Source organism: Rhodopseudomonas sp. BR0G17 (assembly GCF_010907025.1).
In the GTDB taxonomy this organism is placed as follows: Bacteria; Pseudomonadota; Alphaproteobacteria; order Rhizobiales; family Xanthobacteraceae; genus Rhodopseudomonas; species Rhodopseudomonas palustris_H.
On the sequence record NZ_QUML01000003.1, the window covers coordinates 112,073 to 222,664 of the forward strand.

Here is a 110,592-nt window from a genome sequence, read left to right on the forward strand (position 1 = left end):
AGCACAGCAGGGGGCCATCCATGATCTCTACCCATTCGATCTCGCCGCGCGTCGTTCGTCGTCATGGTCTTGTTCTGGCCGCCAGCTTTGGTCTGTCACTGATTGCAGGTTCAGCGCTGGCCTACACCGCCGAGCAGCAGCAGGCGTGTACGGGCGACGCGATGCGGTTGTGCGGTGCGTTTGTCCCCGACGTCGACCGGATCACCGTCTGCATGGTGCAGAACAAAGCGCAGCTCACACCCGCCTGCCGCGCACACTTCGGGCCGACGCCGGTGGCGATGCAGACAAACGAGGCCGTGCGCCGCAAACCAACCAGCCTCAAGCCCCTCAAGCCCCGCAAACCTCACAAGCGCGAGCGGCAGTAACTGACAAAGCCTCCGCGGTTCCGGGATCTGCGCGACAGCTTGCCGCGTTGGTGCCGAAATCGACGCGCATATCTCGCGCCTGAGGAGAGCTTTGTGACAGAGATCGATCACCGCGCCGAACTCGACCGCCATCTGCAGTGGTTCGAGTCCAAGCTACCACCCCGGCCGGCGCATTTCGTCGGCTGGCTGCGGCGGCCGTCATCAAAGTACGTCCGGCTGCCCCTCGGCGTCGCCCTGGTTGGCGGCGGCATGCTGAGCTTTCTGCCAGTCCTGGGACTATGGATGCTGCCGCTCGGCATGGTGCTGATCGCCCAGGACGTGCCGGCGCTGGAGAAGCCGACCGCACGGACGCTGAACTGGATCGAGCGCAAATGGCTGGAGCGGCAACGCGGCCGCGGTGCGGATACTAAGCCGTTCGATGCTGATCAGCAGTCGGCGGGCTCTGATACATCCGCCAAGACCGCGGCCTGATCAGCAGCGTTGTCATCAAGCCGCTATTCAAAAACCGTCTTCGGGACTCAATGAGAGCCTGTGCGCTGCGTCAATCCCGGAACTGGTGTGACTCAAAAACCAGCCGATCGCTACAATCTGGCGAGGCGATGATCACTGCCTGCAATTTTATCTTTCACGAATCAACGAGCTGATTCACTTTGCCGCCAAGGTCAATCGGGAGGCCAGGGTATGAACGTCATCGTTTTTGCTTCGCGTAAAGGCGGCTCGGGAAAAAGTACCCTGGCTGCTCACTTGGCTGCACAGGTCCATAAAGCCTCGCGTCCGTGTCTGCTGATCGATGCCGATCCGCAGGGCTCGCTGACGCTGTGGCACAAACTTCGCGGTACCAACGAGCCGCCGCTGCGGACCGCAACGCGGTCGATCACCGACATCGTGGCCGCCGCTAAGCGCGATGGCATCGAATGGATCTTCGTTGATACGCCGCCGAACCTGTCTGCGGTGGTCGACGATGCGATCCGCAACGCCACGATGGTGATCATTCCGGCGCGGCCCGGCGTGTTCGACGTCAACGCTGTGCAGGATACGATCCAGACCTGCCGCTCGCACCGCAAGCCCTACGCGGTGGTGCTCAACGGCGCCCCGGCGCTGCGTGACGAGGTCGAAAGCCGGATCGTCACCATCGCGCGCGATGCGCTGGCCAAGTTCAAGGCTCCGGTCTGGGGCGGGCAGATCACCAATCGTGCCGATCTTCTGATGGCGCTCGGTGAAGGCCAGGGCGCCCGGGAATACGCCGCCGAAGGCCGCGCGGCTTACGAGATCAACCGGCTATGGGCGGCGATCGAACGCTCGGTGAAGGCGATCCGCGGGGCCGGAAATTCCGGCATGCACAAGCAAGCGGCCTGATCGCAAACCAACACGACTGCAGCGCGCGGCCACCCGCGCGTTTTTTCATGAGTTGTTGCGACCGATCGCCGCGTGCGCGCGGACAGATGATTGCGCAGAAAAAAACCGGGCCCACGAAGAGCCCGGTCTAAGGTCTTTGGCCTGTTAGGCCGACACAATCACCTTCCAAGAGGGATAGCTGAGCCGCCGCGCCACTGGAGGAGGGGGACTTGATGCAGCGCGACCCCTCAACGTGAGAACGATTTGATCCGCGATCCGGCGGCCCGGCAAGCGGGCCCCCCGCATGTCAGACATGCGGAGCCCCGGGAGCGACAAATCAGCCCGGCCAGCGTTGCGCCTTGTTGACCACGAAGTCGCGGAACACCTGCACCCGCGCCACGGTCTTCAATTCTTCCGGATAGACGAAGTACGTGTCGAGCTGGATTGAATCTTCCTCGCCGAACAACTGCACCAGACGGTTGGTGTCCTCGATCAGATAATCCGGCAGCGCGGCGATCCCGAGACCTTGCTGGCAGGCGCGCACCAGGCCGAGGATGTTGTTGACCTTGAAGTAGGGCTCGCGCGGACCCATGCCGTTGCGCCCGGCTTCGATCAGCCAGCTGCGGTTTTGCAGATGCGGCGGCACCTGGCTGTCGCTCAGCATGATCAGCCGGTGATTGTCGAGATCCTCCAGCGTCCGCGGCGTGCCGAAGTTCTTGATGTATTCCGGCGAGCAATAGGCGTGGAAGCCGATCGAGAACAGCTTGCGCTGGATCAGGTCGGGTTGGGTCGGCTTGCGGGTGCGGATCGCGACGTCGGCCTCGCGCATCGACAGGTCGAGCTCTTCGTCGGTGACGATCAGCGAGATCCGGATTTCGGGGTACAGCGCGGTGAATTCGCCGAGCCGTGGCACCAGCCAGTGAATGCCGAGCCCCGGCGTCGTCGTGACCTTGAGGTCGCCGCTCGGCCGCTCGCGGCTGTCGGTGAGCTTGGCGCGGGCCGCCTGCAGCTGCATGAACACGTCATGCGCGGTGCGGAACAGCAGATCGCCCTGCTCGGTGAGGATCAGGCCGCGGGCGTGGCGGTGAAACAGCGACACCGAGAGCTCCTGCTCCAGTGCGCTGACCTGCCGCGACACCGCCGACTGCGACAGCCCGAGCTGCTCGCCGGCATGGGTGAAACTCCCCGCTTCGGCAGCGGCGTGAAAGACCTTCAGCTTATCCCAGTCCATATCGGTGAACCCGTCGCGGTGTCGCGCCATCCAGAGAGTTATTCGGCCGCTTGGCGGTCGCCGGCGCGCAGCGCCAGGAAGCGTTCGGCTTCGAGAGCCGCCATGCAGCCCATTCCGGCTGCGGTGACGGCTTGGCGGTAGGTCTCGTCGGCGACGTCGCCGGCGGCGAACACGCCAGGTACCGAGGTTGCGGTCGAATTCGCCGCGACCTCGACATAACCGGACGGTTTGAGCTTGATCTGGTCTTTGAACAGCTCCGTCGCCGGCGCATGCCCGATCGCGATGAACACGCCGTCGGCCTTGACCTCGCTGATCGTGCCGCTCTTGACGTTCTTCAGGCGCACGTGGGTGACCTTGGTCGGGTTCTCGGCGCCGCAGATCTCGTCGACCGCGACGTCCCAGATCACCTTGATCTTCGGATGCTTGAACAGCCGGTCCTGCAGGATGCGTTCGGCCCGGAAGTGGTCGCGCCGGTGCACGATGGTGACGCTGGCGGCGAAGTTGGTCAGGAACAGCGCTTCCTCGACCGCGGTGTTGCCGCCGCCAATCACCACGACATCCTTGCCGCGATAGAAGAAGCCGTCGCAGGTCGCGCAGGCCGAGACGCCGAAGCCCTTGTAGGTCTGTTCGGACGGAATACCGAGCCAGCGCGCCTGAGCGCCGGTGGCGAGGATCAGCGTGTCGGCCAGATAGACGTCGCCGCTGTCGCAGGTCAGCCGGAACGGCCGCTGGCTGAGGTCGAGATCGACCACAAGGTCGGTCTTGATCCGGGTGCCGACATGCAGCGCCTGTTTCTCCATCTGCTCCATCAGCCACGGGCCTTGGATCACATCGGCGAAGCCGGGGTAGTTCTCGACGTCGGTGGTGATGGTGAGCTGACCGCCGGGCTGCATGCCCTGGATCAGGATCGGCTCCAGCATCGCGCGAGAGGCGTAAATCGCGGCGGTATAACCGGCGGGCCCGGATCCGATGATCACGACCTTGGCTTGAACCGGACTCGGCATGAATCAGTCCCCGAAACTGAGGGCGGCGCGACGCAGGGAAAGGCCTGGCTGGGGCATCGCCAATGGGCGGAAGATCAGACAGAAGTCTATGTTATTTGGCGAGCTATGCAAGATTTGCAATACCTCCGTGCAGGATTTCCCACCAAGAATAGAAAACGAGCTGTGAGCATCGCGAAATAAAATTACCCAAATTTCGCGGGGTGCGCTAAGAGAGGCTGTTTCTAAGCCGAATCCGCCTTGCGGGAATAGCACCAGCGTGACCAAGAGCCTCGACCAGATCGACCTCAAGATCCTGCAGGAAATTCAGGACGACGGCCGAATCACCAATGTCGAACTGGCCAAACGGGTCGGGATTTCGCCGCCGCCGTGTCTGCGGCGGGTGCGGACGCTGGAGGAAGAGGGCTACATCCTCGGCTATCGCGGGCTGCTCGATCCGGCGCATCTCGGTTTCGACGTCACGGTGTTCGCCTCGGTGCATTTGTCGAGCCAGGCCGAGGCCGACCTGCGCGGGTTTGAGGAGTTCGTCCGCAACGAGCCGCTGGTACGCGAGTGCTGGATGCTGTCGGGCGAAGTCGACTTCATCCTGAAATGCGTCGCGCCCGACATGGCGACGTTCCAGAATTTTGTCGCCCATCTCACCGCCGCCCCGCACGTCCGCAACGTCCGCACCTCGCTAGTGCTGCGCAATTCGAAATACGCCGCCGCGGTGCCGCTGGAGCTGAAGGCGGCGACGACCTGAAGCCGCCGCCGCGATCGTTTTAGCGCTGCTGTAGTGTCAGCGATCGCGCCGCAGGATGCGGTCGAGGCTGATCGGTCCACCGCCCGTCGTCACCAAGTACAAGCACGTGAAGCACATCGCGATCGCCAGGCTGCCGCCGTTCAGGAGCGGCAGCCAGACCGGGGTTGCGCCCTTGAAGACGTGGCCGAGGAAATACGCGAACGCCATCTCTCCCGACAGGATGAAGGCGACCGGACGGGTGAACAGGCCGAGCATCAGCAGCGCGCCGAGGATCAGCTCCAGGCTGCCCGCCGCGCCATACAGCGAGAACAGCTCGACCTTGGCGAACATCGGCACAGCGGGGAATTTGAACAGCTTGGCCACGCCGTATTGAAACAGCAGCAAACCGGTGATGAAGCGGAGCAGGCTCAGGGCAAACGGCTGCCAGCGCGCGAACGACTGATTCATGGACGATCCTGATTCTCGAGGTGGGGCAGTCGCGGCCGACCAAGAATGCCGCCGACCGTACGGAACCTTGCCGCAACGCCATGGCACCAGCGACTGAATTCACCGTGAGCCGCTGGAGGTCGGGCAACAAAAAAGCCGCGGCGAAGCGCGGCTTTTTCGTTTCGTTGGCGGTGTGTGCTGGTCAGCGCCACTCGACCTTGGCGATCTCGTAAGCCTTGGCGCCGCCGGGGGCGACGACTTCGACCGAGGAGCCCGCTTTCTTGCCGATCAGCGCCCGCGCCAGCGGCGAGGTGATCGAGATCTTGCCCTTCTTGGCGTCGGCTTCGGCCTCACCAACGATCTGCCACACCGCCTTCTTCTCGGTGTCCTCGTCGATCAGGGTGACGGTGGCGCCGAACTTGACGGTGTCGCCCGACAGCTTGCTGACGTCGATGATGTCCGCGCGCGCCAGCTTGTCCTCGAGTTCGTTGATCCGGCCCTCGTTATGGGACTGCTCTTCCTTGGCCGCGTGATATTCGGCGTTTTCCGAGAGGTCGCCATGGGAGCGCGCTTCGGCGATATGCTCGATGATGCGCGGACGGTCCACCGACTGGCGATGCTTCAACTCGTCCGAAAGTGCGGCGTACCCGCTCGCAGTCATCGGTATCTTTTCGACCATCGTCTCTTCATCCTTCAAGAATACGTTGCGGATCGCCGAACCCTGCTCGCCCGCAACGTCGTCGGGTGTTTACGGCGGCGCCGCGCCTGTGCGGCGTCCGAAGTCGGTTCAAAACGGCACCAGAGCTGTCCGGCAAACGCCGGAGAGAACAATTCCAATGCGGGCGGGTTCCCCGGCCTGACGGCCTGTCAGTCGATAGCCGGCCGCTCGGGCCGGGCGACGATCAGCTTTCGGAAAAGTAGCTCTGCAGGGTCCGGACCTCAAGGTCCCCATCCAAATAGGCCCGGATGCCCTTTGCGGCAGCCACCGCGCCCGAAAGAGTGGTGTAATAGGGAACTTTATGCAAGAGGGCAGCGCGCCGCAGCGACCGGCTGTCGGCCAGCGCCTGCGGCCCCTCGGTAGTGTTGAACACCAGTTGCACTTCGCCGTTCATGATGGCGTCGACGATGTGCGGACGGCCTTCCAGCACCTTGTTGATCTTCTCCGCCGGCACACCGTGGTCCGCCAGATAGCGCTGGGTCCCGGAGGTGGCGATCACCCTGAAGCCGACTGAGTGCAGCAGCTTCACGGCGTCGAGGATCCGCGCCTTGTCGCTTTCGCGGACCGACACGAACACGGTGCCCTTGCGCGGCACGCGGGTGCCCCCGCCGAGCTGGCTCTTGGCGAAGGCAACCTCGAACGAGCGGTCGAGGCCCATCACTTCGCCGGTCGAGCGCATCTCCGGGCCGAGCACGGTGTCGACACCCGGGAAGCGCGCGAACGGGAACACCGATTCCTTGACGCCGACATGTTCAAGCGTGCGCTTCTTCAGGCCGAGGTCGGCGATCTTCTCGCCGGCCATGATTCGCGCCGCGAGCTTGGCGACCGGCATGCCGATCACCTTGGCGACGAACGGCACGGTACGGGACGCGCGCGGATTGACCTCCAGCACGTAGATCTCGCCGTCCTTGATGGCGTACTGCACGTTCATCAGGCCGACGACGTCGAGGCCGAGCGCCAGCTCACGGGTCTGGCGTTCCAGCTCGGCTATGGTTTCGGCGCTGAGCGAGTGCGGCGGCAGCGAGCAGGCGGAGTCGCCGGAGTGAATGCCGGCCTCTTCGATGTGCTCCATGATGCCGACGATAAAAGTGTCCTTGCCGTCTGACAGGCAGTCCACGTCGACTTCCGTTGCGTCCGACAGATAGCGGTCGAACAGCAGCGGGTTGGTACCGAGCACGGTGTTGATCTGCCCGGTCTTGTCGTTCGGATAGCGTGCCTTGACGTAGCCCGGCACCAGCTCGGGCAGGGTGCCGAGCAGGTAATCGCTGAGCTGATTGTCCTCGCGGATGATCTGCATGGCGCGGCCGCCGAGCACGTAAGACGGACGCACCACCAGCGGCAGGCCGAGTTCGGCCGCGACCAGGCGGGCCTGCTCGACCGAGTAGGCGATGCCGTTCTTCGGCTGCTTCAGCCGCAGCTTGTCGAGGATGCGTTTGAAGCGATCGCGGTCTTCGGCGAGGTCGATCGCGTCCGGCGAGGTGCCGAGGATCGGCACGTCGGCCGCTTCAAGGGCGCGCGCCAGCTTCAGCGGCGTCTGGCCGCCGAACTGTACGATCACGCCGCGCAGCGTGCCGTTGGAGCGCTCGGTGTCGATGATCTCGAGCACGTCTTCGGCCGTCAGCGGCTCGAAATACAGCCGGTCCGCGGTGTCATAGTCGGTCGACACCGTTTCTGGGTTGCAGTTGACCATGATCGATTCGTAGCCGGCGTCGTGCAGCGCGAAGCAGGCATGGCAGCAGCAGTAGTCGAACTCGATGCCCTGGCCGATCCGGTTCGGACCGCCGCCGAGGATGATCACCTTCTGCTTGTCCGACGGCCGGCTTTCGTCCGACGCGGGGCCGGCGAACGGCGCCTCGTAGGTCGAATACATGTAGGCGGTCGGCGAGGCGAACTCCGCCGCGCAGGTGTCGATCCGCTTGAACACCGGGCGGACGCCGAGCGCACGGCGCTTGGCCTTGACCTCGGCCTCGGTAGTGTTGGCGAGCACGGCGAGGCGGGCGTCGGAGAAGCCCATCGCCTTCAGGGTGCGCATGCCGAACGCATGATCCGGCAGGCCCGCGTCGCGAACCCGAGCTTCCATGTCGACGATGCCGCGGAGCTGCGCCAGGAACCACGGATCGATCTTGCAGGAGTTGAAGATCTCTTCGTCCGACCAGCCGAGGCGCATCGCCTGCGCGACCTGCAGCAGCCGGCTCGGCGTCGGGGTGCCGAGCGCCGCGCGAATCGCATTCTTGTCGTCGCCGCGGCCGAGACCTTCGATCTCGATCTCGTCGAGACCGGTGAGGCCGCTCTCAAGGCCGCGGAGTGCCTTCTGCAGGCTTTCCTGGAAGGTGCGGCCGATCGCCATCACCTCGCCGACCGATTTCATCGCGGTGGTCAGGTTGGCGGAGGCGCCGGGGAATTTCTCGAAGGCGAACCGCGGAATCTTGGTGACGACATAGTCGATCGTCGGCTCGAACGACGCCGGCGTTGCACCGCCGGTGATGTCGTTGGCGATTTCATCGAGCGAATAGCCGACCGCCAGCTTGGCGGCGACCTTGGCGATCGGGAAACCGGTGGCTTTCGACGCCAGAGCCGACGAACGCGACACCCGCGGGTTCATTTCGATCACGACCAGCCGGCCGTCATCCGGGTTGACCGCGAACTGCACGTTGGAGCCGCCGGTTTCGACGCCGATCTCGCGCAGCACCGCCAGCGAGGCGTCGCGCATGATCTGGTATTCTTTGTCGGTCAGCGTCAGCGCCGGCGCGACGGTGATCGAATCGCCGGTATGCACGCCCATCGGATCGAGATTCTCGATCGAGCAGACGATGATGCAGTTGTCGTGCTTATCGCGCACGACCTCCATCTCGTATTCCTTCCAGCCGAGGATCGATTCTTCGATCAGCACCTCGTTGGTCGGGGAGGCGTCGATGCCGCGTTCGACGATCTCGATGAACTCGGCCTTGGTGTAGGCGATACCGCCGCCGGTGCCGCCCATCGTGAACGACGGCCGGATCAGCGCCGGGAAGCCGATCTCGTCGAGCGCGCGCAGCGCGTCGGGCAGGCTCTTCACCTGGCGCGAGTTCGGGGTTTCGAGCCCGATCTTGGTCATCGCCTCGCGGAACCGCTCGCGGTCCTCCGCCTTGTCGATCGCGTCGGCAGTGGCGCCGATCATCTCGACGTCGAACTTTTCCAGCGTCCCGAGCTTGCGCAACGACAGCGCGCAGTTCAGCGCGGTCTGGCCGCCCATCGTCGGCAGCAGCGCGAAGCCGCCGGGGATGACGTAGCGCTCCTTCTCGATGATCTTGGCGACGATCTCAGGGGTGATCGGCTCGATATAGGTCGCGTCCGCCAGCTCCGGATCGGTCATGATCGTCGCCGGATTGGAGTTGACCAGGACGACCCGGTAGCCCTCCTGCTTCAGCGCCTTGACCGCCTGCGTGCCGGAATAGTCGAATTCGCAGGCCTGGCCGATCACGATGGGACCGGCCCCGATGATGAGGATGGTGGAGATGTCGGTTCGTTTGGGCATCAAATCTCGCTGACGCGGGCGGAAATCGCGGGCACAAAAAAAGGGCGCGCAGCCGCGCGTCCCTCAGGTCTTCAAGCGCCGGGCCGTCCCAGGCGCGCGGGAGGTGTCTTAGACCAGTTTCCCGGGCGGCGAAAGGCCTTCGAGTCGCCCGTCAACCGGCAATTTCGGCAAGATCTGGAGGCCCAGCCTGGACTTGAACCAGGAAAAAGAGCGTTGCACCGCCCCCGCGTTAATCTTCCGCCACCGGGCCGAGCGCATCTTGGCACTTCACGAAGGGGTGATCCAGCCCGGAGCGCGGCTATCCTTAATGCAATGCGGCCTTTGGGCTTTGGTCATTTAGGATTGGGGTCGGGCAGAGCGGCGTCGGCAGGTTGCTGGCGGCCGGCGCGGTGCAAAAGTACCGAACTGTCTCGGGCTCGCGGCGTTGCGGCCTCCCTTCCGGTGTGGGCTGGCAGTCACGAACTCGTGTCTGCGCCTGCGTAACAGCCCGGCGCGAGCCCCGTATCTTGAGCTCAACAGCCAGGCCGACGGCCTTGGCCTCAACCTCGCGAGGACAGCTCATGCGCGCTTTATTTGGTCGTCTTGCTCTCTGCGCCGCCGCTGTGGGGGCGCTGGCGTGGTCCGCTCTCGGACCGTCTCGGGCGGCTGAGGAGCCAGTGGTGATTCCGCCGCCGCAGCTCGATGCCAAAGAGGCCGGCGGGATTCAGGCGGCCGTATTCGCCGGCGGCTGCTTCTGGGGCGTGCAGGGCGTGTTCCAGCACACGGCGGGCGTGATCAATGCGCTGTCGGGCTATGCCGGCGGCAGCAAGGCGAGCGCGAGCTATCCGCTGGTCTCGACCGGCACGACGGGTCATGCGGAGGCGGTCGAGGTCAAATACGATCCGAAGCGGATCTCCTACGGCAAACTACTCCAGATCTACTTCTCGGTTGCGCACGATCCGACGCAGCTTGATCGCCAGGGTCCCGACACCGGGCCGCAATATCGCTCGGCGATCTTCACCACCAGCGACGAGCAGAAGCGGATTGCCGACGCTTATATCGCACAGCTCGACGCCGCCAAAGTGTATGGCGCGCCGATCGTCACCAAGGTTGGACCGCTGAAGGGCTTTTATGCTGCGGAAGCCTACCACCAGGACTACCTGACGCTGCATCCCAGCCAGCCCTATATTGCGTACAACGACCTGCCGAAGATCGAGGCCCTGAAGAAGCTGTTTCCGACGGAGTATCTCGACAAGCCGACGCTGGTGAGCAGCGTCAAGGCCACCAACTGACGGCGGGGTTCGACGGTTCAGGAGGAACGATGTCCGACACCAAGACCACCACGACCGGCAAGGTTCAGAAAAGCGAAGCCGAATGGCGCAAGGAGCTGACGCCGATGCAGTACGCCGTGCTGCGCGAGAAGGCGACCGAGCGGCCATACACCGGCGAATACGAATACGAGACGCGGCCCGGCACCTATGTGTGCGCCGGCTGCGGTCAGACGTTGTTCGAGTCCGATACCAAATTCGATTCCGGCTGCGGCTGGCCGAGCTTCACTGCGCCGGCGGCGACGGGTGCGATCGACGAGGAGCGCGACGTCAGTCACGGCATGATCCGAACCGAGGTGCTGTGCTCACGCTGCAGCGGCCATCTCGGCCACGTGTTTCCCGACGGCCCGGGGCCGACCGGGCTGCGTTACTGCATCAATTCGGCGGCGCTGAAGCTCCAGCCGAAATAGCGGGTCGCAAATGGGCACGATCATCAGCGAGGCGGGCGTCCTTGGCGCCCGCTTCTTGTTTGTGCAATTCACAAAAGCGAAACGAATTCATTCAGATAGCGCAATCGTGGCGACCTTGAGTCGCAAATCCGCGCATCGTGCCTATATGAAGTAGGTCGGAATTGAAGCCGCCGGTGCCGATCAAGATCGCTTCCGTGTGGCCATCACCCTATTCAGGAGGCCACTTCCACCATGGCGTTCAGCTACGATACCGCCGCCGAACTGTTTCCCGCAGCGATCCGCAAGAAACGCCGGACCGGCGTCGCCTATCGCCGCTTCAGCAGGGCGGCCGAAGCGGTGCGCTACGCGATTGAGGAGTTGCCGGCAGATTGCCTGAACGGCGCCTATCTGCAGGTCGACGAAGCCCGCTTCGACCACAAGGGCATCCGCACGCTTTACGAGAGCGACGAATATCCGCTGCAGCGCCGGGCGTCGTGATCGAAACGCCTCCGCGCCAGCACGGGGTCTGCTTTAAAACGCCCTGAAGCTCTGAATGTCGCAGCGATCGACGATCGCGGCAAACCGATAGGTCTCGAGCTTCCCGCTCTTGTAGAACAGCGCATAGGTCTGCCGCGTTTGATCCGGTGCCTTGCTGCGCAGGCAGACAATCCACGGCGCGACGGTGACCGGATCGGCCTCGATCGGACCGGCGATCTCCCAAGGCTGCGGCAGCTTGGCTTCATCGCCGACCTTCTTCAGATCAACCGCCATCACCGCCGCCTTCGGCGCCTTGTCGCCGCCATCCGGCAGCGCATCGAGAATCGACGAGCAGCCGGCGAGGGCGAAGCAGGCCGTCAGCCCGACTGCCATCCACACAATGTTGCCGAAACGTCGAATAGGCTGGTCTCCGTCCGCTCGGTCCCGTGTCACTTCCAAGCGGCACGGGCGGCAATGATCGCCCCCATCTAGTCGATCTCGGTCGACAAATCAAAACGGGTGCCCGCGACCAGGGTTTGAGCGTCGCAGTCTCAGATCGTCTGGCTATACGCGCCCACCTCGGGATGCTGGCGCAGCACGGCGTTCACGGCCTCGAACATGTCGTGCATCCGCTGCTCCGACACCGGGCTTTCAACCACCACCACGAGCTCGGGCTTGTTCGACGAGGCGCGGACCAGGCCCCAGCTGCCGTCTTCGCAAGTCACGCGGACGCCGTTGACGGTGACGAGATCACGGATCGGCTGGCCGGCGACCTTGTCGCCGTTCTTCTGCGCTTTTTCGAAGTGCTTCACGACCTCGTCGATCACGCGATACTTCACCTCGTCGGCACAATGCGGTGACCTCGTCGGCGAGGACCAGGTCTTCGGCAGCGCGTCTTTCAGCTGCGACATCGACTTGTCCGGCGCGTCGAGCGATCTCGCAGATTGCGATCGCCGACACCAGACCAGCGTGATCGCCACGCCCGAGCGAGGCATTGAAAAGAAACGGCCGGATTTTGTGATGCCGGTGATCTCGGATTCGTGGGCGTACGTCTTCGGTGGGAGAAACGGGATACGAATTAGGAACATTCAGGCTACTCAGGCGGAAGCTTCAGTCGAAACCGATGGGCAGGTAGTCGGCGCTGACTTGCTCAGTCAGGACATCCGAAGCCGTGATAGCTCAAGCGATGGTCGGCCGTTTCGACGGGGTGGTAAACATTGAGCGGTCATCGGCGTCCGGCTCGAGTGCAGGCCGAGTATCGATCGGCTCGCCGCGGGTGTCTTGGCGGAGGCACGCGCCGCAGAAGTCCGGCCATCGCGTGCAGGAATTTGGACACGATCCGGCTGCCCATGCAGATTGGAGGCAACGTCTTGGATGTCGGCGCCGTCCTTTTCGGCGATGTTCGATATTTCATTGATGAAAGTGATCTTGGTCGCCAGGGAGGCGTTGGCGGCGTATTTGATCAGCTCGGCGGTGCGGCGCGCGGTGTACATCAGCGGGCCCTGGTTCAGCGCAGCCGGCGGTAGATCTCGCCCAGGCGAGGCGACCCGACATCGGCCGTCGGGTTGGTTTCGCGGTTCTGTCGCTTGACCTCGTCGGTGCGTAAACCTTGTCCGCTTGTCCCGGCTTGCTTGCGATTTCGAGAGTTCGGTCGTATGGCTTCGACTGCTTGGATGGCGAATTGATTTTTTCCAGGAGCGCCGGGATACTCGGTGCCACCCTGACGGTGGATCGGAACTTCGGGCATGGACGGTTCTGACGCCTCGACCCAGCGAATCCTCGACGTGATGTCGGTCGCTCGGATCTCGCGACCGCGTCACGTTGGACGGTTGCGCCGCGCGGTTGCGCAAGTTGCGTGGCTACCGTCGCTCGCCGCCGACTTCCTCGAGAAGCTCGGTCTCGCGCTGCAGAAGGTAGCTAACACGCTACGGTTCGAGAAGTTCTGGGCCGAGAAGGTCGCCGCCGACGACCGCGTGACCATTGTTCCGACCTTCAATAAGACCGTCGGCAAGAAGCCGATCTGGAACGCGGCGCTTAACTGGATCACCGCGAACAGCTCAGGCGGGACGATCCTCGAATTCGGCACTAACAATGGCGGCTCGCTGAAGTACTTCGTCGACCATCTGCCGCGCAGCTACCATCTGGTTGGGTTTGACTGCTTCGAGGGCCTGCCCGAGGCGTGGGACGGGCTGCCGGCCGGATCAATCAAGGGCTTTGGTGCGCCGGGCGAACTCTGGGCCGACGATCCGCAGGCGCGCGCCAAGGTGATCGCGGACGCGGCTGCCGGCATCAGATTTCCTGCGCCGCCGCAGCCGAATGTCAGCATCCAGTCGGGATTGTTCGCCGAAACGCTGACGCGCTATCTCAGCGGAGGCTGGCCACACAACGTGCGGATGATCCATTTCGACGCCGACCTCTACATTTCGACGAGGCCGGTGCTCGACACGCTGTGCGGGCTACTGAAGCACCGCTACCTGATCTTGTTCGACGAGTTCTACTCGGTGAACCACGAATTCAAGGCATGGAACGAGTTTCTGGGGCTGTACAAACTGACCGACTGGCGCGTCGTCGCGAGCAGCGAGGATGGCTCGCAGGTGCTTATCGAGGTCAACACCCGCGCGCCGCTCGACGTTCCGTCCGCTGCTACTTAGCGTATCGCGGCGGCCACCAGCCGCGGCTGACTACATCTTGTGATATTCGCGATACCACTGCGCGAAGCGCGCGATGCCGTCCTCGATGGTTGTCGCGGGCCGGAATCCGATGTCGTTCGTCAGCTCGGTGACGTCGGCGTACGTTGCCGGTACGTCGCCCGGCTGCATCGGTAGCATTTCCTTGGTGGCAGGCCCGAATTCCTTCTCCAGGAGTGCGATGACGTGGAGCAGTTCTTCGGGATTGTTGTTGCCGATATTGTAGACCTTCCACGGCGCGGCGCTGCTCGAGGGATCGGGATCGTCGCCCGACCAGTTCGGGTTGCCCTGCGCCGGCTTGCCAGTGAGGCGGACGATCGCCTCGCTGACGTCGCTGACATAGGTGAAGTCGCGGCGCATGGCGCCGTGGTTGAACACCTTGATCGGACGCTTGGCGACGATCGCGTCAGCGAACAGGAACATCGCCATGTCGGGCCGGCCCCAGGGACCGTACACGGTGAAAAACCGCAGCCCGGTCGTCGGCAGCCGGTAGAGATGGCTGTAGGTGTGCGCCATCAGCTCGTTGGCCTTCTTGGTCGCGGCATACAGGCTGATCGGATGATCGACGTTGTGCTGCACCGAGAACGGCAGTGTGGTGTTGGCGCCGTATACCGAGGACGACGATGCGTAGATCAGGTGCCGGCAGCCATTGTGACGGCAGCCTTCAAGAATATTGACGAAGCCGACGAGGTTCGAGTCCGCATAGGCATGTGGATTCTGGATCGAGTAGCGGACGCCAGCCTGCGCGGCAAGATGGACCACCACCGGAAACCGCTTTTGCGCGAATAGCGCCGCGATGCGGTCACGGTCGGCGAGGTCGATCTTCTCGAACGAGAATCCGGGATAGCGGCGGAGAATTTCCAGCCGCGCTTCCTTCAGCCTCGGGTCGTAGTAATCGTTGACGATGTCGAGGCCGACCACGCTGCGGCCGGCGTCGAGCAGTTGACGCGCGACGTGAAATCCGATGAAGCCGGCGGCCCCGGTGACCAACACCACATCGTCCTGCATGTTCCTGTCCCTCAGTGCGGGGCGATCACAACCGCCACAAATCGATGCCGTCCGGCTTGCCGGTGCGATCCAGCACGGCCTTGACGTCGAGCACCTGACCGCGGCCGCCGCGCAGCAGCCGGCGGACCAGCGACCAGCCGTCCGCCAGGAAGCTCTCGTGCGACACCGCGAGCACCACCGCGTCGGCCGGCCGCAGTGCGTCGAGCTCCGTCAGCGCGATGCCGTGCTCGTGCAGGCTGTCGTCGTGGTCGGCCCACGGATCGCTGACCTGGACCTCGATTCCGAACGACTCGAGCTCGCGGACGATATCGACGACCTTGGAGTTGCGGGTGTCGGGAACGTTTTCCTTGAAGGTCAGGCCGAGCACGGTGACGACGCCGTTGTGCACCTTGTTGCGCAGCAGCCCGCGGATGCACTCGCGCGCGATCGTCGCGCCCATGCCGTCGTTGATGCGGCGGCCGGCGAGGATCACTTCGGGATGATAGCCGGCCTTGCCGGCGCGGAACGTCAAGTAGTAGGGATCAACGCCGATGCAGTGGCCGCCGACCAGCCCGGGATGGAACGGCAGGAAGTTCCATTTGGTCCGCGCGGCGGCGAGCACGTCGCCGGTGTCGATATCGAGCGCCTGGAAAATCAGCGACAGTTCGTTCATGAACGCGATGTTGATGTCGCGCTGGGTGTTCTCGATCACCTTGGCTGCCTCGGCGACCTTGATAGACGGCGCGCGATGGATGCCAGCTGTCACCACCGACCCGTACACCTCGGCAACGATGTCGAGGCTGTCCGCGTCCTGCGCCGACACCACCTTGGTGATGGTCTCGAAACGATGCGCCTTGTCGCCGGGATTGATCCGTTCCGGCGAGTAGCCGAGCTTGAAGTCGCGCCCGGCCGTTAACCCGGAGACCCTCTCCAGCACCGGGCTGCATTCCTCCTCGGTGACGCCGGGGTAAACTGTCGACTCGTACACCACGATGTCGCTGGGCTTCAGCACCCGACCGACGGTTTCGGACGCGGCCAGCACCGCGCCGAGATCTGGCGCGTTGGCGTCCGTGATCGGGGTCGGTACGGTGATGATGTAGAAGTCGCTGCGGGCCAGATCGGCGGCATCGTCGGTGAAGGTCAGCGATGACTGGCGGAGCTCGTCGGGCTGCACCTCGTTGGTGCGGTCGTGGCCGGCCTTGAGCTCGGCGACGCGGCTCTTGTTGATGTCGAAGCCGACCACGCCGGGCCAGCGCCTCGCGAAAGCTATGGCGACCGGTAGGCCGACATAGCCGAGGCCAACGACTGCAATGTGTCTCATCTTCCCGATACCTGCCCCGCGCGCCGGATCACGGACGTTTAGCCGCAATCGCGCGAGGGCCGCAATAGCAGGCGATTGCTATTGTCCTGACGGGTCGGAAAGGTTATCAGGGCGCTCCGATCGAGGCAGCGCCGGTGTTGGCGGACCGTTCCGCTGCGCACCCGCCGCGGCGCCGGATTCGGCGGGCCGTTGTCACCGACCGTTGGATTGCGCATGACCAAGCGAGCCCTGATCTTCGGCATCTCGGGCCAGGACGGCGCGCTGCTCGCGAGGCAATTGGTTGATCGTGGCTACGACGTGCACGGTACCTCGCGCGACAAGGAGGTATCGGCGTTCGGCAATCTGGTCGCGGTCGGCGTGCACGATCGGGTCAAGCTGTACTCCGCGAGCCTCACCGACTTCCGCAGCATCTTCCAGGTGATATCGGATTCGATGCCGGACGAGATTTACAATCTCGCCGGGCAGTCGTCGGTCGGGCTGTCGTTCGGCCAGCCGGTCGGGACACTCGATTCGACCATCTTCGGCCCGCTCAACATCCTCGAGACGATGCGGCTGTTGAAGTTGAAGACCCGGCTATACAACGCCTGTTCGAGCGAGTGCTTCGGCAACACCGAGGGCGCGGCGGCCGAGACCACGCCGTTCAATCCGCGCAGCCCCTATGGGGTCGGTAAGGCCGCGGCGTTCTGGACTGTGGCGAACTATCGTGAGGCCTACGGCCTGTTCGCCTGCTCGGGCATTCTGTTCAACCACGATTCCGAGCTGCGACCGCGCCGGTTCGTCACCCGCAAGATCGTCACCGGCGCGGCCGACATCGCCGAGAAGAAGGCCGACAGCGTCCAACTCGGCAATTTGAAGATCGCGCGCGATTTCGGCTGGGCGAGCGAGCACGTCGACGCGATGACACGTATGTTGGCGGCGCCGTCGCCGGACGACTACGTGATCGCGACCGGCGAGACCAACACGCTCGAGAGCTTCGTCGAACAGGCGTTCGCTTACTTCGGGCTTGACTGGCGGCGCCATGTCGAGATCAGCGAGGATCTGCTGCGGCCGACCGACATCATGCACAGCGCCGGCGATCCCGGGAAAGCCAGGCGGGTGCTCGGCTGGCAGGCCGAGATCCGGATGAAGGGTGTTGTGCAGCGGCTGGCGGAAAGCGAACTGCGCGAGCGCCACGCGATGCGGTCGCAGTAGCGTGGCTGCGCTAAGTCTCCGGGCTGCGGTCGAGATACCACCGCGCGGTCCTTGCGAGCTGATCGTCGACGGAATGCGGCGGTGTCCAGCCGAGCACGCGGCGCGCTTTGCCGATGTCGACCTGGAGCGAACTGCATAGCCGCTGCGCCGCGGCGGACTGGCCGAGTACGGTCGCGGCTGCGGTCAGCAGCGCGGCCGGCGCCGGCAGCAGCCGCGCGCGGGTGCCCAGCGCCGCAGCAAGCCGACGCAGCAAATCCGGGGTCGACAGATCGTCGCCGTCGCTCGCGAAGAAGGTTTCGCCGGCGGCCGCTGGGTGATCGAGGCAGACTGCGATCAGGTCGACCAGATTGTCGGCACCGACCAGGCTGCGCCGGTTGTCGATCGAAGCCAGAGGCAGCGGCACGCCGCGCTGCAGCCAGCGCATCATCGCCAGGAAGTTGGCGCGGACGCCGGGGCCGTACACCAGCGGCGGCCGCAGAATCGCGACCTCAATGCCGCCGGCCTGCGCCAGACTGCGCAATCCGGCTTCGGCTTCGGACTTCGATACGCCGTAGGGATCCTGCGGCGCCGGCGGATCGTCCTCGGTCAGCGGCCGTCCGCGTGGCGTTGCTTCGCCGCAGGCCTTGACCGAGCTGAGAAACACGAAGCGGCGGACGCCGACTTCGGCGGCCTGCCGCGCCAGCGCCAGTGTGCCGTCTACATTGGCGCGGCGATACTCGGCGAGCGGGTCGCCGCTGTCGTCGCTCATCACATGCACGCGAGCCGCGAGGTGGACGACGGCGTCGCATCCCGTCAACGCCGGCCGCCAGTCGAAGCCCGGCTCCAGGCTGCCGCGCACGACGTCGATCCCGGCCGTGATGCCGGCCGTGTTGTGATGCAACGCAACGCGCAGGTCGCGCCGGTCGTCGCTCAGCCGGCGCAGCAAGTGGCGCCCGACGAAGCCTGATGCGCCGACCACGAGCGTCGTCATCGGCTCACTGTCTCCGCATAGGTCGCCAGGGTCTGTGCGAGAATGCGTTCCTGGGCGAACTCCGCTTCGACCCGCGCGCGACCGCGTTGTCCCATCGCGGCGCGCCGCGCCGGGTCGGCGAGCAAGCCGCCGAGCGCGGCGGCGAGACCCGCGATGTCGCCAGGTCGCACAAGTAGTCCGTTGTCGCCATCGGCGACGATCTCGCGGCAGCCGGCGACGTCGTAAGCGACGATGGCGCAGCCGGCGGCCGCCGCTTCGATCAGGATCTTCGGAATGCCCTCGCCATAGGTGGTTGGCAGGCAGATGATCGCGCTGCGCGCGAGAATGTCCGGCATGTCGTCGCGATGGCCCCACCAGGCGACGACACCGTTGCGGTCGTAGGCTTGCAGCTCGGCCTCGGGGATGGCGTGCGGATTGCCGATGTCGGGCGATCCGAGCAGCACGAAGCGCGCCTTTGCGCCGCCGTCGCGGCGTAGCTGCGTTGCCGCCGCGACGAAATCGGCGATGCCCTTGTCGCGGATCATCCGCGACGCCAGCACCACCAGCGGCGGCGCTTCCTCCCGATGCTGCGCCGGATAAAGCGACGGATCGACGCCGGAGCCCTTGATCAGCCGTAGCTGCGCCGGCGCGACGCCGATCGCGTCGGTCATCACCCGGGCGTCGTCGGAGTTCTGCACGATCGTCAGCGTCCGCGACCGGTTCAGCGCCAGCGCCAGCAGTTGCCGGATCGCCGGGCGCAGCACGCGCGCCGTGGCGCTCTGCGACGAAAAGACGAACCCGAGCCCGGCGAGATTGTTGACGATGCTCCGAACGCCGGCGATCCGCGCGGCGATCGAGCCGTACAACACGGGCTTCATCGCGATGTGATGGACGATGTCGGGACGATGGGCACGGTAGACGCCGACCAGCTCGGTGATCGCGCTCAGTTCGCTGAACGGATTGCGGCCGGTTCGGCGCATCTTCGTCAGGTCGATCACCGCGAAGCCTTCACGCCGGATGGCGTCCGCCTTGTCGGCGAGCCGCGTCGCCACCAGCACTTCGTAGCCGGCGTCGCGCGCTGCACGCGCCAACGGCAGCCGGTGCGAGACGAAGTACCAGTCCTCGGTGACGACGAACATCAGCCGTGGCCGGCCCGCCGGCGTCTTCAGCATCGCCCTACACCGGACGCATCACGACGCGGATTTCGCACACCATGAAATCCTCGTCGGCGAAAGCTGCGAATTGCGGCGCCATCCGATCCCGCGGCAGCGGCAGCGAGGGCCAGCGCTGCTGGTCGATCACTTCGACCGAAAAGCCGGCGGTTTGCATCAAGCCGATCATCTCGCGCGGGCGAATCCGGTTGGTGTAGAATCCGCTGTCGCGGAACTTAGGCTTCTCCCAGATGTCGTCGGCAAAGCGCAGATTGTTCAGGCCGCCGCCGAGGTGATCGCGGAAGTCGATGCTGTGCACGCCGATGGCGTCGGGCTTCATCACCCGCCGCAGTTCGCGCATCAGCAGCGGAAAGTCGGCGCGGTAGATGTGTTCGAGCACTACCTGCGACCACGCAAAATCGATCGAGGCGTCGGGGATCTCGGCCATCGAGCGGGTGCCGTCGGTCAGGTACTCCACTTCGGCCTGCGCCATTGCCTGAGCCAGCGTGTCGCCGATGATGCCGGGCAGCGGCTTGCCGCGGGCGGTCAGCAGCTCGATCAGTTCACGGCAGCCGTCGATGCCGGTCTCGGCGAATGGGCCGGCATCGACCAGCCACGCCTTGCCGGCGCCGAACGCTCGCGCGACGAAGCCCGACAGCACCGAGTCGCCGGGGCCGAGTTCGAGCGAGTGAAAGCCGGCCGGCATAGTGGCGCGGGCGGTCGCGTCGGCGAAGTGGCTCTCGAATGCCGAGACCGCGCGTTCCGGCACCATCATCTCGCCATGACGGAAGATGCCGAGCTTCTTCCAGAAGCCGTAGGGCACCGGAAGGCGGGCGAGGCCGAGCTTGGCGCCCATCTTCAGCCACCAAGGTAGCTGCGACATCACACCCATTGCCGCGCCCTCTGGAGCCAGGAATCGAACATCAACACCGTCCAGAGTTGTCCGCCGCGATCGATCCGGCCGCCGAGGTGTTCGCGCCAGGTGGTGTCAATCGCGGCGCGGTCGAACAGGTCGTGCACGGGATGATCGCTGTGCGCCAGGTAGTTCGACGCCCAGCTTTTCAGCGGCCCGCGCAGCCAGCTATCGACCGGAATGCCGAAGCCCATCTTCGGCCGCTCGAACAGTTGCCGAGGAACATAGCGTTCGAGTAGGCGCTTGAGAACATACTTGCCGGAGCCGTCGCGGAACTTCATCGACAGCGGAATCTCCCAGGCGAACTCGACCAGCCGGTGATCGAGCAGCGGCACCCGTGCCTCGAGGCCGACCCGCATCGTCGCGCGGTCGACCTTGGTGAGAATGTCGTCGACCAGATAGGTGCTGGTGTCCCACGCCATCTGCTGCGCGGCCGAGGGAATCCCATCGACCTCGACTGGCGGCGGCAGCAGCAGCGCTTCGGCGACGCCGCCCGCGCCCGATGCGAGCACGGCCTCGGGATGTGGCCATTGCGAGATCAGCCGACTCTGCAGATCGTACAGCGTTGGCGCCGCCAGCACCGAGGCGATCTTCTGCATCTTCTGGCCGGGCAGCGCCGGGCGCAGTCGCCGCGGCAACGCCGGTCCGAACAGCCGGAATGCGGAATCCCAGGTGGCCGGCGAGGCGGCGTTGATCCCGGCCGCCGCCAGGCTGCGCAGCGGGCGCGGAATCCGGTTCAGCTTGTCCCAGTAGTTGGAGACGAAAGTGTAGCGGTTGTAGCCGCCGAACAATTCGTCGCCGCCGTCGCCCGACAGGCTGACGGTGACGCGCTGCCTCGCCAGCTTCGCCACCAGATAGGTCGGGATCTGCGATATGTCGGCGAATGGCTCGTCGTAGATGTCGGGCAGCGACGGGATTACCGCCAGCGCATCCTGTTCGGAGACGTACAGCTCGGTGTGGTCCGTCTTCAGGTGTGAAGCGACGTCGGCGGCGTGTTTCGCCTCGTTGTAGGCGGGATCGTCGAAGCCGATCGAGAACGTCTTCACCGGCTGGCTGCTGCCGGCCTGCATCAAGGCGGTGACGGTGCTGGAATCGATGCCGCCTGACAGGAACGCGCCGAGCGGAACGTCGGAGATCATGTGCTGCGACACGATCTCGCGCAGCCGTGCGTCGAGTTCGTCGAGCACCGCAGTCTCGTCTTGGCGCTGCCGAGCGAAGCCGCGGGCGACGGTTTCGCCGACGGACCAATAAGGTCTCGGTCCGGCCGTCTGGCCGTCGTGGAAGGTCAGCACCGTCGCCGGCGGTAGCTTGTGCACGCCTTCGAAGATGCTCAGCGGGGAGGGGACGTAGCCGAGCCGCAGGAATTCGGACAGGCCGCGCAGCGAAATCTCCGGCAGGCTGCCGCGCCACGCCACGATGGGGCGCAGCTCCGAGGCAAACGCCAGCGCGCCGTCCTTGACCGTGTAGTACAGCGGCTTGATGCCAATGCGGTCGCGGGCGAGCGACAGCGTCCGCTCCTGCTTGTCCCACAGCGCCAGTGCGAACATCCCGGCAAGCCGCGACAGCGTCTTCTCGAGCCCCCAATGCTGACAGCCGGCGACGATCACCTCGGTGTCGGAGTGACCGGCGAAACGATAGCCGAGCCCGGCCAGCTCATCGCGCAGTGACAGGTAGTTGTAGACTTCGCCGTTGTAGGACAGCACGAAGCGGCCTGAGGCCGACTCCATTGGCTGCGCTCCGAACGACGACAGGTCGATGATCGACAGTCGGCGATGGCCGAGGCCGACCGCGCCGTCATCGGCGATCCATAGCCCCTCGCCGTCGGGGCCGCGATGCGCCAGCGCGTCGGTCATCCGTTTCAGCACGGTGCGATCGACCGGCGCGTGCCGCGCCGCGGTGGCTCCGGCGATCCCGCACATCAGGCACCCCCGTCGGGACGGCGCGGCGTCACGCTGTGCAGGATCGGCGAGAACTGCGCGGCGATCGACGCCCAGCTCAGCACGTCGGCTGCGTGCTGCCGCGCGCCTTCGCCGCAGCGGCGGCGCAGCGCGTCGTCGTCGACCAGTCGGGTCACTGCCGCGGCGATCGCCTCTGGTGTCGCGGCGTCGGCGACGATGCCGGTCCGTTCGTGCAGCACCTGCTCGGCGAGGCCGCCGACCGGAGTCACAACGGCAGGGATTCCCGCCGCGCCCGAGGTGACCAGCACGCCCGACTGGCTGGCGCCGCGATACGGCGCGACGACGATGTCGATGTCGCGGAACACGGCGCCGACTTCCTCTTCGGGAATCCAGCGGATGTCGAGATCGACATCGGCGAGGCCGGCGAGCTGGGCCTGATAGGGCCCGATGTCGCCGGGGCCGGCGATCCGCAGTGCGACGTTCTTGCCGGCCTGCTTCAGCATCCGATAGGCGTCGAGCAGTAGGTCGAGCCCCTTGTAGGGCATCAACCGGCCGAAGAATAAAAGCTGTAGCGGACGGTTCGCGGCCGCGGCCGGCTCAGAGGCTGCACTGTCCGCATAGGGAAACACCCCGAGCGGAATGACCCAGACACGGTCGGACGGAAAGTGGTTGACCTCGGTGACGAGCTTCCGGGTGTGCTCGGTCAGCGCGACAATGCCGTCGCTTTCCGCGATCTCGCGGTCGAGCATCCGTTTGCGGATCGGCACGTCGTCGCCGGAGTGCGGCAGCGCGTCGTGCAGGACGAATACGAACGCGACATCACGCGGCCTGCGCCACAGCACCGGCACGTCCCACAGATGGCTCATGGTGCAGACGACGGCGGAAATTCCCTGCTCGCGGACGTAACGCCAGAATCGGCTGCGCACCAGCGGCAGCCGCAGCAGCGCCGTCACGGCAGAGGGAATGTCGGTGTAGGTGTCGATATGAAAGCCGGGCAGACCGAGGCCGTCGAGCTCCTGGAATATGTCGCCCTGCCGCGACAGCGATAAATGCAGCTCCAGGTTCGGATCGTGACGCAGCTCCTTGACCAACTCGTAGGTGTAGCGCACGCCGCCGCCGCGCCGGCCCCAGTGCCAGATCAGCACCTTGCGGCGGCCGGCCGCCTGGCTAGAAACAGCCGCTGTCGGCGCCGTCGCTGCCGTCACGTTTTGGTCCCGCAAGACAAGCTGCGGATGCGCAAAGGCGCCATCAGCGATTTGATGCGGCGCGTCCCCGATAGGTTGAGGACGCCGACCAACGCCGGCTTCGATGTCAGTCTGGAACGGATCAGCTCGACGATGTTTAACAGACGGCGGTCGCAGGTGCGCCACAGATCGTCGGCAGAATTAGTCAACGCGTAGTGCTTCGTATAGTTGCCGTGAAGCGGAATCACATTCGGCGCCCTGCGAAGGCGCGATTGGAAAAATTTCGTTGGAGTGGTCAGGGCTACCGCCTCGGGGGAATGCATTTGAAATCCATCTTCCCGGAGGCAAGAATGGGCGCATCTCCTCAGCGCTGACCCTCTTGCCCCCGTCAGTTCGGCAAACCTATACGGCCAATCCCTCACGCTAACAAGCTGCCGTGAAATCGGCAATCGACGGTCGCTCGCTGCGGCGCTCAGGCCGGATGGAACCGGCGTTAGAGCTTGGGTGTCACTGCCCGGCAATCGAACATCGCGGTCGTGCCGAACAGCTTGCCATTTCCGAAGAGATAATCGATCGCAACGATCTCGAAGCCGGCGAGTCCGAGGAAGTAACGCACCAAGTGATGGTTAGGAATGAAGATGTGCTGATCGTGGAGCGGGTGGTTGTCGTTCCAGTTCGGGCCGAAAAAACCACTGAACCTGCCACCCAATGCGTAGCCGACGATGCTGCGCCAGTTGTGGACGTTGGGGAAGGTGAGGATCAGCCGGCCGCCCGGCTTGGTGAGTCGCCGCAGTTGGGTCAGGAATTCAAACGGATTGACGAGGTGCTCGAGCACTTCGGTGGCCGTCATAATGTCGAAGGTCGCGCCGTCGAGCTGATCGGCCCAGCCAGGGCGGCTCAGATCGACCTTCTCGACCTTGGGAATGCTCGGCGGCACGTTGACCTGCCAGCCGACCCCGGTGAGGTTGGTGTAGCCGAGTTCGGCGAGCCTGCCGAGCAGTTCACCTTCGCCGCAGCCGATGTCGGCGATCGCCACGCCGCTATCCTTGGCGATTTCCAGGATCCGGCCGCTGACACCGGCGCGGATGGCGAGGCTGTTGGGATCGTTCATGCGGATCGTATCTTCCACCAGATCCGGCGAAATGCCGTGATCAACGCGACCGCCGGTGTTGGCATGCCGTGCTTGTGCAGCACCCGACCGAATTCGCGCATGCTGAGATCGAGATTGGTAGCTGAGATGCCGGATTGCCGCATCACCGTCATTTCCACCGGAATGTGGTTGGCCGGGTAGTTTTCCACCAGCCGCAGGATCATGTCATGGTCGGCGGCGACGCGAAAGCTGGTGTCGTATTCGCCGAGCGCCCGATACTGCCGCGCCGACACGATCAGCGACGGATGCGGCAGATAGGCCGAGACGTACAGCGGCCATTTCCGGAACGGATAGCGCTGCGTTACCTGGCTGCCGTCGTCGTGGGCGCGGATCAGATCTCCGTAATTCACCGCATCCTCGACCAGGCTCGGCATGACACGGCTGAGGACGTCGTCGGACGCGTAGTAATCGTCGGAGTTGAGGATATGGATCCAGCGCCCCCGCGACCGGCGAATTCCCTTGTTCATCGCGTCGTAGATGCCGGCATCGCGCTCCGACACCCACTTCACCGTCTCGCCTGCCGCCCTGAGGATGTCGAGTGTGCCGTCGGTGGAGCCGCCGTCGACGACCACATGCTCGAAATCGCGCCAGCTCTGGTTGCGCACGCTACGCAACGTGTCATCCAGAGTGGCCGCGCTGTTGTAAGTGACGGTTACAATCGAGAGAGTCGGCGGACGGTCCTGGTCGCGGGCCGGCGTTTGCGGCTCTGTCTCGGCTAGCATCTGTTCCAGGACCACTCGCAGCAGGATGGCGGCGCGGCCATCGCCATCCCATTCGCATTAATTATGCTGAGTGCTGAAGTTGCACTTTGGGCCCACCCGTGTCAAATCGGTCGCCCGCTGCGGTCGGACCACGCTGGCGGACCTTCCAAATCCGGCGCCGGGGCGGAAAGGCGCGGGACTTCGCTGTGCCGAGGGCCCGTCCGGAGCGTGTTTTCCTGTGGCCTCTGCTGGTGGGATTGGTTAAGCAACCACCGTGTTCGTGCCGTCCTAAGCGCATCACATTTCTGACGGCCGGGGCAGCCGGGAATGGCAGCCGAACTGCCGCGGCATCGCGGCTGGGTATTGGAGAAGAGATGTCTGCGAATGATTCGACCCGCCGGGTCGCCCTGATCACCGGGATCACCGGGCAGGACGGTGCCTATCTCGCCGAATACCTGCTCGGGCTCGGTTATGTCGTCCACGGCATCAAGCGGCGGTCGTCGTCGTTCAATACCGCTCGGATCGATCACCTGTATCAGGATCGGCATTCCGGCAACACGCCGTTCATGCTGCATTACGGCGATATGACGGACTCCACCAATCTGATCCGACTGGTGCAGCAGATCCGTCCGACGGAGATCTACAATCTGGCCGCCCAGAGCCACGTTGCGGTGAGTTTCGAGAGCCCCGAATATACAGCCAACGCCGATGCGATCGGCGTGCTGCGGTTGCTGGAGGCGATCCGCATCCTCGGCATGGAGAAGGAGACGCGGTTCTACCAGGCGTCGACCTCCGAGCTGTACGGCTTGGTGCAGGAAGTACCGCAGCGAGAGACCACGCCGTTCTATCCGCGTTCGCCCTACGCGGTCGCCAAGCTTTACGGCTACTGGATCACCGTCAACTACCGCGAGGCCTACGGCATTTTCGCGTCGAACGGTATTCTGTTCAATCACGAGAGCCCGATCCGCGGCGAGACTTTCGTCACCCGCAAGATCACCCGCAGCGTGGCGCGGATCGAGACCGGGCTGGAGGACTGCCTTTATCTCGGCAATCTGGACGCCAAGCGCGACTGGGGCCACGCGCGCGACTACGTCGTCGGCATGCACAAGATCCTGCAGGCCGACGCGCCGGGCGACTACGTGCTTGCCACCGGCGAGACCCGCTCGGTGCGCGAATTCGTCGAGATTGCGTTCGCCGAGATCGGCCGCAGCATCGAATGGCGCGGCAAGGGGGCCGAGGAGACCGGCGTCGATACCAAGTCCGGCAACACTGTGGTGCGGATCGATCCGGCCTATTTCCGGCCGACCGAGGTCGAGCTCCTGATCGGCGACGCCGCCAAGGCGCAGCGCGAACTCGGCTGGACGCCGACCACGTCGTTTGCGCAGTTGGTCAGCGAGATGGTCGCGGCCGATCTTGCGGAGGCCCGGCAGGAGGCTGCGCATGGCTCCGCTGCCGTTTGAGCTGGCGGGCAAGAAGGTCTTCGTCGCCGGGCACCGAGGCATGGTCGGTGGCGCGCTGGTGCGCCGGCTGGCACGCGAGAACGTCGAGCTGTTGACGGCGGGGCGCGAGGCGGTCGACCTGCGCAACCAGGCGGCGGTCGACGCATGGTTCGCGGAGCATCGGCCGCAGGCGGTGTTCCTGGCCGCCGCCAAGGTCGGCGGCATCGTCGCCAACGACACGTTGCGCGGCGAATTCATCTACGACAACCTCGTGATCGCCGCCAACGTGATCCACGCCGCGCACGTCAACGGCGCCGAGAAGCTGATGTTTCTCGGCTCGTCCTGCATCTATCCGAAGCTGGCGGCGCAGCCGCTGCGCGAGGAGGCGATGCTGACCGGGCCGCTGGAGCCGACCAACGAGCCCTATGCGATCGCCAAGATCGCCGGCATCAAGCTGGCTGAGGCCTATCGGGACCAGTTCGGCGCCGACTTCATCAGCGTGATGCCGACCAATCTGTACGGCCCCGGCGACAATTATCACCCCGAATACAGCCATGTCGTGCCGGGGCTGATCCGCCGTTTCCACGAGGCGAAGCTAGCCGGCGTGGCCGAGGTCGCGGTGTGGGGCACCGGCCAGCCGCGCCGCGAGTTCCTTTACGTCGACGATCTCGCCGACGCTTGCGTGCACCTGATGAAGACCTATTCGGAGCGCAGCCTGATCAACGTCGGCACCGGCGAGGACGTCACCATCGCCGAACTGGCGCGGATCGTCGCCGACGTCGTCGGCTATCGCGGCGCCATGACGTTCGACGCCGGCCGCCCCGACGGCACCCCGCAAAAACTGCTCGACGTCAGCAAGCTCACGGCGACCGGCTGGCGGGCACGGACGGAGCTCCGAGATGGAATCCGCCTCGCCCACGAAGCGTTCCTGCGCGACGCGCAGTAGGGGCGAACGTCCCGCAGCCCGCCGGCTCGCCTCAGCCCCGGACGATGTTGGCGAGCCGTGTCGGCAAGGTCGCCCAGATCGATTTGATGCGGTCGATGGTGATCGCGCCGCGCACGGCCGTCTCGATCCGATCGATATCCGCCTTCGGCGTCAGGCCGCTCTCGTCCAGCAGCGATAAGGCGAAGGACGCGAAGCCGAAGCTCATGGCAATAGCGGCCAACCGCTGTTTGTCGACCTCCGAGATACGGCGTCGATCGGGATCCAGCGCGAAGAAAGCATCGCCGGCGTGCAGCAGCCGCTTGTCGACCACCAAGGGCAGATCACGCGGCACGCCCCGGTCTCGCTGACGTCTGCGGTTCGAAACCCAGCAACCGCATCCCCATCTCGTTGAGGAAAGCATGCTGCGCGTCGAACACTGGATGCTACAAAGCCGTTCGTTCTTTCCCTTGGCGCCGGACGTCAGCTTCGACTGGACTTTAGATGACCGGTGATTTTTTCGGCAATATCCGTCGCCACTCGGTCTGCCGTGAACAGCTGCTTGTAGGTTGACCAGCCGCCCTCGCCGATTGTGGATCGCAACTTTGAATCCCCTGCAGCGGTCGCGATCAGGTCTGCGATCTCAGCGGCAGAATCGCCGAGAAGCGCATTCTTACCGTGTTCGATTTCCGGCATCGCCAGCGACGCATTGCGATGAGCGATCACACAGCATCCGAGCGTCCACGCGTGCAGATAGCGCGTGTGACCGACGTTGAAACTGGTGGCATTGTTCACGCAAAGAAAGACCGGTGCGGCCATCATGGCCTCGTCGATGTCGTCGACGAAGCCCCGCATTACGATGTCTGGCCCCGAAAGCAGGCTGGCGATCTTGGGATGAAGGCTACCAGACCCCAGGATCTCGATCACGAAACTCCCCGGCGCCATGCGTTTGCGGAGGATCGGCAGGATCTCTCGACCGAGATACTCCAGTCCAAGGCGATTGGCGGTGCCGCCGAGTTTTCCGACATTTGCAATGATGCGAAACGGAGCCGGCGATTCAAGTTCGCTGCGGCGGGTGCGCCAGGCGTCGCCGAGCCGGTCGATCCAGATGTTGCGGACGTAGAACGCGTTGTCGAACCCCTTGTCGCGGTAATATTTGGCATCGTTCAGAGCGACATCGCCGATCAGATCGATTTTCTGCATAACCGCGAGGTGCATCTTCTCCAATTGGCCGAGGCCGACCAAAGTCAGGAATCGCGAAAGGCTCGGCCCTTCGAGCCGGATATCGTGATGGGTGCGAGCCCGCCCCGTCTTTGGGTCGGGATTGCCATAATAGGCGTACTTCGTCATCGGGACGTTGGCACACGCGGCCGTCAGCCATTCGCTCCATGGCACGAACGCCACATCGGCTTTCCAATTGGACAGTTCCGAGCCGATCGCTGCGGAATGAACGTAATCCGGATAGAAGTGCTCGATCTTGGGAGCGAGCAGGCGGTCGATACGACCGCCAATGCGGACCGGCTTCGGAAGCCTCATTTCACCGATTAGGGAGACACCTGCGGCTTCCAGGGCCCGGCTTCCGGCCAACTCTTCGTCGGTTGCCGGAGGAGCATCTTCGTGCTCGACCAGCAACCACCCGACCTCCAGGTCGGGGCGCGTGGCGAGGGCTCTGATGAGTTCGAAAATGACGACGTTTGCGGCCCTGACGCTGTGCGCCGGATGCGGCCGGTTCGCAGTCACGACGGCCAGTCGCACCTTAGATGTCATGCGGCGTCTCCCAGCTTCCTGAAGTGTGCGACCGTCGCAACGCTTCGGTCAAAGCCGCAACATGTCGTCCTGCGGCGAAGTCTGGACGACATTGTGTGCCATTTCGCACGCTGTCGACAAAGCGCTGCGCAAGCGACAAGAAGGGACCAGTCCGTCCATCCTCATCAGCTTTTGGATCGGAGACGCGGTGCCGCTCTCGACCATCAGCGTCATAAACGTGCAGAGTAAAGCCGCTCATATAGTCAGGAGTGCGGTTTTCGAGGACAGCGGTTCCGTTCTCTCCCACTACGATCCATTGATGGATATGGCTGCCCGGATGGGCATTGCTGACGGTCCCAGCGAGGGCAGCGCCGCCGACAAACCGGAACTGGAACACAGCGGTATCTTCCGCTGCAACGTTAGCCTCGGTCGGCCTGAATCGAGAAGTGCGCTCACTTGAAAGATCGGCCCGTACTTTCGCGATCGGCCCGGCGAGCCATTCCGCCACATATAGAGCGTGTGTGCCCAGCAGAGTGAGAACACCGCCGCCCTTCTCGGCGTCGGTCTTCCAGGACCATTTGCGCTTTCGTTGCGCGTAGGATTCGGTCAGCCAAGTCAGTTGGATGAACTGAATGTCGCCGAATTCGGAGCCTTCAACTATCGATTTTAGATGGGCGAAGGCAGGAATCTCAGGGAATTCGAAGTCGACGGCGGTAACCAGCCCACGCGCTTTGGCCTCGAATAGCACGGCCTCGGCAAAGGAGCGGCCGAGGGGTTTCTCACACAGAATTGGTATCCTTGCCGAAGCGAGCGCGGAAATCGCGGGCGAGAGTTCGTTCGGTGGCAGAGCCACGGTGACAAGGTCGAGATCTCTGGCGAGAAATGAGTCGAGATCGGTGTCGACCGGGCAACCGAAGCGCTCGCCGATCTCATCGGAGCGGCGTCCGCCGGTGCCCAAGAAGGCAACCAGCTCACAACCTTCGATACGTTGGAGTGCAGGGGCGTGGACCTCTGCACCAAATCCCGTCCCAATAATCCCCACGCGGAGGACGCCGTTCATTGCTGTCAATCGATGATGCGCGGCGTCGGCAGCGGGGCGATGAACTTGCCGCGGTAGCCGTTCTTGCGCAGGTTCTGGGCCAGTTCGTCGGCGATGTGCCAGGACAGCAGCAAGGCATATTCCGGCTGCTCGCTGTACAGCAGTTTCTCGTCGAGGACGGGAATTCGGGTGCCCGGGATATACTTGTCCAGCTTGTGTGAGCCCGAAACCTCCATCACGGCATCGAGGATGCCGTCGTCCAGTCCGACGTAGTTGATCAGCGTGCTCGCGCGCGACGGGGCGCCGATGCCGAAGATGCGGGCGCCGTCGCGCTTCAGCGGTGCCAGCAACTCGTACAGGTCGATCTTGGAGCGGATGACTCGGTCCCGGAATGCGCGCAGGCCGCTGCCGTCCGCAAGTCCTTTCGCCTTCTCCTCGGCCAGGGTTTCGGCGACCGACGGCTGAATCGGACGCTCGCCCTTGCGGGTGGTGTACACCCGGATCGAGCCACCGTGAGTCGGGATGCGCTGGGTGTGAAATACCTCGAGCCCGTGCCGATCGAACAGCTCGATCAGACTGTGCAGGTGATAATAGCGCAGATGCTCATGATAGATCGTGTCGTACTGAACGGTCTCCACGAGATCCAGCAGGTAGTGGTTCTCGGAGATGAATGCGCCGCCGGGCGCGAGCAGGTCGAGAATGCCGTCGACCACGGCGTGCACGTTGCCGATATGCGCGAACACGTTGGCCGCGGTCACGAGCTGGGCGTGGCCATATTCCTTGGCGACCTTCTGCGCGGTGTCGCGGCTGAAATAGGTCTTCAGCGTGCGGATGCCCTTCGAATTGGCGACATCAGCGGCGCGTGACGGCTCGATGCCCAGCACCGGATAGCCAGACTCGTGGAAGTTCGACAGCAGCGTGCCGTCGTTCGAGCCGATATCGATGACGAGCTTATCCTTGCTCAGAGCAAGCAGATCCTGGGCTTCGTCGCGCAGGTTGGCGAAGTTCGTCCGCAGGATCCGGGTGGTGCCGCTGAGATAGGGGTAGCTCTCTGGAAACAAGATCTCCGGGGCCACTTCGAGGCCGATCTGCACCAGCCCGCAATCGCCGCAGCGCACCATCTCCAGTGGGTAGGCCGGCTGTTCGAGGGCGATCGATCCGACCGCCGGCATGGTGTTCACCGGCGGGATGAAGCCGACGAACAGCACCGACTTCAAGTTGGTGCTGTCGCAGATTTGGCAATTCGTGACGGGTGTCGAAGTCGTTTGGGACATGATCAACCTTCGGAAGCATCGCCGGCGCGATGACGGGAATACCAATCGACGAGCGAGGGCAGTCCAGCGTCGATCGTGACGCGGGGAGCATAGCCGAGCGCGGCGAGCTTAGAAATATCCGGACAGCGCCGCTGCGTGCTGCCCTCGGTGAGCGGGCCGGTAATGACATTGGCCTCGCGACCGAGCGTCCGGAACACCTTCGGCACCAGATCGCGGATGGTGATCTCTTCGGGATTGCCGATGTGGTAGATTTCGAGATGCTTGCCCTTGTCGATCACCGTCATCAATCCGTCGGTGAAGTCGTCGATATGGACGAAGGCACGGGTCTGCGTGCCGTCACCCTGAATCTCGAAATCGACTTTCCCTTGCGGGGTCGCGTCGATCAGCTTGCATGCGCGCTCGACGAATTGCGGCAGAACATGCTCGTGACCCATGTCGGGGCCGTAGACGTTGTGAGGGCGGAAGATCGTGACCCGGTCGAAGCCGGTTCGTCCGTAGTTGATTGCCATCAGTTCGCAGGCGAGCTTGCCGCCACCATACGAATAGCGGGGGTTCAGGACGTTCGGCACCACCAGCGGCACGTCTTCCGGGGTCGGAATGATCGGCGGCGTCTGATACGCCTCCGAACTCGATGCCAGAACCAGATCGCCGATATCGTTGGCGCGGCAGGCGTCGATCACGCTGAGCATGCCGCGGATGGCGATGTCCAGCACCAGTTCCGGCTGCTCGTAGAAGTAACGAGTCCCGTTGACGTAGGCGAGATGCACAAAACAGTCGACCCCGGCGGCGGCTTTGCGGACCGCGTCGGCGTCACGGATGTCGGCTTCGACGAAGTCGATGGCATCGACGACATCGCCGAGCCGGCGCAGCGCTCCTCGAGAATTGTTGTCGAGTACGCGGACACGATCGCTGTTGCGGACGAGGGCGCGAACGAGGGCGGAGCCGATAAAGCCGGTGCCGCCGGTGACGAGAATTCGACGGGTCATGAGGAGATGGGCTCCGGGAGCACCGGCTTGCCATGGCTGCCCAGCGCGATGTAGCGCGTGCCCTCCGGCATGTGGAAGCGGTGCTCGTAGTAAGTGTTCCAGAAATCATACAGGATAGCCGGGCGGGTCATCGGCTGAACCAGCAATTCGGGATCGGCGGCGCTGAACGTCGGATGATTGTTGAGGATCAGCGCGAGGCTCGCTCCATCCATCGCGGCTTCGAGTGTGGGCGATGGCTCCAGCCCGAACCGTTCGATCTCAGCCGTCGCCACGACCGCGTCGTAGCCGCGGAAGCGTGCCCGCGGAAAGGCTTGGCGAAGCGCGTCGAGCACCGGGCGCGCCATCGTGCCGCGCAGATCGTCGGTTGCCGGTCGTCCCTTGAAGGCGATGCCGAGCAGGGCGATCGTCGGCTCGGCCGGAAATCCGTCGAGCGATTCGGCAAGCTGCTTGAGAAAGTGGACGACCTCGGAGGGCTGGTCTTCGTTCAGCCGTCGTGCCGCGAGAGTGATCGCAGGGGCCATGCCGCGCTCGGCGAGCCCTTCGGCCAGAATGTGTGGATCCTTTTCGAGACACGGGCCCCCGACGGGACCCGGCATCGGCAGGTTGGTCCGCGGATAGCCGAGCTTGCCGGCCTGGATCACCTCGACGGCGCTGATACCGACCGCATCGCAGGCGCGGGCAACCTCGTTGGCGTAGGCGAACGCGACATCGCGCGAGGCGTTGTCGATCAACTTGATCATCTCGGCGGTCTCGATGTCCGAGACCCGAACCACGGTCGGCGTCAGCCGATTGAACAATTGCGACGCTCGGATACTTGCGGCGTCGGTGTCACCACCGACGATCTGCGGCAACTGCCGCAATTCTGTCAGCGCCTTGCCCTCCAGCGTTCGCTCCGGACAGAACGCGAGATCGAAGCGCTTGCCGGACGCCTGCAGGATCGGAACGACGATCTTGCGTGTGGTGCCGAGCTTTACTGTGGAGCGCATAATCACCAGGTCACCGTCCTTAAGACGATTGCTGACCTCGCGTGCGACGCTTTCGACCATGTCGAGGCGCGAGCGACCGTCGGGCCCCAGCGGTGTGCCGACCGTCACGATGAAGACGGTCCCGTTGTAGTTTTCCGGTATGGTCTTGTGGGCCGTGAAGTGGCCACTGCGGACGACGCGGGCTAGCCGGTTTTCCAGGCCCGGCTCGAAGAAGTGCGCCTTGCCCTCGGCGAGGAGGTTCAGCACCTGATCGCGGATTTCGATGCCCTGTACCCGGAACCCGGCATCGGCCATTGCAACGGCCAAAGTCAGCCCGACATAGCCGAGCCCGAGGACGCAAACCTCCTCGTCAACTCCAATCCTCATTGCATCAATCCCAGGCAAAGTGGCCGTACATGATCGCGAGGCCGATCAGCGCAATGTGAAGCGCGTGATCGAATTCGCCGGTCGCAATCAGTTCGCGGAGGTCTCGTTTGCTGACGAAATGCGTGGCGATGCCGTCCTCTGGGTTCCAGTCTTCGGCGCATGCGCCGGCCTTGATGAAGTATCCCCACAGCCGGTTCTCCAGCCGCCCCGAATCCGGCATGAGGTTGCCGAGGGCGATTGGAGGCGCAATGGCTGTCAGTCCGGTTTCTTCGCGCAGCTCCCGCACAGCGGCCTCGGCAGGGGTCCCCGAGGAGTCGTGCAGTCCGCCTGGCAACTCAAGCGTGAATTTTTCCACAGCCGGACGATATTGCTCAACCAAAGGGATAGTGCCGTCTCGGGCCACGACGAGACTCGAAACATAATCGGCTTGTGCGAATGAATGATAGTCGTGAATTCCGTCCCTACCGGCAAAGCAGACCGATTTTTGGCGAGTCATGACCCACGGTGAGTTTTTTATCTCAGAAATCGAAACGATTTCAGGTCGCGGCAATGGCTGATGCATCCTGATCATGTTTATCGTTGCCAGAGCCTGCCAAGTCAGAGAATACGGCTTTGCCAGCTCATATGGATGCCGTAGGGCAAGTTCCTTATACCGTTCAACTTGAGGACGCAACGCTGCCCATGTTTCCTTCATTCCGTCCGTGACTGGTTTGACGGGTTTCTCGAACTCTAATAGCGAACTGGTACCGAGATGAAGTCTCTGTCCGCGTTACGCGGTCACTTCGCAGGGCGCGTGCTGCTGTTTCTGGGTGCAACGGCGTTGCAGGCGCTATTGGCGGTGGCGATTCTGCCGCTCACTACGCTCAAGCTGACGGCTGCCGATTTCGGCTATTTCGCTCTGCTGATGTCGTTGACTGCATTTGCTAACGCGATGGGGGATGGCGGCGGGGCGCTGGCGTTACCGGCGCATTACGGCGCTCAGCCGGCCAGTGAGCGCCGCCGCATGATAGCCAGCTTCTTTGTGGTGTCGCTGGGGCTGAGCACGGCGCTGGCGGCATTGTTTGTGGCGGCGTGGCCTTTGGCGGAACCTTATCTGATTGGCGACGATGCGGGGGGCTATTCCCGGCTTACCGAAATACTGGCCGGGACAATCATCCCTCTGCGGTCAGTGACGACGCTGGCGACAACTGTGTTCTCGGTCAGCGGCCGCGGCAATGCGATCGCGGCGCAGATCGCCGCACAGGCAATCGGGACGTTTGCCGGCACGCTGGTCTGCCTGTTCGGTCTCGACCTTGGCCCGACATCACTGTTCGCCGGTGCGGTGATCGGGCAACTCGCCTCGCTTGCAATTGCGGGGCTCGCGCTCGGCGTCCAGCCGTGGACACGGCCGAGCGCGCACTGGCTGGCGGTGGTCTGGCGTCATGCGCCGACGGCGGCGTTTACCGGCGTTACCGACGGCCTCCGTGGGGTCGGTGAGAACGCCGTGATTGCAGGAAATGTCGGCGTGGCGTCGGTCGGCTTCTACAACCACGCGCGTCTGTATTACGGACTGCAAATGAACGTCACCAATGCCTTCTCCCACAATCTTTGGTCCGTTTCACTGGCTGAGGCGCGAGACGCCGAGAGTGGGTTTCGCAGGACCGGTGAGGTCTGGATGTTGGTGCATATCCTGATCTCGCTGTTCGGAATCGGATTCGCCTTCTTCGGAAGGGAGTTCGTTGCCCTCCTGACGAATGATCGGCTGACCGCGGCAGCGCCGCTGGTGCCGTGGCTCGCGGTGCTGCTGCTGATTCATGTCTCGGGGCGCGCGCAGAACGCGATGGTTTATGCGGAGGGGGCCGGCCCGGCTGTCAGCCGGGTTCGGGCTGGGCTGTCGCTGTTGGCGCTGGCCGTTCTACCGGTGGTGGTCGGCAAGGCGTTTGGCTACGGCCTTTCGCTGGGAATTTCTGGGGTGATCGCGGTCCTGATCGTCGAAGCCATCGCGTTCCGGCTGTATCTACGCTGGAAAAGCACAACATTCGGTCGCCGGATCGAGTTCCAGGACCGGTGGGTGATCGGCGGAATCGTGTTGACTATTGCTGTTTGGCTTCTTAACGCGGAGGCTTCCGTGAGCGTAGCGCTGCGTGGCGTAATTTTTGCGGTAATGGTTCTCGGTATTCTGGCGCTTGAACGCGCACGGTTCGCTGACCTGTTAAGGACACTTCGCCTTTAGCTGCCAACGATACCAATAGCTGCCAAATATACCTATCCGCCACGCGATCATGCTGTGGCTGTACCAGATTGTGAAATGGCGAGTCATTGATGACGGACATTCGGGAAGCAGCCGAAGCAGCGGCCGAGATTTTGCTCAACGGCGGCTATGTCGAGCGCTGGGTCGAGGGCGCAATCTTTCCGTGCGAGATGGCGTTCTTTATCGCTGTCTGCAGCTTGGCTGGCGTCGATCGGGTGATCGAGTCCGGCCGCCAGGACGGCTATTCGACCGAGATTCTCGGTGATTGGGCCAGCCAGAACGGCCGCCAGATCGCTTCGGTCGATCTGGAGCACGACGCAGCGCGCGCCGCCGCCTGCCGTCAACGGCTGGCACACCTGCCGATCCAGTTGGTCAGGGGCAGCGCTTATGAGGAGTTTGGCCGACTGGCACGCGACGGTGTGGGGCGTCGGCTCGCGTTGATTGCCGACGGTCCGAAGGGGTGGCCGGCGATTTCGATGATAGCCGCCGCAACCGACGATCGTGTCCAGGTCGTTGCTCTGCACAATCTCAATCCCGGCACTGGAGGGCGCGAACTTTTCGAACGGCTGGGAGGTAAGCAGTCGTTCTATGAAGCGGCTCTGAAGGATCCAGGTCCGCGGTGGCGGGAACTCAAGGCGAGGGAGATTGCGTTCGCCGGTGGTACCGCCGCGCGCTCGCTGGAGACATCCTCGCTCGGCGTGCTTCGAATCGACGACACTAATCGGTCGCTTCTTAGGAATGCTTGGCGCAGCGAATTTGGACTGCACCAGCCGGTAATGGTCAGAGCGCTGTGGCAACTCGGCGCCTATGCGGCTGCTACCAAGCTCTACGGACTGTCCTACCGGCTGCTGCGGCGCTGAGATGGAATGACGTCCGTCGGGGAGGCGTCTCACGCTCGACGGCGGCGTCTGTGGCCGTCCTTGATCAACCCTCCGCTCTTCGATATGTCACTGTGCTATCATCGATTTCTACCGCGAACGCGCGAGGTTGGATCGTGGGCCCCCAAGTTCCCTATGTGATTGCCGAGATCGGCTCGGTCCACGACGGCTCGTTCGGAAATGCCTGTCGGCTGATCGAGGCGGCGGCGGATTGCGGCGCCGATGCGGTGAAGTTCCAGACCCATATCGCCGAGGCCGAGACCCTGCTCGACGCGCCGTCGCCGTCATATTTCTCGGCCGAGCCGCGCGCGGATTACTTTCGCCGCACCGGGTTTTCAACCGAGCAGTGGCTGCGCCTCGCCACGGTTGCTGCGGGGGCGAAGGTCGATTTCCTGTCTTCGCCGTTTTCGCTGGAGGCGGTCGATCTGCTCGAGGAGGTCGGCATCGGCGCCTACAAGGTGCCGTCCGGCGAAGTTAGCAACATCCCGCTACTTGAGCGGATCGCTCGCACGGGGAAGCCGATCTTCCTTTCGTCGGGAATGAGCAGCTGGGCCGAACTCGACGCCGCCGTCGCTGCCTGCCGCGGCAGTGGACAAGTCACCCTACTGCAATGCACCTCGGCCTATCCTTGTCCGCCCGAGAAGGTCGGTCTCAACGTGATGGTCGAGATGGCTGGCCGATATAAGCTTCCGGTCGGCTACTCCGATCACACCATGGGTTTCGCGGCGCCGATCGCGGCGGTTGCGCTCGGCGCGACTGTGATCGAAAAGCACTTCACCTTCTCGCGGCTGATGTACGGCAGCGACGCCAAGCACAGTATGGAGCCAGATCAGTTCCGGCTGTTGTGCCGTGAGCTGAAGGACGCCGGTAAGATGATGGCGAGCGAGGTCGACAAGAATGATCTGTCGGCGGTCACCGACATGAAGCTGATCTTCGAAAAGAGCATCGTCGCCGCCGCCGAACTGCCCGCCGGCACCCAGATCGTCGAGAGCCATCTCGCTTTCAAGAAGCCGGGCGATGGCATCCCGGCGGCCAAGTATCGGGACCTGATCGGTCGCCGGGTCGTCAACGCGGTTCCTCGGGACCACAAGTTTTCCCTGGAGGACTTCGCTTGAGCAAAAAGAAGATCTGCGTCGTCGTCGGATCGCGCGCCAATTACAGCTCGATCAAGTCGGCGATGCGAGCGATCAAGGAGCATCCGGCGCTGGAGCTCCAGCTGATCGTCGCCGCCTCGGCGGTGCTCGACCGCTACGGCTCGGTGGTGAACCTGATCGAGAAGGACGGCTTCACGCCCCACGCCCGGGTCACCATGCTGATCGAGGGCGAGACCCCGGCGACGATGGCGAAGTCCACCGGCCTCGGCCTCATCGAGCTACCGACGCTGTTCGAGCAGCTCGCACCCGACGTTGTGCTGACCGTTGGCGACCGCTTCGAGACCATGGCCACCACACTGGCTGCCGCCTACATGAATATTCCGGTCGCTCATACGATGGGCGGCGAGGTGAGCGGCACGATCGACGAAAGCATCCGCCACGCCGTCACTAAATTCGCGCACATCCATTTTCCGGCGAGCCCTGGCGCGCGCGACCGCATCATCAAGCTTGGCGAACTGCCGCAGCACGTTCACCTGGTCGGCTGCCCGCGCATTGATCTGGTCGCCGATATCCTGAAGAATTCGACCTGCACTATCAGCGAGCAATTGTTCGATATCGGCGTCGGCGAGCGTTTTCCGGTCGACGAGCCGTTTGTGCTGATCTCGCAGCATCCCGTCACCACCGAGTACGGTAGCGGCGAGGCGCAGATCACCATGACGCTAGAAGCGGTGCGCGAGCAGGGCCTTGCGGCAATCGTGCTGTGGCCGAATGCAGACGCCGGCTCGGACGACATCTCGCGCGGCATTCGCAAATGGCGCGAGCGCAAGCTCGACGACCGCATGCACTTCTTCAAGAACCTGCCGATCGACGTCTACGTCAACCTGATGCGAGCGACCGCATGTCTAATCGGCAACTCCTCGAGCGGCATTCGCGAGGGCGCCTATATCGGCACGCCGGTCGTCAACATCGGCACCCGCCAGAACATGCGCGACCGCGGCGAGAACGTCATCGAGGTGCCTTACGACAAGAAACGGATCAGCGGCGCAATCGCCCAACAGGTCAAGCACGGCCGCTACGCGATGAACCCGCTGTACGGCGACGGAAGCGCCGGCCGCAAGATCGCCGACGTGCTCGCGACCGAGCAGGTGGATGTCCAAAAGTGCATCACCTACTGACGATAAGAGCGCGACGATGACACTTGCCGCGCTGATCCCGGCCCGCGGCGGCTCGAAAGGCATTCCGCGCAAGAACCTCGCCATGTGTGGCGACCGCTCGTTGCTCGGCTGGACCGCTGACGCCGCGCTGCGCTCCGGGGTGATCGACCGCGCGATACTCTCCACCGATGACGACGAGATCGCGGCAGCCGGCATCGCGCTCGGCCTCGAAGCGCCGTTCCGCCGTCCGGCCGAGTTGTCAAACGACGGCGCGCTGATGCTCGGCGTGATGCAGCACGCGCTCGCCGCGTTGCGCGCCGAGGGCGCCGAGGTCGAGGCGCTGGTTCTGCTACAGCCCACTTCGCCGTTCCGGCGACCGCATCACGTCCGCGAGGCGGTCGAGAAGTTCCGGGCTGGCAAAGCGGCGACGCTGGTCAGCGTGGTGCGAGTGCCCCACCGCTTCGTGCCGGAAGGCCAGATGCGCGCGCAAGACGGCCGGCTGGTGCCGTATTTCGGTGGCGAGGTTGGCAAGACCCGGCGCCAGGACAAGGAGACGCTGTTCGGCCGCAACGGCCCGGCGGTGCTGATCGTGCGAAGCTCCGTGCTCGACGCCGGCGCACTCTATGGCGACCCGACCGTCGGCTACGAAATGGACGAGATCGCCTCGATCGACATCGACGCGCCCGAGGACTTGCGGCTGGCTGATCACCTGATGCGCACTGGATATGTCCCATGAAGGCGCTGCAGGATTGGGTTCGCCGCACGCCGCTTGCCGGGCCGCTCGCCGATGTTGTTGTCCGGCTGCGGTCGCCGGATCTGTATCACCGGCTGCGCGCAGACGAGGCGCGGACGTGGGATGCGGTCGGCTTCGCGCGGCAGCTACCGCCGCCTGCGGCAGATGCGCCGGTATTGCTGGTGCTCAGCATGACCAACAACACCTACGCGGCCAAGCTCGAATGCATGCAGGCGCTGGCGCTGCGGCGCAGGGGTTGGCGGGTGAGGGTACTGACGTCGAACGTCTACACCCACGCCCGTAACCTGTACCGCGCGTTCGGCATCGACGAATTCGTCGCCTTCGAGGACCTGATCGCGAGCCAGTCGGCGGAAGCCGCGGCGAATGAAGAGGTCGCGCGCCGCGCCGAGACGGCGATGGACTTCCAGTCGGTGCTGGAGTGGACCTATCGCGGCGCCTGGCTCGGTCCGCAGTTGCTGTCGTCGGTGTCGCGGCGGCGGTTCGACGGCGCGCCGGATCCGCGCAAGCCCGAGGTTCGCGGGGCGCTACTGGAGCAGCTCGCCGAGTCGGTGCGCTTCGTCCACGCCGCCGAGAACCATCTCGAGCGTGCGCGGCCGGCGCTGATCCTGGTCAACGAGCCGAACTACCATGTGATCGGCCCCTTCGTGGACGTTGCGATCGCGCGCGGCATCTCCACCATTCACTTCACCCAGCCGTCGCGCGAGGACGCGTTGGTGCAGAAGAAGCTGACACGCGAAACCCGGCGGGTGCATCCGAATTCGATCACCGCGGAGACGCTGGACCGGCTTATCGCGTCGCCCTGGGGCGAAGCACAGGAGCGGGAGCTCGATACCGAATTCGAACATCGCTACGGTGGCGTCTGGAAGGTGCAGGCGCGCAACCAACCCGGCACGGTCGACATGACGCCGGACGAAATCCGCAACTCTCTGAAGCTGAGCCCCGCGCGGCCAACCGCGGTTCTGTTCTCTCATGTGCTGTGGGACGCCAACCTGTTCTACGGCAAGGACGTGTTCGAGAACTACGGCGAGTGGTTCATCGAGACCGTCAAGGCCGCCGTCGCCAATCCGCGGCTGAACTGGCTGATCAAACTGCACCCCGCGAACCTCTGGAAGCGCAAGATGTCCGGCGTCACCGACGAGTTCGGCGAGATGCGGCTGATCCGCGAGCAGATCGGCGAGCTGCCCGATCACGTCCGGATCCTGCTGCCCGACACCCAGGTCAGCACGCTGTCGCTGTTCCGCATGGTCGACGTCGGCATCACCGTGCGCGGCAGTATCGGTTATGAACTGCCGTGCTTCGGTGTGCCGGTGGTGACCGCGGGCACCGGCCGCTATTCCGGCTTTGGGTTCACCGAGGACCATTCCACGCGAGACAGTTATCTGGCGCGGATGGCCTGCCTCGAGCAAATCGAGCGGCTGCCACCCGACCGGGTGCACCGCGCCCGGGTGCACGCGCACGCGCTGTTCGCGTTGCGGCCCTGGATCTACCGGAGTTTTCGGACCGAGATCGGCGTCGACGTGTCGGATCCTCTGTTCCAGAATCTCGTGCCCACGGTGGCGGACGATCGGCAGATCGGCCACAATGGCGATCTCGATGACTTCGCCGCCTGGGCGGCGGACCCCGAGGCGATCGATTATCTGGCGCGCGCTGCGGCACGCGCGCCGCAGTCTGCCGGTTTGTGAGAGGGAAGGCGATGACCACATCTCAGCCGGCGATGCTGGAATGGAATGAGGAAACGCTTTCGCGTTTCTGGGGCTACCATTCGCAGTTTTCAGAGAACTACTTCAGTTATCAGAAAGGGCGTGCCGTCGTAGCTCACGTCAAGTCGGCGCTTCCCAGCGGTTTGACGGTCCTCGACTACGGCTGTGGGCCGGGCCATCTGCTACCGCATCTGCTCGACGCAGGTTTCTCGGTGCAGGGAGCCGACCTCTCGCGCGAGACGATGGGGTCTGCTGTCAGCGTTTCGGGTCGGAAGGGGTTTCTCGGCTTCGCGACGATCGATGAGCTGTTGACCGAAGGCCGACGGTTCGATGCGGTATTCCTGCTCGAAGTTGTCGAACACCTCGACGATCACTGGCTATCGAAGACGCTCAATCAGGCAAAGACTTTGCTGAAGCCCGGCGGCGCGCTGATCGTCACCACGCCGAACGAGGAGCAACTCGCCGACAGCATGGTGTATTGCCCGGTATCCAACGTGATCTTCCATCGCTGGCAACATGTCCGAAGTTGGTCGCAGTCCACTTTGGCGCAATGTCTGACCGCGCACGGCTTTCGCGATGTCCAGACCGAAGTGCGGACCTTTCCCGGGCAGAAGCCGGCGCACGTCTCGGCGCTGCGCTATCAACTCTCCGAGCTTTTGAATCGCTTCCGCAAGCCGCAATCCTTGATCGCTATCGCCCGGGCATGAATGCGCCATACGATGCAGCCGCTCTCCGTCGCGCATCTTGCCCAATCGGACAGTGAAGGCGGCGCCAACAAGGCGGCGTTCCGGATCCATCGGACGCTGCTGGGGCTGGGGCTGAATTCGACGTTCCATGTCGGGCGGAGATCGAAGGACGACCCCACTGTGGTGCCGGCCCATTGGCCGGGCGTCGGGCGGTTCGGCAGTGATGTCGTCGCCTATCTCAATGCCCGCGCGCTGCGCCGCTATCCGGGGCGGCCGCCGACTCCGTTCTCGCCGATGCGGTTCAGCTACGGCCGGATCGATCGGCACAGCTTCGCCGCCGCCGATGTCGTGTGCCTGCATTGGATCGCCGGCGCGTTTCTCGACGCCCGCCGGCTCCGCGCCATCGGCAAGCCGATTGTGTGGCGGCTGTCCGATATCTGGCCTTTCAGCGGGGGCTGCCACTATCCTGGTGCCTGCACCCGTTTCGCGCAGGCCTGCGGCGAGTGCCCGCAGCTAAACAGCGCTGAAGCCGGCGATCTGTCGCGCGACGGGCATCGCCGGCGCGAGCAGGGGTACCGCGGACTCGACATCACGGTGGCGGCGCCGAGCCGCTGGATCGCAGATCTCGCCCGACGCTCCAGCCTGTTCGGCGGCCGGCGGATCGAGCACATTCCAACCGGCGTCGACCTGTCGGTGTTCCGTCCGCACGATCCGGCAGGCGCGCGCCACGCTCTCGGACTGCCCGCTGAAGGCCGGATTGTGCTATTCGGCGCGCTCGGCGCCACCGAAGACCCTCGCAAGGGATATCGCCATCTGCTGGGCACGATCGAGCGCCTCGCTGCGGCCGGACGGCGGGACCTGACCTGCGTGGTGTTCGGCGGCGCCGCCGCCGGCGAGATTGGCCAGCTCGGCGGATTCCCGCTTCACCATCTCGGACGGATCGATGGCGAGGCGGAGCTGGCGCGGGTGTATTCCGCTGCCGACCTGCTGATCGCTCCGTTCCTCGAAGACAACCTGCCGAATGTCGTGCTGGAGTCGATCGCGTGCGGAACGCCGGTCGCCGCCTTTGCCGCCGGGGGGATTCCCGATGCGATCATTGGCGGCATCAACGGCGTCCTCGCGCCGGTCGGCGACGACGACGCTCTTGCACGCGGTGTGGCCGAGTTACTCGACCGGACCGATGTCGCCGCGCTGAGAGCGGCGACCCGCGCCGTCGCCGAACAGCGGTTCGACCTGATCGCCTGCGGCAAGCGCTATCACGATCTGTTCGGCGACCTCGCCGGCGCAGCGACGCGGCGGCTTCCGCAGGGCGTTGCGGTTTCGAACATGCTGACGATCTCACACTCGGACGATTAAGAGCGACATGCCAGTTTCCATTGCCCACGTATTGCGGACCTACGGCGTGCACGGCGGGGAGCGGCAACTGGCGCGGCTGTTCGCCGCCGAGGATGGCGTGAACTACCAGAACACGTTCTATTCGCTGTACGACAATCCCGACTGCACCGCGTATTTCGCGCGGATTCCGCAATTGCGGCAGCGGATGGTATTTCCATTCCGCGCTCCGGTGTTTCCGTCACTGCGCAGCGAGATGCTGGTGCTGCTCGCGCTGCTGCCGATCCTGCAATTGCGCATGCTGTGGCTGCTGGCGACCGGTGGGCACCGGATCTGCGTCGTGCACGGCGTCCAGGCCGCCGCCGCCTGCTGGCCGGCCGCGTGGCTGCTTCGCGGGATGAAATTCGTCTACGTGCATCGGGGAACCAAGTCGGAGGCGGGGTCGCATCCGATCTTCAAGCTGCTGTACCGGCCGTTCGACGCCGTCGCCGGTGTTTCGGTGGCGACCGCAGATTCGCTGACATCGCTGGTTCGCGGCGGCGAGGTCGTGATCCTCGAGAACGGCATAGACTGGCAGGCATTCGTCGCCGCCGCGGAGCGTTGCGAACGCACGCCTGCGGCGGGGGGCGTCAGGTTGATCTCTTCTGCACGGCTGCTGAAACACAAGGCGCAGGCGTTCCTGCTTGATGAGTTCGCGCGCGTGTTGCAGCAAAGACCCGGTGCTGAGCTAATTATTGCCGGCGACGGGCCGGAACATCAGAATCTGGTCAATCAGGCCGCCAAGCTGGGTATCAATGAGAAGGTAAGATTCATCGGGCACGTTCCGGACATCACCTGCCGGCTGGTCGACAGCGACATCTTCGTCCACGCCTCGGAGATCGAGGGTATGAGCAATGCGGTCCTGGAAGCGATGACGCTTGGTCTGCCCAGCGTGGTGGTGGACGCTCCTGGCGTGACCGAATGCCACCGCGAAGGCGAAACTGGATTCATCGTCGAACGCCGTCCCGGGGCGATGGTCGGCCCGCTGTTGAGACTGATCGACGATATCGATTTGCGACGCAAGCTGGGCGACGCTGCGCGTCTGCGCGTCGAGCGGGAATATTCGACTGAAGCAAATGCCGCGCGCTACCATGCGCTGTACCGCCGACTCTTGGCCGAATCCTGATGTGCGGTCTGGTCGGAGGCGTGTGGCGACGGTCAGGTCCTCTCGCGCCTGGGGTGGTGGCGGCCGCGCTCGGCGCGCTCGCGCATCGCGGCCCAGATGCCGAGGCTCAGCATCACGAGCCGGGCGTGTTTCTCGGGCACAGGCGACTGAGCATCATCGACCTCGATCCGCGCTCGACTCAGCCGATGCATGCCGGTGCACTGAGCATCGTGTTCAACGGCGAGATCTACAATTACCGTGACTTGCGCGATGATCTCGTCAAACGCGGCGTCACATTCCGCACCGAATCCGACACCGAGGTGCTGCTGGCATCGTTCGCGCTCGACGGGCTTGAATGCCTGCCGCGTCTGGAAGGCATGTTTTCGTTCGCGATCTGGGATCGCGACAGGCGGATGCTGACGCTGGCGCGCGACCGTTATGGCGAAAAGCCGATGGTGTATTACGCGGATGCCGACAGGCTGCTGTTCGCATCCGAGATTCCGCCGATCGAGATCCTTGCGGGCCACGGGCTCGAGGTCGATCGCAGTACGCTGCCGTGGCTGTTCCGGTTTTCCTATCTGCCCGCGCCGGCATCGCCGTATCGCGGAATGCGACAGCTGCGTCCTGCCCACTGGCTGCAACTCGATCTCGACCGCTGGGAGACGCGCGAAGGCTGCTACTATCAGCTGCCGGCCGCGATGGCGCCGCAGCGCCACAGCGGTGAGGCGAGTTTCGGGGAAGCGAAGGCGGAGCTACGCCGCCGACTGACGGCGTCGGTCGAGCAGCGATTGGCCGCATCCGACGTGCCGATCGCGACCTTCCTCAGCGGCGGGCTGGATTCGTCGATCATATCGGCGATCGCCGCGCAATCATCGAGCGGCGGGATCGCCGCCTATTCGGTCGGGTTTCCGGAAGACCCGGCGTTCGACGAATCGCCGTTCGCGCGTTCGCTGGCGGCGCGCTACCCGCAGATCGAGCATCACGTCATCGACGTGACGGAAGATCGCCTTGCGGGATTCATCGATCGCACGCTGGCGTTGCTGGGGGAGCCCTATGCCGATGCCTCCCTGATTCCAACCGCATTCCTGTGTGCGCAAGTCGAAGAGAAGGTGATTCTCGGTGGCGACGGTGCCGACGAGCTCTTCGGTGGCTACGGCGCATATTCTGCGATGCTGATGAGTGCTCGCATCCCGGGTTGGCTTAAAACGCTGGCCCAGTTAGTCCCGATTCATGGCAATCCCACTGCGATCGACAACGGTCTGCTTCGCGCTGCAGCGTTCTTTCGCATGCATTTGCGGCCCACGTCGGCGTCGGAGTATCTTTCGTGGCGGTCCTACGCGACGCCGGAACAGATCGAGCAGCTCGGCTTTTCGCGAGCTGAGGCCTCCGCGCTTCCGGAGCAGCTGGTCAATTTTGATCTAAGAACGCTCCGCGACATTCTCACGACAGACATCAGTTTCAACCTGTCTGCCGACATGCTGAAGAAAGTCGACCTCGCCAGCATGCAGTACGGCTTGGAAGTGCGTCTACCGTTCCTGGATTCTCACCTGGTCCAGTTCGCGCTTGATTTGCCGCAGGAGTTCTTGATATCGGGGCGCTCGCGCAAGCACATTCTACGCGAGGCATTTTGTGACTTGCTGCCGGGCGACGTGCTCGGGCGCGGTAAAAAGGGCTTCTTGCTGCCTATCCGTAAATGGATGAAGTCAGGCAGGATGCGGGATGAACTGCTCGAACTGGCCCGGCAGCAGTCTGTCCTGAATACAAAGGCGATCGACGAATTCGCGGATGAGCATCGCTCCGGACGCGCCGACAGATCACAGTTGCTTTGGTCGTGTTACGTCTTGCTGAAATGGAATAGGCGGAAGCTGCAATCGAGGACTTAGCTCTAGGTCCATGCCAGGGAGGATCCTGCAGTGCGACAGGAGGGTGCATTTCCAGTTCCGATCGACGCCTCGCTCGTATCTGAGCCGAACCTGTCGTTTTTGGATCGAGGTGCTGGGAAGCTGATCCTTTGTTGCTGGCTCTTTGCGGCGGCCCTTGCGTGGTGCTTCCTAAGATCTTCCTACGCTGACTGGGGGAAGGATGGCGCCGCCGATCCGGTGCCTCTGATTCTTAGAATTCCAGTTATGTTGGCAATGGCGGTGCCGGCTCTGTTGCTCATCGGTAGAGATGACCGATTGGCTTGGCTGGCAGGCCTGTCGATCTCCTTGGGAACAGTTCCTCTACTGCCTTTCTTGCCGTTTCTGAGGGATTACACCCATCTGGTCGTGCTCGTCTGGTTGGTTTCCGTTTCGGTTGGAGCGTTCCGGCTCGCTCCGTTGCGCTCAGTACCGCTCTGGGGAATAGCTTTTCTGCTTTTTATTGCGGTCTGCGTGGTCTCGATGGTCGTTAGTTTTACGACTTTCCAGAATATATGGCAGCTCAAGGTAGGTGTCGCTTACCTGGTGTTGTTCGGCTCTTTTGCGCTTCTGTTGTACGCGATCTCGGTGGATCCGGAAAAATCCGAGAAGCGCTTTGTGGGCTTGCTGGACGGCTTTGTTTGGGGAATCGGTGGGCAGGCAATCGTTGCCTTGGTGGCGATTCCGCTGCTTTTCTACATTCCAGTCTCGGAGGGAAACGACACGGTCTTTGGATTTGGTTACTATGACAAATACAAATCGCTGTTGTCAGGGCCGGTCTCGCTCGGAATGCTGTTTCTCATTTCCGTGCCGTTAGTATTGCTCTGGGCTTATCGAAGCGCCGTATTGCCTTGTTCCAAGGGGGGGTGGTTGTTGCCGTCGGCGGCCATCGGTTGGGCTGTTGTTGTATATTTGCAGACGATGCCATGGCTGATGATGGCGACAGGAAGTAGAACCGCGCGATTGGTTTTCCCCGTTATGTTGTTGGCTCTGGTGTTTGCAAGCCCGGCGACACGGCGGGTTGCTCTTTCAATGATACCGTCATCGGTTGCAGCCTACTTCGTCGGGTTTTTCTATCAATCGCTGCCGTCTGCCGTTGAAAGATTCTACACAACGCAGGTGGATCCGAGCCGGGACATTTCGGATCGGTTTTTGTCTATCGCCGATCGAACGCCGCTCGCCATGGACACGATCAGGAAGATGAATCATTCATCGCCTGTCGCTCAGCTAATTGGTCTCGGTCCTGGAACTGGAGGATATCGTACCAGTGGATTTCCGGAGCCGCATAATTTCCTCATGAATGTTTGGGCCGAAACGGGGTGGTTGGGTGCCGCCCTGTTGGTCGCTTTCTTCGTTTTGCTTGTGGGTGGCTTGCTCAGAAGCGCTGCAAGCGGCAGGCCGGATTCATTTGCGGCGAGAATGCTTTTGGTTGCGCTATTGGCGTTTGGCCCGGTGATTATTACTTACAATCCCTGGAATTGGGGTGTTGGTATGGGGCTTGTGCTGATGCTTTGCACGGCTGTTGTGTGTTTTACGGCCCGTCGACGGTCCCTCCATATCGGAGCTAAATCATCTGCGGCACTTGGCTTGCCGGACGCTGCGCATCGACCGTGAGGGAGGGAATTCAGGGCGCGCGGTGGTGTTTCATGCGCGTCTGGACATGATCTCGTTCGTTTCTCGTCGCCTTGTACGGAATTGCCGAAATCCCGCACGCGAAGGTGGCCGGATCTTTGTGAATGAGATTTGTTCGCTTGCGATGATCCTATGCCTTTATCGAGCCGAGGCCATCGTCGCTGGTTGAGAGCGGCGCGAGCGCGCCGGCTTGGCAACGGACGGTCGGCAGCATTCCCCAGAACAGCTATTGTTCAACCGGCGCGCCCGCCCCAATCGGAACTCCTGACTCTGGCATCGGCTGGGTGAGTGAGTGGGCCACAGCAGTTTGAACAACCAGGATCGATCCGGTCGGCACCCCGCGCCATGCCCTCACAACCACCTCTTCCTCCTCTTGAAGCTCTTCAAATTCTTGAAGCTCTTCCGCTGGTCCCCGGCACCGCCGAGGTAGAACTCTTTCACGTCTTCGTTGTCGCGCAGTTCGTCGGCGGTGCCGTCGAGGACGACTTTGCCTTGTTCCATGATGTAGCCGTGGCTGGCGACGGACAGGGCAGCGCGGGCGTTTTGTTCGACCAGGAGGATGGTGACGCCGAGGTCGCGGTTGATCTGCTGGATGATCGAGAACACCTCCTTCACCAGGAGCGGGGAGAGGCCCATCGAGGGCTCATCCATCAGGATCATCTTAGGCCGGGCCATCAGGGCGCGACCGATCGCCAGCATCTGCTGTTCGCCGCCTGACAGATAGCCCGCCAGCCCGGTGCGCTCTTTCAGCCGCGGGAAGTAGTTGTAGACCATCTCGATGTCGCGGCCGACCTCGCGGTCGCTGCGGGTGAAGGCGCCGAGCCTTAGGTTCTCCAGCGACGTCATGTCGGAGACGATGCGGCGACCCTCCATCACCTGGAAGATGCCGCGGCGGACGATCTTGTCCGGATCGGTGCCGTCGATTCGCATCCCGTCGAACATGATCTCGCCGCGGGTGACCTCGCCATCCTCGGTTTTCAACAGCCCCGAGATCGCCTTCAGCGTCGTCGACTTGCCGGCGCCATTGGCCCCGAGCAACGCCACGATCGCGCCCTGCGGTACGTCGAGGCTTAGCCCGCGTAACACCAGGATGACGTCGTCATAGACGACCTCGATGTTGCGGACGCTGAGAAGCGGGGCGGGAGCCGACGATGCGCCGGGCTGCGGACGGTGAAGTTCGGCGGCTTCGGTCATGGGTAGCATCCTGATGATGATCGGCGCCCGAATTGATTGCTGGTTGCACGGATGGAGCGACCGCTGGTCTTGTGTCGATGCTTGCTGCTGTCTCGCCGCACCCGCTGGCGTCATCCCCCGCGAAAGCGGGGGATCCAGTATCCAGAGCACCAGGGATTTGAACGCGACGCTGCGGCGTACTGGATCCCCGCATTCGCGGGGATGACGGCCTTTTGTGTCCGGGCGCCGCAGCTCCAAGCGACATTGGCGTCGCAACGAACATGCGGCCGCGGACAGACAGCCTCGCCGTCAGCTCACCACCCAGCCCATTCCGGCTTGCGCGGCAGGTCGACGGTCTTGACCTTTTGGAGCTTGATGGTGCCCTTGGCGATCAGGTCCTTGAGGTCGCCGTCGGTCGGGCCCGACACTTTGGCGCGGTAGAGGTCGATCTTCATGGTGCCGCGGTGGTCCTTCGCGGTCCAGGTCGATGGGTTGCAGACGCCGTCCATACCTGCCGGCACCCAGTCGGCCTTCTGGTAGAAGCCTTTGGCGACGTTCTCGCCGGTGGCGCCGCCGTTCTTGGCCGCCCACTCGATCGCCTCCTTCATGTACAGCGCTGAGCAGACTGCAGCGACGTAATGCACCGGGCGATAGACGTTGCCCGACGGATCGGAGATCTTCGAGATTTCTTCCACCGTCTTCATGCCGGGCGCGTTGCCGCCCCAGGCCACGGCGGTGCGCAGCGGGAAGATCACGCCATCGGCGGCATCGCCGGCCGTCTTGGCGGCGTTCTCGTCCATGCCCCAGACGTTGCTCATGAACTGGACGTCGACGCCGGCTGCCTTGCAGGCCTTCATCACCGAGATGTTGGAGGCCGCGGTGTTGCCGAGATAGGCGTAGTTGGCTCCCGAGCTCTTGAGGCTGAGGCACTGCGCCGAGTAGTCGCCGGGCGCCAGCGCGAACACTAGGGGCGGTAGCACCTCGAAGCCGAGCTCCTTGGCCATCGCTTCGCCGGCGGCCTTCGGCGCGTTGGGGTAGGGATGGTTGGCGCCCATGTGGACGAATTTCGGCGCGCCGGATTTGCCCTTGGCCTTCCAGTCTTCCGCCGCCCACATCAGCTCGGCGCGCAGCGCGTCGGAGTAGGACGGGCCGTAGAAGAAGTTGTAGGGGGCGGGCTTGGCCTTGCCGCTGGTGCCTTCTGGATCGGTCAGCGCGGCCGCGTAGGAGCCGGACAGGTCGGGAATCTTGTCGTTGGCGAGGAAGCCGGTGAGCGCCTCGGTGTCGGCGGTGCCCCAGCCCATGATCGCCGCGACCTTGTCGCCGCCCGACCATTTCTTGTACAGCGCGATCGCGCGCGGCACCTGGTAACCGTAGTCGTTGGTGTCGACGTTGAGCTGCTTGCCGGCGACGCCGCCGTTCTTGTTGACCCAGGCGAAGGTGTCAGCGACCGCCTGGCCGTAGGGCGTGCCGACGTCCGAGGTGCCGCCCGAATAGTCGGCGAGGTGGCCGATCGCGATCTGCGCCTGCGCGGTCGCGGAGGCGCCGGCGATCACCAGCGCCAGCGCGGCGCTGCTGAGCAGGGATTTCATCGTCATGGTGTTCTCCTCCAGTGTCGTTTTTATTGCCGTCTTGTAGTCCGTCCGTTCACGCGCTCAATGCGAGAACGGGTAGAGTTTCCAATACGCCTTGATCTGCCGCCAGCGATGCGCCAGCCCATCGGGCTCGAACACCAGGAACAGGATGATGATCAGGCCGATCGCGATTTCGCGCAGGAAGGTCAGATTGTTGTTGAGCTCGAGCGCGCGGTCGATCGCGCTGCCTTTCAGGCCGCTGCTGAGCCATTCCATCGTCTCCGGCAGCAGCACCACGAAGGCCGTGCCCATCAGCGTGCCCGAGATCGAGCCGATGCCGCCGATGATGATCATCGCCAGGAACAGGATCGAGCGTTCGATGCCGAAGCCCTCGTTGGAGACGACGAGCTGGTAGTGCGCGTACAGCGCGCCGGCGATGCCGGCGAAGAACGCCGCGAGCGCGAACGACAGCGTGCGATATTTGGTGAGGTTGATGCCCATGATCTCGGCCGAGAGATAATGGTCGCGCACCGCCACCAGCGCGCGGCCGTCACGGGTGCGCATCAGGTTGGTCACCAGGATGTAGCTGACCAACAGATACGCCAGCACGACGTAGAAATACTGCTTATCGCCCTGCAGGACGTAACCGAACAGCGAGAACGGATTGGCCATCGCCGGCACCGAGCCGCCGGAGAACCATTCGGCGCGCGAGAAGAAGTCGATCAGGATGTACTGCGCCGCCAGCGTTGCGATCACGAGATAGAGCCCCTTCAGCCGCGCTGCAGGCACGCCGAACACCAGCCCCACCAGCGCGGTGACGAGCCCGGCGAGCGGGATCGCGAAGAACACCGGGATCGGGAAGTGGTTGTTCAGATACGCCGAGGTGTAGGCGCCGAGCAGGAAGAACGCGGCGTGGCCGATCGAGATCTGCCCCGTGAAGCCGACCAGGATGTTCAGCCCGAGCGCAGCGATGCCGAAGATGCCGATCTGGATCAGGATGCTGAGCCAATAGCCCGACAGCACCAGCGGCGCGAAGCACACCAGCACGACGCCCAGGATCGCCATGTTGCGGCTGGTCCTGGTCGGGAAGATGGTGGTGTCGGCGGCGTAGGAGGTGCGGAAATCGCCGGCGGGGATCAGGGAAGCATTCGCCATCGTTAGAGTACTCCAGCCTTCCACATCATCCTTCGAGACGCCCGGTTTCGCCCTCCGGGCTGCACCGGGCTCCTCAGGATGAGGCCGCCCTCATGGTGAGGAGCGCGGCGGCACGCCGCGCGTCTCGAACCATGAGCTCTTCTGTTTCGGCCCGCGCCTAAGCTCATATCCGCTCGATGTCCTTGGTGCCGAACAGGCCGTAGGGCTTGATCATCAGGATGATGATCAGCACGTAGAACGGCGCGATTTCGTACAGATTGCCCCAGTGCAGATATTCGCTGTCGACGTACTGGGCGATGTTCTCAAGCAAGCCGATGATGATGCCGCCGAGCACCGCGCCGCCGATCGAGTCGAGACCGCCCAGGATCGCGGCCGGAAACACCTTGATGCCGTAGGCGGACAGGCCCGACGACACGCCGTTGACCACGGCGACGACGACGCCGGCGACCGCCGAGACGGTGGCCGAGATCGCCCAGGCCATCGCGAACACGCTCTTCACCGAAATGCCGAGCGACTGCGCGACCTGCTGGTTGAACGCGGTGGCGCGCATCGCGAGGCCGTATTTCGACACTTTGAAGAACCACGCCATGCCGATCATCATCGCGACCGAGACGACCAGGCTCATCACATAGACGGTCTGGATCTGCAGGCCGCCGATCGAGATCGATTGGGTGGTGAAGATCTGCGGGAACGGCTGCGGGTTGACGCCGTAGATCCACTTCAGCGCCGCCTGGAACACGGTCGACAGCGCGATCGTCACCATGATCACCGAGATTATCGGCTCACCGATCATCGGCCGTAGCACGATGATCTGCACCGCGATGCCGAAGATGAACATGAACACCAGCGTGATCGGCATGCCGACCCAGAACGGCAGCTGATATTTCGCCAGCAGCGTCCAGCATACCCAGGCGCCGATCAGCAGCAGTTCGCCCTGCGCGAAGTTGACCACCTGGGTGGCCTTGTAGATCAGCACGAAACTCATCGCGACCACGCCGTACAGCGTGCCGACCACGAGGCCGTTGACGAGCAGCTGAATCAGGAGGTGTGAGTTCATCTTCTTGCCTCCCACGTCATTGCCGGGCTTGACCCGGCAATCCATCTTCTTTGAACGATGGATGCGCGGGTCAAGCCCGCGCATGACGCCGTTAGACGACGATGCTTTTCCACGTCATGGCCGGGCTCGTCCCGGCCATCCACGCCTTGCCGCGGCCGCTGTTCGTGGATGCCCGGGACAAGCCCCGGCATGACGGTGGTGGGGAGGGCGCGGGTCATTCCGCCGCCTCCGCATGGGCGTAGCCGCCGCCGAGGTCCACCACCTTCAGCGTGGTCCTGATCCGCTGGGTGGTGCCGTCCTGGAACTGAATAGTCGTGTCGACCGGGATGTCGCGCTTGCCGCCATAGATGCCGTCGATGATGTCGGCGTATTTGTCGTTTATCACGCTGCGGCGGACCTTGCGGGTCCGGGTCAGTTCGCCGTCGTCGGCGTCGAGTTCCTTGTAGAGCAGCAGGAAGCGGGCGATCCGCTGCGCCGGCGGCAGGGTGGCGTTGACGGTTTCGACTTCCCGTCGCAGCAGCTCGTACACTTCGGGCCGGGAAGCCAAGTCCGAATAGGTGGTGAAGGCAATCCGCTTCTTCTCCGCCCATTTCGAGATGATTGAGTAGCGGATGCAGATCATCGCTGCCAGCATGTCGCGGCCGGCGCCGAGGATCACCGCTTCGGCGACGTAGGGCGAGAACTTCAGCTTGTTCTCGATGTATTGCGGCGAGAATCGCTCGCCGTGTGACAGCTCGGCGAGATCCTTGATGCGATCGATGATGACGAGCTGGCCGGCGCCGTTGAAATAGCCGGCGTCGCCAGAATACATCCAGCCGTCTTTGATGTCGGCGGTCGAGGCTTCCGGGTTTTTGTAGTAGCCGAGGAACATGTTGGGGTGGCGCACCACCACTTCGCCGATGCCCTGGACGTCCGGGTTCAGGACCTTGATCTCGATCTCGGCGCCCATCGGCACGCCGGTGGTGTCGGGATCGACTGCGTCCGCCTTGTGCAGCGTATAGGCGCCGAGCAGTTCGGTCTGGCCATACAGCGTGCGCAGCGGCACGCCCATGGCGCGGAAGAACCGAAAAGTGTCGGGGCCAAGCGCGGCGCCGCCGGTCGCGGCCGAGCGCAGCCGGGTGAAGCCGAGGCGGTCGCGCAGCGCGCGGAACAGCACCGCGTCGGCGAACGCCGAATGCTGGCCCTGGTCGAGCGCGGCAAGCCCGGCCTTCATGCCGACGCCATACAGCCGCTGCTTCAGCGGCGAAGCGTCCATCACCCGGGCGCGGACGTCGGCCGCGATGCCTTCCCAGACCCGCGGTGCGAACAACACGAAGGTCGGTGCGATCTCGCGGAAGTCGTTCATCATCGTGTCGGGCTCTTCGACGAAGTTGACCTTCATCCGGCACAGCAGCCCTTTGCCGAGCGCGTAAACCTGCTCCATGATCCACGGCAGCGGCAGTACCGAGACGTATTCGTCGTCCGGTCCCTTCGGATCGAAGCTCAGATAAGTCGCGCAGTGGTTCAGCACGCGCCCGGACGCCAGCATCGCCAGCTTGGGATGCGCGGTGGTGCCCGAGGTGGTGCACAGGATCGCGACGTCCTCGCCCTGCGTCGCATCGACCAGCCGGTCGTACAGGTCCGGCTCGCGGCTGGCGCGATCGCGACCCAGCTTGGCGAGCTGATCGGCCGGCAGCAGCCGCGGATCGTCGTATTTCCGCATCCCGCGCGGATCGGAATAGACGATGTGCTTCAGATGCGGCGCGCGGTCGGCGAGGCCGAGCAGCTTGTCGACCTGCTCCTCGTCCTCGGCGAACACCAGTTTGGCCTCGCCGTAATTGAGCAGATAGTCGGCTTCCTCATCGAGTACATCGCGATAGAGTCCAAGGCTGAGGCCGCCGATCGCATGGGAGGCGATTTCGGCCGCGACCCAGTCGGGCCGATTGTCGCCGATGATGCCGATCACGTCGCCGCGCTTGAGCCCGAGTTCGATCATGCCGAGCGCGAAGTCGTGCACGCGGGCCTGATAATCGGCCCAGGTGAACACCCGCCACAGCCCGAGATCCTTTTCGCGCAATGCGATTTCGGTCCCGAATTCCTTTGCATTGAGCCGCAGCAGTTTCGGAAAGGTGTCGGCTGCCGCGACGCGGCCGGCATAGTCCATCATGCCACGCGCTCCGCCGCCGTCGGGTGATCCGGCGCATCGTCAGGATCGACCAGCACCTCGTCCTCTTCGCCGAGATAGGCGCGCTTGACGTGCGGATCGGCTAGCACCTCGGCCGGATCGCCCTCGGCGATCTTGCGGCCGAAATCCAGCACCACGACGCGGTTGGAGATGTCCATCACCACGCCCATGTCGTGTTCGATCATCACGACCGTCATGCCGAACTCTTCGTTGAGGTCGACGATGTAGCGGGCCATGTCCTCCTTCTCTTCGAAGTTCATGCCGGCCATCGGCTCGTCGAGCAGGATCAGCGTCGGCTCCAGCGCCATCGCGCGGGCGAGTTCGACGCGCTTGCGCAGGCCGTAGGACAGGGTGCCGGCGGTCGCCTTGCGCACCGACTGCAGGTCGAGAAAATCGATGATCTCTTCGACCTTCTGGCGGTGGGCGAGCTCCTCGCGGCGCGCGCCAAACCAGTACAGCGCGCCGGTGAGGAAGTTGTTCTTCAAGAGGTGGTGGCACCCGACCATGATGTTGTCGAGCACACTCATGTGGTGAAACAGCGCGAGATTTTGGAAGGTGCGGCCGATGCCGAGAGACGCGCGGGCGTTTGGCTTCAGCCCGGTGATGTCGCGGCCATGGTAGAACAGCTGACCTTCGCTCGGCTGGTAGCGGCCGGAAATGCAATTGACCACGGAGGTCTTGCCGGCGCCGTTCGGTCCAATGATCGAAAACAGCTCACCGTGATTCACGGCAAAGCTCACCTCGCTCAGCGCGCGGACGCCGCCAAAGCGCAAGGAGACATTGCGCACTTCCAATGCGTGTTCCAAGCCCGATTTCCTCCCGGACACCGGCCGGCGCGTTGCTCGCGCCTGATCCTCGTGCCGCAGCATTCTTTTGAGCCGCCTTCTGGGAGGCGTTGCTGTCGTTTGCCGAAGCGTAGCTTAGCCGGCCACCCGACGATATTCGACTATTTGAGTTTGGGAAGAGAGACTTGACGCAAGCCGCTGCGTAATCCCGCCTATCGTTACCGGTGGTGCGGACATCTGCCCGGCAAGGCGACCCGATGCCGCAGCGGTCGTGCTGTTATCGCAATGCAACAAACACGGCTTAGCGGCGGCGCCAGATCGTTGCGGTCGCATCGCCGATCGGCAGCGCGTAGCTGGTGCCGCGTACGTAGCGGGTCTGGTCGGCCATCGCATCGACGATACCGACCATGTTGGCATACACCCATCCGAAGGCGGGGCCGTCGTCGCGGCTGTGGGGCGCGTCGATGATCACCACGACATCGGCGGTCGATTGCGCGATGCGCTCGCTCATCAGCGCCCGGGCGTCCTCGCGCGAGGTGACGCCGGCGATAAACGGGTCATCGACGATGGTGTGGCAACGGCAGCGTTCGCGGATCACCCAGGCGAACAGCTTGCTCATGCCGAACGTGGTGAACATCGCCACCTCGTGTACGCCGTCGAGCTCAGCCAGATACGGGCGGATCAGTTCGAGATCGCTCGGGCCCGAGGCGTCCTGCAGTGCGTAAGTTGCAGCCGCCTTCGGCATCGGCGACGTCAGGTTCACCGCGAGCAGCGCGGCGGCCAGAGCGGTCGCGACCGCCCCTCGCCACAGCGGTGACAGCCAGCGACGGGTCAGAGTCAGCAGCACGCCGGCGCCCACGCCGGAGCAGATCCACACCGAAAATACCCAGGTCGACATGAACCGGCCCTGGTGCTGCGGATGCGCGATCACGCCGACCCAGGCCAGCAGCGCGAACAGGAAGACGGCGCGGGCTCCAGGCGTCAGCTTCGGAATCGCGATCAGTCCGATCACCGCCAGAGCGATGGCGATCGGCGCCAGCCACGGCACCAGATGAAAACCGTCGGCGAACACGCGCCAATAGAACTGGAGGCCGAGGGAGAGGCTGTGGTTCGGGTCGGGATTATTGGCGGGGCTGACGAACCAAAGGAATTTCGACAGCCGGTGCGGCAGCAGAAACGAGATCGCGATCGGTGTCAGATGCCAATACAGCAGCGCCCGCCCGGCGGTGCCGAGGGTCCGGTCGATCGCGGCGCGGTGCCGCAACCAGGTGAACGTCCACCACAGGAAGACCAGCGCATAGGCGGCCGTGGTCAGGTTTTCCGGCGGATACAGCGACACCGAGCGGCCGAACAGCTCCAGCGCGGTCGGCCCGTGCGCATAGATCGCTGCGACCAGGCCCGCCACCAACGCTGCGAGGATCAAGAACGGTGAGCCGGCGGTAGCCTTCAGCACCGCCTTCACACGTGTCGCCGCCCAGATCTGCCGAAGCGTTCGGGCGATCGGTGCCCAATGCTCGGAGGCATAGGCGATCGCCAGCGGCGCGGTCAGCAGTCCCCAATAGTTGCCTTTGTGGAAGAACAGCACGGTCAGGATCAGCGCCAGCAGCCGCCAGCGTCCGGGTGCATTCGGCTTGGCTTCGGCGCGCAGATAGGCCCACAGTCCGGCAGCCGACAGGCCGGCGCCGAGGCCTTCCAGCATCACGTCGGCGCTGATCAGGCGGAAGGCCGGGCTGGCGGCGGTGAAGATCACCGCAACCGCCGCGGCGAACAGGCCGCTGCAACGGTCGACAAACAACCGTCGTGCGATCAGCCAGACGAAAGCGACCGTCATCACCCAGCCGATCAGGCTGGGGACGATGCCGAGCCGATGGTCGATGCCGCCGAGCAGCAAGACGGCGCTCAGCACCAGCCCGTGAAACGGCGGCCAGACCTTGGCCTTCTCGAGCTCGCCGAAAAACCAGGCGGGATCGAAGGTCCGGACCGCCAGTGCGAGATCGAGTCCAAAGCTGTAGTGCGAATTGCGGTCGTGGTGAAAACCGCGCCACAATAGGTCAGGCGCGTGATAGTAGCCGGCGAGCATGATCCCGGCGATGCCGATCGCCGCAGCTAGCACGATCAGGAACGCCGCGATGTCGAGCCAATCGCGGGATTTGTCGCGTGGCTGGCCGACAGCTGGAGATGCCGCAGGGATCGAACGCGGCGCGATCACCGGCGTGCCTGTCGTGCCGTCTTCCTGCCGTCCAACATCCACCATCGAGATCCCCAGCGATCGCGACCACCGTGATGCTCGGCCGCTCCGATCACCCGATAGCATGCCTGCGGCGGCTGCGATAAGGCGGGGTGTTTCTCGATCTTTCTGCTGACGGCAGAAACGTTACGCGCCGGTCCGGTCGGCCGCGTACAGGCGCGAGAAGACCATGCCGATGAAGATCGAGATCATGGCAGCGCTGAAGGCGTTCATCGAGAACAGGCCGGCATATTCGGCCGGCTGGTAGCTGTGCGGCGGCGGCGCGTAGCGATCGTGCAGGAACAGGTAGGCCGCGACCGGCACGCCAGACAGCGGCAGCATCAAAAGGCGCTCGCTGGGACGAAACAGCACGCTGGCCAGCATCGCGCAGGGCAGCAGAAACAGTTCGACGCCGGAGGGCACGCCGAGCAGCCAGGTGCAGAATATCGTGTTGCCGGTCGCGATCAGGGACAGCGTCACCCGCCCGAGCCGTGATTGGAGACGGGCCAGCGCCGGCACCGCGAGGAAGCACGGAAACGACAGCAGCGTCAGCAACAGCCATGGCATCCCGCCGGTGCCGCCGACGAACACGACATATAGCGGATAGAAGGGGCCGTTGCCGGCCAGCACCAGGGCCACCAGGTTGCCGGTGGCGGCGAGGGGATCGGGATTATCGGCGTAAGCGCGAAACCAGTCGGTGGCGCGGAGCAGGGCAGGGGGCAGCATCGGTCTCACAAGGGATCGGCGATCGTGCCGGAAGGGTAGCCTGGAACCTGACCGCCGGGAAAGCGTCCGTGATGTGCGCTGCTCGGGTGCCAGGGTCTCACGCCGCGGGGGCCTTCCCGTCCGGAGAGACAAGTCCAAGCCGCCTCCTTGCCGAAACTGAGCCGCTCGTGGCTCAGACCTCCAGCCATTCCTTGCGGATGGCGGCGTTGGCCTTGAGATCGTCGGGGGTGCCTTCGAACACGATCTTGCCGTGGCCCATCACATAGACCCGGTGCGAGATCCGCATCGCGATCGACAGCTTCTGCTCGACCAGCAGGATGGCGACGCCGCGGCGGGCGATTTCGGCGATCAGGTCGCCGACCTGCTGCACAATGATCGGGGCCAGCCCTTCGGTCGGCTCGTCGATCATCACCAATTCGGGATCGCCCATCAGTGTCCGGCAGATCGTCAGCATCTGCTTTTCGCCGCCGGACAGCACGCCGGCCGGAGTGTCGGCACGGGCCTTGAGATTGGAGAACATGTCGAGCATGTCCTCCAGCTTCCATTTGCCGGGGTTGCGCGGGTTCTTGATGCCGAGCATCAGGTTCTGCCGGACCGTCAGGCCCGGGAAGATGTCGCGATGCTCGGGGACGTAGCCGAGCCCGAGATGCGCGATCTTGTAGCTCGGCAGCCCGGCGATGTTCTTGCCTTTGAACAGGATGCTTCCGTGCGGCGGCACTTCGCCCATGATCGCCTTGACGGTGGTGGAGCGGCCGACACCGTTGCGGCCGAGCAGGCTGACCACCTCGCCGGCGTCGATATGCATGTCGACGCCCTGCAGGATGTGGCTCTTGCCGTAATAGGCGTGCAGGTCTTTGACCTCGAGCATCAGGCCGCTTCCTCGCCGAGATAGGCTTCCTTGACCTTCGGATTGCCGCGGATTTCGTCCGGCGTTCCCGAAGCGATGATCTGGCCATAGACCAGGACCGAGATGCGGTCGGCGAGGCCGAACACCACGCTCATGTCGTGCTCGACGATCAGTAGCGTGCGGCCTTCTGTGAGACGGCGGATCAGCGTCACCGCGCGTTCGGTCTCTGCATGGCTCATGCCCGCGGTCGGCTCGTCGAGCAGGATCACATTAGCGCCGCCGGCAATCGTGATGCCGATTTCGAGCGCGCGCTGCTCGGCATAGGTGAGCAGGCCCGCCGGGACGTCGCGACGCGAGGTGAGGTGGATGTCTTCCAGGATCTGGGCGGTGCGCTCGCGCACCTCGGGCAGATTGTCGACGTTCTTCCAGAACGCGTAACGATGCCCGGTCGCCCACAGCACCGCGCAGCGCAGGTTTTCCCACACCGTCATGTTGGCGAACACGTTGGTGACCTGGAACGAGCGCGACAGCCCGCGGCGGTTGATCTGGAACGGCTTCATGCCGGCGATCTCTTCGCCGCGAAGCAGGATGCTGCCGGTGGTCGGCCGCATGTAGCCGCTGATGAGGTTGAAGGTGGTCGACTTGCCGGCGCCATTCGGGCCGATCAGCGCGTGGCGTTCGCCTTGGGCGATCGTCAGGTTGATGTTCTGGATCACCTTGGTGACGCCGAAGCTCTTTTCGACGCCGCGGAGTTCGATCGCGGTGCTCATAGGGCGTGAACCTTGGCGCGGGCGGCGGTCAGCGTGGTGTCCCAGGTCTGTGTGACCCGGCTCCAGGCCATCTTGGCGAGGATGAAGCCGCCGATGATCAGCACGGCCGAAGTCGCCCAGGTCAGCGGGCTGGCGGCATTGAACGGAATGCCGAACGCCACCCGGTTTGGATCTTCGTGCGGATTGACGGTGTAGTGCACGGTGGTCTCGATCATCAGCATCAGCCCGACGCACAGCGCCAGCGTCGGCAGGGCGGCCATCACATAGCTCGGGAACATCCGCGTCAGCATGCCGGCGCGCAGCAGCGGCCGATGCATCATCAGGACGCCGGTGATGCCGCCCGGTGCGAACAGCACCACGATGATGAAGAACAGGCCAAAATACAGTTGCCAGACCTGGGTCAGGTCGCTCAGCACCAGCGACAGCACGGTGACGAAGATCGCGCCGACGATCGGGCCGATGAAGAAGCCGATGCCGCCGATATAGGCCGCGAACAGCACGGTGCCGGATTGGACCGCGCCGAGATAGGCCGAGTTGGCGATCTCGAAATTGATCGCAGCGAGCGCGCCCGCGATGCCGGCGAAGAAGCCCGAGAAGCAGAACGCCAGATAGCGCACCACGTGCGGATCGTAGCCGACGAACTGCACCCGCTCCGGGTTGTCGCGGACGGCGTTGCACATCCGGCCCAACGGCGTCCGGGTCAGCGCGTACATCGCGATGATGGCGATCAGAGTCCAGGCGGCCACCAGATAATAGATCTGGATCTGCGGACCGAACGACAGGCCGAACACCTTGAACAGCTTGGTGCGGTTGGCCGAGATACCAGCCTCGCCCCCGAAGAAGCTGCGGAGGATCAGCGCCGAGGAGGCGACCAGCTCGGCGAGGCCGAGCGAAATCATCGCAAATGCGGTGCCGGAGCGCTGGGTCATCACCCAGCCGATCAAGGCAGCGAAGAACAAGCCGGCGAACCCGCCGATCAGCGGCACAAATGGCAGCGGGATCGGCCATTTGTTGAAGCCGAGGATGTTGATGGTGTGGATCGCGAGGAAGCCGCCGAGGCCGTAATACACCGCGTGGCCGAACGACAGCATCCCGGTCTGGCCGAGCAGGATGTTGTAGGACAGCGCGAAAATGATCGAGATGCCGACCAGGCTGAAGGTCGTCAGCGAGCCGCCGGAAGCGAACAGCTTCGGCAGCAGCAGCAGCACCAAAGCGGTGGCGATCCAGAGGCCGTAGAACTTGGCACGTTCGGACAGCGTCGGCCGGGGCGGCGCGGCGCTGGAGGCGAGGTCGGTCATGTTTCGCGGGTTCCCAACAGCCCCATCGGCCGGAAGATCAGGATGAGCACGAGCAGCAGATACGGCATGATCGGTGCGATCTGAGCGATGGTCACGTTCCAGATGTCGTTGAGCCAGGAGGCCGCGAGATCAGGACCGAGCGGACCGAACAGCGAGGCGGGCGAGGCATTGATCGACACCGCAAAGGTCTGCAGCAGCCCGATCAGCAGCGAGGCGATGAACGCGCCGGGCAGCGAGCCGAGGCCGCCGACCACCACGACAACGAACAGGATCGGACCGAGCAGCGCCGCCATGTTCGACTGCGTCACCAGCGACGGGCCGGCGATCACGCCGGCAACGGCGGCAAGCGCCGTGCCGACGCCGAACACCAGCATGAAGATGCGTTCGACGTTGTGGCCGAGATGGGCGACCATGTGCGGGTGGGTCAGCGCCGCCTGAACGATCAGGCCGATCCGGGTCTTTTTCAGCGCGACCAGGAGGCCAACGAAGATCACCACCGACACCGCCAGCATGAACATCTTGTAGGCGGGATAGTTGGTCGAGAAGATCGTGAAAGCCGGGAAATCGAGCAGCGCCGGCGTGCGGTAATCGACCGGCACCTTGCCCCAGATGATCGAGACCACCTCTTCGATCGCGAAGGCGAGCCCGAAGGTGAACAGCAGTTCGGCAACATGGCCGTTGCGGTGGACGCGGCGCAGGCCGAAGCGTTCGACTGCGGCTCCGATCGCGCCAGCGAGCAGCGGCGCGATCAGCAGCGCCGGCCAGAACCCGGTCCAGCGGCTGATCTGATAGCCGAAGAACGCGCCGAGCATATAGAAGCTGGCATGAGCGAAGTTCAGCACGCCGAGCATGCTGAAGATGACGGTGAGCCCGCTCGCCATCAAGAACAGCAGCATTCCGTACAGAACGCCATTGAGGGTGGAAATGACGATCAGTTCGAGCATGATGGGGTTAGGCCGCCTGACGATGTGAGGTCGTCATGGCCGGGCTTGTCCCGGCCATCCACGTCTGTTGTGAGTCCACGCCGAAGGCGTGAATGCCCGGCACGAGGCCGGGCATGACGGGGTGAGGCTTATGGCCGGTCCATCTTGCAGGTGGTCGGCAGCATGGTCTGAGCAGTGTCGATCTTGGCGACCTGCTTCCAGCCCCAGCCGGTCTTTTCTTCATCGAACTGGCCGGCCGGAATGTCACCGAACGACGAGATGTAGATCGGCTGGAAGAACTGGTGGTCTTCCTTCCGCATGATGCCTTCGCCGCCGTCCAGCACTTCGAACTTCATGTCTTCGAGCGCCTGCGCGACCTTCACCGGATCCAGCGACTTGGCCTTTTCGGCTGCGGCCGCGAACATCCGCATCTCGTTCACGGCGCGCGGATACCACAGGCTCAGGTCGACCTTGGCGCGGAACGCCTTTTCGAAGTCCTGCGACGGCTTGTGGTCGACGTTGGCGAAGCCTTCGGTGATCTGGAACACCTGATGGTTGAGGCCGGTCTGCTTGATCGCGGTCGGGCCACCGGCGCCGCCGGCGTAGTAGGTGTACCAGCTCACCTTGAGGCCGGCGTCGGCGGCCGCCTTCAGCAGCAGCGCGATGTCCTGGCCCCAGTTGCCGGTGACGACGGTGTCGGCGCCGGACGCCTTGATCTTGGCGACGTAGGGCGCAAAGTCGGAGATCTTGAGCAGCGGATGCAGTTCGTCACCGACGATCTGGATGTCCGGACGCTTCTTGGCCAGCATCGCCCGAGCCTGGGTCCGTACCGACTGACCGAAGGAGTAATCCTGGTTGATCAAATAGACCTTTTTGATCGCCGGGACGTCCTTCATGTAGTTGGTGAGCGCTTCCATCTTGATGTCGGAGTTGGCGTCCCAGCGGAAGTGCCAGAAGCTGCACTTTTCGTTGGTCAGTACCGGATCGACCGCGGCGTAATTGAAGTACAGAACTTCCTTGCCCGGGTTGCGCTCATTGTACTTGGTGAGGAAGTCGGACAGCGCGCCGGCGACCGATGAGCCGTTGCCCTGGGTCACGTAGCGCACGCCGGCGTCGATAGCCTTCTGCGCCTGGATCAGGCTTTCCTGCGGATTGGTCTTGTTGTCGAGCGGAACGATCTCGACCTTCTTGCCGAGGATGCCGCCCTTGGCGTTGAGCTCGTCGGCGAGATATTGGAAGGTCTTGAGGCCGCCTTCGCCGACGCTGGCGCCGCCGCCGGACAACGGATCGATGTAACCGATCTTGACGGTCTCTTGCGCCATCGCAGCCGATCCGAACATCGGCAGCGCGATAGCGACGGCTGCAAGCAGAGCTTTACGCATTTAGCAGTCCTCCCTGAAAACTTTATTCGTTAGATCGTTGTTTCGGTGTTAGCCCAGATCAGTCGTGCGTTTCAACCGCCCTTTGCTGACGATTAGTTAATAAACACCGGCTCAGTCATTGGTCGGTAGCTAGTTGCCGAGCGACGCGTCATGCCGTCCAAAAGATGGACGACGCCCCCGGTCCAAATTCCGTGAAATGGAACCGGGCGATCGGCTGGGCTGAGTGTGGACGACGTGGTGCGTCAACCCGCTGCGGTGTTGCGCGGCGTGCGTCCACCGAGTGCGACGATCATCGCGCTGATCAGCGGCTTCATGAAGAACGCCTCATTGGCAGGGGTGATGGTCGGCGCGAAGCCGTGCGCGGCAAGTTCCTCGTTGACCACCGGACCCACCGAGGCGATCGGTGTGCGGCTTAATCCCTCGCGCAGGCGATCTTCGCAGGCGTGTGCGCGGGCGACGTCGAACAGCCGCCGCACCTGTCCGGAACTGGTCAGCGCCAGCGCATCAACGCGGCCTTGCGCCATCTCCTCGACAGCAGTGACAACGGTCTGCTCAGCTGCACGCGCGTCGTAGGCATAAGGCAGCACCGCATCGACGATCGCACCTTGCGCCGTGATGGCATCGAGCAGGGTGGCGTGGTCACGTTCGGGATAGAGCTGAACGCCGATCCGGCGACCCGCAAGATCATAACGTTTCAGCGTGGCGGCGACTCCTTCGGAGGTCGGCGCTTCGGCGGTCACCTGCGGCTCCAGCCCGATCTCGCGCAGGGCGCGGCCCGGTTTCGGTCCCCGGATGAAGGTTCGCGTCCGGCCCACCGCCGCGACGAAAGACTGTTCGCGGCCGGTTGCGCGGGCAAGCTTGGTCAGGCGCCGCAGCCCTTCGCCGGTCAGCAGCACCAGATCGTCGAACGGCGCGGCGATCAGCCGGTCGATCCAGTCCGAGACCGGGGCCGGGTCGGGCGCATCGCGGATTTCGAACATCGGGCACTGCAGGACGTCGGCGCCCTGTTCGGCCAGCAGCCGGGCGAACTGAGCCTCCTCGCGGGTCTCCAGGATCAGGATACGGGTGCCTTGGAGCCGTTCGGCCATGCGGTCTCGCCCTTCGCCCATTGTCGGGGCATCTTGCGCCGGTCTCCGGGATTGGCGCAAGCGATGCGGCGATGCTACAGCAGGGCACCGCAACGAGTTCCAGCGCCGCCGGCGCTGCCGCCCAGATCGCCATGCCCCATCATCAGTATGTCCTGACTCTGTCGTGCCCGGATCGTGCCGGGATCGTCTCCGCGGTGAGCACGTTCCTGTTCGAGAACGGACAGAACATTCTCGACGCGCAGCAATACAACGATACCGAGAGCGGCCACTTCTTCATGCGGGTTGTGTTCAACGCCGCCGAGAAGGTGATTCCGCTGGCGTCGCTGCGGACCGGCTTCGGCGTGATCGCTGCCAAGTTCACGATGGGCTGGCACATGCGGGACCGCGAAACCCGGCGCAAGGTGATGCTGCTGGTGTCGCAGTCCGACCACTGTCTGGCGGACATTCTGTATCGCTGGCGGGTCGGCGACCTGCACATGATCCCAACCGCGATCGTCTCCAACCACCCGCGCGAGACCTTCAGCGGGTTCGATTTCGGCGACATCCCATTCTACCACTTCCCGGTGAACAAGGAGACGCGGCGACAGCAGGAGGCGGCGATCACCGCGCTGATCGCCCAGACCCACACCGATCTGGTGGTGCTGGCGCGCTACATGCAGATCCTGTCGGACGAGATGTCGGCGCGGCTTGCCGGCCGCTGCATTAACATCCACCACTCTTTCCTACCGGGCTTCAAGGGTGCGAAACCGTACCACCAGGCGTTCGACCGCGGCGTCAAGCTGATCGGCGCCACCGCGCACTACGTCACCAGCGCGCTCGACGAGGGCCCGATCATCGATCAGGACGTCGAACGCATCAGCCATCGCGACACCCCGGCCGATCTGGTGCGTAAGGGCCGCGATATCGAGCGCCGTGTGCTGTCCCGGGCGCTCCACTATCACCTCGACGACCGGGTGATCCTCAATGGCCGCAAGACCGTTGTGTTCACCGACTGAGGCCTACTTCACCGGCAGCGTCGAGGCGAGCTCGCGGGCGACGCGGCTCGCCAGCACCAGGCCGGCGAGCTGCCAGCCCGAGCCGGCGAAGTGCAGCCGGATTTCGCTGTAGCTGTCGGCATCGGTGGTGTCGCTGATCCGCACCGCGAACTCGACCGGCTCAACGAAGCGGAACCGGCCGAGCGTCGCCAGCACGTTCTTGGTGTCGATGGTGCCGAGCTGCGGCAGGCCAGCGATCGGCGGCAGGTCGTGAACGCCTTCGAGCTTTCCGGTCTTCAGCAGCTGCGTCAGATGGTCCGGCGTCAGCATCTTGGCGATCATCGCGTCGGCGATGCCAAGGCCGGCGGCGCGCACCAGCATGCGCTCGGAGGGACGGATCTCGCGGGTCTGACCGATCCGTTCGAGATAGGCCGCGACGATCTGGTCGGCCAACGACTGCGTCAGCGATTTGACGTCGGTGCGGGCGATTACGCCAGCGCCGTCGCCGCTGCGCACCGCGTCGGCAAGGCCGCCGAGCGAGACGACTGCGGAGCCGACATAGACGATGACCAGGATGATGAGCGCGGCGAGGCCGCCGAACAACCAGCGCATGATGGTCCAAAGCTCCGAGAGACGCGGGAGTTGAGGACGACCGCTGGCGTTCGTCCTATCGGGCCGGCGCGCCCGCGGGCGGCTGTCCGGTTTCGGCGGCCTTTGCCGCTTCGAGCTTCTCCCGCTCGGCCGCCGGCATTTTCCGGAGCCGTTCCTGCTCCTTCATATAGGCGTCGTACCTGGCGGTACCAGGGCGCGGCGGGGCGTCCGCCGGCAGTCCTCCGGCCCACTGCGGCACATAGTCCGCCATACCGGTGGTGAGCGCGCTGTTGATTGAGCCGCAGCCCGTCAGCGCGCCCAGCATCACCACGGCGCACGCCAAGCGCAGTCCCCGCACCAACCCAACTCGCATCGATACATCTCGCTTCGTCGTCACCGGCAGAAGGCGCCGGCGCGGCTGTCTACCGCGTTCCGACGAACGTTCCAAACCCGCACCGCTATTGGATAACAGCATACCTGATATCGCACCATCATTTCAGTTTCCGTGGCAATGATATGGCCAAGCCTGCGGCGGAACCGTGGACGTCGGATCGTCGGCAACCTCGCTGTCGTCGGCCGGTGTGACATCATCCGGCGCCTTGACGCTCCGCCCGCCGACCATCGCGCGCTTCGTGAGACAGCGCGGCGCCGCGTCGGCTAAGGTGGGATGGGCCATAAGCCTCAACAAAGAGGCAAGGGAAAAGGAAACACTCATGCGGATGGGCAGACGAACGCTGTTGCAGGCAGCCTTCATCGCACTGGCAGGCGCCGCGCCGATCGCGGTGGCGCACGCCGAGGACACTGTTAAGATCGGCCTGATTGTGCCGATGACCAGCGGCCAAGCGTCGACCGGCAAGCAGATCGACAACGCCATCAAGCTTTACATCAAGCAGAACGGCGACACCGTCGCCGGCAAGAAAATCGAAGTGATCCTGAAGGATGACGCCGCGGTGCCGGACAACACCAAACGGCTCGCACAGGAACTAATCGTCAACGACAAGGTCAACGTCATCGCCGGCTTCGGCATCACCCCCGCCGCATTGGCCGCGGCGCCGCTCGCCACCCAGGCGAAGGTGCCCGAAGTGGTGATGGCGGCCGGCACCTCGATCATCACCGAGCGCTCCCCCTATATCGTCCGCACCTCGTTCACGCTGCCACAATCCTCGACTGTGATCGGTGACTGGGCGGTGAAGAACGGCATCAAGAAGGTGGTGACGCTGACGTCCGACTACGCGCCCGGCAACGACGCGCTGGCCGCCTTCAAAGAGCGCTTCACAGCCGGCGGCGGCCAGATCGTCGAAGAGGTCAAGGTGCCGCTCGCCAATCCGGACTTCGCGCCGTTCCTGCAGCGCGCCAAGGACTCAAAGCCGGATGCGATGTTCGTGTTCGTGCCAGCCGGGCAGGGCGGCAACTTCATGAAGCAGTTCGCCGAACGCGGCCTCGACAAGTCGGGCATCAAGGTGATCGGCCCCGGCGACGTGATGGATGACGACCTGTTGAACAGCATGGGTGACGCTGCGATCGGCGTGGTCACCGCGCACATCTACTCGGCGGCGCATCCGTCGGAGAAGAACAAGGCGTTCGTCGCGGCTTACAAGAAGGAATTCGGCCAGCGGCCGGGCTTCATGGCGGTCGGCGGCTACGACGGCATCCACCTGATCTACGAAGCGCTGAAGAAGACCGGCGGCAAGGCCGACGGCGACTCGCTGATCGCCGCGATGAAGGGCATGGCCTGGGAGAGCCCGCGCGGCCCGATCTCGATCGATCCCGACACCCGCGACATCGTCCAGAACGTCTACATCCGCAAGGTCGAGAAGGTCGACGGCGAGCTCTACAACGTCGAGTTCGACAAGGTCGACGCGGTCAAGGACCCGGGTAAGACGAAGAAGTAGTCGCGGTGCGACGAGCCGTCGTCAGAGCCGAGACAAGCCGGGTATGACGGGAAACATCCACGCGTCATTCCGGGGCGCGCGAAGCGCGAACCCGGAATCTCGATCGGTCAACAACCTCTGGATTCCGGGTTCGCTCGCTAGCGCGAGCGCCCCGGAATGACGACAGAGAACTGATTGTTCCTTTTATGACCCTGCTCACCATCCTGTTCGACGGCGTTGCTTACGGCATGCTGCTGTTCGTGCTCGCGTGCGGGCTGGCGGTGACGCTGGGCCTGATGAATTTCGTCAATCTCGCGCACGGTGCGTTCGCGATGGCCGGTGGCTATGTCTGCGCGGTGCTGGTCAACCGCGCCGGCTGGCCGTTCTTCGCCGCGCTGCCGCTCGCCTTCCTCGCCAGCGCCGCGATCGGCGCAGTGCTGGAGCGGCTGCTGTACCGGCATCTCTACACCCGCACTCATCTCGATCAGGTGCTGTTCAGCGTCGGGCTGGTGTTTATGTCGGTCGCTGCAGTCGACTACATCATGGGCTCGTCACGGGTCTTCATGCAGCTGCCGGAGGCGCTGCAGGGGCAGATCGACCTGTTCGGCGTCGGCATCGGCCGCTACCGGCTGATGATCATCGTGATCTGCGGCCTTCTGACCGTCGGCCTGCAATTGACCCTGGCGAAGACGCGGTTCGGCAGCCGGCTGCGTGCGGCGGTCGATGATCCGCGCGTCGCTAGCGGCCTCGGCATCAACGTGCCGCAGGTGTTCGCGCTGACCTTTGCGTTCGGCTGCGGGCTGGCCGGCTTCGGCGGTGCGCTCAGCGCCGAGATCCTCGGGCTCGATCCGTATTTCCCGCTGAAGTTCATGATCTACTTCCTGATCGTCGTCACCGTCGGCGGCTCCTCTTCGATCACCGGGCCGTTCCTCGCCTCGCTGCTGCTCGGCATCGGCGACGTCGCCGGCAAATACTATCTGCCCAAGCTCGGGCCGTTCGTGATCTACACCATCATGATCGTGATCCTGATCTGGCGTCCCAATGGCCTGTTCGGCCGCACCGCGGCGCGCTGATGACCATGTCGACTCCTCCCGAAATTGTCGGATTCCATGCCCGCCGTACCGCGCGATGGCACTGGTCTGAAGTAGCGTTCTGGGCCGTGCTGATCGGCTGCGGCCTGCTGTTTCCGTCGCGCTATCTGATCATGACCGAGATCGTCCGGCTCGGCCTATTCGCGCTGTCGTTGGATCTGATCCTCGGCTATGCCGGCATCGTCTCGCTGGGTCATGCGGCATTCTTCGGCGTCGGTGCCTATAGCGCCGGCCTGCTGGCGCTGCACGGCATCGTCGGCGAGCCGGTGCTGGCGCTGCTGGTCGCAGGCCTCGCCGCCGCTGTGCTCGGCTTCGCCACTAGCTTCCTGGTTATTCGCGGCGTCGATCTCACCCGGCTGATGGTGACGCTCGGCATCGCGCTGCTGCTCGAAGCGCTGGCGGAGCGGTTCTCCAACATCACCGGCGGCACCGACGGCCTGCAGGGGATCGTGATGCAGCCGCTGCTCGGCATCTTCGAGTTCGACATCTTCGGCAAGGTCGGATTCTGGTACACCGTTGCGGTGCTGTTTGTGCTGTTCCTGCTGGCGCGCCGGGTGGTGCATTCGCCATTCGGCCTGTCGCTGCGCGCGATCCGCAACAACCCGCTGCGCGCCTCGGCGGTAGGCATCCCGGTCAACGCCCGGCTGGTCGCGATCTACACCTTCGCGGCGTTCTATGCGGGGATCGCCGGCGCGCTGTTTACCCAGACCACCCAGCTCGCCTCGCTCGACGTGTTCTCGTTCGAGCGTTCGGCCGATCTGATCCTGGTGCTGGTGCTTGGCGGCACAGGTTATCTGTATGGCGGACTGATCGGCGCGGTGGTGTTCAAGCTGCTGCAGGAGACCTTCTCGATCCTCACGCCGCAATACTGGCTGTTCTGGATCGGGCTGGTGCTGGTGGTGATCGTGCTGATCGGCCGCGAGCGGCTGCACCGCTGGGTGCTGTTCCTACCACGTGCGATCGCGCGCGCGGTGCGCGGCGGTAAGCCGGCGGCGGGAGGCGCGAAATGACCCTGGCGCTGCAAACCATCGGGCTGGAGAAACACTTCGGCGGGCTCAACGTCACCCGCAACCTGTCGCTCAATGTCGAAGCCGGCGCGCGCCATGCCCTAATCGGCCCCAACGGCGCCGGCAAGACTACGGTGATCAACCAGCTCACCGGTGTGCTCAAGCCCAACGGCGGCCGCATCCTGCTCGAAGGCCACGACATCACCCATATGCCCGTGCATAAGCGGGTGCTCCTCGGGCTGTCGCGCACCTTCCAGATCAACCAGCTCTATGCCGACCTGACGCCGCTCGAGACCATCGGGCTCGCCGTGTCGGAGCGCTCCGGTCATGGTGGCGACTGGTGGCGGCGGATGGGCACGCGTGCCGATATCAACGACGAGATCGCCGAGAACCTCGAGCGCTTCAAGCTGCTCGACGTGATGAACGAGCCGACTGGCACGCTGCCCTATGGCAAGCAGCGGCTGCTCGAGATAGCGGTAGCGATCGCTACCAAGCCGCGGGTGCTGCTGCTCGACGAGCCCGCCGCGGGTGTGCCGGAGAGCGAGCGCCACGACATTCTCGCCGCGGTCGCCGGCCTGCCGCGTGAGGTGACGGTGCTGCTGATCGAGCACGACATGGACCTGGTGTTTTCGTTCGCCGACCGCATCTCGGTGCTGGTCTCCGGTGCGCTGCTGACTGAAGGCACGCCTGAAGAGGTCGCGCGCGATCCGCAGGTCAAGGCGGTTTATCTCGGCGAGGATGCCCATGTCTGAGCTCGTAATGCCTGAGCTCGAAATGCCTGAGCTGGCCAATGTCTGATTTGCTTGCGATCGATCAGCTTCGCGCCGGATATGGCGAGGCGGTGGTGCTGCCGTCGATGTCGCTGCGTCTCGCCGAAGGCGAAGTGCTGGCGCTGCTCGGCCGCAACGGCACCGGCAAGACCACGCTGATCAACTCCATCGTCGGCGTCACCCGCCGCTTCTCCGGCACCATCGCGGTCGGCGGCGTCGATGTCACCGCGCTGCGCCCGGATCAGCGGGCGCGCGCCGGCATCGGTTGGGTGCCGCAGGAGCGCAACATCTTCAAGTCGCTCACCGTCGAGGAGAACCTCACTGCGGTGGCGCAGCCGGGGCCGTGGACGGTGGCGCGGGTGTACGAGATGTTTCCGCGGCTGGAGGAGCGTCGCAGCAATTTCGGCAATCAGCTCTCGGGCGGCGAGCAGCAGATGTTGGCGATCGGCCGTGCGCTGACGCTCAATCCCAAGGTGCTGCTGCTGGACGAGCCGACTGAGGGCCTCGCGCCGATCATCGTTGACGAATTGCTAACCGCGCTCGGCACCATCACCCGCTCCGGTGGCATCTGCTCGATCATCGTCGAGCAGAACGCGCGAAAAATCCTCCAGCTCGCGGATCGGGTTGTGATATTGGAACGCGGCGCGATCGTGCATGATGCGGCGAGCGCGGCGCTGAAGGATGATGCCGCAACGCTGGAACGCTATCTGGGCGTCTCCGGTGGGGCCAAGAGCTGACCTTGGGGAGTGACAATGACGCAAAGAACAAAGCCACCGTTCCGCGCCGACGAGGTCGGCAGCCTGCTGCGGCCGCAGAAGATCAAGGAAGCCCGCGCCAAGCTGGAGAAGGGCGAGATCACCGCCGCCAATCTTCGCGAGATCGAGGACATGGAGATCGAGAAGGTCGTCCATAAGCAGTCGGCGATCGGGCTGAAGCTCGCGACCGACGGCGAGTTCCGCCGCTCATGGTGGCACTTCGACTTCTTGAGCCATCTCACCGGCTGTGAGCTCTACCATCCCGACACCGGCATTCAGTTCGCCGGCGTGCAGACCCGCAACGATTCGATCCGCGTCATCGGCAAGCTCGACTTCCCCGACGACCACCCGATGCTCGATCACTTCCGCTTCCTCAAGAAGCACGCCGACATCGCGCATGTGACGCCGAAGATGACCATTCCGTCGCCGGCCGTGCTGCACTTCCGCGGCGGCCGCAAGGCGATCTCCAGCGAGGTCTATCCGGATCTCGACGGCTTCTTCCAGGATCTCGCCAAGACCTATCGCAAGGCGGTGAAGGCGTTCTACGACGCTGGCTGCCGCTATCTGCAATTCGACGACACCGTGTGGGCGTATCTGTGCTCGCAGGACGAATTGCAGAAAGCGCGTGCCCGCGGCGACAATCCGGACAATCTGCAGCAGATCTATGCGCGGGTGATCAACTACGCGATCGCCGATCGGCCGGCCGACATGGTGATCACCACTCACGTCTGCCGTGGCAATTTCCGTTCGACCTGGATTTCGTCCGGCGGCTACGAGCCGGTGGCGGAGACGCTGCTCGGCGGTATCAATTACGACGGCTATTTCCTGGAATACGACTCCGAGCGCGCCGGCGGCTTCGAGCCGCTGCGCTTCCTGCCCAAGGGCAACAAGGTCGTGGTGGTCGGCGTCATCACCTCGAAATTTGGCGAACTGGAGAGCAAGGACGCGATCAAGCGCCGGCTCGAAGAGGCCTCGAAATTCGTGCCGCTCGAACAGCTGGCGCTGTCGCCGCAATGCGGCTTCGCCTCGACCGAAGAGGGCAACATCCTGTCCGAGCAGGAGCAGTGGGACAAGCTGCGCCTCGCGGTGGAAGTGTCCTGGGACGTCTGGGGCAAGTAAGCGGTCTCGTTCCGACCTTTGGATCTGCTTGATGGCCGGGCTTGTCCCGGCCATTTGCGTTTCAAACGAGCCCCGTCATTCCGCGGCGCTCGCGAAGCGAGTGAATCCGGAATCCAGGAGTTATGGCGATGCCGGGTGCTTAACAGCTCCAGATTCCGGGTTCGCGCTCCGCGCGCCCCGGAATGACGGTATGGGGGAGGGAGACTGACGGAGTGCCTATCGCCTGCCGTTAGTCGAGCCCCAGATACGCCGCCTTCACCTTCGGATCGGTGAGCAGCTCCGCGGCGGGGCCGGCGTGAACGATGCGGCCGGTTTCGATCACGTAGCCGCGGTCGGCGATTTCGAGGGCGGCCGCGGCGTTCTGTTCGACCAGCAGGATGGTGATGCCGCTGTTGCGCATCGCCACCACGGCGTCGAGGATCTGGTCGACCAGGATCGGCGACAGCCCGAGCGAGGGCTCATCGAGGAGCAGCAGCTTCGGCTGGCCCATCAGCGCGCGGCCGATCGCCAGCATCTGCTGTTGGCCGCCGGACAGGCCGCTGGCTTGCTGGTCGCGCTTGTCCTTCAGGATCGGAAACATCGCATAGATGCGCTCGCGGTCGGCCTCGATGCCGTCGTCCTTGCGCAAATAAGCGCCGAGCCTGAGATTGTCGGCGACACTGAGCGGGCCGAATATCTGGCGCCCCTCGGGCGACTGGGTGATGCCGAGGCCGACGCGCTTGTGCGGCGCCAGCTTGTCGATGCGTTGGCCGAGAAACCGGATTTCTCCGCCGGACACCGGCTGCACGCCGGACAGCGCCCGCAGCAGCGTTGTCTTGCCGGCGCCGTTGGAGCCGATCAGCGCGACGACTTCGCCGGCACGCACCTCGAGGCCGATGCCTTTGAGGACGTCGATCCGGCCGTAGCCGCTGTGCAGGTCCTTCACTTCAAGCACGCGCCGCCTCCCGCGCGCCGTGGCGTCCGAGATAGGCTTCCGCCACCAGCGGATTGTGCCGCACCTCGTCGGGCGTGCCTTCGACCAGCATCCGGCCCTGATTGAGCACCAGGATGCGATGCGAGATCTTCATCACCAGCTTCATGTCGTGTTCGACCAGCACCACCGCGATGCCCTGGTCGGCGACGCGGCAGATCAGGCGGTCGATTTCCTCGGTCTCGACCGAATTGCACCCGGCTGCCGGCTCGTCGAGCAGCAGCACCCGCGGTTCGGCGGCGAGCGCGCGGGCGATTTCCAGCCGCTTGCTCGCGCCATACGACAACGAGCCCGCCGCGACGTCGGCGACGTCGCTTAGGCCGACCTGATCGAGCAGCGTGAGCGCTGCCGCGCGGGTGGCGCGGTTCTGCCGCGTCACCGAGGGCAGGCGCAGTAGATCGGCAAACAGGCTGCAGCGCTCCTGCAGATGCCGCCCGACCATCACGTTCTCGGCGGCGGTCATGCGGTGGAAGATCTGCAGGTTCTGGAAGGTGCGCGACAGCCCACGGGTGGCGAGTTCGTCCGGCGGCAGGCCGGTGACGTCGCGGCCGTCCAGCTCGATCCGGCCGTGATCGGCGGCGTACATACCGGAGACGACATTGAACAGCGTGGTCTTGCCGGCGCCGTTCGGGCCGATGATCGACAGGATTTCGCCGGGCGCCACTGCAAAGCCGACGCCGTCGATCGCTTTGACGCCGCCGAATGCGATGCCGACATCGCTGACCTTCAGAAGCGTCATCGCCGCGCCCTCCTGGTCAGCTTTGCCAGCATCGGCACCATGCCGTCGCGCATGAAGATCATCGACACGATGATGATCAGGCCGAGCAGGAAATGCTCGTAGTCCTGAAACACCGTCAGCAGCTGCGGCAGCACCACCAGCACCGCGGCGCCGACGATGCTGCCGACGATCGAGCCGAGGCCGCCGAGCACCACCATCGTCACCAGCTCGACCGAATGCAGGAAGCCCGCCTGATCCGGATTGACGAAGCCGTTCATCATTGCCAGCGCCGAGCCGGCGATCGAGGCGTACACCGCCGCGATGACGAAGGCCTGCAGCTTGAAGCGTTCGACATGCACGCCAGCGGTGCGCGCGGCGATCTCGCTGTCGTGCAGCGCCCGGAAGGCACGTCCGGTGGGCGTGTCGTCGAGGTTGAGCGCGAACCAGGTGCCAATCAGCAGCAGCCCCGCCGTGATCCAGTACCAGGTGTTCGAGCCGGAGACGCGCCAGCCGAACAGACTGAGCTTCGGCACCGGCATGCCATCAGGCCCCCCGGTCCAACCGCTTTCGGTGGTAATCACCATCGCTACCAGCACGCCAAGCCCGAGCGTGGCGATGGCGAGGTAATGCCCCTTCAGCCGCAGGATGGGGCGGCCGACCAGAAAGGCGAGCAGGGCGGAGAGCACAGCGCCGACCAGCACCGCAAGTAGCGCGTTGAGGCCTAAATGCGCCGGCCCAATCGCCACCGCATAAGCGCCGATGCCGAAGAAGCCGGCATGGCCGAGGCTGACCTGGCCGGCCTTGCCCATCAGAATGTTGAGCCCGATCGCCGCAAGCGCCGACACCCAGACCAGCGAGGCGACCCGAAAGTAATAGCTCGATGGAAACAGCAGCGGCAGCACCGCCATCACGACGGCGAGCGTGACCAGAATGACGGACCGGCGTCCGAACAGGTTCAGCATCACTCAAACCCGCTCGACGGTGCGACGGCCGACCAGCCCCTGCGGCGAGACGAACAGCACGGCGAGGATGACGATGAAGGCAATGGCGTCCTTATAGGTCGATGACACGTAGCCGGCGCCGAACGATTCCAGCAGGCCCAGCAACAGGCCGCCGATCACTGCGCCGAGCGGATTGCCCATGCCGCCGAGCATCGCGGCCGCAAAGCCTTTCAGCGCCAGCAGCGTGCCGACGTCGTAGCTGGTCAGGGTGATCGGCGTGATCAGGATTCCGGCGATGGCGCCGATCGCGGCCGAGCCGCCGAAGGCCAGCGCCATCACGGTGGCAACGTTGACGCCGACCAGCCGCGCCGCGAGCCGGTTGGCGGCGGTGGCGACCACCGCCTTTCCGATCAGCGTCCGCTCCATCACGTAGTACAGCGTCAGCACCACCAGCGCTGCGCCGCCGAGCACCCACAGGCTCTGCGGCTGAATCACCGCACCGAAGAGGTGGATCGGCGTGTCGCCGGAGAAGGCGGGCAACTTGTGAAATTGCTTATCGAACACGATCTGGGCCGCGCCGCGCAGCAGGATCGAGGCGCCGATGGTGATGATAATCAGCGACACCGCGGAGGCGCCGCGCGCGGGCGCAATCGCCAGCCAATACAGCAACAGCCCGACCACCACGGCGACGATCACCGCCAGCAGAGCTGCCAGCGGTAGCGGCACGCCAGCCGCGTACGCAAACACGGTGACCATGCCGCCGAGCATGACGAATTCGCCCTGGGCGAAATTGACGACGTCGGAGGCGTGATAGACCAGCGTGAAGCCGAGCGCGACCAGCGCATACACCGCTCCGACCGTCAGCCCCGAGATCAAGAATTGAAGCAGTTCGGACATGGCGCGGGAGTGACTTTCAGATCGATGGAACGCGCGGCAGATCGCCCAGAGCTCTCGTCATTCCGGGGCGCGTGTGAAACGCGCGAACCCGGAATCCAGAAGTTGTTAGGTCGAGAATCCGAGTTCGCGGACGGGTGCCCGCGCCCCCGGAATGACATCCGACTTTGCTCAGCTTCCCGGCGCTACCAGCATCCAATCGCCGTTCTTGACCTCGAGCATCCGGAACGCCGACAGGTCGAGGCCGAGGTGATCGGTCGGCGACATGGTGACGATGCCGCCGGTGCCGACGAAGCCCTTGGTGGCTTCGATCTCGTCGCGCACCTTCTTCGGATCAGCCGACTTCGCCCGCTTCATCGCATCCACTAGGATGTAGAGGCCGTCATAAGCGTGACCGCCGAAGGTCGAGACCGGCTGCTTGGTGGTGTCTTCGTAGGCCGCCTTGTACTCGGTCACGATCTTCTTCTGCGGATCGTTGTCCGGCAGCTTGTCGGCAACGAGCAGCGCGGCGGCGGGCAGCCGCACGCCTTCAGCTGCGGGTCCGGCGAGCTCGATGAAGCTCTTCGAGGCGACGCCGTGGCTCTGATAGAACGGCGTCGACGACATGCCGAGCTGCGCGTAGTTGCGGGTGACGATCGCCGGGCCCTGGCCGAAGCCGGGATTGACCACCGCCTCGACGCCCGAAGCTGCCTTGATCTTGGTGAGCTGTGCCGTCATGTCGCTGTCGCGCGGGCCGTAGGTTTCTTCGGCCACGATGCTGACACCGTAGTTCGGCGCGACCTTCAGGCACTGCGCCCGCATCGACGAACCAAAGCCGTCGGTGCCGGAGATCATCGCCACCTTGGTGAATTTGCGCGCCTTGATGTTCTCGAAGATCTTCTCGCACGCCATCTTGTCGGTGTGCGGGGTCTTGAACACGTATTTGCGGACAGGATCAATGATTTCGACCGCGCCGGCAAACGAGATGAACGGGATCTGTGCTTCCTCGAACACCGGGATCATCGCCATCGTGGTGCCGGTGGTCGAGCCGCCGATCATCGCCACCACCTTGTCGTCCTCGACCAAGCGGGTGGCGAAAGTGCGCGCCTTGTTGGCGTCGCCGCCGTCGTCATAGACGACGAGTTCGATCTTCTTGCCGTCGACGCCGCCCGCGGCGTTGATCTTGTCGACATACATCTTCAGCGTCTTGTCCTCGGGATCGCCGAGGAACGACGCGGGGCCGGTGATCGACAGCACCGAGCCGAGCTTGATGGTGGATTGCGCCAATGCGCCGTGCATCAGCGAGAAGCTGGACAGCGCCAAAGCCGTCGCGCCGACGGCAACGCTGCGCAGGACATGCGTGTAGCGAGACATGAATCTGTTTCCTCCGTTGCAGGCTGCGCTTCTTGCGAGCGTCTTGGCCTGATCCAATCCCGGTGCCTTGTATACGACGCCGACCGCGCCGATCGCACCTTATGCTTTCTGCTGATCGTAAAGCTTAACCGAACGGTCGGTCAATAGTGTTGCGCAAGCGCGCGCCACCGCGGCCGCTGGTGCGGCGCGATCAGCAAGCAGGATGGAGATCGGAGAGGCGGGTGCCGTGCGGCAGCGGCCGGCGCTACAAAAATCAGCAGCGCCGGCGGCGTAACTACGCGTCGCCGCGGCCGACGCTGTGATAGTCGAAGCCGTGCTCGGCCATTTCGGCGGGGCGGTAGATGTTGCGCAGGTCGACGACGATCGGCTGGGCCATTGCGGCTTTCAGCCGCGGCAGATCGAGCGCGCGGAATTGCACCCACTCCGTGACGATCACCAGCGCGTCGGCGCCCTTGGCGCAGTCGTAGGCGTCTTCACAATAGGTGATATCCGGCAGCTCCGCCTTGGCCTGCGCCATGCCGGCGGGATCGAACGCCTTCACCTTGGCGCCCATGTCGGTGAGGCCGGTGACGAGTGGGATCGACGGCGCCTCACGCATGTCGTCGGTATCCGGCTTGAAGGTCAGGCCGAGCACCGCGATGGTCTTGCCGCGCATGTTGCCGCCGAGCGCGTGCGAGACCTTGCGGGCCATTGCGCGCTTGCGGTTGTCGTTGACGGCGAGGACGGCCTCGACGATCCGTACTGGCACGTCGTGGTCATGGGCGGTCTGTACCAGCGCGCGGGTGTCCTTGGGAAAGCACGAGCCGCCGAAGCCGGGGCCGGCGTGGAGGAATTTGGAGCCGATCCGATTGTCCATGCCGATACCGCGAGCGACATCCTGGACGTCGGCGCCGACCCTCTCGGCGAGGTCGGCCATCTCGTTGATGAAGGTAATCTTGGTCGCCAGGAACGCGTTGGCGGCATATTTGATCAGCTCGGCTGTGCGCCGCGCGGTGTACATCAGCGGGCCCTGGTTCAGCGACAGCGGGCGGTAGATCTCGCCCAGCACCTTGCGGGCGCGTTCGTCATTGGTGCCGATGACGATCCGGTCCGGGAACTTAAAGTCGCGGATCGCGGCGCCTTCACGCAGGAATTCGGGGTTCGAGGCGACCGCCGCGTCGGCAGTGGGATTGGTCTCGCGGATCAGCCGCTCGACCTCGTCGCCGGTGCCAACCGGGACCGTCGACTTGGTCACCACGACCGTGAATCCCTTCAGGGCGGCGGCGATTTCCTTTGCGGCCGCATACACATAGGATAAGTCGGCATGACCGTCGCCGCGCCGCGACGGAGTCCCAACGGCGATGAACACCGCGTCCGCTTCGCCCACCGGGGCGGTCAGGTCGGTGGTGAAGTCGAGCCGCCCGGCCTTGACGTTGGCTGCGACCAGCTCGTCAAGTCCTGGTTCGTAAATGGGAATTTCGCCCCGATGCAGGGCCGCGATCTTGCCGGCATCCTTGTCGACGCAGGTCACCCGGTGGCCGAAGTCCGCAAAGCAGGCCCCAGACACCAGCCCCACATAACCCGTCCCGATCATCGTGATGCGCATCGCTCAATCCGTTCCGTAAGGCTACCCGGCCATGCCAGGGTTCGCCCGCCTCTTAGCAGATGGATTGCTGTTTCCCAATGACAGACTATTAGGTGCTTAATCGGATTTGCACCGATTTATCGATGGTACTCATCTCATCGTCGCCCTTCCGGCGGTGGGAAATGCGTGCTATGGGACTTCGTCGAAGTGGAGCTGCCCACCCCGCCGTTGCATGAATAACGACCAGCTTCTCAACCGGATATCGGACTATTGCCGTCAGGCCGGGATGGCCGAGACGACGTTTGGCCGTCGTGCGGTCAACGACGGCAAGCTGGTGTACCGGCTGCGCGAGGGCAAACGCATCACCTTGGACACTCTGGAGCGGATTGAGGCGTTTGTTGCTGCTGGGCTGGGCGTTGCGCCGCCGCCGCGGGGGCTGGTGGTGCCGCTGGAGCGGCGGGACCCGCGCAGCAACTTCCGGTTTTTCGAGAACCGCCAGAAATATCTATTGTTTGTCCACACTTGCGGGGAAAAGCGGGTGGTGGCGGACCGCGTCGCGCTGGAGCTCGCGAACATCCACCCCCGCCCGCCCGCGCTGCGCGTGTTCGATGCGGGGTGCGGGGATGGCACGGTTCTGGCGCGCGTGTTGCGCGCGATGCATGGGCGGTTCCCCCAGATACCGTTCTACGTCTCCGGCAAGGAGCTCAGCGTCGAGGACCTGCGGCTGACGCTCGACAAGGTGCCGGACCGGCTGTTCGAGCACCCCGCCTCGGTGTTCGTGTTCACCAACATGAACTACGCCGAAGCGCCCTGGCTGACCCCGGCGTCCTCCGCGGCCGCCGCCGGGATGATCTGGCACGAGGTGGCGCTGCGCGGGGGCTCTTCGGGCGAGTTCGAGACCCAGATCGCCGAGCTGGCGCCGTTCCTGCAGGACAATTGGCGCGCCAATGTCAGTCCCCGCACCGGGATGCCGGTGTACGAGCGCCCGGTCGCGATCGTGCTGTACCGCGAGGACCACCGCTTTCTGCTCGACGCGGTGATCCCGCGCGCCGGCCGCACCGAGGCCAATTTCGACCTGATCATCGCCTCGCAGCCCTACCGGGCGAAATCATCCGTCAACTTCCGGGCCAAGCGGATCATCGCGCCGCTGGCCCGCGCGCTGCGCCCCGGCGGCCGGCTGATCGGCATCCATTCCCACGGCCACGATCCCGGATTGGAAATCGTCCAATCGATCTGGCCGGACGAGAACCCGTTCTCGGTCAGCCGCCACGAATTGTTGCGCGCGGTCAAATACGAGCTCGGCTCGGCTGGTAGAGACCTGAACTTCAATGCCTACGCCGATAACCGCTCGATCTTTCGCTACGATATGGAGGCTTTGCCCAATGAGGTCACCGGACCGATCGGCAATTCGACGGCCTTTGCAGCATGGAATGCCGCGGTGTATGTCGCGCAGATCGAGGACGACCGGCTCACGGAAGTGACCCGGGACGGCCAGTACTTGGAAGCCACCAGAGAAGTTCTGCGCAAGCACAGCGGTCTCTGGTTCAACGACGAATCCTACGTCATCTCGCGCAGGCGCGACTGACACTCTCAGGATAGGTATCTTTCACGAAAACACCGCCGGGGTCCGGCGGACAAGGGGTTGGTGATGCGCGCGTCTTATATGTTCACGAGTGAGTCCGTGTCCGAAGGCCATCCGGACAAGGTCTGCGACCGGATTTCCGACGAGATCGTCGATCTGTTCTACCGCGAAGGGCCGAAGGCCGGGATCGATCCGTGGGCGATCCGTGCCGCCTGCGAAACGCTCGCGACCACCAACAAGGTGGTGATCGCCGGTGAGACCCGCGGCCCGGCCTCGGTCACCAACGAGCAGATCGAACACGTCGTCCGCGAAGCCATCAAGGACATCGGCTACGAGCAGGACGGCTTCCACTGGAAGACCTGCGATATCGAGATCCTGCTGCATCCGCAGTCGGCCGACATCGCGCAGGGCGTCGACGCGCTGCAGCCCGGCACCAACAAGGAAGAGGGCGCCGGCGACCAGGGCATCATGTTCGGCTACGCCACCAACGAAACCCCGGACCTGATGCCGGCGCCGATCTTCTACGCCCACAAGATCCTGCGGCTGATCTCGGAAGCCCGCCACTCCGGCAAGGAGAAGGTGCTCGGCCCGGACAGCAAGAGCCAGGTGACGATCCAGTACGAGAACGGCAAGCCGCAATACGTCCGCGAGATCGTGGTGTCGCATCAGCACCTCGTCGAGGATCTGACCTCGAACCAGGTTCGCGACTGTGTCGAGCCGTATGTGCGCCAGGCGCTGCCCGCCGGCTGGATCACCGACAAGACGATCTGGCACATCAACCCGACCGGCAAGTTCTTCATCGGCGGCCCGGATGGTGACTCCGGGCTGACCGGCCGCAAGATCATCGTCGATACTTACGGCGGCGCGGCCCCGCATGGCGGCGGTGCGTTCTCCGGCAAGGACCCGACCAAGGTCGACCGCTCGGCCGCTTATGCGGCGCGCTACCTCGCCAAGAACGTCGTCGCCGCCGGCCTCGCCGACAAGTGCACCCTGCAGCTCGCTTACGCGATCGGCGTGGCGCGCCCGCTGTCGATCTACATCGACACCCACGGCACCGGAAAGGTCGCCGAGGACAAGCTCGAGACCATCGTGGCCGAGGTGATGGACCTGACCCCGCGCGGCATCCGCACCCACCTCGACCTCAACAAGCCGATCTACGCCCGGACCTCGTCCTACGGCCATTTCGGCCGCACCCCGGACGCCGACGGCGGCTTCTCCTGGGAGAAGACCGATCTTGCCGACGCCATGAAGCGTGCGGTGTAACTAGAGCGATACCACCGTCTCTAACCTCTCCCCGCGCGCGGGGAGAGGTCGGGTCGCCGTATAGCGGCGATCCGGGTGAGGGGGCCTCTCACCGAGGCCGAGCCTCGCGGCTGCCTCTCGCCCCGGCCCTCTTCCCGCAACAGCGGGGCGAGGGAGACGAGGCGCACTGCCTCAAACTGCCCGATTCAGTTCGTAGTGCTCAGTTCGACTGACACAGACATCAGGAAACCCATCCGCATGACCGCCAAGTTCACCGATTACATCGTCAAGGACATCGGCCTCGCCGAGTTCGGCCGCAAGGAGATCTCGCTGGCCGAGACCGAAATGCCCGGCCTGATGGCGACCCGCGAGGAATACGGCCCGAAGCAGCCGCTGAAGGGCGCGCGGATCGCCGGCTCGCTGCACATGACGATCCAGACCGCGGTGCTGATCGAGACGCTGGTGGCGCTCGGCGCCGACGTCCGCTGGGTGTCGTGCAACATCTACTCGACCCAGGATCACGCCGCCGCCGCGATCGCGGCTGCCGGAATCCCGGTGTTCGCCGTCAAGGGCGAGACGCTGAAGGATTACTGGGACTACACCGCCAAGCTGTTCGACTGGTCGGACGGCGGCACCCCGAACATGATCCTCGACGACGGCGGCGACGCCACCATGTTCGTGCATCAGGGCCTGCGCGCCGAGAACGGCGACACCGTGTTCCTCGATCAGCACAATTCGGAAGAGGAAGAGATCTTCTTCGCGCTGATCAAGCGCATCCTCAAAGAGAAGCCGAAGGGCTACTTCGCCACGCTCGCCAAGAACATCAAGGGCGTGTCGGAAGAGACCACCACGGGCGTGCATCGTCTGTACGACATGGAGAAGGCCGGCAAGCTGCTGTTCCCGGCGATCAACGTCAACGACTCGGTCACCAAGTCGAAGTTCGACAACCTCTATGGCTGCCGTGAATCGCTCGTCGACGGCATCCGCCGCGGCACCGACGTGATGATGTCCGGCAAGGTCGCGATGGTGGCCGGCTTCGGCGACGTCGGCAAGGGCTCGGCGGCGTCGCTGCGCCAGGCCGGCGCCCGCGTCATGGTGTCGGAAGTCGATCCGATCTGCGCGCTGCAGGCGGCGATGGAAGGCTATCAGGTGGTGACCATGGAAGACGCGGCGCCGATCGCCGACATCTTCGTCACCGCCACCGGCAACAAGGACATCATCACGATCGAGCACATGCGCGCGATGAAGGATCGCGCCATCGTTTGCAACATCGGTCACTTCGACAACGAAATTCAGATCGCGCATCTGAAGAACCTGAAGTGGGACAACATCAAGCCGCAGGTCGATGAGATCACCTTCCCGGACGGCAAGCGCATCGTGCTGCTGTCGGAAGGCCGCCTCGTCAACCTCGGCAACGCCACCGGCCATCCGTCCTTCGTGATGTCGGCGTCGTTCACCAACCAGACGCTGGCGCAGATCGAGCTGTTCCAGAACCAGGGCAAGTACGAGAAGAAGGTCTACGTGCTGCCGAAGACGCTGGACGAAAAGGTCGCCCGCCTGCACCTCGCCAAGATCGGCGTCAAGCTCACCGAGCTGCGCAAGGACCAGGCCGACTACATCGGCGTCAAGGTCGAAGGCCCGTTCAAGGCGGATCACTATCGGTACTGATAGTTAAAGTCGTCATGGCCGGGCTTGACCCGGCCATCCAGCAGAAAATAGAGGAGCCCCGGAGCAATCCGGGGCTTTGACTTTTAACTAATTACTTTCCACCAGTTCTTGCTTTCCCCTCAGTTCGGCTAGCCTCCTTCTGGGGAGTCTAGTGCTCGGGGTGTCGATTCTCCTATCGAGCTGCCGTCCCAAATGTCTAAGCGAGATGGAGAAAACGTAACACCATCGCCCAGTCTGGGAGTAAACTGCTCGCTGGGTGTGAAGCTGTACTTTCCATCCTTGCCCCTGAGGACGGTCTCAAGCTTGGAACGCCATTGCATGATGGGGTAGCGCTGATCTGGTGCAGCGAGGCGATCTGCCTTGCCGGATAGTGTGCCACGAAGATACCGAATGAGATTAATTGGACCCCGCGGTTCGTCGATGCTTCGCAATCGGGCTTTTAGGTCTTCATCAATGCCTAGCGTGTCGATAATTGCTTGGCGCAAGTACCGAGCTGTTCGAACGATGACGTCGCGCGCAGGATGACGCATGTCATTGTAGTCAAGGAATCCATGCTCAAAGCCGTCGCTCACAGCTTTAGCTTTGTTGTAGGTTTCTTGATCTTGAAGGAAAATTAGCCGCCGCCTCACTTCGGCATCTAGCTGTTTCCTATCTATCTTCCACTCTTGAATAAGCTGATCTTCACGAAGGCCATGAACAGCAAGATGTTGCCGCAGTGCGGCCTTTGTGAGTGACTCTATGCCCATATACAAATGGGCCAAACATTGGATCTCGTTTCCTGGATTCCATAGGCTCAATGCAATGCTATATTGTCCAACGGCCCGCCTCAATCTTGCAAGGTCAGAATGGGCCGCTAGCGCTCTGCTCACGGCCGTGGCGTCCGTCGCGTTTATCCGACGATTTGGCACCGCACGAAGCGGTGGATCCGGAACGAAGATTTGCAAGAAATCATGTTCGTCATCGTCTAGGGAGGCGTCGAACACCAGCTCTGGATGCAGTGCTCCGAGGTCGGCATTCGCGACGAGGGAAAGAATGTCACTCCCGACTCTGGCAGCATTTGCGAATCGTTCGGCTGCGTCTTCCAAGCTATGAGCTAAGCCCCGCCCCTCTGCACAGAGTTTTTGCGGAACTGGGATTTCATAGTTTCCGCCGTATTCGGTCCAAAACGTCACGCTGAATGTGCCGGGCTCGCCTTCAAAATTCATAACGATCTGCTGACCAGCCTCAAAAATAGCGCTGGCAGATGATTTGCAGACAACGATGGTGTGGCGAGGTTTTTGCTCTTTCGGAATATCAGGTGCTGCCATAATAATCGCCAGTGGATGCAGGAGAAGGGTGATTAGAATTCATTAGTGGAAGAGGTCGTTTATGATCGACGTCTCGTGCAGCCCGTAGGGCGGATTAGCGCAGCGTAATCCGCCATTGCTCCGAGATGAGGCCTGTGACTGTGCGGCGGGTTACGCCTTCGGCTAAGCCGCTCTACGAATTAACCATTCCCATGCGCTCCTTCTCTCCGGGGCAATCTAGCGACTTGCCTATTGAGCGTACGAATCAACCATGAGACTAGGTAAACGAGCGCCATACCGGCCTCTGTTGAAAATAAGACGCCACCACAAAACATAAACGCCATCAGACAAACAAATCCTCCCGGAAATGCAATCGAGAGCGACCGAAGCGAATCGACCGACATTGCCATTTCGAAATTCAACGACGCGAATGTCGCAAACGGCCCAAGCATTAGCGCGGCAAAGATAAACGACAGAGTCGACCGCCCGCCAGACTTCCACGCTTCAAGCCTCTCGCCGGCAATTCGAATTGCATCACTCGAAAACACTCCAGTCAGCACTCGAACAACCCCCAGGAACACAATAATTGCAACGACGACGTCAAAAGTCGCAAAAAGCACCTCGATGTGCCCGTGGTCCAGGCGCCCCGCCATGAACTGGCGTTGCTTCCATAGCAATCGCGGAAAACCCAAATTGATCGCGGTAGGCTGGAAAATGCGCGCAGACGCCGCCACTACAGAAAACACCACGACAACACCGAATGGCGAAAGAACCAGCGCCTTTGTACAAAGGCGATGGACAAACTCTAATTGCTCAGCGCACCACGATTTCCGGCGTATTTGACGCGCATCTTCCTCGTGCATTCTGCCCCCCAACCCCGATGCTCGTTTTCCGCACGTCTACCAGCCCGTAGGGCGGATTAGCGCAGCGTAATCCGCCATTGCCTTAAGGCAAGCCGCTGCCGCTGTTCGGCGGGTTACGCCTTCGCTAACTCGCCCTGCCGCCAAACGGATCAATCAGGGCTGCGCTTGTCGGCGCGCGAAGTTCGACACGTTGCGCGTCACGACCGGAGCGGATCAACCAGGAATTTCAGCGATCGAGATCGCGGCTTCGCACGGCGCCGCGCGAAAATTCTCCATCGTCTTTCGGCATCGACAGCAGTAGTTCGGAGAACGACGGCGCCGGCGTGTGTTCGAGTCGCCGCAGCCGCTCGAACTCCGCCACGTCCATCACGAGGACGGCAGGCTCGCCGTGCTTGGTGACCGTCTGCGGATTGCGCCGCGCGGCCTCGACCAGCTCGCTGAAGCGGTTCTTCGCATCCTGCATCGACCAACGGTGCTCTATCATCTGCGTGGTTCTTTGGAGCTAGGATTGCGAGCCAGAGTGCGCAGCGGAACGATTGCGGTCAAGTCGTGGGCAGGAGCCATCCGTATTGGTGGAATAGCCCGCCGCCTATGGGCTTCCGCCCCTTCCCGCCGAGCTATGCGCCTTGAATTGGCGGACATTCAGATCATAGGCTGGGGCCGACCAATTCATCTACGCGCGCCCCGACGATCAGATTCATTCCCGCGCTCCGAAAAGTAGGCCGCCAATTCGCGGTCGGCTTCAAACGGGAAGGTTTGCTTCGAAAGCTCGTAAGCCAGAATGCGGTCGAGGCGGAAGACTCGGAAGGCGCCGCGGTGATTGCACCACGCAATCAGCAGCCAGCCGGCATGAAACGCGCGGAGCCCGAGCGGGCGGACGTCGCGGGTGGATCGGCCTCCATCCTCGGCCGCATAGTCCAGCTTGATGATGCGGCGCTCCCGAATGGCGCGGCGGATCGAACCGGTGAAGGGCGGGGCTTTGCGGTGCGGCAGCTCGCGCGCCAACAGATGCCGCTGCGATGGCGCCGGAGTCGGTTGGGCGCCCCAGGTCGCGTCGATCTTGGCGCGTGCGCTGGCGGCTGCCTGCGCGAGGTCGTCATCGCCGATCCACTCCACCAGCGACAGGCCGAGTGACACCGCGTCGAGCTGATCATGGCTGAGGGTCAGCGCCGGCAGGTGCACGTCCCCGCGCAGCATGTAACCCAGGCCCGCTTGGCCATCGATCGGGAGTCCCTGCGCCTGCAAGGCCGCAATATCGCGGTACACGGTGCGAACGGAGACCTCCAGTTGCTCGGCCAATTGCTCCGCAACAACCAGTTTCCCGCCCTTCAGCCGCGCGATCAAATCCAGCAGTCGATCTGCCCGTCGCACCGTCGCCTCCTGACACCACGCTGTCAGGAGCCATCCTATAGCGAATATCCGTCGCGTGCAGTTGCCGGGTCGTCTTTCAGCCCGGGCGAAGCGCCTTCCAAAGGAGAGTCTTCGATGACGCATCGGGTGGGACAGTTCAGGGACATGATTGAAGGCCGCCGGCCCGCACCACCCGCCGCGCAGCTATTGGGTTGGAAGCTGCTAGCCATCGATCCGGCAGTGGGGAGCATTGAGGTCGAGTTTCTGGCAACCGAATCCTTCCTCAATCCGGCCGGATCGGTCCAAGGCGGCCTTCTAGGCGCGATGCTCGACGATACGGTTGGACCGGCGGCGATGGCCTTTCTTGGCGGCGACCGGATGGCGCAGACCCTGGAGCTGAAGGTGAGCTTCATGCGGCCCGCAAGGCCCGGACGACTCGTCGGCCGAGGTCGAGTGGTGCACAGCGGTCGCGAAATCCTGTTCCTCGAAGGGGAGCTACGCGATTCCGATCAAAGGCTGATCGCGACCGCCACGGCCACCGCGAGAGCGGTTGCGGTGCACAGCGGCCCTCAGCAGACGAAGCTTGCTTGAAGATGCGTGGCCCGGCTGAGCGCGGCGGCACGCGGCATTGAATCGCTCGCTCACGCGGATATCGCTCGCTTTATCCAAGCTGCCGCTCACCGCCACCTGTTCACCACCCAGATCGCCCCCCACGCTCCGGCCAGCGTGACGATCATCGCGCCCGCGAGTGCGGTGGCCATCACCGGGCCGCCGGCGGCGGCGAGGGAGGAGGAGCCCTGCACGAACGGGGCGAGCAGCATGGTCACGGCCATGCCGCCGAGCGGCGCGGCGAGGAAGGCGCCGGTGAGTGCGACGGCGATGCTGACGATCCAGCCGAGCGGGCCGCGGCGGCTGGTTCGGGCATCGTGGATGCCGACCGCTAACGCGCCGAGCAGGAAGGCCAGCGCGATCAGCATCGGCCCGCCGACGCTGCTCTGCGGGATCGCGCCGGTCGCTTGCAGAAACAGGATGCCGATCACGGCACTCAGCATGATGATGGGCATGCGGCGCGTCCTCGCTGCTGGGCGGCGCCGAGAAGCTCGCGGCGGCCCATCGGCATGATCAAGATGGGGGGCGCGGAGCCGCTTGCGGCGGCGTCCGTCGGCTTTCCCCTTTGTCCGGGAAGCGGGCTTGTAAGTTCAACGCGCTGCGTTCAGGATGATCGCCCGGCCCCTGGCCTGTTTGTCCGGCGCGATCGGCGCTCAGGCCGCGCGGCCTGACGGCGCCGCAGCCACGCGATCGGTTCGGCTGCGATGCTGCAGCCACAGCAACGCCCCGCCGAACAGCGGGATGATGATGTCGGTGTAGAACACCACCCCGGCGTTGCCCGGCGCGAAGTTGTGCTGGGTCACCATCTGATAGATGTGTCCGGCCGCGGCGCCGAGTGAAAACAGTCCGGGGCCTACGATCGCAGCGAGGCGGAGGTCGAAGCTGCGGAAGGCGGCGAGGAAGCCGACGGCGGAAAACCCGAGACTCGCGGTAGCGACTTCGAACTGGAACGGACTGTCGGCCCAGCCGATGAACGCCGCCGACATCTTGCCGAAGAAGCCGTGCATCACGAAGTTGTAGAAGTAACAGACGCCGATCGACCAGAACAGGTGCCAGGCCAGCAGCCGGTCGATCACGTCCGGGAATCGCAGCAGCTTCGGCGCGTGCGCGATCGCGACCAGCGCGAACAGCAGGCCGATGACGAGGAAGCTCAGCGAAAAGTTCGACAGCACGAACACGATCGTCGTCTTGATCACTTCCGCCATGCCTCGTTCTCCGTTCGGTGATGAGCCCCGCGGCCGCGTAGCTGACGCGGTGGATCGGGGCGATGCTAGCACTCATTCGGACCACAGCCATCAAGCGCGACGACCCGCCGAACGATCACGGGGCGAGTGCGCGTTGCTACGCGGGGAACCTTTCGACGTGGAGTTCGGCGGACCGTTATGATTGCCTCGTCGACTATCGCGCGTGGCGTACGGCGGAGATGATTTTTCGCAGTGCGGGATTAGGTTCACACGCTGTTTTAAACGCAGTTCGATCAAGACAACCCGGCGGGTTCGTGTCTATAACCGGTGCGCGGCCGTCCACGCGGAGTGGCTGCCAACGACGCCAAGAAACGCAACCAAGAAAAGCACGAGGAGCACGCCCGCATGCAGACGGCCTACGTCCCCCGCCAGACCCCTTACACGCTCGCGCCCGAAGACACGCTCAACGATCTGCGGATGAGCGAATCCGTCCGGCCGCTCTATGACCATGTGAAGAAGTTCATCGCCGACGTCGTCGAGCCGATGCAGCACGAGTTCGAGATCGCCGAAGCGAAGAATCCGAACCGCTGGTCGTTCAGCCAGGAGCAACTCGATCTGCTGGCGAAAGCCAAGGCGAAGGCCAAGGAGCAGGGGCTGTGGAACTTCTTCCTGCCCGACGCCGAGACCGGCGAAGGCCTCAACAATCTCGACTACGCCTACATCGCGGCCGAACTCGGCAAGGCGCCGCTCGCCTCCGAAGTGATGAACTGCTCGGCGCCCGACACCGGCAACATGGAAGTGCTGGAGCGCGTCGGCACCCCTGAGCAGAAAGAGAAGTGGCTGAAGCCGCTGCTCAACGGCGAGATCCGCTCGGCCTATGTGATGACCGAGCCGAACGTCGCTTCGTCCGACGCCAAGAACGTCTCGACCTCGGCCGTGCTCGACGGCAACGAGTGGGTGATCAACGGCGAGAAGTACTACATCTCCGGTCTCGGCGATCCGCGCTGCAAGATCATGATCGTGATGGTCAAGACCGATCCGACCGCCGCGCCGAGCAAGCAGCAGTCGCAGATCCTGGTGCCCGTCGACACGCCCGGCGTCGAAGTGCTCGGCCCGATGCACGTGTTCGGCCACGACCACGCGCCGCGCGGCCACATGCACATGCGCTTCAACAATGTCCGGGTGCCGAAGGAGAACATCCTGCTCGGCGAAGGCCGCGGCTTCGAGATCTCGCAGCTTCGGCTCGGCCCCGGCCGCATCCATCACTGCATGCGCACCATCGGCAAGGCCGAGAAGGCGCTCGACCTGATGGTGGCCCGCGGCCTGACCCGCGAGGCGTTCGGCAAGAAGCTGGCGCATCTCGGCGGCAACCTGCAGATCATCGCTCAGGCGCGCTGCGAGATCGAAGCGATGCGGCTGATGGTGCTGAAGGCTGCCAAGGCGATGGACGTGCTCGGCAACAAGGAAGCGCGCGTCTGGGTCAGCATGGTCAAGGCGATGGTGCCGGAGCGCGCCTGCAAGATCATCGACCAGGCGATCCAGATGCACGGCGCCACCGGCATCTCGCAGTGGACCCCGCTCGCCGAGATGTACACCGACGTTCGCCACCTCCGCTTCGCCGACGGTCCGGACGAAGTGCACTGGATGGTTGTCGGCCGCCATGAGCTGACGCTGTAAGCGATCGCTATCAGCTTGACGACATCAGGGCCGGGGGCATTGTCCCCGGCCTTATTATTTGCGGGATGGCCGGCGCGAGGCCGGCGTCACGCTCCGCAGGCGCCTCAGCGAAACTTCTTCTTCGCCTTCTTCTTGAACGGCGGGTTCTTGGCCGACGGATCGGCGCGGCGGGCCTTGCTGACGTAAGCCGGCTTGTCGCCCTTCGCTTTGCCTGCCTTGAACCCGTCCTTCTTGAACGGCTTGGCTTTGAAATCGCCCTCGAACGACTCCTCGCCGCGCGGCTTGAAGCCCTTGTCGTTGAAGCTCTTGTCCTTGAAGCTTTTGTCCTTGAACCGCGCCGGCTTGCCGCCGCGCGGAGCGTCGTCGTGCGGCGCGCGCTTGGTAGGACGCGGCGCGTCCTGCTCGCGCGGATCGGGCAGCGGTTCGCCGGACAGCGGCGACCACGAGTCGGGACGCTTGGCGCGGCGCGCCTCGCGATCGGGCTTGCGGTCCGCATCCGGCCGCGGCGGACGCTTGTCCTCGCGCGGCGGGATCGGCTTGGCGCCGATCAGCGGTTCGATGCGGATGTTGTCGTCGTGATCCGGCCGCTTGATCTGCGCCGCGAACGCGTCCGCGGCGGCGGGCGAGATCTCGAACTCGGTGGTGGTGTCGAGGATGCGGATCGCGCCGATGTCCTGGCGGGTGATGCCGCCGCGGCGGCAGATCATCGGCAGCAGCCAGCGCGCTTCGGCATTCTTGCGCTTGCCGATCGCGGCGCGAAACCACACGCCGCCGGCCATCGCGTGCTTCTCGCCGGCCTTGGCCGAGCGCGTCCGCGGTGCCTTGTCGCGCGCCTCGTGATCGCGCGGCTCGCGCGCGGCCTTGCCGCCGCGCTCGTCGCGGCCGCGGGCCGGCCGCTCGCCGGGATCGAGAATGTCCTCCGGCGCCGGCATCCGGGCGCGCACCACCCTGGCCAGCGCCACCGCGATCTGTTCGGGCGAGCGCTCGGCGAGTAGCGCCTGCGCCAGCGCCTGATCCTCGGCGGTCGGTTCTTCGGTGAACAGCGGGTCCTGCAGCATGCGCTGCTGATCGAGGCTGCGGATCTCGTCGGCCTGCGGCGCGGTGCCCCAGTTCGCCTCGATGCCGGCGAGCTGCAGCAGCAGCTCGGCACGCCGCCGCCGCGCCGGCGGAACTAACAGGACGCTGATGCCCTTGTTGCCGGCCCGCCCGGTGCGGCCTGAGCGGTGCTGCATCACTTCGGCGTCGTTCGGCAGCTCGGCGTGAATGACCAGGCCGAGGTTCGGCAGATCGATGCCGCGCGCTGCGACGTCGGTGGCGACGCAGACCCGGGCGCGGCCGTCGCGCAGTGCATTGAGCGCGCCGGTGCGTTCGTTCTGGGTGAGTTCGCCGGACAGCGCCACCACCGCGAAGCCGCGCTCCAGCAGTGCGGTCTGCAGATGCGTCACGGCGCTGCGGGTGTTGCAGAACACGATCGCGGTCGGGGATTCGACGTAGCGCAGCACGTTGACCACGGCGTGCTCGACGTCGCTCGGCGCGATGCGGATGGCGCGATACTCGATGTCGGCGTGGCCGCCCTCGGCGCCTTCGACCTCGATCCGCATCGCGTCGTGCTGATAGGTCTTGGCCAGCGCGATGATACCGCGCGGCAGCGTCGCCGAGAACAATAGGGTGCGGCGGGTCTCGGGCGTGGTTTCGAGGATGAACTCCATGTCCTCGCGGAAGCCGAGATCGAGCATCTCGTCGGCCTCATCGAGCACCACGGCCTTGAGCTGCGAGACGTCGAGCCGGTTGCGGCGCAGATGGTCGCACAGCCGCCCCGGCGTGCCGACGACGATGTGGGCGCCGTCCGCCAGCTCGCGCTGCTCGCGCCGCGGGTCCATGCCGCCGACGCAGGAGACGATGCGGGCGCCGGCGTGGCGATACAGCCAGCTCAGCTCGCGGTGCACCTGCAGCGCCAGTTCGCGGGTCGGCGCCACGATCAGCGCCAGCGGCGCGGCGCCGGGGGCGAACTGCTCGGCATCGCCAAGCACGTCGCGCGCGATCGCCAGCCCGTAGGCGATGGTCTTGCCGGAGCCGGTCTGCGCCGACACCAACAGGTCGCGGCCGACCGTGTCGGGCGCCAGCACCGCGCTCTGCACCGGCGTCGCCTGGAGATAATTACGCTCCGCCAAAGCTCGCGCGAGCGGCGGGGGACTGGTCGGAAATGTCACGAACGACAACCTTCTGGGCGATCACGCCGAATGGGAAATCCCGGGACCGGATCGGTCGACCGGCGGGCCTTGGACGATGCACGTCGCAACAAGCCGCCGATGATGGGAGGTTGCGCTCTTTTAGGCTAATCCTGGTCCCGGCGCCATTGGTTCCTCACCCAGGTCCGATCAGGGGCCCCAAAAGCCCCCTGTAATGGCTGCGGCGCCCCAGGATCGCCTAGCGGCGATGCGTGGCCGCCAGCTCGATAACGCGCGCGGCCTCGGTGAGGTCGGTGGTGGCGAAGCCTTCGGTCATGGCATTGCGCAGCCGCTCGAGCCGCTCGAGCGGAGCCGAGCTGTCCCGCGGCGGCGAAGCCGAGACGAGACTGGCGAGGGCCCGCAATTCCAGCATCGGCGAGCCGAGCGCGTGCGCCAGATCGGCCGCTTTCTCAAGGTCGTGGCCGCCCGCATCGTCGTGCGGGTCCGCCGCCAGCAACAGCGATCCGCGAAGCCGGTACAGCTCCGGCCCGCAAAACAGCGTCCTGTTGGCCTCTGTGATGTCGAGCGCTTCGTTTAGCAAAGCCAACGCATCCTCAACCGCACCTTCGGCACCAAGTGTCTCGGCGAGCAACATCAGCCCGTAGGGCCGGATCAGCTCGGCGCCTGTGGCGCGATAGTCGTCCAGCCCGGCTTTGATTTCGACCACGCCCGCTGCCGGGCTGTCCAGCCTGCCGATGGCCCAGCCGCGCAAGATCCGCCCCCAGGCGCTCCAGTAGGGGAAGCGATAGCTCTGGCCGATCTGAATTGCCTGCTCGGCGGCCTGGAGCGCTTCATTCGGCTCACCACGGCTCTGCCGGATCGAGGCCTCGAAGCTGAGCGCGAAGCCGAGGCTGTGGGGATGATTGAGCTGGATCGCCCGCCCCATCGCCTCTGCGCTGTCCGCGACGGCCGTATCCGGCAAACCGACGAACCACTCGGTCCAGGCGAGATTGCATTGCGCCAGAACCGCCGGATCGGAGCCATATTCGAACCGATGGTGATGATGCCGGTCGGGATCGTACAGCTGCAGCGCCTGCTTCAAAGTCTCCTTCGCGCTACCGAATTGGCCGAGATAGAACTGGGTCAGGCCAAGCGGCCGCTTGGCCTGCAGCTGAAAGCCGTCATCGCCGGCGCGGTCTGCCTGTTCGATCAAGCGCACGCCGCATTGATGCGCCTTTTCGAGCTGACCTCGCACGATGAAGAACATCATGAGCCCATAAAGGGCCCTGAACAGCAGCCGGTGCTCGCCCAGTCTCCAGCTGAGCTGATAGGCACGGGTGAAGACTTCCTCCACCTGCGGCGCGGCATTCCCCTTGATGGCGAGAAGTTGCGAGCCGCGCTCCAACTCGAGCGATAGTTCTCGCCGTGCCCGCTCGGCCGTGTCGGGTAATCGTCGAAGGATCGCAAGAGCACTGGCAAAGTGGCTGGCAGCCTCGACATTGGCCGAACGCTCGGCGGCCTTGTTGCCGGCCGCCTCCCAATGCGCGATCGCCGCTTCCGCAAGATCCGCAGCTGCATAATGCTCGGCCAGGACCTCAGGAGTTGCCGCGACGACCTCAGCGAATTGGGTGGAGATGACTTCCGCGATTCTGCGGTGCATCGATCGTCGCTCGCTTTTGAGCAGCGAGTCGTAGGCAGCCTCCTGGATCAGGGCGTGCTTGAACGAGTATTTGGCCTGAACCTGCGTTCCGTGCTGATGGATGAAGCCCTGGCGCAACAGTTCGTCGAGCTGCGCGCGGAGCGCGGGCTGACTCTCTCCGGTGACGGCCGCCAATACTTCGCTGTCGAACGTCCGGCCCAGTGTCGCGGCGACCTGCGCCAGCGGCTTTGCGATCTGAAGGCGGTCGAGCCTTGCCGCCAACGAGCCACGGAGCGTGGATGGAATGCTGTCGACAAGTGCCGTCAGTCGCACCGGATCATTATCGGCAGAAGAAGCCCCGGCGAGAACCGCTTTGGTGAGCTCTTCGATGAACAACGGAATTCCGCCCGTCTTGGCGACGATCGACGCGATGATGTCTTCCGGGACGGTCGAGGTCTCGGCAATCTGTGCGGTCAGCGCTCTTGCTTCGTTCTTGGAGAGGCGGCGCAGGCCCAGCCGGGTCACCTGCGGTCCCAGCAGCCATTCGGCCGTCAATTCCGGCCGGAACGTAAAGATGGCCATCACCCGCCAGTTCGACAGCCGCTCCACGATGTGCCGAAGCAGGGTGGTGGTGGACGCGTCTGCCCAATGCAGATCCTCGATGACGAGGACCACAGGAACGTCCTCGGATTGTCTCAGGACCCACTGCGTCAGCACTTCCAGCAAGAGTTCGCGCCGTCGGGCCGGCGGGATGTCCTTGATCGCGGCGGAAACCGGCAACTCGAGTAGCTCGGCAACCAGCGCCGCGGCCTCCGGGGTGATCGTCTCCAAGCCGACGAAGGCGCGCTGCAGATTCGCCGCCAATTCGTCGGCATCCGCCTCGCCGTCAGGTCTCACGACGCGACGGATCATCTCGATGATCGGATAGAATGCGCTGGAGCGGCTGTATGCCGAGCAGTAACAGGTCATCGGCAGAAACGCTGCCGGCTCGAGCCGGGCCTTGAATTCCCGCACCAGCCTGGTCTTGCCGGCGCCGGCTTCGGCCGTGATCTGCACGACCTGGCCTTCACCGTCCTGTGCGCGGAAGAAGCGGTCCTGTAGCAGCGCCAGTTCCTGCTGGCGCCCGATCATCTTGTGGCTTGCGGCAGGCCGTTCCCTGACCGCCTCAGTCCGCTCGCCGGAAACCTCGAACAGATGAAGCAGTTCATCGACGCCGCGCACCTGCTGCAATCCGAGATCGATGAGATCGAATCGTTCGCCGAGGAGTTGCGCGGTCTGATTGGTGATTACCAAACGATCAGGAGCGGCGAGGCTCTGCACCCTCGAGGCAATATTGGGCGTTTCGCCGAGGATACCCATTGCCTCGAAACTGTCCGAGGATCTGAGGTCGCCTGCGATGACGATTCCGGTGTGCATGCCCATCCGCACGTGGATCGCCTTCATCTCCTCTTCGGCATTGAGGCGCTGCAGATTGTCGAGAAGTGCAAGGCCGGCGCGCGTGGCCCGGATCGGATCGTCCTCATGGGCGAAGGGAAAACCGAAACATATAAGGATGCCGTCGCCGATATAGCGGACGATGCAGCCATCGAACTGACGTACCGCGCTCGCGCAGATGTCGCGATAGCAATAGATGACGTCCTTGAAGTCTTCTTCGTCGAGACGGACCGACATCTCGGTCGAGCCGATCATATCGACGAACAAAATCGTGACCTGGCGCCGCTCGGGTCGCTGATTGCGAACGGGCGCAAAGCCGCCCGACGCACCGGTGACGGCCGTCTCGGAAGCCTCGATGAGGGAAGCGCCGCAGCCGCCGCAGAAGTGCGACCCGAGCGGGCTCCGAAATCCGCAACTCTGGCAATGCAGGCTGAGCTTTGCGCCACAACGTGGGCAGAAGCTCGCCTCCGTCGGGGCCGAGAAGCCGCAGGCAGAGCAACGCATACTGATGAGTGTCCGTTGCTATTTAGACGATAGTATGATTAGCTCACTCCCATCTCTAACGATCGAACATTGGACGACAGGGGCTTAGATTCGTTCATCTCACAGCGAAATGGTTCAAGGCCATGGCGCAAATCGAGAATCCGTTCGCCCTCGAGCAGCCGCTGAAGCTCTCGATCTGTTTTACTGAGACCTGCAACCTCGCGTGTCAGCACTGCTATTCCGATTGCTCGCCTGACAAGGCGGGAGCGGAATTGAGCAGCGAAGATTGGTCACGCTTTCTGGATGAGATTGCCGAACTCGGCGTGATCTATCTCTACATCGAGGGCGGTGAGCCATTTCACCGGCCGGACTTCCTGCCGTTTTTGGCATCCGCATCTGGCCGTTTTCTCACCGAGGTGCGTACCAACGGCACGCTGATCACGCCGCAGACGGCTCGCTACCTGAGCGATATCCGTGTCGGCATCGTGCTGGTCGATCTGTTCAGCTCCCGAGCGGAGGTGCATGATGAGATCACGGGTGTACCCGGAAGCCACGCTCGTGCTTGCGACGGGATCAGCTCCATGCTGCAGGCCGGCATCGAGGTACAGACCCTGTGCATCCTCAGCCGCAAGAACGTTGCCGATCTTCAGGGTTACATCGATCTTGCCGAACGGCTTGGGGTCAAAACTGCTGGGGTTTTGCGCCCTTATCCCCTCGGCCGGATGAAGTATCGCTGGGCGGAATTCGCGCTGTCCCTGGAAGAGATGCACGCGGCGCTCGATGCGCTCCGCCTGCCGCCTGGTATGAAGCTGATGCAGTCATGGCATCCGAATGACGGCAACTCCTGCTGGCAGATGGCGGCGGTGAATGCCTTCGGAGATTCGATCGGCTGCGCTTATCTGCGCGAGTACGTCAACTACGGCAACATCAAGCGGGTCTCCTTCATGGAGACCTGGGAGCATCCGCTCTACCGGGAACTCAGATCCGGGCGCGTCAAGGATAGTTGTCCGAGTTGTGCATCCAGCCAAGGTTCGCATGGGGGGTGCCGTGCGACGGCCTATGCGTTTCACGGGGCTTGGGACGCCCCCGATCCGTTCGATAAGGTGCTGAACAGGGGAGTAGACCTGCGTGTTCTACCCGAATGGCTGTTACAACCACACCCAAAACCTCCGACTGCGACCACTTAAGGAAATGAAGAGCTGCGTGGTGTTTCGGCCTGATCCGCCGAAGCTGTTCATGCTGAATCTGAACGCGTGGTTTATCCTCGAGCTCTGCGACGGCAGCACCGCCGAGCAGATCGAGCAAAAGTACATTGCACAGGTTGCGACCAAGAACCCGGAGGAGGATGCACGAAATCACCTCAGAGCTGGACTTCAACGATTGCAGGAACAGGGATTGATCGAACTGACACACCAAGGAGATTGATCATGGCCAACATCGAGTCCTCCGGACTTGCCGCCAGTTTGATTGCTGGCGAAACGCTGGTGCACCCAACCGTTGCGGCAATTGAGCCGGAGGTCCGATCGGGCGGTTTCTTCCCATTCTGCGATCTTCTCAAGCATGGCGAAGGCAAGCAGGAGATCGAGAAACTCCTGAATGACAGCGTTCTGCTGGGAGCTCTGGTGATCGAGTGGGGCTACGATGTTCCTTTCAACAAGCATGACGAGTTTCGGAAATGGCTGATCGCCAACGAACAGAAACTCGATCAGGTAACCCCCGAGGGGGTCACTTATCGCGGGACCTACGCGGTTTCGTCGACGAGTGAAAAGGGCAGCGGCCTCTACCGCACGATCTGGGCATTCCGGACGCTCGCGGCGCTACAGACGTTCAACGATGCGATGCACGCGGGCACTGATTTTGCCCGTCTGATCCACGATCTGTCGAGCTATCGCGATCGCGAGCGCGGTGCCGCAAACAGTCAGCAGATCTATCAGCCGGTCCGTTGTGCCGATCGGCTGGGGTGATCAAATTGGCATTGTGACCCACCATTCTGGACGGCAGAGCGGAGACCTCCGCTCTGTGGCAGGCAAGCGGCCCCGGCAAACGTGTCGGGTGAGGAGGAGCGGGCTTGAGTCTCGTTGGGGACTTGGCCCGTCGAAACACTGATGACGTCGATGACAACGAACCTGGGTCGCAGGTCGACCAAGATAATTGATGTCGTCCGTGCCCACCGGCTGTTTCAGGATCTTGCGCCCGACGCGCTCGACCAGGTCTGTCGCTCCGCCTGTATTGTCCGGCTCAGACGGGGACAGACCATCTTCTTCAAGGGAGACGCCGCCAACGCTCTCTTCATCGTGGTCGAAGGCGCGATCCGGGTGAGCTCGGGTTCGGCCGATGGACGCGCCGCCATGCTCAATCTGATCGGCAATGGCGAGATATTCGGCGAGGTTGCCGTGTTGGACGGGCTGCTGCGGACGACGGACGCCATCGCCCATAGCGACTCCGTCTTGCTGTCGATCGCGCGGCGTGATCTCCTCGATCTGATCGACACGCAGCCTCATCTGATGATGAAGCTCATTGTTCTGCTCTGCGGGCGGGTTCGCGCGACCAGTCAGCAGGTCGAATGGTTGATGCTTCAGTCGATGCCGGCTCGGCTCGCCGGCACGATCATGCGGCTGGCGGAGCGTGACACCGACCGGGCTCGGCTTCGTATCGAGCTGACCCAGCAGCAGGTCAGTGAGATGGCTGGGATGTCACGTGAGAGCGTCAACAAGCTGCTGGCGCGCTGGGCTTCGCAAGGGTGGATTAGGCTTGGACCGCAGACCTTGGAGATTGTTCAGCCGGACGCCCTTCGTACGGTTGCGGGTGAAGGTTGATTAGCTCGTTGTCTCCTCTTGGTGGATAAGCCGGCAGCCTCAGGCGGCATCGCGAAGCTGGGCGCGGGCTACCAGGATCGACCGCCGAGGCGGTCGATCACCATAGCGGGCTACGCCGGCCGCCGCGATTTGAAGGACCACCCCGCCGATCCAACTGGCGGCGAGCAGGGAAAGCCAAACGGCCGGAGGGTCTGCGCCGATGACGAGCACACCGACCGATGTCAAGGCGATGACCGAGGTTAGAAACGTGCCGGCGGCGCACAGCAGACAAACCGGATCGAGTCCTGAGTGTCGCGTCTCGCCGTACTGAAGTCCGCTCGCGGCGGCAAAACCGACCCCGCCTGCCACCACAATGACCAGCGACGCCCATTCGGACTGCAGGATGCCAATATCGGCATGACCGACCGAAGCCGCGACGAATGTGCCGCAAGCAAGTCCGGCCATTGCGAGGCCGATCCGCTCAATGAGTTGCGTCATATGCCTGATCGTATCCATGATGCTCGCTCCCGAACCATCTCCTTTGTTCACTGTAGTTCGAGGTGGCGCGCACCGTTGTGAACTGGTTCACACCGTCGACCGTGCCGCTATCAAGGATCGGTGACATGAGCCGATTATCTGGCGGCTGGTAATCGAGTCTGACGTGGCACTTCACAAGGCCCATCTGTGACCGTCGCTCATGCGCCGCTGACGCTGCCTTCATTGTGTATTAACCACGCGGCCGAAATGCTGCTGTGCAATTTATCAGTTGTTGTCTGCTGTCGTGCAACTCGTGGTGTAAGTGAGTCACTGGCGCGTCCTGGAGGCGTGACAATGCACAAGAGACGACCTGAGGAAACGCACCACGCCGCGGGATCGCCGGATCAGCCGGAGATCGCGGGGCTGCAGCGCGAGCTGGCCGAGGCCAGGCAGGCGCTGCAGACGTTGTATGCTGCGCTCGACAATGTCGACGCCGGGCTGTTGATCCTGAATGAAGAGCTGCGCGCCGTTTACAGCAATCCGGTGCTGCACGTGATGTTCAGGGCCAACAGCGCCGAAGAGATCCGGCAAAACCGTCCGCTCTATGCCGAGATGCTGGCCGCCTCCGCGCAGGCGGTCGCGGTCAATCTCGAAGACTACGTCTCGCGGCGGCTGGCCTGGGTGCAATCCGGCGATCCGAAGCCGATGGATCTGGCGATGACCGACGGCACCGCGCTGCGCTGCCATCTGGCGGTGTTGCCCGGCGGCGGCCGGATGCTGATCTACAGCGACGTCACCGACATCGTGCGCAATGCCGAAGAGCTGGAGCGGCTGGCGACCACCGACGGCATGACTGGGGTCTACAACCGCCGTCACTTCCTGACGCTGGCCGACCGTGAATGGTCGCGCGCCCGCCGCTACGAGCGGCCGATGTCATTCCTGATGATAGACATCGATTACTTCAAGGCGATCAATGACAGCTTCGGGCATCAGGTCGGCGACGAGATGATCGTGCATCTCGCCAGGCTGGCGCGCGACTGCAAGCGGGATTGCGACGTGCTGGCGCGGCTCGGCGGCGAGGAGTTCGCGCTGCTGCTGCCGGAGACCGATTTGGCCCAGGCGGAAGTCGTCGCCGAACGGCTGCGCCGCGAAGTCGCCGGAAACGCCCTGGTGGTCGCCTCGCACGCAATCCCCGCCACAGTGAGCATCGGCGTCGCCTCCGCGCTGCCGGGCATGAAGGACGTCTCCGACCTGATGAAGGCCGCCGACCAGGCGCTCTACGACGCCAAACACGCCGGCCGCAACCGCGTCATCTGCCGCGCCTGCCACGACCCGGCGCCGAGTCTGGTACCGGCCCTCACCCCGCGCTGCGAGGCGGCGACAATGAGGTGAGCGGCATCAGTCCCTCAGTATCTGAGCTTTCTCAATCGCCTCTTGAATCCGCTCTCGCGAGGGAGCCGCTAGTCTTTCGATGTCCAGAAGTCGGGCATAGACCAGGGGCGGGTCGTCCTCGTCGAGGGCGTGCGTGTGCGCCAGGATAAAGTCGACCAGTTCCGCGAGCGCGATCTCGGCCAGAGGTCGGCGGTGATCCGGGCCGTGGGGCCTGCGAAACGCAAGACGTTCAGTCACCGTGCCCGGCAGCCACAGGAACGAGCCGGGCGTTTCGTTCGTCTGCTCGTAGTTCTCGAGGTGCCGCGACACCTGATCCCGAATGCGCGCGCCCGTCCGCTGCCAGCCATGCGCCCGTGCGATGCGCTGAGCGAGGACATCCTCCCTCACCGGAGCCTCCGCGGTCATCACGGCATCGATCATTGCCTCGATCGTCGGACGGTACGAGAACTCGAAGAAGCGATCTGCCTCTGTCTTGAAGCCGGAGAGATCGACAATGCGGAACGTCGTGCGGGTTGCTTGTGCGGCATGGCCGATGGACGCAATCCGGGCTTCGCTCACCTGCTGCGCGGCCGGACTCGGAAGCTCTCCTTCGTCGTCGGCGGCGACACGCTCAACGTTTTCCTTCGGCCCCTCCGATTGTATGTCGCGGACATCGACCGACAGGTCGATCTCGTCAGCAAAGTCGGCAGTGCCGGCATTGGCCGTTTCACCAGCGCACGCAGTATGGGCTGTGTCGGCGCGGCTTGTCGCCAGCAGATCGTTCAAGGCCGTATGGATACGCTCGATTGCGCCGGTTGCGTTGAACCACCAGTCAGTCGACCAGATCCGCAGGATATTCCAGCCCAAACCGCGCAGCACCTGCTCGCGCACCTTGTCGCGGTCGCGGGCCGTCGCCGAACTATGATAAGTGGCGCCGTCGCATTCGATGCCGGCGAGATACAGCCCCGCATGATCGGGATGGCGGATGCCAAGATCAATCCGGAAGCCGGATACACCGACTTGTGTCACCACCTGCCAGCCGCGGGCTTCGAGCGCGATTGCCACTGCTTTCTCGAACGGAGACTCGCTCTCTCCGAGCGATCCCTCGTCCTGCGCGGGCAGGGCGATCGCGCCACGCGCCGCGTAGTCGAGAAATGCCTTGAGGTCACGTACGCCGACGGCCTTGCTACGGCCCAGATCAATGTCGTCGGCTCGGATGCCTGAGAATACTTTTAGTTCACATCGGGTGCGTGTAATCGCCACGTTCAGGCGCCGTTCGCCACCTGGCCTATTGATAGCGCCAAAATCCATTGGCAGCTTTCCTGCGGCATCACGGCAGAAGGTGATCGAGAAGTAGATCACGTCGCGCTCGTCGCCTTGGATGTTCTCGAGATTCTTCACGATGACTGGTTCGATCCGGTCGTCGGAGAAGAACCATTCAAGGTCGGGCTCCCCCCGGCAGATCTCATCGAGCAGGTCCTGAATCAGAGCCTGTTGCTGAGCATTGAACGTAATCACGCCGATCGTCGGGCGCTCGGATTCCGGCAAGTCGAGCCAGCTCTTCAGTTTGCCCCGGATGTCGGTAGCGATCGCGCGCGCTTCCTCCCGATTAGTGCGGCTCTTACCCCGGTCGTAGATGCCGGTCGGCACCAAGTTCAGCGAGACTGCACGATCCTCCGTTGTGGGGCTTGGGAACGTGACGAGATGGTTGTCGTAGTAGTGCCAGTTGGAGAATGCAATTAGCGATTCGTGGCGGCTTCTATAGTGCCAACGCAGCCTGTGGGGCCGAAGACCAGAAGCCAGCGTTTCATCGAGAATACTCTCGAGGTCACGTTGAAATTCGGGAATGCTGTCGTCTTGATCGTCAGCGCGGCCGAAGAAATTCGTGGGCGGAAGCTGCTTGGGGTCGCCAACGATGATCGTCTGCCGGCCGCGCGCGATCGCGCCGACCGCGTCCCAGGTGGCGATCTGCGACGCCTCGTCGAAGATGACGATATCGAACAGCGCTTGGTCGGGCGGCAGATACTGCGCGATCGACAGCGGCGACATCAGTACGCACGGCGCGAGTTTGCTGAAGCTCTGCGGCATCGCCGCGACCATCTCGCGAATTGATCGACTGGGGCGTGTTAGGCCCATCTGGTGCCGCAACTGTCCCAGTTCGGATTGCCGAGGCACCGACTCGGAGGACGGAAGACCATGCGCCAAAGCACTGACGATCTTATCGCTGGCGTGGGCGCGGACGAGGTCATCGACCGCCTTGTAATCCTCGATCGTATTTTCGTGGGCAAAGCGGCGGAAGTTCCGCAGCTCCGCGCTATCATCGATTGCGAGCGGCAGCCACCAACGCGCGTAGCCGAGCCTGAATGCCGACGCGCTGCGGTCGGCGGACACGGCGCCGGTCTGGAGAGATTCCACGAGGGGAGCCAGTCCACGTGCGATGGCGCGCTTGCGGACGAAGCACCAAGACGACCAATCGCGAAACAGCGAGCGGGCGTGTTCGATCTCGTCCATCTGTCGAATGACGGTACTGAGAAAGTCATCGTCGTTGCGTTCGAGCGGCAGACCGGCCGCCTCTTCGAAGCTGGCGATGCAAGCCTTCAATTCCTGGTAATGGGCCAGATAGTCCTTGGCAGCCGAAAGCTGCGGTTGGTTGACCTGTCCCTTCAGATTGGCGGCGATGCTGGCCGCGACCTTTTGCACGTCGCCGGCAAATTCACCGAGCTGAACCAGGGAGGTCCTGAGCCGCTCTGCCTTTTCCAGATGGCCTGTCAGCGCCTTGCAGTCGGTATCGAGGCCGTTGAAGGCCAACGGGGCTTGGGCGATCGCATTGCTCTGGATCGATTGAAGCTTTGCTTGCAGATCACGGAGCAGCCCAATGTCAGTGCCGGGGTCGGTCGTTTTGGCTCCGGCGTATGATCCGAGCAGCCGTTTCACGCGCCGCGTTCCGAGCCAGGACTTCGGCCACATGGCCGCCTTCGCTTCGTGCCAGTCGCGTTCGATCTCGGCGATCGGAATGCGCGCCACGGTGTCGGGCGCGTAGCGGACCGACAGGCCGGTTTCACTGTGGCGGTAGGCAGAAATCGCCGTTTCGAGCTCGGACAGTGCGCGGGCCAGCGCGGCGAAGTCGCGATGCAGAATGATCGTGTGATCTTCGCCGGAGGTTGCGATCAGATCCTGCGCGAGGTTGGCGAAGTATTTCAAGCCGTCGGCTCGGCAGTCCTGAAGGCCATCGAGTCCGAGGCGGGGACTGATCGCGGCTAACGCCGTGCGTGCTGCAGTGGCGGCCCGCCCGAGAGCCCGTGCTGCCGTCAGCAGCTTCTCCTGCCAGGCATTGGTCCATTCTTCAACCTGCAGCAGGCGGAGCACGGGACGGACGGTCACGGCCGCATAAGTCCGACCGAGGTCACCGGCTAAATCTTGCAGTTCCGCGTAGGTCCGCGCGTCGTGGGTATCCTTGCTTGGCCACTCGAACTTCGGCGCGTAGTCGTCTTGTCCGAGAGTCGCGATGCCAATCGCTGCGTAGGGCGTCAGTCCGTTCGGTGACTTGTGATGCAGCGCATCGACGTAAGCGTTCAACTCGTCGCGCCGGATCTGCAGCCGATGATTGAGCGTGACCCATTGGGTTTCGCGATTGGCCGCGCGCTTCTCCCACGAGTTCTTCAATTGGCCGAAGAAGTGCTTTCGATCCGCTTTGCTCGAATGCAGTTCGAGACAGTGGTCGCCGAGCCGGTGCTCCCGCAAACGCCGATACACGACGTCGAGGGCCGCGGTCTTCTCGGCGACGAACAGCACGGTCTTGCCGGCGGCTAGGCACATCGCGATCATATTGGCGATCGTCTGGCTCTTGCCGGTGCCGGGCGGTCCGATGATGACGAAGTCGCGCCCCTGTGCGGCCGCGAGGCATGCGGCGATTTGAGACGAGTCCGCCGGGAGCGGCAGCACCAGATCGGCCGAGGCGTATTGGCGGTCGATATCGGCTGCATCCGGGAACGGCTGGTCGGCGCCCTCGAGAATCCGATCGGGATTGTCGATGAGGTGTTTGACGACGCGATTCTGCCGCAGCGCCGTAACGCGGTCGGTCAGATCCTTCCACATCAGATACTTAGCGAAAGAGAAGGTCGACAGGGCGATGTCATCGACGACTTCGAAGCCCGGAACGTCGCGCACGCTTCGGCGCACGCTGTCGAGGACTTTCGAAACATCGATGCCTTTGTCGTCCTTCGGAAGGCCTTCGCGAAAGTCCGGAAGCGAGACGTCGAAATCCCGCTTCAGGAATTGCAGCAGCGTCGCATTCAGTTGTGGTTCGTCTTCGTGGAATTTGAGGCGGAAGCGATCTGACGCGCCCGAGCGTTCGAGCTTCACCGGCAGTAACAGCAGTGGTGCGCGATAGGTTCTCTCGTCGGTCGGTGTCTTCTTCCACTTCAGAATTCCGACAGCGAGATAAAGCGTATTGGTACCACCTTCGGTCAGGTCATTCTTGGCCTGGCGATACAAATCGGTCAGCCGAGACGACAGGTCCTTGGGCTCGAGCTTGGAGGAGAGTTCGTCTCGCTTCAGTGCTTCGGCCGCGAACGTCCGATGCAGGTCGTCGCCGCGCCGATCGCGATGCAGAGACGCGTCCCGATCACCCAGCGGATTCTGCTGGGGCAGCGAAATGATCTTGATCGAAGCTCCCTCGGCCAGACGATCTTCGAGAAAGGCGACATCGGGGCATACAAAGGGGATCGCCCGTTTGCCTTCGGAAAAGTTCAGCAGGCGGTTACGGAGCGATAGATCGAGCAGCCGAGATCGCCACCGTTCGATGCGTCCCTCCGGCGTCGTCGGCTTCTCGTCGACTTGGTCGGCCGGGGAGAGAATGTCAGGTGCGGGAGGCAGAGGGAGTTCGGCGGACGTTTCTTCCTCATCGACCACCGCCTCCATCCTCGGCGTGTGGGATGCCAATGGCAAGATGCCGGACGAGCGCGAGCGGGCGACGTCGACTGCTGCCACGAAAGGCTGCAGCGCTTCTTCGTTGAGTTTGTCTTCGCCGACCTTGCGGGCTTGTTCGAACGTCATCGCAGGCCGGTGTGTGACCCCGGTCGTTTCGAACACGATAAGCTCCCGGGCAGCGATTGCCTTGCGGAGTTCGCTGACATCGTCTTCGATGGTTTTCGGCAGAGTTCTTTTAACGAGCCAAACACCGACAAACGCATGGCCGTCGAGCAAGACGGTGACAGGATTCAAACCGACAGCCTCTAGGGCGGCAGCGAAAAGAAGAGTAACGTCAAGGCAAGTCCCGAGCTGATCTTGGATCAGTTTGCTCGGTCCGCGCACTTTCTGCCCGCGCTTCTCGAAACTGGCAGGTGGCTCGGCGTAGTGTAGTCCCAGCGCCGCGATCGCCGAATAGACTGCTGCCGCGAGCATGTAGGCGCGCTTCGGATCGTTGCTCTGGTAGCCGTCCAGGGCCGATGAGTGGCCATGCGAGGCAAGGCGTTCGGCTGCCGATCGCAGCACCCGGTGAATTGCCGGGTCGTTCGGCATGACAAACGCCGGGAGCAGCTGTGCCATGTCAGACACGCCACCCCATTCGTCACGGGCCAGCAGGCGCACGGGAACGACGGCCTCAGCGATAAGGGTATCTGCCTGCAGCAGCCGCAACGTGATGTCGCCTGCCTCGGCTTCATCAAGGCCTGCCAGATAAGAGGGATCCAGATCCACGCGTCGGTCGCTGAGCGTATGTCTGTCGCCCGCGACTATCCTGTCGATCGTCCAGGTTTTGGGCCGCAGGAATGCGGGACTCGAGACCAGCTCCAGACGAAGCCTCTCAAGCGGCTCTTGGCTCGCGTTGCTGATCGCAACCGCGCGGAGGACGGGAATCGAATTCTGATGCGAGGCGAAGGTGAATTTCTCAGCCAGATTGGCTTCGATCTTTACGGTTTGGTCTTGCGCACTCGAACTCGCACCGTCAGCTGCAAGTTCGGCGAATTCACTTTCAGCCTTCATCACCCAACGTCACTCCTCACTGCAATCATTGCGGCATTGAAAATTCATCCGCAAGCATGAAGTGTGCAGTCTTCGACAGGTCAAATTGGTTCTCCAGAGCATTCAGCTACCGAAGAGCTTTCGGACAGGAACGGCCGGGGGCTGGCCTCGAATCCAATCCGTCGATCCTTGCGCTCGTTCGGTCGTCGCGCCTCTCGCGCCATCGGGCCCCTATTCCTGCTATTCAACCTCCCTCAACAGCAGCGAATCAAATCCCGGCCCTGTCTGGCTGGGACGAGCCGTGGAGTCGCAATGAGGGAGCCGCAGCCTTTTGTGATCGGGGCCACCGGGATGGTCGGTGGTGCAATCGTTCGTCGGTTGATCGCGGAGGGCGCCCAGCCGGTCGGGCTGTCGCGACAGGCACGGCCGCCTGCGGATGGTGTGCGGTGGATCGCGGGGGATCTCGGCGATCTGAGCCGTGTCCCGCTGCCGCCGCTCGATTTGGTGTTCGCGACTGCGCCGGTCGGGCGCGTTGCTGATGCGGTGCCGGTGCTGGCGGCGGCCGGGATGACCCGGCTTGTGGTGTTCACCTCGACCAGCATCGAAACCAAATGGGATACGCCCGATCCCGACGAACGCGCTTTCATTCGCGACTGGGGCGCCGGCGAAGCGCGCGTCATCGCGGCCTGCGCGGCCCACAATGTCGGCTGCACCGTCCTCCGGCCGACCCTGATCTATCTCGAAGGCCGAGACGGCAATGTCAGCCGGATCGCCGGACTGATCCGTCGCTTCCGGTTCTTTCCGCTGATGGCAGGCGGCGAGGGGCTGCGCCAGCCGGTGCATGCCGATGATCTGGCTGCAGCGGCGGTCGCTGCAGCGGCGCGGCCGCATGCGATCGGCAAGACCTACAATCTGCCGGGTGGCGAGACGCTGACCTATCGCGAGATGGTCGGCCGGATTTTCGATGGGCTCGGCCTGCCGCGCATCATCGTGCCGGTGCCGGATTGGGCATGGCGGATGATTCTGCCGGTGGCGGTCAAGGTACTGCCTGGGCTTTCGGCCACGATGGCGACCCGGATGGCGAAGAACATGACGTTCGACGTCGGCCCGGCTGCGGCCGATCTCGGCTTTCAGCCGCGCCGGTTTCGGCCGCAGTTCCGGCCGAACTGACTACTGATTGGCCGCGATCGCGATCTGAGGTTGGCCGCGCCAGCTCAGGCCGCCGGCAGTCTGGGCCGTGGCCAGAAACGCCACGGTCGCGAGGACAGCCAGAAGATATCTTCCGAAGTCGGACATCATCGCGGCAGCTCCTGGTCAGCCCCGCCGCGATACTCCCGATTTATGGTTAATGGCTTGCTAACGCGCCACCAACCGCCCCGTCAGGCCGGCTTGCCGATCGTCACGTCGAGGGTGCCGATGCCGTCGACGCCGCAGGCGATGCTGTCGCCGGGCGACAGCGCCGCGACGCCGGCCGGGGTACCGGTCATGATGATGTCGCCGGCGGCGAGCTCGACCTGTGATGACAGCTTGGCGATGATCTCCGGCACGTTCCAGATCATCTCCGACAGATCGCCGGTCTGCCGCTCGGTGCCGTTGACCGACAGCCAGATCTTGCCGGTGGCCGGATGGCCGATCTCGGAGGCCGGGCGCAGCGCGCCGCACGGCGCCGAGGCGTCGAACGACTTGCCGATCTCCCAGGGCTGCTCCTTCTTGCGCGAAGCGATCTGCAGGTCGCGGCGGGTGAGGTCGATGCCGACCGCATAGCCCCAGACGTGATCGAGCGCCTTCTCGACTGGAATGTTCAGCCCGCCGCTCTTCAGCGCGACCACCAGCTCGACCTCGTGGTGCAGATCCTTGGTCAGCGGCGGATACGCGATGGTGGCCCCATCGGGCGCGACCATGTCGGCGTGCTTGGCGAAGAAGAACGGCGGCTGGCGCTCGTCATTGCCCATCTCGCGGACGTGTTCGAGATAGTTGCGGCCGACGCACCAGATCCGGCGCACCGGAAAGCGGTCGGCCGAGCCGGCGACGGCGAGGGCGGGCTGCGGCGGCGGGGCGATCACGAAACCAGCATTGCTCATGAGTGTCTTTCGCAAGCTAAGGGGACGAAGAGGGCGGGGCG

97 protein-coding genes, 1 tRNA gene and 2 pseudogenes are annotated in these 110,592 nt (G+C 63.8%); 40 read left to right on the forward strand and 60 right to left on the reverse strand.

The features are described from left to right. Positions 1 to 20: 20 nt before the first annotated feature. From DY467_RS04290 to DY467_RS04300, 3 genes are all read left to right on the forward strand, one after another. Positions 21 to 365 (forward strand): hypothetical protein, encoded by a 345-nt coding sequence (locus DY467_RS04290; protein ID WP_164634151.1) that lies wholly within the window; start codon positions 21 to 23, stop codon positions 363 to 365. 93 nt (positions 366 to 458) lie between these two features. Then, positions 459 to 836 carry a hypothetical protein gene (locus DY467_RS04295; RefSeq protein ID WP_164634152.1) on the forward strand — a complete coding sequence of 126 codons (378 nt, stop codon included), beginning with the start codon at positions 459 to 461 and terminating at the stop codon, positions 834 to 836. A gap of 210 nt (positions 837 to 1,046) precedes the next feature. Continuing rightward, positions 1,047 to 1,721: an AAA family ATPase gene (locus tag DY467_RS04300; protein ID WP_107356738.1), complete on the forward strand. Its 675-nt coding sequence runs from the start codon at positions 1,047 to 1,049 to the stop codon at positions 1,719 to 1,721. 316 nt (positions 1,722 to 2,037) lie between these two features. Here the strand turns inward: DY467_RS04300 and DY467_RS04305 are convergent, their stop codons facing one another. Both DY467_RS04305 and trxB read right to left on the reverse strand, forming a co-directional pair. Then, on the reverse strand, positions 2,038 to 2,961 hold the full coding sequence (locus DY467_RS04305; RefSeq protein ID WP_012497402.1) for a LysR family transcriptional regulator: 924 nt from the start codon (positions 2,959 to 2,961) through the stop codon (positions 2,038 to 2,040). Between the two features lie 8 nt (positions 2,962 to 2,969). Continuing rightward, a complete protein-coding gene (gene trxB, locus DY467_RS04310) occupies positions 2,970 to 3,935 on the reverse strand; it encodes a thioredoxin-disulfide reductase (protein WP_164634153.1) in 966 nt (321 codons plus the stop codon). Between the two features lie 256 nt (positions 3,936 to 4,191). On the opposite strand from trxB, the gene DY467_RS04315 reads away from it, so the two are divergent. Beyond that, positions 4,192 to 4,674 carry an Lrp/AsnC family transcriptional regulator gene (locus tag DY467_RS04315; protein ID WP_011159609.1) on the forward strand — a complete coding sequence of 161 codons (483 nt, stop codon included), beginning with the start codon at positions 4,192 to 4,194 and terminating at the stop codon, positions 4,672 to 4,674. Between the two features lie 36 nt (positions 4,675 to 4,710). Here DY467_RS04315 and DY467_RS04320 read toward each other — a convergent pair whose 3' ends face one another. The 4 genes from DY467_RS04320 to DY467_RS04335 all read right to left on the reverse strand — a co-directional run bounded on the left by DY467_RS04320 (position 4,711) and on the right by DY467_RS04335 (position 9,582). After that, on the reverse strand, positions 4,711 to 5,121 hold the full coding sequence (locus tag DY467_RS04320; RefSeq protein ID WP_107345748.1) for a DoxX family protein: 411 nt from the start codon (positions 5,119 to 5,121) through the stop codon (positions 4,711 to 4,713). Between the two features lie 181 nt (positions 5,122 to 5,302). After that, on the reverse strand, positions 5,303 to 5,779 hold the full coding sequence (greA, locus tag DY467_RS04325; RefSeq protein ID WP_011159607.1) for a transcription elongation factor GreA: 477 nt from the start codon (positions 5,777 to 5,779) through the stop codon (positions 5,303 to 5,305). Positions 5,780 to 6,002: 223 nt separating this feature from the next. Further along, positions 6,003 to 9,332 carry a carbamoyl-phosphate synthase large subunit gene (gene carB, locus DY467_RS04330; protein ID WP_164634154.1) on the reverse strand — a complete coding sequence of 1,110 codons (3,330 nt, stop codon included), beginning with the start codon at positions 9,330 to 9,332 and terminating at the stop codon, positions 6,003 to 6,005. 175 nt (positions 9,333 to 9,507) lie between these two features. Beyond that, a tRNA-OTHER gene (locus DY467_RS04335) sits at positions 9,508 to 9,582 on the reverse strand. A gap of 310 nt (positions 9,583 to 9,892) precedes the next feature. On the opposite strand from DY467_RS04335, the gene msrA reads away from it, so the two are divergent. From msrA to DY467_RS04350, 3 genes are all read left to right on the forward strand, one after another. Further along, positions 9,893 to 10,603 (forward strand): peptide-methionine (S)-S-oxide reductase MsrA, encoded by a 711-nt coding sequence (gene msrA / locus DY467_RS04340; RefSeq protein ID WP_164634155.1) that lies wholly within the window; start codon positions 9,893 to 9,895, stop codon positions 10,601 to 10,603. 29 nt (positions 10,604 to 10,632) lie between these two features. Further along, the gene (msrB, locus tag DY467_RS04345; RefSeq protein ID WP_164634156.1) at positions 10,633 to 11,049 is read left to right on the forward strand and encodes a peptide-methionine (R)-S-oxide reductase MsrB; all 417 of its coding nucleotides are present in this window, start codon (positions 10,633 to 10,635) and stop codon (positions 11,047 to 11,049) included. Between the two features lie 231 nt (positions 11,050 to 11,280). Beyond that, positions 11,281 to 11,526: a hypothetical protein gene (locus DY467_RS04350; RefSeq protein ID WP_107345744.1), complete on the forward strand. Its 246-nt coding sequence runs from the start codon at positions 11,281 to 11,283 to the stop codon at positions 11,524 to 11,526. A 33-nt stretch (positions 11,527 to 11,559) separates the two neighbouring features. On the opposite strand, the gene DY467_RS04355 is transcribed toward DY467_RS04350, so the two are convergent. The 3 genes and pseudogenes from DY467_RS04355 to DY467_RS26685 all read right to left on the reverse strand — a co-directional run. Further along, positions 11,560 to 11,898, reverse strand: a complete 339-nt coding sequence (locus tag DY467_RS04355) for a hypothetical protein (RefSeq protein WP_164634157.1) — start codon at positions 11,896 to 11,898, stop codon at positions 11,560 to 11,562. Positions 11,899 to 12,056: 158 nt separating this feature from the next. Further along, positions 12,057 to 12,510: pseudogene (locus tag DY467_RS04360) on the reverse strand (phosphomannomutase/phosphoglucomutase); the annotation flags it as partial. Between the two features lie 267 nt (positions 12,511 to 12,777). Continuing rightward, positions 12,778 to 13,102, reverse strand: a pseudogene (locus DY467_RS26685) (UDP-glucose 6-dehydrogenase); the annotation flags it as partial. Positions 13,103 to 13,250: 148 nt separating this feature from the next. On the opposite strand from DY467_RS26685, the gene DY467_RS04375 reads away from it, so the two are divergent. Next, the gene (locus DY467_RS04375; RefSeq protein ID WP_164634159.1) at positions 13,251 to 14,156 is read left to right on the forward strand and encodes a hypothetical protein; all 906 of its coding nucleotides are present in this window, start codon (positions 13,251 to 13,253) and stop codon (positions 14,154 to 14,156) included. A gap of 30 nt (positions 14,157 to 14,186) precedes the next feature. Here the strand turns inward: DY467_RS04375 and DY467_RS04380 are convergent, their stop codons facing one another. After that, entirely contained in the window at positions 14,187 to 15,200 is a 1,014-nt protein-coding gene (locus tag DY467_RS04380) for an NAD-dependent epimerase (RefSeq protein WP_164634160.1), read from the reverse strand. Between the two features lie 25 nt (positions 15,201 to 15,225). Next, entirely contained in the window at positions 15,226 to 16,500 is a 1,275-nt protein-coding gene (locus DY467_RS04385; RefSeq protein ID WP_205502029.1) for a nucleotide sugar dehydrogenase, read from the reverse strand. A gap of 213 nt (positions 16,501 to 16,713) precedes the next feature. On the opposite strand from DY467_RS04385, the gene DY467_RS04390 reads away from it, so the two are divergent. Beyond that, positions 16,714 to 17,691 (forward strand): GDP-mannose 4,6-dehydratase, encoded by a 978-nt coding sequence (locus DY467_RS04390; RefSeq protein ID WP_164634161.1) that lies wholly within the window; start codon positions 16,714 to 16,716, stop codon positions 17,689 to 17,691. A 10-nt stretch (positions 17,692 to 17,701) separates the two neighbouring features. Here the strand turns inward: DY467_RS04390 and DY467_RS04395 are convergent, their stop codons facing one another. From DY467_RS04395 to DY467_RS04430, 8 genes are all read right to left on the reverse strand, one after another. Beyond that, on the reverse strand, positions 17,702 to 18,661 hold the full coding sequence (locus tag DY467_RS04395) for an NAD-dependent epimerase/dehydratase family protein (RefSeq protein ID WP_164634162.1): 960 nt from the start codon (positions 18,659 to 18,661) through the stop codon (positions 17,702 to 17,704). Further along, positions 18,658 to 19,812: a glycosyltransferase family 4 protein gene (locus DY467_RS04400; RefSeq protein WP_164634163.1), complete on the reverse strand. Its 1,155-nt coding sequence runs from the start codon at positions 19,810 to 19,812 to the stop codon at positions 18,658 to 18,660. Before DY467_RS04400 ends, DY467_RS04395 begins: the two co-directional genes overlap by 4 nt. Positions 19,813 to 19,816: 4 nt before the next feature. Further along, positions 19,817 to 20,674 carry a methyltransferase domain-containing protein gene (locus DY467_RS04405; RefSeq protein ID WP_164634165.1) on the reverse strand — a complete coding sequence of 286 codons (858 nt, stop codon included), beginning with the start codon at positions 20,672 to 20,674 and terminating at the stop codon, positions 19,817 to 19,819. Beyond that, positions 20,674 to 22,623, reverse strand: coding sequence for an asparagine synthase (glutamine-hydrolyzing) (gene asnB, locus DY467_RS04410; protein WP_164634166.1), 1,950 nt, complete (start codon positions 22,621 to 22,623; stop codon positions 20,674 to 20,676). The genes DY467_RS04405 and asnB (DY467_RS04410) overlap by 1 nt, the downstream gene beginning before the upstream one ends. Then, a complete protein-coding gene (locus DY467_RS04415) occupies positions 22,623 to 23,807 on the reverse strand; it encodes a glycosyltransferase family 4 protein (RefSeq protein ID WP_164634168.1) in 1,185 nt (394 codons plus the stop codon). The genes asnB (DY467_RS04410) and DY467_RS04415 overlap by 1 nt, the downstream gene beginning before the upstream one ends. Next, positions 23,804 to 24,109, reverse strand: coding sequence for a hypothetical protein (locus DY467_RS04420; RefSeq protein ID WP_164634170.1), 306 nt, complete (start codon positions 24,107 to 24,109; stop codon positions 23,804 to 23,806). Before DY467_RS04420 ends, DY467_RS04415 begins: the two co-directional genes overlap by 4 nt. Before the next feature lie 170 nt (positions 24,110 to 24,279). Further along, on the reverse strand, positions 24,280 to 24,897 hold the full coding sequence (locus DY467_RS04425; RefSeq protein WP_164634172.1) for a class I SAM-dependent methyltransferase: 618 nt from the start codon (positions 24,895 to 24,897) through the stop codon (positions 24,280 to 24,282). Next, positions 24,894 to 25,658 carry a glycosyltransferase family 2 protein gene (locus DY467_RS04430; RefSeq protein ID WP_164634174.1) on the reverse strand — a complete coding sequence of 255 codons (765 nt, stop codon included), beginning with the start codon at positions 25,656 to 25,658 and terminating at the stop codon, positions 24,894 to 24,896. The genes DY467_RS04425 and DY467_RS04430 overlap by 4 nt, the downstream gene beginning before the upstream one ends. A 353-nt stretch (positions 25,659 to 26,011) precedes the next feature. Between DY467_RS04430 and gmd the strand changes: the two genes are divergently transcribed. After that, positions 26,012 to 27,097, forward strand: coding sequence for a GDP-mannose 4,6-dehydratase (gene gmd, locus DY467_RS04435; RefSeq protein WP_164634177.1), 1,086 nt, complete (start codon positions 26,012 to 26,014; stop codon positions 27,095 to 27,097). Continuing rightward, on the forward strand, positions 27,078 to 28,022 hold the full coding sequence (gene fcl / locus DY467_RS04440; protein ID WP_164634179.1) for a GDP-L-fucose synthase: 945 nt from the start codon (positions 27,078 to 27,080) through the stop codon (positions 28,020 to 28,022). Before gmd ends, fcl begins: the two co-directional genes overlap by 20 nt. 31 nt (positions 28,023 to 28,053) lie before the next feature. Here fcl and DY467_RS04445 read toward each other — a convergent pair whose 3' ends face one another. From DY467_RS04445 to DY467_RS04475, 7 genes are all read right to left on the reverse strand, one after another. After that, positions 28,054 to 28,353, reverse strand: a complete 300-nt coding sequence (locus DY467_RS04445) for a hypothetical protein (protein WP_164634181.1) — start codon at positions 28,351 to 28,353, stop codon at positions 28,054 to 28,056. 128 nt (positions 28,354 to 28,481) lie between these two features. After that, positions 28,482 to 29,765 carry a glycosyltransferase gene (locus DY467_RS04450; RefSeq protein WP_164634183.1) on the reverse strand — a complete coding sequence of 428 codons (1,284 nt, stop codon included), beginning with the start codon at positions 29,763 to 29,765 and terminating at the stop codon, positions 28,482 to 28,484. After that, complete coding sequence (locus tag DY467_RS04455; protein WP_164634185.1) at positions 29,755 to 30,804, reverse strand: Gfo/Idh/MocA family protein; 1,050 nt, start codon at positions 30,802 to 30,804, stop codon at positions 29,755 to 29,757. The genes DY467_RS04450 and DY467_RS04455 overlap by 11 nt, the downstream gene beginning before the upstream one ends. A gap of 5 nt (positions 30,805 to 30,809) precedes the next feature. Further along, positions 30,810 to 32,057 carry a class I SAM-dependent methyltransferase gene (locus tag DY467_RS04460; RefSeq protein ID WP_164634187.1) on the reverse strand — a complete coding sequence of 416 codons (1,248 nt, stop codon included), beginning with the start codon at positions 32,055 to 32,057 and terminating at the stop codon, positions 30,810 to 30,812. A 2-nt stretch (positions 32,058 to 32,059) separates the two neighbouring features. Then, a complete protein-coding gene (locus DY467_RS04465; protein WP_164634190.1) occupies positions 32,060 to 33,043 on the reverse strand; it encodes an NAD-dependent epimerase/dehydratase family protein in 984 nt (327 codons plus the stop codon). Continuing rightward, complete coding sequence (locus DY467_RS04470) at positions 33,040 to 34,395, reverse strand: nucleotide sugar dehydrogenase (RefSeq protein WP_164634198.1); 1,356 nt, start codon at positions 34,393 to 34,395, stop codon at positions 33,040 to 33,042. The genes DY467_RS04465 and DY467_RS04470 overlap by 4 nt, the downstream gene beginning before the upstream one ends. Before the next feature lie 4 nt (positions 34,396 to 34,399). Continuing rightward, entirely contained in the window at positions 34,400 to 34,966 is a 567-nt protein-coding gene (locus tag DY467_RS04475) for an NUDIX hydrolase (RefSeq protein WP_164634201.1), read from the reverse strand. 180 nt (positions 34,967 to 35,146) lie between these two features. Here DY467_RS04475 and DY467_RS04480 point away from each other — a divergent pair, with 180 nt between their 5' ends. The 11 genes from DY467_RS04480 (at position 35,147) to DY467_RS04530 (ending at position 48,879) form a co-directional block, all read left to right on the forward strand. Beyond that, the gene (locus DY467_RS04480) at positions 35,147 to 36,607 is read left to right on the forward strand and encodes a lipopolysaccharide biosynthesis protein (protein ID WP_164634202.1); all 1,461 of its coding nucleotides are present in this window, start codon (positions 35,147 to 35,149) and stop codon (positions 36,605 to 36,607) included. A 131-nt stretch (positions 36,608 to 36,738) separates the two neighbouring features. Further along, positions 36,739 to 37,485: a hypothetical protein gene (locus DY467_RS04485; RefSeq protein ID WP_164634204.1), complete on the forward strand. Its 747-nt coding sequence runs from the start codon at positions 36,739 to 36,741 to the stop codon at positions 37,483 to 37,485. Positions 37,486 to 37,619: 134 nt separating this feature from the next. After that, on the forward strand, positions 37,620 to 38,618 hold the full coding sequence (locus DY467_RS04490) for an N-acetylneuraminate synthase family protein (protein WP_164634206.1): 999 nt from the start codon (positions 37,620 to 37,622) through the stop codon (positions 38,616 to 38,618). Then, positions 38,615 to 39,772, forward strand: a complete 1,158-nt coding sequence (gene neuC / locus DY467_RS04495; protein ID WP_164634208.1) for a UDP-N-acetylglucosamine 2-epimerase — start codon at positions 38,615 to 38,617, stop codon at positions 39,770 to 39,772. The genes DY467_RS04490 and neuC overlap by 4 nt, the downstream gene beginning before the upstream one ends. 16 nt (positions 39,773 to 39,788) lie before the next feature. Beyond that, positions 39,789 to 40,487, forward strand: a complete 699-nt coding sequence (locus DY467_RS04500) for an acylneuraminate cytidylyltransferase family protein (protein WP_164634210.1) — start codon at positions 39,789 to 39,791, stop codon at positions 40,485 to 40,487. Further along, on the forward strand, positions 40,484 to 42,187 hold the full coding sequence (locus DY467_RS04505) for a hypothetical protein (RefSeq protein WP_164634212.1): 1,704 nt from the start codon (positions 40,484 to 40,486) through the stop codon (positions 42,185 to 42,187). Before DY467_RS04500 ends, DY467_RS04505 begins: the two co-directional genes overlap by 4 nt. A gap of 11 nt (positions 42,188 to 42,198) precedes the next feature. Then, entirely contained in the window at positions 42,199 to 42,912 is a 714-nt protein-coding gene (locus DY467_RS04510; RefSeq protein WP_164634214.1) for a class I SAM-dependent methyltransferase, read from the forward strand. Between the two features lie 12 nt (positions 42,913 to 42,924). Beyond that, positions 42,925 to 44,247, forward strand: a complete 1,323-nt coding sequence (locus DY467_RS04515) for a glycosyltransferase (RefSeq protein ID WP_164634216.1) — start codon at positions 42,925 to 42,927, stop codon at positions 44,245 to 44,247. A 7-nt stretch (positions 44,248 to 44,254) separates the two neighbouring features. Continuing rightward, positions 44,255 to 45,388, forward strand: a complete 1,134-nt coding sequence (locus DY467_RS04520) for a glycosyltransferase (RefSeq protein ID WP_164634217.1) — start codon at positions 44,255 to 44,257, stop codon at positions 45,386 to 45,388. After that, positions 45,388 to 47,250, forward strand: a complete 1,863-nt coding sequence (asnB, locus tag DY467_RS04525) for an asparagine synthase (glutamine-hydrolyzing) (protein ID WP_164634218.1) — start codon at positions 45,388 to 45,390, stop codon at positions 47,248 to 47,250. Before DY467_RS04520 ends, asnB (DY467_RS04525) begins: the two co-directional genes overlap by 1 nt. A 30-nt stretch (positions 47,251 to 47,280) precedes the next feature. Further along, the gene (locus DY467_RS04530) at positions 47,281 to 48,879 is read left to right on the forward strand and encodes an O-antigen ligase family protein (protein ID WP_164634219.1); all 1,599 of its coding nucleotides are present in this window, start codon (positions 47,281 to 47,283) and stop codon (positions 48,877 to 48,879) included. A gap of 369 nt (positions 48,880 to 49,248) precedes the next feature. Here the strand turns inward: DY467_RS04530 and DY467_RS04535 are convergent, their stop codons facing one another. The 14 genes from DY467_RS04535 to DY467_RS04600 all read right to left on the reverse strand — a co-directional run bounded on the left by DY467_RS04535 (position 49,249) and on the right by DY467_RS04600 (position 66,063). After that, positions 49,249 to 50,091: an ABC transporter ATP-binding protein gene (locus DY467_RS04535; RefSeq protein ID WP_164634220.1), complete on the reverse strand. Its 843-nt coding sequence runs from the start codon at positions 50,089 to 50,091 to the stop codon at positions 49,249 to 49,251. 293 nt (positions 50,092 to 50,384) lie between these two features. Further along, positions 50,385 to 51,665: an ABC transporter substrate-binding protein gene (locus DY467_RS04540; protein ID WP_164634221.1), complete on the reverse strand. Its 1,281-nt coding sequence runs from the start codon at positions 51,663 to 51,665 to the stop codon at positions 50,385 to 50,387. A 57-nt stretch (positions 51,666 to 51,722) separates the two neighbouring features. Next, positions 51,723 to 52,796 carry a branched-chain amino acid ABC transporter permease gene (locus tag DY467_RS04545; protein WP_107345723.1) on the reverse strand — a complete coding sequence of 358 codons (1,074 nt, stop codon included), beginning with the start codon at positions 52,794 to 52,796 and terminating at the stop codon, positions 51,723 to 51,725. A gap of 163 nt (positions 52,797 to 52,959) precedes the next feature. Next, complete coding sequence (locus DY467_RS04550) at positions 52,960 to 53,853, reverse strand: branched-chain amino acid ABC transporter permease (RefSeq protein ID WP_107346705.1); 894 nt, start codon at positions 53,851 to 53,853, stop codon at positions 52,960 to 52,962. Positions 53,854 to 54,067: 214 nt separating this feature from the next. Further along, positions 54,068 to 55,999 carry a long-chain fatty acid--CoA ligase gene (locus DY467_RS04555; RefSeq protein WP_164634222.1) on the reverse strand — a complete coding sequence of 644 codons (1,932 nt, stop codon included), beginning with the start codon at positions 55,997 to 55,999 and terminating at the stop codon, positions 54,068 to 54,070. Then, positions 55,996 to 56,823 (reverse strand): ABC transporter ATP-binding protein, encoded by an 828-nt coding sequence (locus DY467_RS04560; RefSeq protein ID WP_164634223.1) that lies wholly within the window; start codon positions 56,821 to 56,823, stop codon positions 55,996 to 55,998. The genes DY467_RS04555 and DY467_RS04560 overlap by 4 nt, the downstream gene beginning before the upstream one ends. Before the next feature lie 280 nt (positions 56,824 to 57,103). Further along, positions 57,104 to 59,056 (reverse strand): glycosyltransferase family 39 protein, encoded by a 1,953-nt coding sequence (locus tag DY467_RS04565; protein WP_164634225.1) that lies wholly within the window; start codon positions 59,054 to 59,056, stop codon positions 57,104 to 57,106. Positions 59,057 to 59,176: 120 nt separating this feature from the next. Further along, positions 59,177 to 59,755, reverse strand: a complete 579-nt coding sequence (locus tag DY467_RS04570; RefSeq protein WP_164634227.1) for a hypothetical protein — start codon at positions 59,753 to 59,755, stop codon at positions 59,177 to 59,179. 172 nt (positions 59,756 to 59,927) lie between these two features. Then, positions 59,928 to 60,623: an ABC transporter ATP-binding protein gene (locus DY467_RS04575; protein ID WP_107345718.1), complete on the reverse strand. Its 696-nt coding sequence runs from the start codon at positions 60,621 to 60,623 to the stop codon at positions 59,928 to 59,930. Continuing rightward, positions 60,623 to 61,372 (reverse strand): ABC transporter ATP-binding protein, encoded by a 750-nt coding sequence (locus DY467_RS04580; RefSeq protein ID WP_107345717.1) that lies wholly within the window; start codon positions 61,370 to 61,372, stop codon positions 60,623 to 60,625. The genes DY467_RS04575 and DY467_RS04580 overlap by 1 nt, the downstream gene beginning before the upstream one ends. Beyond that, positions 61,369 to 62,670, reverse strand: a complete 1,302-nt coding sequence (locus DY467_RS04585) for a branched-chain amino acid ABC transporter permease (RefSeq protein ID WP_164634229.1) — start codon at positions 62,668 to 62,670, stop codon at positions 61,369 to 61,371. The genes DY467_RS04580 and DY467_RS04585 overlap by 4 nt, the downstream gene beginning before the upstream one ends. Continuing rightward, positions 62,667 to 63,614, reverse strand: coding sequence for a branched-chain amino acid ABC transporter permease (locus DY467_RS04590; RefSeq protein WP_107345715.1), 948 nt, complete (start codon positions 63,612 to 63,614; stop codon positions 62,667 to 62,669). Before DY467_RS04590 ends, DY467_RS04585 begins: the two co-directional genes overlap by 4 nt. 128 nt (positions 63,615 to 63,742) lie before the next feature. Continuing rightward, positions 63,743 to 64,975 (reverse strand): branched-chain amino acid ABC transporter substrate-binding protein, encoded by a 1,233-nt coding sequence (locus DY467_RS04595; protein WP_164634231.1) that lies wholly within the window; start codon positions 64,973 to 64,975, stop codon positions 63,743 to 63,745. Positions 64,976 to 65,217: 242 nt separating this feature from the next. Further along, positions 65,218 to 66,063, reverse strand: coding sequence for a uroporphyrinogen-III synthase (locus DY467_RS04600; protein WP_164634233.1), 846 nt, complete (start codon positions 66,061 to 66,063; stop codon positions 65,218 to 65,220). 131 nt (positions 66,064 to 66,194) lie between these two features. On the opposite strand from DY467_RS04600, the gene purU reads away from it, so the two are divergent. Next, positions 66,195 to 67,058: a formyltetrahydrofolate deformylase gene (gene purU / locus DY467_RS04605; RefSeq protein ID WP_107346704.1), complete on the forward strand. Its 864-nt coding sequence runs from the start codon at positions 66,195 to 66,197 to the stop codon at positions 67,056 to 67,058. Between the two features lie 3 nt (positions 67,059 to 67,061). Here the strand turns inward: purU and DY467_RS04610 are convergent, their stop codons facing one another. Next, on the reverse strand, positions 67,062 to 67,649 hold the full coding sequence (locus tag DY467_RS04610) for a DUF2939 domain-containing protein (protein WP_164634234.1): 588 nt from the start codon (positions 67,647 to 67,649) through the stop codon (positions 67,062 to 67,064). A gap of 55 nt (positions 67,650 to 67,704) precedes the next feature. Beyond that, positions 67,705 to 68,001 (reverse strand): hypothetical protein, encoded by a 297-nt coding sequence (locus DY467_RS04615; protein ID WP_164634301.1) that lies wholly within the window; start codon positions 67,999 to 68,001, stop codon positions 67,705 to 67,707. Positions 68,002 to 68,341: 340 nt separating this feature from the next. Between DY467_RS04615 and DY467_RS04620 the strand changes: the two genes are divergently transcribed. From DY467_RS04620 to DY467_RS04645, 6 genes are all read left to right on the forward strand, one after another. Further along, a complete protein-coding gene (locus tag DY467_RS04620) occupies positions 68,342 to 69,520 on the forward strand; it encodes an ABC transporter substrate-binding protein (protein ID WP_164634236.1) in 1,179 nt (392 codons plus the stop codon). A 185-nt stretch (positions 69,521 to 69,705) separates the two neighbouring features. Then, positions 69,706 to 70,572 carry a branched-chain amino acid ABC transporter permease gene (locus DY467_RS04625; protein WP_107356691.1) on the forward strand — a complete coding sequence of 289 codons (867 nt, stop codon included), beginning with the start codon at positions 69,706 to 69,708 and terminating at the stop codon, positions 70,570 to 70,572. Then, positions 70,572 to 71,600 (forward strand): branched-chain amino acid ABC transporter permease, encoded by a 1,029-nt coding sequence (locus tag DY467_RS04630; RefSeq protein ID WP_164634237.1) that lies wholly within the window; start codon positions 70,572 to 70,574, stop codon positions 71,598 to 71,600. The genes DY467_RS04625 and DY467_RS04630 overlap by 1 nt, the downstream gene beginning before the upstream one ends. After that, complete coding sequence (locus tag DY467_RS04635; RefSeq protein ID WP_164573239.1) at positions 71,597 to 72,349, forward strand: ABC transporter ATP-binding protein; 753 nt, start codon at positions 71,597 to 71,599, stop codon at positions 72,347 to 72,349. Before DY467_RS04630 ends, DY467_RS04635 begins: the two co-directional genes overlap by 4 nt. 38 nt (positions 72,350 to 72,387) lie before the next feature. After that, entirely contained in the window at positions 72,388 to 73,104 is a 717-nt protein-coding gene (locus DY467_RS04640; RefSeq protein WP_164634239.1) for an ABC transporter ATP-binding protein, read from the forward strand. A gap of 15 nt (positions 73,105 to 73,119) precedes the next feature. After that, on the forward strand, positions 73,120 to 74,241 hold the full coding sequence (locus DY467_RS04645) for a cobalamin-independent methionine synthase II family protein (protein WP_107356688.1): 1,122 nt from the start codon (positions 73,120 to 73,122) through the stop codon (positions 74,239 to 74,241). A gap of 229 nt (positions 74,242 to 74,470) precedes the next feature. Here DY467_RS04645 and DY467_RS04650 read toward each other — a convergent pair whose 3' ends face one another. From DY467_RS04650 to DY467_RS04675, 6 genes are all read right to left on the reverse strand, one after another. Next, complete coding sequence (locus DY467_RS04650) at positions 74,471 to 75,175, reverse strand: ABC transporter ATP-binding protein (protein WP_164634241.1); 705 nt, start codon at positions 75,173 to 75,175, stop codon at positions 74,471 to 74,473. Further along, positions 75,168 to 75,950, reverse strand: coding sequence for an ABC transporter ATP-binding protein (locus DY467_RS04655; RefSeq protein ID WP_164634243.1), 783 nt, complete (start codon positions 75,948 to 75,950; stop codon positions 75,168 to 75,170). The genes DY467_RS04650 and DY467_RS04655 overlap by 8 nt, the downstream gene beginning before the upstream one ends. Then, positions 75,947 to 76,891 (reverse strand): branched-chain amino acid ABC transporter permease, encoded by a 945-nt coding sequence (locus DY467_RS04660; RefSeq protein WP_164634245.1) that lies wholly within the window; start codon positions 76,889 to 76,891, stop codon positions 75,947 to 75,949. The genes DY467_RS04655 and DY467_RS04660 overlap by 4 nt, the downstream gene beginning before the upstream one ends. Before the next feature lie 3 nt (positions 76,892 to 76,894). Beyond that, the gene (locus tag DY467_RS04665; protein ID WP_164634247.1) at positions 76,895 to 77,767 is read right to left on the reverse strand and encodes a branched-chain amino acid ABC transporter permease; all 873 of its coding nucleotides are present in this window, start codon (positions 77,765 to 77,767) and stop codon (positions 76,895 to 76,897) included. A 168-nt stretch (positions 77,768 to 77,935) separates the two neighbouring features. Then, entirely contained in the window at positions 77,936 to 79,117 is a 1,182-nt protein-coding gene (locus DY467_RS04670; RefSeq protein WP_164634249.1) for an ABC transporter substrate-binding protein, read from the reverse strand. A 274-nt stretch (positions 79,118 to 79,391) separates the two neighbouring features. Then, positions 79,392 to 80,702, reverse strand: coding sequence for a UDP-glucose dehydrogenase family protein (locus DY467_RS04675; RefSeq protein WP_164634251.1), 1,311 nt, complete (start codon positions 80,700 to 80,702; stop codon positions 79,392 to 79,394). 211 nt (positions 80,703 to 80,913) lie between these two features. Here DY467_RS04675 and DY467_RS04680 point away from each other — a divergent pair, with 211 nt between their 5' ends. From DY467_RS04680 to ahcY, 3 genes are all read left to right on the forward strand, one after another. Next, positions 80,914 to 82,266 carry a hypothetical protein gene (locus DY467_RS04680; RefSeq protein ID WP_164573095.1) on the forward strand — a complete coding sequence of 451 codons (1,353 nt, stop codon included), beginning with the start codon at positions 80,914 to 80,916 and terminating at the stop codon, positions 82,264 to 82,266. A 63-nt stretch (positions 82,267 to 82,329) separates the two neighbouring features. Then, positions 82,330 to 83,526 carry a methionine adenosyltransferase gene (metK, locus tag DY467_RS04685; RefSeq protein WP_107345697.1) on the forward strand — a complete coding sequence of 399 codons (1,197 nt, stop codon included), beginning with the start codon at positions 82,330 to 82,332 and terminating at the stop codon, positions 83,524 to 83,526. Positions 83,527 to 83,763: 237 nt separating this feature from the next. Beyond that, positions 83,764 to 85,173 carry an adenosylhomocysteinase gene (ahcY, locus tag DY467_RS04690; protein ID WP_107345696.1) on the forward strand — a complete coding sequence of 470 codons (1,410 nt, stop codon included), beginning with the start codon at positions 83,764 to 83,766 and terminating at the stop codon, positions 85,171 to 85,173. 128 nt (positions 85,174 to 85,301) lie between these two features. Here ahcY and DY467_RS04695 read toward each other — a convergent pair whose 3' ends face one another. The 4 genes from DY467_RS04695 to DY467_RS04710 form a co-directional block, all read right to left on the reverse strand. Continuing rightward, on the reverse strand, positions 85,302 to 86,480 hold the full coding sequence (locus DY467_RS04695) for a hypothetical protein (RefSeq protein ID WP_164634253.1): 1,179 nt from the start codon (positions 86,478 to 86,480) through the stop codon (positions 85,302 to 85,304). Positions 86,481 to 86,659: 179 nt separating this feature from the next. Next, positions 86,660 to 87,322 carry a hypothetical protein gene (locus tag DY467_RS04700; RefSeq protein WP_164634255.1) on the reverse strand — a complete coding sequence of 221 codons (663 nt, stop codon included), beginning with the start codon at positions 87,320 to 87,322 and terminating at the stop codon, positions 86,660 to 86,662. A 226-nt stretch (positions 87,323 to 87,548) separates the two neighbouring features. After that, positions 87,549 to 87,806, reverse strand: coding sequence for a type II toxin-antitoxin system Phd/YefM family antitoxin (locus tag DY467_RS04705; protein ID WP_164634257.1), 258 nt, complete (start codon positions 87,804 to 87,806; stop codon positions 87,549 to 87,551). 185 nt (positions 87,807 to 87,991) lie between these two features. Continuing rightward, positions 87,992 to 88,693 carry a helix-turn-helix transcriptional regulator gene (locus DY467_RS04710; RefSeq protein ID WP_164634258.1) on the reverse strand — a complete coding sequence of 234 codons (702 nt, stop codon included), beginning with the start codon at positions 88,691 to 88,693 and terminating at the stop codon, positions 87,992 to 87,994. A gap of 114 nt (positions 88,694 to 88,807) precedes the next feature. Here DY467_RS04710 and DY467_RS04715 point away from each other — a divergent pair, with 114 nt between their 5' ends. Then, positions 88,808 to 89,263, forward strand: coding sequence for a PaaI family thioesterase (locus tag DY467_RS04715; protein ID WP_164634260.1), 456 nt, complete (start codon positions 88,808 to 88,810; stop codon positions 89,261 to 89,263). 86 nt (positions 89,264 to 89,349) lie between these two features. Here the strand turns inward: DY467_RS04715 and DY467_RS04720 are convergent, their stop codons facing one another. Both DY467_RS04720 and DY467_RS04725 read right to left on the reverse strand, forming a co-directional pair. After that, on the reverse strand, positions 89,350 to 89,736 hold the full coding sequence (locus tag DY467_RS04720) for a hypothetical protein (protein WP_164634262.1): 387 nt from the start codon (positions 89,734 to 89,736) through the stop codon (positions 89,350 to 89,352). 198 nt (positions 89,737 to 89,934) lie between these two features. Next, positions 89,935 to 90,486: a DUF6790 family protein gene (locus DY467_RS04725; RefSeq protein ID WP_164634263.1), complete on the reverse strand. Its 552-nt coding sequence runs from the start codon at positions 90,484 to 90,486 to the stop codon at positions 89,935 to 89,937. Positions 90,487 to 90,870: 384 nt separating this feature from the next. Between DY467_RS04725 and DY467_RS04730 the strand changes: the two genes are divergently transcribed. Then, positions 90,871 to 92,142 (forward strand): acyl-CoA dehydrogenase family protein, encoded by a 1,272-nt coding sequence (locus DY467_RS04730; RefSeq protein ID WP_107346703.1) that lies wholly within the window; start codon positions 90,871 to 90,873, stop codon positions 92,140 to 92,142. A 104-nt stretch (positions 92,143 to 92,246) separates the two neighbouring features. Here DY467_RS04730 and DY467_RS04735 read toward each other — a convergent pair whose 3' ends face one another. Continuing rightward, positions 92,247 to 94,352, reverse strand: coding sequence for a DEAD/DEAH box helicase (locus tag DY467_RS04735; RefSeq protein ID WP_164634265.1), 2,106 nt, complete (start codon positions 94,350 to 94,352; stop codon positions 92,247 to 92,249). A gap of 217 nt (positions 94,353 to 94,569) precedes the next feature. Continuing rightward, positions 94,570 to 97,887, reverse strand: a complete 3,318-nt coding sequence (locus tag DY467_RS04740; RefSeq protein WP_164634267.1) for an adenylate/guanylate cyclase domain-containing protein — start codon at positions 97,885 to 97,887, stop codon at positions 94,570 to 94,572. 122 nt (positions 97,888 to 98,009) lie between these two features. Between DY467_RS04740 and DY467_RS04745 the strand changes: the two genes are divergently transcribed. The 4 genes from DY467_RS04745 (at position 98,010) to DY467_RS04760 (ending at position 100,682) form a co-directional block, all read left to right on the forward strand. After that, the gene (locus DY467_RS04745) at positions 98,010 to 99,053 is read left to right on the forward strand and encodes a radical SAM protein (protein ID WP_164634269.1); all 1,044 of its coding nucleotides are present in this window, start codon (positions 98,010 to 98,012) and stop codon (positions 99,051 to 99,053) included. Positions 99,054 to 99,057: 4 nt separating this feature from the next. Further along, entirely contained in the window at positions 99,058 to 99,291 is a 234-nt protein-coding gene (locus DY467_RS04750; RefSeq protein ID WP_164634271.1) for a PqqD family protein, read from the forward strand. A gap of 2 nt (positions 99,292 to 99,293) precedes the next feature. Next, positions 99,294 to 99,830, forward strand: coding sequence for a hypothetical protein (locus DY467_RS04755; protein WP_164634273.1), 537 nt, complete (start codon positions 99,294 to 99,296; stop codon positions 99,828 to 99,830). 141 nt (positions 99,831 to 99,971) lie between these two features. Continuing rightward, positions 99,972 to 100,682 (forward strand): Crp/Fnr family transcriptional regulator, encoded by a 711-nt coding sequence (locus DY467_RS04760; protein ID WP_164634276.1) that lies wholly within the window; start codon positions 99,972 to 99,974, stop codon positions 100,680 to 100,682. A gap of 39 nt (positions 100,683 to 100,721) precedes the next feature. Here the strand turns inward: DY467_RS04760 and DY467_RS04765 are convergent, their stop codons facing one another. Beyond that, entirely contained in the window at positions 100,722 to 101,177 is a 456-nt protein-coding gene (locus tag DY467_RS04765) for a hypothetical protein (protein ID WP_164634278.1), read from the reverse strand. Between the two features lie 315 nt (positions 101,178 to 101,492). Between DY467_RS04765 and DY467_RS04770 the strand changes: the two genes are divergently transcribed. Further along, a complete protein-coding gene (locus DY467_RS04770) occupies positions 101,493 to 102,530 on the forward strand; it encodes a sensor domain-containing diguanylate cyclase (RefSeq protein WP_164634280.1) in 1,038 nt (345 codons plus the stop codon). Positions 102,531 to 102,536: 6 nt separating this feature from the next. On the opposite strand, the gene proA is transcribed toward DY467_RS04770, so the two are convergent. Beyond that, complete coding sequence (gene proA / locus DY467_RS04775) at positions 102,537 to 108,491, reverse strand: anti-phage protein ProA (RefSeq protein WP_164634303.1); 5,955 nt, start codon at positions 108,489 to 108,491, stop codon at positions 102,537 to 102,539. 291 nt (positions 108,492 to 108,782) lie between these two features. Between proA and DY467_RS04780 the strand changes: the two genes are divergently transcribed. After that, positions 108,783 to 109,640, forward strand: a complete 858-nt coding sequence (locus tag DY467_RS04780; RefSeq protein ID WP_164634282.1) for an NAD-dependent epimerase/dehydratase family protein — start codon at positions 108,783 to 108,785, stop codon at positions 109,638 to 109,640. On the opposite strand, the gene DY467_RS26690 is transcribed toward DY467_RS04780, so the two are convergent. Both DY467_RS26690 and DY467_RS04785 read right to left on the reverse strand, forming a co-directional pair. Further along, the gene (locus DY467_RS26690; RefSeq protein WP_263989448.1) at positions 109,641 to 109,769 is read right to left on the reverse strand and encodes a hypothetical protein; all 129 of its coding nucleotides are present in this window, start codon (positions 109,767 to 109,769) and stop codon (positions 109,641 to 109,643) included. A gap of 80 nt (positions 109,770 to 109,849) precedes the next feature. Further along, positions 109,850 to 110,551 carry a fumarylacetoacetate hydrolase family protein gene (locus DY467_RS04785; protein WP_164634284.1) on the reverse strand — a complete coding sequence of 234 codons (702 nt, stop codon included), beginning with the start codon at positions 110,549 to 110,551 and terminating at the stop codon, positions 109,850 to 109,852. Between the last annotated feature and the right edge of the window lie 41 nt (positions 110,552 to 110,592).

What these genes read in the sequence shown, in the direction of transcription:
- DY467_RS04535 (WP_164634220.1), bottom strand. Translation starts at nt 50,091, where the DNA reads ATGACCGAAGCCGCCGAACTTCACCGTCCGCAGCCCGGCGCATCGTCG.
- metK (WP_107345697.1), top strand. Translation starts at nt 82,330, where the DNA reads ATGCGCGCGTCTTATATGTTCACGAGTGAGTCCGTGTCCGAAGGCCAT.
- DY467_RS04540 (WP_164634221.1), bottom strand. Translation starts at nt 51,665, where the DNA reads ATGACGATGAAATCCCTGCTCAGCAGCGCCGCGCTGGCGCTGGTGATC.
- DY467_RS04505 (WP_164634212.1), top strand. Translation starts at nt 40,484, where the DNA reads ATGAAGGCGCTGCAGGATTGGGTTCGCCGCACGCCGCTTGCCGGGCCG.
- DY467_RS04785 (WP_164634284.1), bottom strand. Translation starts at nt 110,551, where the DNA reads ATGAGCAATGCTGGTTTCGTGATCGCCCCGCCGCCGCAGCCCGCCCTC.
- msrA (WP_164634155.1), top strand. Translation starts at nt 9,893, where the DNA reads ATGCGCGCTTTATTTGGTCGTCTTGCTCTCTGCGCCGCCGCTGTGGGG.
- DY467_RS04395 (WP_164634162.1), bottom strand. Translation starts at nt 18,661, where the DNA reads ATGACGACGCTCGTGGTCGGCGCATCAGGCTTCGTCGGGCGCCACTTG.
- DY467_RS04760 (WP_164634276.1), top strand. Translation starts at nt 99,972, where the DNA reads ATGACGTCGATGACAACGAACCTGGGTCGCAGGTCGACCAAGATAATT.
- DY467_RS04590 (WP_107345715.1), bottom strand. Translation starts at nt 63,614, where the DNA reads ATGCTCGAACTGATCGTCATTTCCACCCTCAATGGCGTTCTGTACGGA.
- DY467_RS04745 (WP_164634269.1), top strand. Translation starts at nt 98,010, where the DNA reads ATGGCGCAAATCGAGAATCCGTTCGCCCTCGAGCAGCCGCTGAAGCTC.
- gmd (WP_164634177.1), top strand. Translation starts at nt 26,012, where the DNA reads ATGTCTGCGAATGATTCGACCCGCCGGGTCGCCCTGATCACCGGGATC.
- DY467_RS04290 (WP_164634151.1), top strand. Translation starts at nt 21, where the DNA reads ATGATCTCTACCCATTCGATCTCGCCGCGCGTCGTTCGTCGTCATGGT.
- DY467_RS04465 (WP_164634190.1), bottom strand. Translation starts at nt 33,043, where the DNA reads ATGACCCGTCGAATTCTCGTCACCGGCGGCACCGGCTTTATCGGCTCC.
- DY467_RS04625 (WP_107356691.1), top strand. Translation starts at nt 69,706, where the DNA reads ATGACCCTGCTCACCATCCTGTTCGACGGCGTTGCTTACGGCATGCTG.
- DY467_RS04780 (WP_164634282.1), top strand. Translation starts at nt 108,783, where the DNA reads ATGAGGGAGCCGCAGCCTTTTGTGATCGGGGCCACCGGGATGGTCGGT.
- DY467_RS04695 (WP_164634253.1), bottom strand. Translation starts at nt 86,480, where the DNA reads ATGGCAGCACCTGATATTCCGAAAGAGCAAAAACCTCGCCACACCATC.
- trxB (WP_164634153.1), bottom strand. Translation starts at nt 3,935, where the DNA reads ATGCCGAGTCCGGTTCAAGCCAAGGTCGTGATCATCGGATCCGGGCCC.
- msrB (WP_164634156.1), top strand. Translation starts at nt 10,633, where the DNA reads ATGTCCGACACCAAGACCACCACGACCGGCAAGGTTCAGAAAAGCGAA.
- DY467_RS04730 (WP_107346703.1), top strand. Translation starts at nt 90,871, where the DNA reads ATGCAGACGGCCTACGTCCCCCGCCAGACCCCTTACACGCTCGCGCCC.
- DY467_RS04595 (WP_164634231.1), bottom strand. Translation starts at nt 64,975, where the DNA reads ATGCGTAAAGCTCTGCTTGCAGCCGTCGCTATCGCGCTGCCGATGTTC.
- DY467_RS04640 (WP_164634239.1), top strand. Translation starts at nt 72,388, where the DNA reads ATGTCTGATTTGCTTGCGATCGATCAGCTTCGCGCCGGATATGGCGAG.
- DY467_RS04355 (WP_164634157.1), bottom strand. Translation starts at nt 11,898, where the DNA reads ATGGCAGTCGGGCTGACGGCCTGCTTCGCCCTCGCCGGCTGCTCGTCG.
- DY467_RS04665 (WP_164634247.1), bottom strand. Translation starts at nt 77,767, where the DNA reads ATGTCCGAACTGCTTCAATTCTTGATCTCGGGGCTGACGGTCGGAGCG.
- DY467_RS04705 (WP_164634257.1), bottom strand. Translation starts at nt 87,806, where the DNA reads ATGATAGAGCACCGTTGGTCGATGCAGGATGCGAAGAACCGCTTCAGC.
- DY467_RS04510 (WP_164634214.1), top strand. Translation starts at nt 42,199, where the DNA reads ATGACCACATCTCAGCCGGCGATGCTGGAATGGAATGAGGAAACGCTT.
- DY467_RS04375 (WP_164634159.1), top strand. Translation starts at nt 13,251, where the DNA reads ATGGACGGTTCTGACGCCTCGACCCAGCGAATCCTCGACGTGATGTCG.
- DY467_RS04380 (WP_164634160.1), bottom strand. Translation starts at nt 15,200, where the DNA reads ATGCAGGACGATGTGGTGTTGGTCACCGGGGCCGCCGGCTTCATCGGA.
- DY467_RS04675 (WP_164634251.1), bottom strand. Translation starts at nt 80,702, where the DNA reads ATGCGCATCACGATGATCGGGACGGGTTATGTGGGGCTGGTGTCTGGG.
- DY467_RS04620 (WP_164634236.1), top strand. Translation starts at nt 68,342, where the DNA reads ATGCGGATGGGCAGACGAACGCTGTTGCAGGCAGCCTTCATCGCACTG.
- DY467_RS04320 (WP_107345748.1), bottom strand. Translation starts at nt 5,121, where the DNA reads ATGAATCAGTCGTTCGCGCGCTGGCAGCCGTTTGCCCTGAGCCTGCTC.
- DY467_RS04350 (WP_107345744.1), top strand. Translation starts at nt 11,281, where the DNA reads ATGGCGTTCAGCTACGATACCGCCGCCGAACTGTTTCCCGCAGCGATC.
- DY467_RS04425 (WP_164634172.1), bottom strand. Translation starts at nt 24,897, where the DNA reads ATGAACGATCCCAACAGCCTCGCCATCCGCGCCGGTGTCAGCGGCCGG.
- DY467_RS04385 (WP_205502029.1), bottom strand. Translation starts at nt 16,500, where the DNA reads ATGAGACACATTGCAGTCGTTGGCCTCGGCTATGTCGGCCTACCGGTC.
- DY467_RS04460 (WP_164634187.1), bottom strand. Translation starts at nt 32,057, where the DNA reads ATGTCCCAAACGACTTCGACACCCGTCACGAATTGCCAAATCTGCGAC.
- DY467_RS04400 (WP_164634163.1), bottom strand. Translation starts at nt 19,812, where the DNA reads ATGCTGAAGACGCCGGCGGGCCGGCCACGGCTGATGTTCGTCGTCACC.
- asnB (WP_164634218.1), top strand. Translation starts at nt 45,388, where the DNA reads ATGTGCGGTCTGGTCGGAGGCGTGTGGCGACGGTCAGGTCCTCTCGCG.
- DY467_RS04405 (WP_164634165.1), bottom strand. Translation starts at nt 20,674, where the DNA reads ATGTCGCAGCTACCTTGGTGGCTGAAGATGGGCGCCAAGCTCGGCCTC.
- DY467_RS04680 (WP_164573095.1), top strand. Translation starts at nt 80,914, where the DNA reads ATGAATAACGACCAGCTTCTCAACCGGATATCGGACTATTGCCGTCAG.
- DY467_RS04580 (WP_107345717.1), bottom strand. Translation starts at nt 61,372, where the DNA reads ATGAGCACCGCGATCGAACTCCGCGGCGTCGAAAAGAGCTTCGGCGTC.
- DY467_RS04615 (WP_164634301.1), bottom strand. Translation starts at nt 68,001, where the DNA reads ATGCGAGTTGGGTTGGTGCGGGGACTGCGCTTGGCGTGCGCCGTGGTG.
- DY467_RS04655 (WP_164634243.1), bottom strand. Translation starts at nt 75,950, where the DNA reads ATGACGCTTCTGAAGGTCAGCGATGTCGGCATCGCATTCGGCGGCGTC.
- DY467_RS04520 (WP_164634217.1), top strand. Translation starts at nt 44,255, where the DNA reads ATGCCAGTTTCCATTGCCCACGTATTGCGGACCTACGGCGTGCACGGC.
- DY467_RS04600 (WP_164634233.1), bottom strand. Translation starts at nt 66,063, where the DNA reads ATGGCCGAACGGCTCCAAGGCACCCGTATCCTGATCCTGGAGACCCGC.
- DY467_RS04475 (WP_164634201.1), bottom strand. Translation starts at nt 34,966, where the DNA reads ATGATCAGGATGCATCAGCCATTGCCGCGACCTGAAATCGTTTCGATT.
- DY467_RS04550 (WP_107346705.1), bottom strand. Translation starts at nt 53,853, where the DNA reads ATGAACTCACACCTCCTGATTCAGCTGCTCGTCAACGGCCTCGTGGTC.
- DY467_RS04575 (WP_107345718.1), bottom strand. Translation starts at nt 60,623, where the DNA reads ATGCTCGAGGTCAAAGACCTGCACGCCTATTACGGCAAGAGCCACATC.
- DY467_RS04725 (WP_164634263.1), bottom strand. Translation starts at nt 90,486, where the DNA reads ATGGCGGAAGTGATCAAGACGACGATCGTGTTCGTGCTGTCGAACTTT.
- ahcY (WP_107345696.1), top strand. Translation starts at nt 83,764, where the DNA reads ATGACCGCCAAGTTCACCGATTACATCGTCAAGGACATCGGCCTCGCC.
- DY467_RS04570 (WP_164634227.1), bottom strand. Translation starts at nt 59,755, where the DNA reads ATGCTGCCCCCTGCCCTGCTCCGCGCCACCGACTGGTTTCGCGCTTAC.
- DY467_RS04700 (WP_164634255.1), bottom strand. Translation starts at nt 87,322, where the DNA reads ATGCACGAGGAAGATGCGCGTCAAATACGCCGGAAATCGTGGTGCGCT.
- greA (WP_011159607.1), bottom strand. Translation starts at nt 5,779, where the DNA reads ATGGTCGAAAAGATACCGATGACTGCGAGCGGGTACGCCGCACTTTCG.
- DY467_RS04750 (WP_164634271.1), top strand. Translation starts at nt 99,058, where the DNA reads ATGAAGAGCTGCGTGGTGTTTCGGCCTGATCCGCCGAAGCTGTTCATG.
- DY467_RS04390 (WP_164634161.1), top strand. Translation starts at nt 16,714, where the DNA reads ATGACCAAGCGAGCCCTGATCTTCGGCATCTCGGGCCAGGACGGCGCG.
- DY467_RS04500 (WP_164634210.1), top strand. Translation starts at nt 39,789, where the DNA reads ATGACACTTGCCGCGCTGATCCCGGCCCGCGGCGGCTCGAAAGGCATT.
- DY467_RS04455 (WP_164634185.1), bottom strand. Translation starts at nt 30,804, where the DNA reads ATGAACGGCGTCCTCCGCGTGGGGATTATTGGGACGGGATTTGGTGCA.
- DY467_RS04610 (WP_164634234.1), bottom strand. Translation starts at nt 67,649, where the DNA reads ATGCGCTGGTTGTTCGGCGGCCTCGCCGCGCTCATCATCCTGGTCATC.
- DY467_RS26690 (WP_263989448.1), bottom strand. Translation starts at nt 109,769, where the DNA reads ATGATGTCCGACTTCGGAAGATATCTTCTGGCTGTCCTCGCGACCGTG.
- DY467_RS04305 (WP_012497402.1), bottom strand. Translation starts at nt 2,961, where the DNA reads ATGGCGCGACACCGCGACGGGTTCACCGATATGGACTGGGATAAGCTG.
- DY467_RS04430 (WP_164634174.1), bottom strand. Translation starts at nt 25,658, where the DNA reads ATGCTAGCCGAGACAGAGCCGCAAACGCCGGCCCGCGACCAGGACCGT.
- DY467_RS04635 (WP_164573239.1), top strand. Translation starts at nt 71,597, where the DNA reads ATGACCCTGGCGCTGCAAACCATCGGGCTGGAGAAACACTTCGGCGGG.
- DY467_RS04660 (WP_164634245.1), bottom strand. Translation starts at nt 76,891, where the DNA reads ATGCTGAACCTGTTCGGACGCCGGTCCGTCATTCTGGTCACGCTCGCC.
- purU (WP_107346704.1), top strand. Translation starts at nt 66,195, where the DNA reads ATGCCCCATCATCAGTATGTCCTGACTCTGTCGTGCCCGGATCGTGCC.
- DY467_RS04420 (WP_164634170.1), bottom strand. Translation starts at nt 24,109, where the DNA reads ATGCATTCCCCCGAGGCGGTAGCCCTGACCACTCCAACGAAATTTTTC.
- DY467_RS04470 (WP_164634198.1), bottom strand. Translation starts at nt 34,395, where the DNA reads ATGAGGATTGGAGTTGACGAGGAGGTTTGCGTCCTCGGGCTCGGCTAT.
- DY467_RS04450 (WP_164634183.1), bottom strand. Translation starts at nt 29,765, where the DNA reads ATGACATCTAAGGTGCGACTGGCCGTCGTGACTGCGAACCGGCCGCAT.
- DY467_RS04480 (WP_164634202.1), top strand. Translation starts at nt 35,147, where the DNA reads ATGAAGTCTCTGTCCGCGTTACGCGGTCACTTCGCAGGGCGCGTGCTG.
- DY467_RS04585 (WP_164634229.1), bottom strand. Translation starts at nt 62,670, where the DNA reads ATGACCGACCTCGCCTCCAGCGCCGCGCCGCCCCGGCCGACGCTGTCC.
- DY467_RS04740 (WP_164634267.1), bottom strand. Translation starts at nt 97,887, where the DNA reads ATGCGTTGCTCTGCCTGCGGCTTCTCGGCCCCGACGGAGGCGAGCTTC.
- DY467_RS04630 (WP_164634237.1), top strand. Translation starts at nt 70,572, where the DNA reads ATGACCATGTCGACTCCTCCCGAAATTGTCGGATTCCATGCCCGCCGT.
- fcl (WP_164634179.1), top strand. Translation starts at nt 27,078, where the DNA reads ATGGCTCCGCTGCCGTTTGAGCTGGCGGGCAAGAAGGTCTTCGTCGCC.
- DY467_RS04565 (WP_164634225.1), bottom strand. Translation starts at nt 59,056, where the DNA reads ATGGTGGATGTTGGACGGCAGGAAGACGGCACGACAGGCACGCCGGTG.
- proA (WP_164634303.1), bottom strand. Translation starts at nt 108,491, where the DNA reads ATGAAGGCTGAAAGTGAATTCGCCGAACTTGCAGCTGACGGTGCGAGT.
- DY467_RS04645 (WP_107356688.1), top strand. Translation starts at nt 73,120, where the DNA reads ATGACGCAAAGAACAAAGCCACCGTTCCGCGCCGACGAGGTCGGCAGC.
- DY467_RS04545 (WP_107345723.1), bottom strand. Translation starts at nt 52,796, where the DNA reads ATGGCGAATGCTTCCCTGATCCCCGCCGGCGATTTCCGCACCTCCTAC.
- carB (WP_164634154.1), bottom strand. Translation starts at nt 9,332, where the DNA reads ATGCCCAAACGAACCGACATCTCCACCATCCTCATCATCGGGGCCGGT.
- DY467_RS04715 (WP_164634260.1), top strand. Translation starts at nt 88,808, where the DNA reads ATGACGCATCGGGTGGGACAGTTCAGGGACATGATTGAAGGCCGCCGG.
- DY467_RS04765 (WP_164634278.1), bottom strand. Translation starts at nt 101,177, where the DNA reads ATGGATACGATCAGGCATATGACGCAACTCATTGAGCGGATCGGCCTC.
- DY467_RS04515 (WP_164634216.1), top strand. Translation starts at nt 42,925, where the DNA reads ATGCAGCCGCTCTCCGTCGCGCATCTTGCCCAATCGGACAGTGAAGGC.
- DY467_RS04720 (WP_164634262.1), bottom strand. Translation starts at nt 89,736, where the DNA reads ATGCCCATCATCATGCTGAGTGCCGTGATCGGCATCCTGTTTCTGCAA.
- asnB (WP_164634166.1), bottom strand. Translation starts at nt 22,623, where the DNA reads ATGTGCGGGATCGCCGGAGCCACCGCGGCGCGGCACGCGCCGGTCGAT.
- DY467_RS04755 (WP_164634273.1), top strand. Translation starts at nt 99,294, where the DNA reads ATGGCCAACATCGAGTCCTCCGGACTTGCCGCCAGTTTGATTGCTGGC.
- DY467_RS04670 (WP_164634249.1), bottom strand. Translation starts at nt 79,117, where the DNA reads ATGTCTCGCTACACGCATGTCCTGCGCAGCGTTGCCGTCGGCGCGACG.
- DY467_RS04300 (WP_107356738.1), top strand. Translation starts at nt 1,047, where the DNA reads ATGAACGTCATCGTTTTTGCTTCGCGTAAAGGCGGCTCGGGAAAAAGT.
- DY467_RS04770 (WP_164634280.1), top strand. Translation starts at nt 101,493, where the DNA reads ATGCACAAGAGACGACCTGAGGAAACGCACCACGCCGCGGGATCGCCG.
- DY467_RS04555 (WP_164634222.1), bottom strand. Translation starts at nt 55,999, where the DNA reads ATGATGGACTATGCCGGCCGCGTCGCGGCAGCCGACACCTTTCCGAAA.